This window comes from Delftia sp. SD018 (assembly GCF_017355445.1).
Lineage (GTDB): Bacteria > Pseudomonadota > Gammaproteobacteria > Burkholderiales > Burkholderiaceae_C > Comamonas > Comamonas acidovorans.
In genome coordinates, this window is record NZ_JADDRN010000001.1 from 1 (window position 1) to 110,245 (window position 110,245).

At 69.4% G+C, this 110,245-nt stretch carries 105 protein-coding genes and 1 pseudogene (1 of these 106 cut by a window edge); 59 read left to right on the forward strand and 47 right to left on the reverse strand.

Annotated elements, in window-relative coordinates:
* Positions 1-40 precede the first annotated feature (40 nt).
* Genes INR38_RS00005 through INR38_RS00025 form a run of 5 tightly spaced genes read left to right on the forward strand, consistent with a single transcriptional unit; the run spans position 41 to position 3,715 of the window.
* Complete coding sequence (locus INR38_RS00005) at positions 41-541, forward strand: hypothetical protein (RefSeq protein ID WP_242698918.1); 501 nt, start codon at positions 41-43, stop codon at positions 539-541.
* A gap of 18 nt (positions 542-559) precedes the next feature.
* Positions 560-1,915 (forward strand): MFS transporter, encoded by a 1,356-nt coding sequence (locus tag INR38_RS00010; protein WP_207442487.1) that lies wholly within the window; start codon positions 560-562, stop codon positions 1,913-1,915.
* Positions 1,912-2,472, forward strand: a complete 561-nt coding sequence (locus INR38_RS00015) for a DUF3833 domain-containing protein (RefSeq protein ID WP_043821604.1) — start codon at positions 1,912-1,914, stop codon at positions 2,470-2,472. Before INR38_RS00010 ends, INR38_RS00015 begins: the two co-directional genes overlap by 4 nt.
* 5 nt (positions 2,473-2,477) lie before the next feature.
* A complete protein-coding gene (locus INR38_RS00020; protein WP_207442486.1) occupies positions 2,478-3,269 on the forward strand; it encodes an SDR family NAD(P)-dependent oxidoreductase in 792 nt (263 codons plus the stop codon).
* 5 nt (positions 3,270-3,274) lie between these two features.
* A complete protein-coding gene (locus INR38_RS00025) occupies positions 3,275-3,715 on the forward strand; it encodes a nuclear transport factor 2 family protein (RefSeq protein WP_207442485.1) in 441 nt (146 codons plus the stop codon).
* Here the strand turns inward: INR38_RS00025 and INR38_RS00030 are convergent.
* On the reverse strand, positions 3,699-5,066 hold the full coding sequence (locus INR38_RS00030) for a PLP-dependent aminotransferase family protein (protein WP_207442484.1): 1,368 nt from the start codon (positions 5,064-5,066) through the stop codon (positions 3,699-3,701). The genes INR38_RS00025 and INR38_RS00030 overlap by 17 nt on opposite strands.
* 69 nt (positions 5,067-5,135) lie before the next feature.
* Here INR38_RS00030 and INR38_RS00035 point away from each other — a divergent pair, with 69 nt between their 5' ends.
* The 3 genes from INR38_RS00035 to INR38_RS00045 all read left to right on the forward strand — a co-directional run bounded on the left by INR38_RS00035 (position 5,136) and on the right by INR38_RS00045 (position 7,053).
* Positions 5,136-5,540, forward strand: a complete 405-nt coding sequence (locus INR38_RS00035) for a VOC family protein (RefSeq protein ID WP_207442483.1) — start codon at positions 5,136-5,138, stop codon at positions 5,538-5,540.
* 63 nt (positions 5,541-5,603) lie between these two features.
* Positions 5,604-6,470, forward strand: a complete 867-nt coding sequence (locus INR38_RS00040; RefSeq protein ID WP_207442482.1) for a PhzF family phenazine biosynthesis protein — start codon at positions 5,604-5,606, stop codon at positions 6,468-6,470.
* Positions 6,471-6,492: 22 nt separating this feature from the next.
* Positions 6,493-7,053: a DinB family protein gene (locus tag INR38_RS00045; protein WP_207442481.1), complete on the forward strand. Its 561-nt coding sequence runs from the start codon at positions 6,493-6,495 to the stop codon at positions 7,051-7,053.
* Here INR38_RS00045 and INR38_RS00050 read toward each other — a convergent pair.
* From INR38_RS00050 to INR38_RS00090, 9 genes are all read right to left on the reverse strand, one after another.
* Entirely contained in the window at positions 7,023-7,781 is a 759-nt protein-coding gene (locus INR38_RS00050) for a glycosyltransferase (protein WP_207442480.1), read from the reverse strand. The two genes, INR38_RS00045 and INR38_RS00050, sit on opposite strands and share 31 nt — an antisense overlap.
* Positions 7,778-8,386: a class I SAM-dependent methyltransferase gene (locus tag INR38_RS00055; RefSeq protein WP_207442479.1), complete on the reverse strand. Its 609-nt coding sequence runs from the start codon at positions 8,384-8,386 to the stop codon at positions 7,778-7,780. The genes INR38_RS00050 and INR38_RS00055 overlap by 4 nt, the downstream gene beginning before the upstream one ends.
* Positions 8,383-9,141 (reverse strand): PIG-L family deacetylase, encoded by a 759-nt coding sequence (locus INR38_RS00060; RefSeq protein WP_207442478.1) that lies wholly within the window; start codon positions 9,139-9,141, stop codon positions 8,383-8,385. The genes INR38_RS00055 and INR38_RS00060 overlap by 4 nt, the downstream gene beginning before the upstream one ends.
* Positions 9,129-10,217 carry an acyl-CoA dehydrogenase family protein gene (locus tag INR38_RS00065; protein WP_207442477.1) on the reverse strand — a complete coding sequence of 363 codons (1,089 nt, stop codon included), beginning with the start codon at positions 10,215-10,217 and terminating at the stop codon, positions 9,129-9,131. The genes INR38_RS00060 and INR38_RS00065 overlap by 13 nt, the downstream gene beginning before the upstream one ends.
* A gap of 112 nt (positions 10,218-10,329) precedes the next feature.
* Positions 10,330-11,856: a trehalose-6-phosphate synthase gene (locus INR38_RS00070; RefSeq protein ID WP_207442476.1), complete on the reverse strand. Its 1,527-nt coding sequence runs from the start codon at positions 11,854-11,856 to the stop codon at positions 10,330-10,332.
* Positions 11,853-12,608 (reverse strand): trehalose-phosphatase, encoded by a 756-nt coding sequence (gene otsB, locus INR38_RS00075; protein ID WP_242698919.1) that lies wholly within the window; start codon positions 12,606-12,608, stop codon positions 11,853-11,855. The genes INR38_RS00070 and otsB overlap by 4 nt, the downstream gene beginning before the upstream one ends.
* A 100-nt stretch (positions 12,609-12,708) precedes the next feature.
* Complete coding sequence (locus tag INR38_RS00080) at positions 12,709-15,258, reverse strand: cbb3-type cytochrome c oxidase subunit I (RefSeq protein ID WP_207442474.1); 2,550 nt, start codon at positions 15,256-15,258, stop codon at positions 12,709-12,711.
* Entirely contained in the window at positions 15,237-16,175 is a 939-nt protein-coding gene (locus INR38_RS00085) for a c-type cytochrome (protein WP_097205696.1), read from the reverse strand. Before INR38_RS00085 ends, INR38_RS00080 begins: the two co-directional genes overlap by 22 nt.
* On the reverse strand, positions 16,172-16,558 hold the full coding sequence (locus INR38_RS00090; RefSeq protein ID WP_013800486.1) for a c-type cytochrome: 387 nt from the start codon (positions 16,556-16,558) through the stop codon (positions 16,172-16,174). The genes INR38_RS00085 and INR38_RS00090 overlap by 4 nt, the downstream gene beginning before the upstream one ends.
* A 72-nt stretch (positions 16,559-16,630) precedes the next feature.
* Here INR38_RS00090 and INR38_RS28870 point away from each other — a divergent pair, with 72 nt between their 5' ends.
* Complete coding sequence (locus INR38_RS28870) at positions 16,631-17,509, forward strand: c-type cytochrome (protein WP_207442473.1); 879 nt, start codon at positions 16,631-16,633, stop codon at positions 17,507-17,509.
* A 7-nt stretch (positions 17,510-17,516) separates the two neighbouring features.
* On the opposite strand, the gene INR38_RS00100 is transcribed toward INR38_RS28870, so the two are convergent.
* From INR38_RS00100 to INR38_RS00110, 3 genes are read right to left on the reverse strand one after another with little or no spacing between them, the layout of a single operon-like run.
* On the reverse strand, positions 17,517-17,750 hold the full coding sequence (locus INR38_RS00100) for a hypothetical protein (RefSeq protein WP_013800488.1): 234 nt from the start codon (positions 17,748-17,750) through the stop codon (positions 17,517-17,519).
* Between the two features lie 34 nt (positions 17,751-17,784).
* Positions 17,785-18,306 (reverse strand): low affinity iron permease family protein, encoded by a 522-nt coding sequence (locus tag INR38_RS00105; protein WP_207442472.1) that lies wholly within the window; start codon positions 18,304-18,306, stop codon positions 17,785-17,787.
* A 27-nt stretch (positions 18,307-18,333) separates the two neighbouring features.
* Positions 18,334-18,657 carry a hypothetical protein gene (locus INR38_RS00110; RefSeq protein ID WP_013800490.1) on the reverse strand — a complete coding sequence of 108 codons (324 nt, stop codon included), beginning with the start codon at positions 18,655-18,657 and terminating at the stop codon, positions 18,334-18,336.
* A gap of 271 nt (positions 18,658-18,928) precedes the next feature.
* On the opposite strand from INR38_RS00110, the gene INR38_RS00115 reads away from it, so the two are divergent.
* Positions 18,929-19,135: a hypothetical protein gene (locus INR38_RS00115; RefSeq protein ID WP_013800491.1), complete on the forward strand. Its 207-nt coding sequence runs from the start codon at positions 18,929-18,931 to the stop codon at positions 19,133-19,135.
* Between the two features lie 64 nt (positions 19,136-19,199).
* On the opposite strand, the gene INR38_RS00120 is transcribed toward INR38_RS00115, so the two are convergent.
* Positions 19,200-19,550 (reverse strand): hypothetical protein, encoded by a 351-nt coding sequence (locus tag INR38_RS00120; protein WP_043821710.1) that lies wholly within the window; start codon positions 19,548-19,550, stop codon positions 19,200-19,202.
* Positions 19,551-19,882: 332 nt separating this feature from the next.
* On the opposite strand from INR38_RS00120, the gene INR38_RS00125 reads away from it, so the two are divergent.
* Positions 19,883-20,848, forward strand: coding sequence for a PA2169 family four-helix-bundle protein (locus tag INR38_RS00125; RefSeq protein WP_207442471.1), 966 nt, complete (start codon positions 19,883-19,885; stop codon positions 20,846-20,848).
* Between the two features lie 36 nt (positions 20,849-20,884).
* On the opposite strand, the gene INR38_RS00130 is transcribed toward INR38_RS00125, so the two are convergent.
* Positions 20,885-22,297, reverse strand: coding sequence for a short-chain fatty acyl-CoA regulator family protein (locus tag INR38_RS00130; RefSeq protein WP_207442470.1), 1,413 nt, complete (start codon positions 22,295-22,297; stop codon positions 20,885-20,887).
* 117 nt (positions 22,298-22,414) lie between these two features.
* Between INR38_RS00130 and INR38_RS00135 the strand changes: the two genes are divergently transcribed.
* The 3 genes from INR38_RS00135 (at position 22,415) to acnD (ending at position 26,668) form a co-directional block, all read left to right on the forward strand.
* Positions 22,415-22,813 carry an acyl-CoA thioesterase gene (locus tag INR38_RS00135; protein WP_043821632.1) on the forward strand — a complete coding sequence of 133 codons (399 nt, stop codon included), beginning with the start codon at positions 22,415-22,417 and terminating at the stop codon, positions 22,811-22,813.
* On the forward strand, positions 22,810-23,979 hold the full coding sequence (prpC, locus tag INR38_RS00140) for a 2-methylcitrate synthase (protein ID WP_207442469.1): 1,170 nt from the start codon (positions 22,810-22,812) through the stop codon (positions 23,977-23,979). Before INR38_RS00135 ends, prpC begins: the two co-directional genes overlap by 4 nt.
* A 61-nt stretch (positions 23,980-24,040) precedes the next feature.
* Positions 24,041-26,668, forward strand: coding sequence for a Fe/S-dependent 2-methylisocitrate dehydratase AcnD (gene acnD, locus INR38_RS00145; protein WP_207442468.1), 2,628 nt, complete (start codon positions 24,041-24,043; stop codon positions 26,666-26,668).
* On the opposite strand, the gene INR38_RS00150 is transcribed toward acnD, so the two are convergent.
* Together INR38_RS00150 and INR38_RS00155 are read right to left on the reverse strand one after the other, a co-directional pair.
* Positions 26,656-27,570, reverse strand: a complete 915-nt coding sequence (locus INR38_RS00150; protein ID WP_043821638.1) for a LysR family transcriptional regulator — start codon at positions 27,568-27,570, stop codon at positions 26,656-26,658. The genes acnD and INR38_RS00150 overlap by 13 nt on opposite strands.
* A 144-nt stretch (positions 27,571-27,714) precedes the next feature.
* Positions 27,715-28,281 carry a TetR/AcrR family transcriptional regulator gene (locus INR38_RS00155; protein ID WP_034397250.1) on the reverse strand — a complete coding sequence of 189 codons (567 nt, stop codon included), beginning with the start codon at positions 28,279-28,281 and terminating at the stop codon, positions 27,715-27,717.
* A gap of 137 nt (positions 28,282-28,418) precedes the next feature.
* Between INR38_RS00155 and INR38_RS00160 the strand changes: the two genes are divergently transcribed.
* From INR38_RS00160 to INR38_RS00170, 3 genes are read left to right on the forward strand one after another with little or no spacing between them, the layout of a single operon-like run.
* Positions 28,419-29,648 (forward strand): efflux RND transporter periplasmic adaptor subunit, encoded by a 1,230-nt coding sequence (locus INR38_RS00160; protein ID WP_207442467.1) that lies wholly within the window; start codon positions 28,419-28,421, stop codon positions 29,646-29,648.
* Between the two features lie 26 nt (positions 29,649-29,674).
* Positions 29,675-32,830 (forward strand): multidrug efflux RND transporter permease subunit, encoded by a 3,156-nt coding sequence (locus tag INR38_RS00165; RefSeq protein WP_207442466.1) that lies wholly within the window; start codon positions 29,675-29,677, stop codon positions 32,828-32,830.
* Between the two features lie 5 nt (positions 32,831-32,835).
* Positions 32,836-34,317, forward strand: coding sequence for an efflux transporter outer membrane subunit (locus INR38_RS00170; RefSeq protein WP_207442465.1), 1,482 nt, complete (start codon positions 32,836-32,838; stop codon positions 34,315-34,317).
* A gap of 24 nt (positions 34,318-34,341) precedes the next feature.
* On the opposite strand, the gene INR38_RS00175 is transcribed toward INR38_RS00170, so the two are convergent.
* The 3 genes from INR38_RS00175 to INR38_RS00185 all read right to left on the reverse strand — a co-directional run bounded on the left by INR38_RS00175 (position 34,342) and on the right by INR38_RS00185 (position 36,549).
* On the reverse strand, positions 34,342-35,019 hold the full coding sequence (locus INR38_RS00175; RefSeq protein ID WP_228676846.1) for a glutathione S-transferase family protein: 678 nt from the start codon (positions 35,017-35,019) through the stop codon (positions 34,342-34,344).
* A 58-nt stretch (positions 35,020-35,077) separates the two neighbouring features.
* Positions 35,078-35,680: a thiol:disulfide interchange protein DsbG gene (gene dsbG, locus INR38_RS00180; RefSeq protein ID WP_016448401.1), complete on the reverse strand. Its 603-nt coding sequence runs from the start codon at positions 35,678-35,680 to the stop codon at positions 35,078-35,080.
* Between the two features lie 164 nt (positions 35,681-35,844).
* A complete protein-coding gene (locus INR38_RS00185; RefSeq protein ID WP_207442464.1) occupies positions 35,845-36,549 on the reverse strand; it encodes a hypothetical protein in 705 nt (234 codons plus the stop codon).
* 70 nt (positions 36,550-36,619) lie between these two features.
* On the opposite strand from INR38_RS00185, the gene INR38_RS00190 reads away from it, so the two are divergent.
* On the forward strand, positions 36,620-37,330 hold the full coding sequence (locus INR38_RS00190; protein WP_207442463.1) for a S24 family peptidase: 711 nt from the start codon (positions 36,620-36,622) through the stop codon (positions 37,328-37,330).
* A 54-nt stretch (positions 37,331-37,384) separates the two neighbouring features.
* On the opposite strand, the gene INR38_RS00195 is transcribed toward INR38_RS00190, so the two are convergent.
* Both INR38_RS00195 and INR38_RS00200 read right to left on the reverse strand, forming a co-directional pair.
* Positions 37,385-38,530 (reverse strand): FecR domain-containing protein, encoded by a 1,146-nt coding sequence (locus INR38_RS00195; RefSeq protein WP_207442462.1) that lies wholly within the window; start codon positions 38,528-38,530, stop codon positions 37,385-37,387.
* An 18-nt stretch (positions 38,531-38,548) separates the two neighbouring features.
* Positions 38,549-40,312 (reverse strand): methyl-accepting chemotaxis protein, encoded by a 1,764-nt coding sequence (locus INR38_RS00200; protein WP_207442461.1) that lies wholly within the window; start codon positions 40,310-40,312, stop codon positions 38,549-38,551.
* Positions 40,313-40,559: 247 nt separating this feature from the next.
* Between INR38_RS00200 and cobG the strand changes: the two genes are divergently transcribed.
* The 4 genes from cobG to cobJ are packed head-to-tail and all read left to right on the forward strand — an operon-like array spanning position 40,560 to position 44,011.
* Positions 40,560-41,804 (forward strand): precorrin-3B synthase, encoded by a 1,245-nt coding sequence (gene cobG / locus INR38_RS00205; protein WP_207442460.1) that lies wholly within the window; start codon positions 40,560-40,562, stop codon positions 41,802-41,804.
* The gene (locus INR38_RS00210) at positions 41,804-42,433 is read left to right on the forward strand and encodes a precorrin-8X methylmutase (protein ID WP_013800507.1); all 630 of its coding nucleotides are present in this window, start codon (positions 41,804-41,806) and stop codon (positions 42,431-42,433) included. Before cobG ends, INR38_RS00210 begins: the two co-directional genes overlap by 1 nt.
* Positions 42,423-43,193: a precorrin-2 C(20)-methyltransferase gene (gene cobI / locus INR38_RS00215; RefSeq protein WP_013800508.1), complete on the forward strand. Its 771-nt coding sequence runs from the start codon at positions 42,423-42,425 to the stop codon at positions 43,191-43,193. The genes INR38_RS00210 and cobI overlap by 11 nt, the downstream gene beginning before the upstream one ends.
* Positions 43,187-44,011 (forward strand): precorrin-3B C(17)-methyltransferase, encoded by an 825-nt coding sequence (gene cobJ / locus INR38_RS00220; RefSeq protein WP_207442459.1) that lies wholly within the window; start codon positions 43,187-43,189, stop codon positions 44,009-44,011. The genes cobI and cobJ overlap by 7 nt, the downstream gene beginning before the upstream one ends.
* On the opposite strand, the gene INR38_RS00225 is transcribed toward cobJ, so the two are convergent.
* Positions 43,954-44,739 (reverse strand): cobalt-precorrin-6A reductase, encoded by a 786-nt coding sequence (locus tag INR38_RS00225; RefSeq protein ID WP_207442458.1) that lies wholly within the window; start codon positions 44,737-44,739, stop codon positions 43,954-43,956. The genes cobJ and INR38_RS00225 overlap by 58 nt on opposite strands.
* Here INR38_RS00225 and cbiE point away from each other — a divergent pair.
* The 5 genes from cbiE to INR38_RS00250 all read left to right on the forward strand — a co-directional run bounded on the left by cbiE (position 44,738) and on the right by INR38_RS00250 (position 48,505).
* Positions 44,738-45,940, forward strand: coding sequence for a precorrin-6y C5,15-methyltransferase (decarboxylating) subunit CbiE (cbiE, locus tag INR38_RS00230; RefSeq protein WP_170961988.1), 1,203 nt, complete (start codon positions 44,738-44,740; stop codon positions 45,938-45,940). The two genes, INR38_RS00225 and cbiE, sit on opposite strands and share 2 nt — an antisense overlap.
* Positions 45,937-46,434, forward strand: coding sequence for a cobalamin biosynthesis protein (locus tag INR38_RS00235; RefSeq protein WP_180318712.1), 498 nt, complete (start codon positions 45,937-45,939; stop codon positions 46,432-46,434). Before cbiE ends, INR38_RS00235 begins: the two co-directional genes overlap by 4 nt.
* Positions 46,431-47,297 (forward strand): precorrin-4 C(11)-methyltransferase, encoded by an 867-nt coding sequence (cobM, locus tag INR38_RS00240; RefSeq protein ID WP_207442457.1) that lies wholly within the window; start codon positions 46,431-46,433, stop codon positions 47,295-47,297. Before INR38_RS00235 ends, cobM begins: the two co-directional genes overlap by 4 nt.
* Positions 47,294-48,112 (forward strand): precorrin-6A synthase (deacetylating), encoded by an 819-nt coding sequence (cobF, locus tag INR38_RS00245; protein WP_207442456.1) that lies wholly within the window; start codon positions 47,294-47,296, stop codon positions 48,110-48,112. The genes cobM and cobF overlap by 4 nt, the downstream gene beginning before the upstream one ends.
* Positions 48,113-48,175: 63 nt before the next feature.
* Complete coding sequence (locus INR38_RS00250) at positions 48,176-48,505, forward strand: DHCW motif cupin fold protein (protein ID WP_013800515.1); 330 nt, start codon at positions 48,176-48,178, stop codon at positions 48,503-48,505.
* Positions 48,506-48,574: 69 nt separating this feature from the next.
* Here INR38_RS00250 and INR38_RS00255 read toward each other — a convergent pair whose 3' ends face one another.
* On the reverse strand, positions 48,575-49,462 hold the full coding sequence (locus INR38_RS00255; protein ID WP_207442455.1) for an N-formylglutamate amidohydrolase: 888 nt from the start codon (positions 49,460-49,462) through the stop codon (positions 48,575-48,577).
* Positions 49,463-49,469: 7 nt separating this feature from the next.
* On the reverse strand, positions 49,470-50,495 hold the full coding sequence (locus tag INR38_RS00260) for a tripartite tricarboxylate transporter substrate binding protein BugE (RefSeq protein WP_207442454.1): 1,026 nt from the start codon (positions 50,493-50,495) through the stop codon (positions 49,470-49,472).
* Positions 50,496-50,631: 136 nt separating this feature from the next.
* On the opposite strand from INR38_RS00260, the gene INR38_RS00265 reads away from it, so the two are divergent.
* Entirely contained in the window at positions 50,632-51,570 is a 939-nt protein-coding gene (locus INR38_RS00265; protein WP_065347784.1) for a LysR substrate-binding domain-containing protein, read from the forward strand.
* Between the two features lie 6 nt (positions 51,571-51,576).
* Here INR38_RS00265 and INR38_RS00270 read toward each other — a convergent pair whose 3' ends face one another.
* The gene (locus INR38_RS00270; protein ID WP_065347785.1) at positions 51,577-52,632 is read right to left on the reverse strand and encodes an NAD(P)-dependent alcohol dehydrogenase; all 1,056 of its coding nucleotides are present in this window, start codon (positions 52,630-52,632) and stop codon (positions 51,577-51,579) included.
* 140 nt (positions 52,633-52,772) lie between these two features.
* Here INR38_RS00270 and INR38_RS00275 point away from each other — a divergent pair, with 140 nt between their 5' ends.
* The 3 genes from INR38_RS00275 to INR38_RS00285 all read left to right on the forward strand — a co-directional run bounded on the left by INR38_RS00275 (position 52,773) and on the right by INR38_RS00285 (position 55,915).
* Positions 52,773-53,666, forward strand: a complete 894-nt coding sequence (locus INR38_RS00275) for a LysR family transcriptional regulator (protein ID WP_013800520.1) — start codon at positions 52,773-52,775, stop codon at positions 53,664-53,666.
* 157 nt (positions 53,667-53,823) lie between these two features.
* A complete protein-coding gene (locus tag INR38_RS00280; protein ID WP_207442453.1) occupies positions 53,824-55,287 on the forward strand; it encodes a chloride channel protein in 1,464 nt (487 codons plus the stop codon).
* 115 nt (positions 55,288-55,402) lie between these two features.
* The gene (locus tag INR38_RS00285; RefSeq protein ID WP_043821673.1) at positions 55,403-55,915 is read left to right on the forward strand and encodes an MgtC/SapB family protein; all 513 of its coding nucleotides are present in this window, start codon (positions 55,403-55,405) and stop codon (positions 55,913-55,915) included.
* A gap of 176 nt (positions 55,916-56,091) precedes the next feature.
* Here the strand turns inward: INR38_RS00285 and INR38_RS00290 are convergent, their stop codons facing one another.
* The 3 genes from INR38_RS00290 to INR38_RS00300 all read right to left on the reverse strand — a co-directional run bounded on the left by INR38_RS00290 (position 56,092) and on the right by INR38_RS00300 (position 59,550).
* Entirely contained in the window at positions 56,092-58,332 is a 2,241-nt protein-coding gene (locus INR38_RS00290; protein WP_207442452.1) for a TonB-dependent receptor, read from the reverse strand.
* Between the two features lie 123 nt (positions 58,333-58,455).
* On the reverse strand, positions 58,456-58,860 hold the full coding sequence (locus INR38_RS00295) for a hypothetical protein (RefSeq protein ID WP_202758849.1): 405 nt from the start codon (positions 58,858-58,860) through the stop codon (positions 58,456-58,458).
* Positions 58,861-58,887: 27 nt separating this feature from the next.
* On the reverse strand, positions 58,888-59,550 hold the full coding sequence (locus tag INR38_RS00300) for an MSMEG_1061 family FMN-dependent PPOX-type flavoprotein (RefSeq protein WP_207442451.1): 663 nt from the start codon (positions 59,548-59,550) through the stop codon (positions 58,888-58,890).
* A gap of 70 nt (positions 59,551-59,620) precedes the next feature.
* On the opposite strand from INR38_RS00300, the gene INR38_RS00305 reads away from it, so the two are divergent.
* Positions 59,621-60,454: a helix-turn-helix transcriptional regulator gene (locus INR38_RS00305; protein WP_207442450.1), complete on the forward strand. Its 834-nt coding sequence runs from the start codon at positions 59,621-59,623 to the stop codon at positions 60,452-60,454.
* Between the two features lie 34 nt (positions 60,455-60,488).
* Here INR38_RS00305 and INR38_RS00310 read toward each other — a convergent pair whose 3' ends face one another.
* Positions 60,489-61,181 (reverse strand): GntR family transcriptional regulator, encoded by a 693-nt coding sequence (locus INR38_RS00310; RefSeq protein WP_043821684.1) that lies wholly within the window; start codon positions 61,179-61,181, stop codon positions 60,489-60,491.
* Between the two features lie 90 nt (positions 61,182-61,271).
* Positions 61,272-63,050 carry an IlvD/Edd family dehydratase gene (locus INR38_RS00315; protein WP_071956906.1) on the reverse strand — a complete coding sequence of 593 codons (1,779 nt, stop codon included), beginning with the start codon at positions 63,048-63,050 and terminating at the stop codon, positions 61,272-61,274.
* Between the two features lie 203 nt (positions 63,051-63,253).
* Here INR38_RS00315 and INR38_RS00320 point away from each other — a divergent pair, with 203 nt between their 5' ends.
* Positions 63,254-64,282: a tripartite tricarboxylate transporter substrate binding protein gene (locus INR38_RS00320; protein ID WP_043821687.1), complete on the forward strand. Its 1,029-nt coding sequence runs from the start codon at positions 63,254-63,256 to the stop codon at positions 64,280-64,282.
* A 31-nt stretch (positions 64,283-64,313) separates the two neighbouring features.
* On the opposite strand, the gene INR38_RS00325 is transcribed toward INR38_RS00320, so the two are convergent.
* Entirely contained in the window at positions 64,314-65,582 is a 1,269-nt protein-coding gene (locus tag INR38_RS00325; RefSeq protein ID WP_207442449.1) for an MFS transporter, read from the reverse strand.
* A 181-nt stretch (positions 65,583-65,763) separates the two neighbouring features.
* Here INR38_RS00325 and INR38_RS00330 point away from each other — a divergent pair, with 181 nt between their 5' ends.
* From INR38_RS00330 to INR38_RS00360, 7 genes are all read left to right on the forward strand, one after another.
* Positions 65,764-66,537 carry a helix-turn-helix transcriptional regulator gene (locus INR38_RS00330; protein WP_207442448.1) on the forward strand — a complete coding sequence of 258 codons (774 nt, stop codon included), beginning with the start codon at positions 65,764-65,766 and terminating at the stop codon, positions 66,535-66,537.
* 162 nt (positions 66,538-66,699) lie between these two features.
* Positions 66,700-67,641 carry an AraC family transcriptional regulator gene (locus tag INR38_RS00335; RefSeq protein ID WP_016448374.1) on the forward strand — a complete coding sequence of 314 codons (942 nt, stop codon included), beginning with the start codon at positions 66,700-66,702 and terminating at the stop codon, positions 67,639-67,641.
* Positions 67,642-67,771: 130 nt separating this feature from the next.
* The gene (locus INR38_RS00340; protein ID WP_016448373.1) at positions 67,772-68,356 is read left to right on the forward strand and encodes a carboxymuconolactone decarboxylase family protein; all 585 of its coding nucleotides are present in this window, start codon (positions 67,772-67,774) and stop codon (positions 68,354-68,356) included.
* The gene (locus tag INR38_RS00345) at positions 68,346-69,443 is read left to right on the forward strand and encodes an acyl-CoA dehydrogenase family protein (RefSeq protein ID WP_013800534.1); all 1,098 of its coding nucleotides are present in this window, start codon (positions 68,346-68,348) and stop codon (positions 69,441-69,443) included. The genes INR38_RS00340 and INR38_RS00345 overlap by 11 nt, the downstream gene beginning before the upstream one ends.
* Positions 69,440-70,255: an ABC transporter ATP-binding protein gene (locus tag INR38_RS00350; RefSeq protein WP_207442447.1), complete on the forward strand. Its 816-nt coding sequence runs from the start codon at positions 69,440-69,442 to the stop codon at positions 70,253-70,255. The genes INR38_RS00345 and INR38_RS00350 overlap by 4 nt, the downstream gene beginning before the upstream one ends.
* Before the next feature lie 85 nt (positions 70,256-70,340).
* On the forward strand, positions 70,341-71,582 hold the full coding sequence (locus tag INR38_RS00355; protein ID WP_047219193.1) for an ABC transporter substrate-binding protein: 1,242 nt from the start codon (positions 70,341-70,343) through the stop codon (positions 71,580-71,582).
* Positions 71,579-72,331: an ABC transporter permease gene (locus INR38_RS00360; protein WP_170962118.1), complete on the forward strand. Its 753-nt coding sequence runs from the start codon at positions 71,579-71,581 to the stop codon at positions 72,329-72,331. The genes INR38_RS00355 and INR38_RS00360 overlap by 4 nt, the downstream gene beginning before the upstream one ends.
* 21 nt (positions 72,332-72,352) lie before the next feature.
* Here the strand turns inward: INR38_RS00360 and INR38_RS00365 are convergent, their stop codons facing one another.
* Positions 72,353-73,279, reverse strand: a complete 927-nt coding sequence (locus INR38_RS00365) for a LysR family transcriptional regulator (RefSeq protein ID WP_207442446.1) — start codon at positions 73,277-73,279, stop codon at positions 72,353-72,355.
* A 165-nt stretch (positions 73,280-73,444) separates the two neighbouring features.
* Between INR38_RS00365 and INR38_RS00370 the strand changes: the two genes are divergently transcribed.
* The 8 genes from INR38_RS00370 to INR38_RS00405 all read left to right on the forward strand — a co-directional run bounded on the left by INR38_RS00370 (position 73,445) and on the right by INR38_RS00405 (position 83,256).
* Complete coding sequence (locus tag INR38_RS00370; protein WP_207442445.1) at positions 73,445-74,461, forward strand: porin; 1,017 nt, start codon at positions 73,445-73,447, stop codon at positions 74,459-74,461.
* Between the two features lie 36 nt (positions 74,462-74,497).
* Positions 74,498-75,475: a tripartite tricarboxylate transporter substrate binding protein gene (locus INR38_RS00375; protein WP_207442444.1), complete on the forward strand. Its 978-nt coding sequence runs from the start codon at positions 74,498-74,500 to the stop codon at positions 75,473-75,475.
* Between the two features lie 11 nt (positions 75,476-75,486).
* The gene (locus tag INR38_RS00380) at positions 75,487-77,346 is read left to right on the forward strand and encodes a CocE/NonD family hydrolase (RefSeq protein ID WP_207442443.1); all 1,860 of its coding nucleotides are present in this window, start codon (positions 75,487-75,489) and stop codon (positions 77,344-77,346) included.
* An 82-nt stretch (positions 77,347-77,428) separates the two neighbouring features.
* Positions 77,429-78,241 carry a glucose 1-dehydrogenase gene (locus tag INR38_RS00385; RefSeq protein ID WP_207442442.1) on the forward strand — a complete coding sequence of 271 codons (813 nt, stop codon included), beginning with the start codon at positions 77,429-77,431 and terminating at the stop codon, positions 78,239-78,241.
* A 109-nt stretch (positions 78,242-78,350) separates the two neighbouring features.
* The gene (locus tag INR38_RS00390) at positions 78,351-80,027 is read left to right on the forward strand and encodes a VRR-NUC domain-containing protein (protein WP_207442441.1); all 1,677 of its coding nucleotides are present in this window, start codon (positions 78,351-78,353) and stop codon (positions 80,025-80,027) included.
* Complete coding sequence (locus tag INR38_RS00395; protein WP_207442440.1) at positions 80,024-82,378, forward strand: helicase C-terminal domain-containing protein; 2,355 nt, start codon at positions 80,024-80,026, stop codon at positions 82,376-82,378. The genes INR38_RS00390 and INR38_RS00395 overlap by 4 nt, the downstream gene beginning before the upstream one ends.
* A 68-nt stretch (positions 82,379-82,446) precedes the next feature.
* Positions 82,447-82,800 (forward strand): energy transducer TonB, encoded by a 354-nt coding sequence (locus INR38_RS00400; protein ID WP_099732732.1) that lies wholly within the window; start codon positions 82,447-82,449, stop codon positions 82,798-82,800.
* A 66-nt stretch (positions 82,801-82,866) separates the two neighbouring features.
* Positions 82,867-83,256 carry a VOC family protein gene (locus tag INR38_RS00405; protein WP_012207608.1) on the forward strand — a complete coding sequence of 130 codons (390 nt, stop codon included), beginning with the start codon at positions 82,867-82,869 and terminating at the stop codon, positions 83,254-83,256.
* Positions 83,257-83,289: 33 nt separating this feature from the next.
* Here the strand turns inward: INR38_RS00405 and INR38_RS00410 are convergent, their stop codons facing one another.
* Positions 83,290-85,074, reverse strand: a complete 1,785-nt coding sequence (locus tag INR38_RS00410) for a monovalent cation:proton antiporter-2 (CPA2) family protein (RefSeq protein WP_207442439.1) — start codon at positions 85,072-85,074, stop codon at positions 83,290-83,292.
* A gap of 142 nt (positions 85,075-85,216) precedes the next feature.
* On the opposite strand from INR38_RS00410, the gene INR38_RS00415 reads away from it, so the two are divergent.
* From INR38_RS00415 to INR38_RS00430, 4 genes are all read left to right on the forward strand, one after another.
* Entirely contained in the window at positions 85,217-86,083 is an 867-nt protein-coding gene (locus INR38_RS00415; protein ID WP_207442438.1) for an ABC transporter ATP-binding protein, read from the forward strand.
* A 5-nt stretch (positions 86,084-86,088) separates the two neighbouring features.
* Entirely contained in the window at positions 86,089-86,940 is an 852-nt protein-coding gene (locus tag INR38_RS00420) for an ABC transporter permease (protein ID WP_207442437.1), read from the forward strand.
* 5 nt (positions 86,941-86,945) lie between these two features.
* Positions 86,946-87,761: an ABC-2 family transporter protein gene (locus INR38_RS00425; RefSeq protein WP_012207604.1), complete on the forward strand. Its 816-nt coding sequence runs from the start codon at positions 86,946-86,948 to the stop codon at positions 87,759-87,761.
* Positions 87,762-87,829: 68 nt separating this feature from the next.
* Positions 87,830-88,300 carry a RidA family protein gene (locus tag INR38_RS00430; RefSeq protein WP_198821071.1) on the forward strand — a complete coding sequence of 157 codons (471 nt, stop codon included), beginning with the start codon at positions 87,830-87,832 and terminating at the stop codon, positions 88,298-88,300.
* Between the two features lie 29 nt (positions 88,301-88,329).
* Here the strand turns inward: INR38_RS00430 and INR38_RS00435 are convergent, their stop codons facing one another.
* The 7 genes from INR38_RS00435 to INR38_RS00465 all read right to left on the reverse strand — a co-directional run bounded on the left by INR38_RS00435 (position 88,330) and on the right by INR38_RS00465 (position 96,588).
* The gene (locus INR38_RS00435; RefSeq protein ID WP_123695702.1) at positions 88,330-88,539 is read right to left on the reverse strand and encodes an oxidoreductase-like domain-containing protein; all 210 of its coding nucleotides are present in this window, start codon (positions 88,537-88,539) and stop codon (positions 88,330-88,332) included.
* A 96-nt stretch (positions 88,540-88,635) separates the two neighbouring features.
* The gene (locus tag INR38_RS00440; protein ID WP_207442436.1) at positions 88,636-92,895 is read right to left on the reverse strand and encodes an IPTL-CTERM sorting domain-containing protein; all 4,260 of its coding nucleotides are present in this window, start codon (positions 92,893-92,895) and stop codon (positions 88,636-88,638) included.
* A gap of 29 nt (positions 92,896-92,924) precedes the next feature.
* Complete coding sequence (locus INR38_RS00445) at positions 92,925-93,467, reverse strand: tail fiber protein (protein ID WP_013800554.1); 543 nt, start codon at positions 93,465-93,467, stop codon at positions 92,925-92,927.
* A gap of 28 nt (positions 93,468-93,495) precedes the next feature.
* On the reverse strand, positions 93,496-93,996 hold the full coding sequence (locus tag INR38_RS00450; protein WP_013800555.1) for a tail fiber protein: 501 nt from the start codon (positions 93,994-93,996) through the stop codon (positions 93,496-93,498).
* An 18-nt stretch (positions 93,997-94,014) separates the two neighbouring features.
* On the reverse strand, positions 94,015-94,536 hold the full coding sequence (locus INR38_RS00455) for a tail fiber protein (RefSeq protein ID WP_013800556.1): 522 nt from the start codon (positions 94,534-94,536) through the stop codon (positions 94,015-94,017).
* A complete protein-coding gene (locus tag INR38_RS00460; RefSeq protein ID WP_099752663.1) occupies positions 94,533-95,375 on the reverse strand; it encodes a GNAT family N-acetyltransferase in 843 nt (280 codons plus the stop codon). Before INR38_RS00460 ends, INR38_RS00455 begins: the two co-directional genes overlap by 4 nt.
* 292 nt (positions 95,376-95,667) lie before the next feature.
* The gene (locus INR38_RS00465; protein WP_207442435.1) at positions 95,668-96,588 is read right to left on the reverse strand and encodes a LysR family transcriptional regulator; all 921 of its coding nucleotides are present in this window, start codon (positions 96,586-96,588) and stop codon (positions 95,668-95,670) included.
* A gap of 83 nt (positions 96,589-96,671) precedes the next feature.
* On the opposite strand from INR38_RS00465, the gene INR38_RS00470 reads away from it, so the two are divergent.
* The 5 genes from INR38_RS00470 (at position 96,672) to INR38_RS00490 (ending at position 101,763) form a co-directional block, all read left to right on the forward strand.
* Positions 96,672-97,907 carry an alpha-hydroxy acid oxidase gene (locus INR38_RS00470; protein ID WP_207442434.1) on the forward strand — a complete coding sequence of 412 codons (1,236 nt, stop codon included), beginning with the start codon at positions 96,672-96,674 and terminating at the stop codon, positions 97,905-97,907.
* 52 nt (positions 97,908-97,959) lie between these two features.
* On the forward strand, positions 97,960-98,637 hold the full coding sequence (locus INR38_RS00475; protein ID WP_207442433.1) for an RraA family protein: 678 nt from the start codon (positions 97,960-97,962) through the stop codon (positions 98,635-98,637).
* The gene (locus tag INR38_RS00480) at positions 98,637-99,701 is read left to right on the forward strand and encodes a hydroxyacid dehydrogenase (protein WP_207442432.1); all 1,065 of its coding nucleotides are present in this window, start codon (positions 98,637-98,639) and stop codon (positions 99,699-99,701) included. Before INR38_RS00475 ends, INR38_RS00480 begins: the two co-directional genes overlap by 1 nt.
* 65 nt (positions 99,702-99,766) lie before the next feature.
* On the forward strand, positions 99,767-100,762 hold the full coding sequence (locus INR38_RS00485; protein ID WP_207442431.1) for a tripartite tricarboxylate transporter substrate binding protein: 996 nt from the start codon (positions 99,767-99,769) through the stop codon (positions 100,760-100,762).
* Positions 100,763-100,806: 44 nt separating this feature from the next.
* Positions 100,807-101,763 carry a tripartite tricarboxylate transporter substrate binding protein gene (locus INR38_RS00490; RefSeq protein ID WP_207442430.1) on the forward strand — a complete coding sequence of 319 codons (957 nt, stop codon included), beginning with the start codon at positions 100,807-100,809 and terminating at the stop codon, positions 101,761-101,763.
* Positions 101,764-101,864: 101 nt separating this feature from the next.
* Here the strand turns inward: INR38_RS00490 and INR38_RS00495 are convergent, their stop codons facing one another.
* Complete coding sequence (locus INR38_RS00495) at positions 101,865-102,869, reverse strand: fimbrial protein (protein ID WP_242698922.1); 1,005 nt, start codon at positions 102,867-102,869, stop codon at positions 101,865-101,867.
* A 196-nt stretch (positions 102,870-103,065) separates the two neighbouring features.
* On the opposite strand from INR38_RS00495, the pseudogene INR38_RS28945 reads away from it, so the two are divergent.
* Positions 103,066-103,164 (forward strand): annotated as a pseudogene (locus tag INR38_RS28945) (tripartite tricarboxylate transporter substrate binding protein); the annotation flags it as partial.
* A gap of 27 nt (positions 103,165-103,191) precedes the next feature.
* On the opposite strand, the gene INR38_RS00500 reads toward INR38_RS28945, so the two are convergent.
* The 5 genes from INR38_RS00500 to INR38_RS00520 all read right to left on the reverse strand — a co-directional run bounded on the left by INR38_RS00500 (position 103,192) and on the right by INR38_RS00520 (position 109,315).
* Entirely contained in the window at positions 103,192-104,955 is a 1,764-nt protein-coding gene (locus tag INR38_RS00500) for an ABC transporter ATP-binding protein (RefSeq protein ID WP_207442429.1), read from the reverse strand.
* A 16-nt stretch (positions 104,956-104,971) separates the two neighbouring features.
* Positions 104,972-106,693, reverse strand: a complete 1,722-nt coding sequence (locus INR38_RS00505; RefSeq protein WP_207442428.1) for an alpha/beta hydrolase — start codon at positions 106,691-106,693, stop codon at positions 104,972-104,974.
* Positions 106,694-106,726: 33 nt separating this feature from the next.
* Positions 106,727-107,752: a tripartite tricarboxylate transporter substrate binding protein gene (locus INR38_RS00510; RefSeq protein ID WP_192368327.1), complete on the reverse strand. Its 1,026-nt coding sequence runs from the start codon at positions 107,750-107,752 to the stop codon at positions 106,727-106,729.
* Positions 107,753-107,766: 14 nt separating this feature from the next.
* Positions 107,767-108,186 (reverse strand): RidA family protein, encoded by a 420-nt coding sequence (locus tag INR38_RS00515; protein WP_097201306.1) that lies wholly within the window; start codon positions 108,184-108,186, stop codon positions 107,767-107,769.
* 139 nt (positions 108,187-108,325) lie between these two features.
* Entirely contained in the window at positions 108,326-109,315 is a 990-nt protein-coding gene (locus tag INR38_RS00520) for a LysR family transcriptional regulator (protein ID WP_063328428.1), read from the reverse strand.
* Between the two features lie 431 nt (positions 109,316-109,746).
* Between INR38_RS00520 and INR38_RS00525 the strand changes: the two genes are divergently transcribed.
* Positions 109,747-110,245, forward strand: the beginning of a protein-coding gene (locus INR38_RS00525; protein WP_207442427.1) for an ABC transporter permease. It continues 515 nt past the right edge of the window; the window shows 499 of its 1,014 coding nt (coding positions 1-499); its start codon is at positions 109,747-109,749; its stop codon lies off the right edge, out of view.

Here is a 110,245-nt window from a genome sequence, read left to right on the forward strand (position 1 = left end):
GACGGCTTACGCTTTCTAGTACGGTCACGTGGGCTCGGAGATGTGTACAAGAGCCATCACCCCGACCGCCGAACTTCCGGCCGAACTGCGCAGCACCCTGCCGTCCGCGCGCCTGATGGGCACGGCCGTGCTGCGCTTTTTCGGCCTGCGCGTCTATGAGGCGCGGCTGTGGGCCGCGCCCGGACTGCTGCCCGAGGACTACGCCCGCCACCCGTTTGCGCTGGAGCTGGTCTACGACCGCAAGCTCGAAGGCGCGGCCATTGCCGAGCGCTCCATCGCCGAAATGCGCAGGGTCGGCAGCTTCACCGAAGAGCAGGCCCGCCAATGGCTGGACCTGATGAAGCAGGCCTTTCCCGATGTGGTGGCCAAGGACCGGCTGCTGGGCCTGAACGACGGGCAGGGCAATGTGCGCTTTTTCCACAACGGCCGGCAGACGGCGCAGCTGCGCGATGCCGACTATGCGCGCCTGTTCTTCGGCATCTGGCTGGCGCCGCAGACCTCGGCGCCAGCCATGCGCACCTCGCTGCTGGGCCAGGGCTGAACGCCAGCGGACCATGCCATGACCTCCGTCCCGGCCCCCGCTCCTGCCCCCGTGCTGCCCTGGCGCACAGGGCTGGCCTATGGCGGGCTGGCCGCGCCGCTGGCCTTTGTGTCCCTGCCCCTGTATGTGAACCTGCCCTACCACTACGCCAGCGTGGCCGGCGCGCCGCTGGCCGGGCTGGGCGCGGTGCTGCTGGCCACGCGGGCGCTCGATGCCGTGGTCGATCCGGCCATTGGCCGCCAGGCCGACAGGCTGCTGCGCCAGGGTGTGCGGCCGGCCTGGAGGGCGGCTGCGCTGGGCAGCCTGCTGATGGTGCTGGGTTTCGGGGCGCTGTGGCATCCGCCGCGCGGCTCCGAGGCCGCCATGCTGGGCTGGCTGGCCGGCAGCCTGCTGGTGTGCACACTGGCCTACAGCTTCGTCACCATCCTCCACCAGGCCTGGGGCACCCGCTGGGGCGGGCAGCCCGCCTGGCGTGCCCGTGTGACGGCCTGGCGCGAGGGCGCCACGCTGGCGGGCGTGCTGCTGGCCAGCGTGCTGCCGGCCGTGATGGGCCTTGACGCCACCAGCGCCGTGCTGGCGCTGGGCCTGGCGCTGGGGCTTATGGGGCTGTACCGGCTCCGGGCGCCCGTGGCTCCTGTGCCCCATGTGTCCCATGTGTCCCATGTGTCCCATGTGTCCTCTGCGTCCCGCATGCCGCAACCGGAGTCCCCGGCCTCGGCCACCCTGGCCTTGTCCACTTCTCCGTGGGCGGATGCCGGGTTTCGCCGGCTGCTGGCCATCTTCATGCTCAATGGCGTGGCCGCGGCCGTGCCCGCCACCTTGCTGCCCTTCTTTGTGGCCGACAGGCTGCAGGCGCCTGCACTGCAGCCCCTGCTGCTGCTGTGCTTCTTTGGCGCGGCGGCCCTGGGCCTGCCGCTGTGGGTGAAGGCCGTCTCGCGCTGGGGCCTGGCGCCCAGCTGGCGGGCGGGCATGGTGGCCAGCGTGCTGGCCTTCGGCTTCACGCCCTGGCTGGGCGCGGGCGACGCCATGGCCTTTGCCGTGATCTGCCTGGCCAGCGGGCTGGCCCTGGGCGCGGACCTGGCCTTGCCGGGCGCACTGCTCACGGGCGTGATCCACGAGTCCGGCCAGGGCGGCCGGGGCGAGGGCCGCTACCTGGGCTGGTGGACCTGCGCCACCAAGCTCAACCTGGCCCTGGCTGCGGGCCTGGCCCTGCCCCTGCTGTCCGCCGCGGGCTACCGCAGCGGCGGCACCGACCCGGCCGGGCTGCAGGCGCTGGCCTGGGCCTATGGCGGGCTGCCCTGCCTGCTCAAGCTGGCGGCGGCGCTGCTGCTTTGGCGCGCCGAGCGATTGCATTCTTCCTGGAGTCACACATGAGCCACATCACCCACTGCGCTTCGTTTTCGCCGCTGCGGCGCGTCTGCCTGGGGGCGGCCTTGGCACTGTCCCTGGCGGGCTGTGCCGGGCCTTCGGTCCAGGACTACGCCAAGGAGCAGCCGACGCTGGACCTGCGCCAGTATTTCAACGGGCCGCTGACGGCGCACGGCATGTTCACGGACCGCTCGGGCAAGGTGGTCAAGCGATTCACCGTGCGCATGACGGGCCGCTGGAATGGCGACGAGGGATCCCTGGAGGAGCACTTCGTCTACAGCGACGGCAGCACGCAGGAGCGGGTCTGGCATATCCGCCACCTGGGCGACGGCCGCTACAGCGGCCGCGCCGACGACGTGGTGGGCGAGGCCCAGGGCCAGAGCGCGGGCAATGCCATCCGCTGGAGCTATGTGCTGGCCCTGCCCGTGAATGGGCGGGTCTGGAACGTCCACATGGATGACTGGATGTACCTCATGGACGGGCGCACCCTGCTCAACCGCACGGCCATGAGCAAGCTCGGCGTGCACCTGGGCGATGTGACGCTGTCCTTTGTCAAGGAGTGATGGCCATGCCGCTGTTCTCGCGCGGGCTGAACCCGCTGCTGGCTGACTGGAAGGGACGCTCGGCATGGGTGGTGGGTGCCTCCTCGGGCATAGGGCGAGCCACGGCCGAGGCGCTGCACCGGCAGGGCGCCCGCGTGATCGTCTCCGCACGGCACGGCGGCGCGCTGCAGGACTTCGTGCGCAGCCGCGAGGGCTGCCTGGCCCTGCCGCTGGACGTGACCGATGCCGCCGCCGTGGATGCGGCCGCCCAGGCCGTGCTGGCCCACGCGGGCGGGGCGCCCGACCTGATCCTCTACTGCGCAGGCCACTACCGGCCCCTGCGCGCCACCGAGTTCGACCTGGCCGAGATGCAGCACCACCTGGCCGTGAACTATGGCGGCGTGCTGCACCTGCTCGATGCCGCGCTGCCCATGCTGCTCAAGGCTGGCCGGGGCCATCTGGCCCTGGTCGGCTCGGTGGCCGGCTACCGGGGACTGCCCATGTCCCTGGCCTATGGCCCCACCAAGGCGGCGCTCAACAACCTGGCGGAAAACCTCTATCTGGACCTGCATGGCCTGGGCCTGGGCGTGTCCATCATCAATCCCGGCTTTGTCGATACGCCGCTGACGGCGCAAAACAGCTTCAGCATGCCGGCCCTGATTGGCGCCGACGAGGCGGCCCGGCATATGCTGCAGGGCTGGGCGCAGGGGCGTTTCGAGATGAATTTCCCGCGCCGCTTCACGCGCTGGGTGCGCCTGCTGCGCTGCCTGCCAGACGCCTGGTATTTCTCTGCGGTCCGCCGCTTCACCGGAGCATGAAACCCATGAGCAGCGGCATATCCGATCCGCGACTGGCCCGCTTGGCCCAGGCCTACGAGGCCCTGCGCCGCGACAACCTGCCGGCGCTGCTGTCCCTGTATGCCGAGCAGGCCCTGTTCAAGGACCCGTTCAACGAGGTGCGCGGCCACGCCGCGATCGAGCGCGTGTTTTCCCACATGTTCGAGCAGCTCGACCGGCCCCGCTTCGCCGTCAGCCACGGCGCGGTGCAGGGGGACAGCGGCTTCTTGCTGTGGGAGCTGGGCTTTGTGCGGGCATCCGGCCAGCCCATGCACATCTGCGGCACCAGCTACCTGGAGTTCGATGCGCAGGGGCTGGTGGCAGTGCACCGCGATTTCTGGGACCCGGTGGAGGAAATCTTCGCCAAGGTTCCCGTGCTGGGCGCCGTGGCCAGGGCGCTGCAGCACAAGCTCAGGGCGCCGCAGTAAGCAGCCGGGCCAACTGCGCCAGGGCGCCGTCCAGCGCGTCGAAACGCGGCGCACCCAGGCAGATGCGCAGCCCGCTGGCCTGCTCCTGCGGGTCCACCATGAGCGAGCCCGGATCGGTCAGCTTCAAGCCCAGCGCCGCTGCGGCCGATACCAGGCGGCCGGCGGCTTCGCGCTCCATGGGCAGCCAGGCGTTGTAGGCCTCGGGGTGCAGCACCAGGCCGGAGCCACTCAGGTGCGGGGCGAGGTGTGATGCGGCCAGCCGGCAGCGCCGCTGTGCCTCATGGCGCAGGTCGGCCTGCAGGGAAGCGACCACGCCGTGCGACAGCCATTCATCGATCACGGCGCAGGAGAGGGCCGAAGGCGCCATGGACATCCCCTGCACAAGCTCCACAGCCGCGCCGCCCAGCGAAGCGGGCAGCACCAGCATGCCCACCTGCAGCCCCGGGCCCAGGGACTTGGACAGCCCGTTCACATGCAGCGTGATCTCGGGCGCCAGCGTGGCCAGATGGGCCAAGGGTGCGTGATCGGTCAAGCAGGCGGCATACACGCCATCTTCGATGATCCAGGCGCCTGCGCTGCGGCAGATGTCCACGATCGCCTGCCTGCGCTCTGCGCCCATGGTGGCCGTGGTCGGGTTGTGCAGCGTGGGGGTGAGGTAGACCACCTTGCCTTCGGCGGCGGGAATGCCCTCCAGCGCATCGGCCAGCGCCTGCGGCAGCAGGCCCTGAGCGTCGATGGCCAGGCCCTGCAGGGCGCAGCCCTTGCGCCGGGCCAGGGCAATGGCGCCGGGGTAGGTGATGCGCTCGGTCAGCAGCTGGCCCTGGGGCTGGCAGACCAGATCGAAGGCCAGGGACAGAGCCTGGCGCGCGCTGCTGGTCAGCACCATGTGGTCGGGTTCCACGTTCAGGCCCAGCGTCTGCAGCCAGCGCACGAGCACGCGGCGATGCTCCAGGTGGCCCTGGGGCGGGGCATAGAAGTTGAAATGATCGGTATCGATGCTGCGCGCAATCCCTGTCAGCGTACGAGCCAGGACGCGCGCACTGATGGCGGCCGGCGGCGCGTTGGAAGACAGGTCGATGTCCTCGCCAGCCTGCGCCTGCTGTGACGCCACGAAGGTGCCCCGGCCCTTGACGCTGCGTGTCAGCCCCCGGCGCTCCAGCAGCGCATAGGCCCTGGTCACCGAGCCCAGGCCGATCTGCAGCCTGTCGGCCAGGTCCCTGTGGGCGGGGAGGCGGTCGCCGCCGGCGAGCTGGCCTTCGACGATGTCGTCGGCCAGGGCGCGCGCCAGCCGCTCGGCGGCACTGGCTTCAATGCGCGCAAGACGGGGCGTCCAGGGGGAGGGCAGGAGCATGGTCGGGGCAAGGAAAAAATGAGTGTGCCGTGACACTATTTCATTTGTCGATAGTGTAACGTTCACTCCATGTTCAGCCACATCACCGTCGGCGCCCGAGATCTCGAGCGGGCCGGCCGCTTCTATGACGCGGTGCTTTTTCCGCTGGGACTGCAGCGCCGCGCCGTCCAGCCCGATGGCGGGCCGGCCGCGCTGTGCTGGGTGGCGCCGCCGGCGGCCTTGCCGCGCTTTTATGTCTACAGCCCCTTCAACGGCGAGCCGGCCACGGTGGGCAATGGCGCCATGGTGGCCTTTGTGGCCCCGTCGCCCGACGCGGTGGACGCGGCCCATGCCGCCGGCCTGGCCCGGGGCGGCAGCGACGAAGGCCCGCCCGGCCCGCGCCCGCATTACGGCGATGGCTACTACGGCGCCTACCTGCGCGATCCCGACGGCAACAAGGTCCATGTGGTGCATCGCGCCGATGTGCGGCCGTAGCGCGGCACGGGCCCGCCGCCCGTCTCCCTTTCTTTTCCTTTCCATGCAACAAGGACCGTCTTCATGAGCATTGCCGTTCATATGGTCGACGTTTTCGCCAGCGGCCCGCTGTCCGGCAATCCGCTGGCCGTGATCACCGGTGGGCAGGCGATGACCACCGCACAGATGCAGCAACTGACACGCTGGTTCAACCTCTCCGAAACCGCGTTCCTGCTGCCGCCCACGCAGGCGCAGGCCGACTACCGCGTGAGGATTTTCACGCTGGACCGGGAGATGCCTTTTGCCGGCCATCCCACGCTGGGCAGCTGCCATGCCTGGCTGTCCCAGCACGGTGCGCCCAGGAACGCAGGCCACATCGTCCAGGAGTGCGGGGCGGGGCTGGTGCAGATACGGCAGGAGCATGGGCGGCTGGCATTCGCCGCGCCGCCCATGCTGCGCTTTGGCGCGCCCACCGCCGATGAGCTGGATGCCGCGCTGCGCATGCTGGGCATCACTGCCGAAGAGGTGCAGGGCGCCTCGTGGATAGACAACGGCCCCGGCTGGCTGGGCATCCGCCTGGCCTCGGCCGAGCAGGTGCTGGCGCTGAACCCGGCCCGGCAGTGGCCCACGCGCATGGACGTGGGCGTGGTGGGGCCCTATGCCAGGGGTGTCGGTGGTGCCAGCGGTGCCAGCCCTGCCGCCTGCGAGGTGCGCGCCTTCTTCTCCGATCACCAGGGCGCCATCGTCGAAGACCCCGTCACCGGCAGCCTCAACGCCTCGCTGGCGCAGTGGCTGTTTGCGACGGGGGTGATGGACAGCGACTACATTGCCGCCCAGGGCCGCTGCCTGGGCCGTGACGGCCGCATCTTCCTGACCCGTGACGGCACGGGCCAGGTCTGGGTGGGCGGCACTGCGCGCACCCATGTCGAAGGCGCACTGAGCGGCCTTTGATCCACACCGAAAGAAACCACGAATGACAGCGATACAAGAGAGCCCGCGCGCTCCCGTCTCATCGGCCAGGGCCAACCTGAAAATGCTGGTGCGCTACAAGGCCTGGGCCAACGGCCTGACCTTCAAGAGCGTGATGGAGCTGCCCGAAGGCGAGGCCCTGAAGCAGCGGCCCACGAGCTTCGGCAACATGGTGCGCACGCTGAACCACGTCCTTGTGGTGGAGGACATCTTCAGGCACCACCTGCAGGGCCGCAAACATGGCTACACCATGCGCAACACCGACCACACGCCCACGCTGCAGGCGCTGTGGGAATCGGTGCACGCAATGGACCGCTGGTATGTGGAGTTCGTCGACGCGTGCCCGGACGAGGAACTGGCGAAGGTCGTGCACTTCGAGTTCGTGGGCGGCGGGCAGGGCGCCATGACGCGCGAGCAGATCGTGCTGCACGTGGTGAACCACGGCAGCTACCACCGTGGCTTTGTCAGCGACATGATGTACCAGGTGCCCTTCGTGCCGCCGGCCAACGACCTGCCGGTGTTCCTCAGGGACTGCTACCGCGTGGACGAGCCGGCCTGCGGTTGATGCAGGGCCAGGGCCTGCTGCGCCAGGGCGCCCTGGAGCACGGGCAGCTCAGGCGGCGCGTCGCCGGGCAGGGCCCATCCCTGGCGCAGCGCACCGGCAAAACCGTCGGCCACGCGCGAGTAGGCGCGGCCGCTGGTCATCACCCGGGGCCGGGCCGACCAGGCGATGCGGGCGCCGCCGGCCGCCAGGCGGTCCACCAGGTCCTGGTCCTCGCCGCAGGTGCGTGCGTCGAACCCGCCGGCCTGGCGGTAGTGCCAGGCTGAGATGCCCAGGTTGGCGCCGTGCACGTGGCGGTGGCCGTCGCGGTCCGTGTAGGTGGTCTCGAAGTGCCGCCGCGCCGTGTCCGCCTGGACGCCGTGGGCCGACCAGTCGGCCACTTGCACTGTGCCGCAGACCACGTCGGACTGAAGCGCCAGCTGGTCTGCCAGCCAACTCCGAGAGACCGTGGTGTCGGCATCCGTGAATGCCAGCCAGCGGGCGCCCAGCAGCAGCAGGTACTCCGACCCCAGCGCGCGGGCCTTGCCCACGTTGCGCGCGGCAATCGGCAAGGGGATGGCGGGCCAGCGGCGCACGGCCGATTCGGTGGCGTCCTGGCAGCTGTCCAGCACCACGACGACGGCCACGGTCTCGCCTTGCAGGTCGGCATGGGCGGCCGCGCAAAACACGCTGTCCAGGCAGCGGCCTATGAGGTCTTCCTCGTCATGGGCTGGGATGCACACGCCGATCATCTGTCCGTCCTTTCAGGGGTTTTCTGCCAGATGTCCAGCTGGAAATCCGGCTCGCTGTGGCTCAGCAGCAAGTGCAGCTGCGCATGGGCCGACACGCTGTCATGCAGGGTGCGAGTGGTCTGCAGGTGATCGTGCGCCCCATGCCGCCAGTGGCACATGAGCCAGTGGCCGCCGCCCTGCAGCGAGGCCAGGCACTGGCGGTTGAAATGCGCCAGTGCCGCGTCGTCGAAGTAGTAGGCGAGCTCCGAGACCACGATGAGATCGAAGCCTTGCTGCGGCATCTGTGGCACCTGTGGCCATTGCCAGGGCAGGGGCAGGGCCTGCAGGTCCAGGCGGGCGCGGTCCTGCGGTGCAATCCGCTGGCGGCACAGATCCACGGCCCTGTCCGAGAAATCGACGGCGCACAGCCGGTCGCAGCGCTGCAGCAGGCGCTGCGTGGCCTCGCCATTGCCGCAGCCGGGCTCGAAGCCGTAGGCATAGCGCTCGCGCGGCAGGGCGGCCAGCAGCAGGTCGCGCTTGCGCCGCTCGTACCAGCGCGATGCGACCTGCCAGGGGTCGGGGTCGGCCTGGTACATCTGCTCGAAGTGCTGCCTGGCGCCGTTCATAGAAACACCACTTCAAACGGACGCAGCAGGCGCTGCGTGGCCCAGGACGGCAGGACGGCGTCGCGACCCGTGGACGGGTCTGGCAGCAGCTGGCTGCGAAAGCACGACAGGGCCTTGCGCTTGAGCGCCAGTTCCTGCGGTGCCAGCGCAATGGCGGCGGCGCGGTGCCAGGGCACGCGCGTGTCGCCGGGCTCGGCCCAGTGCCAGGCCCAGATCGGCAGCTCGAAGAGCCGGCAGCCCGTGCGAGCGGCCGCCGTGGCGCAGGCCTGGCCAGTGACCTCGTGGTCCGGGTGACCGTCTTCGCGCCAGGTGCACAGCAGTGCGTCCGAGGGCTGCAGCAACTGCTCCAGCCGCTGCAGCAACTGCGCTGCATGCTCGGCGATATGGCCGTCGGGCAGGCCCAGCCGCAGCACCTGCGCCTGCGGCGCAAGCAGGGCCAGGGCCTGGGTGCTCTCCTGCACGCGCTCGCGCACCAGACGCTGCGGCGGCCACAGCGTCGAGTCGGGGTGGCTGGCTCCTCCATCGGTCACGGAGACGATGAGGCAGGGCATGCCCCGCTCGGCACAGCGGTGCAGCAGGCCGGCGCAGCCCAGGATTTCGTCATCGGGGTGCGGCGCGACGATGACGGCGCGGCGCCGGCCGTCCAGCAGGTCGTCCATGGATACCTGCGCTGGCCGGCGTTGCGCAAACCAGGCCTGCCAGCGCGATTCGGGCGTGCCCCGGCCCTCGATGAGGCGCGGCTTCACAGCATCCATGCCGCGCCTCCCGGTGCCTGCGAGGCCTGTGCCTTCTCGGCCAGCAGGCGGCCGAGCGCCGCCTGGTCGCGCTCGGCATGGCTTTGGCGGATGAAGACGGGCAGGTCGGCCATCAGCTGCGCCAGGCCCCTGTTCTTGCACAGCGGGCCGGGACCGATGGCGCGCGGCACGCGCCGCAGCACCTCTTCGGCGGCGGCTTCCACGGCCAGGCGGGCGCGGCTCACGGCCAGCAGGCAGGGGTCCGATGGCGTGGCATCGATGTCTGCCGCAGCTTCGCGCAGCAGGCTGGCCGCGCTGCCCAGGGACACGTCCAGCGCGCCCAGATGGGCCAGGCGATGCGGGTCCCCGCCCTGGATGGCGGTCTGCAGCAGATGGCTGGCAATGCGGGCGGCGGCACCGTACCAGCAGGCGGCCACTCCCGCGCCACCGTGGTGAAAGCCGGGGCGGCTCAGGTACTGGCCCGGAGCCCCGACCAGCACGCCGGTGGCGCCGTCGAAGTGCACATCGGCGCTGGCGCTGGCGGCCATGCCCACGGCCTGCCAGTGGCTGTCGTCCCTGCGGATGCCGGGCTGGTCCATGGTGACGGCGATCAGGCAGCGCTGGCCGTCTGCCAGCCAGCCGCTGACCAGGGCGCGGTCCACGGCGCGTGCGCCGGAGCACCAGGGCTTGTGGCCGGACAGGCGAACCGCCGAGCCTGCCTGCAGCGTCGTGCGTTGCGTGGCGTCGGGAGATGCCGCCGTGGCCTGCACGCGCTCGCCCGGCGGCTCGGCGCACCAGACGGCCCAGCGCAGTCCCTCGGTGGCCAGGTCGGCCTGCAGTTCGGACAGGATGGCCAGGGCATCGGTATGGCCTTCATAGAGCTTGGCCAGGCCCAGGCTGTGGGCGGCCACTTCGGCCAGTGCTCGCCAGCGCTGCAGCGTGTGGCCATGGCCCGGCAGCGGCAGGCGGTCGGCGCCCTGCGCTACCAGCAGGGCCAATTGGTCCGCCGGCGACAGGTCCGCATGGCCGCGCAAGGCCTGGGCCAGCGTGTCGCTGCATGTCCACGCATTGGCGTGCTCGTCGTTGTGCTGGGCCATCACCGCTCACCTTCCTTTTTCGTGCCTTGCGCAGCCTGGAAAATGGGGGGAGACGCCAGGCGATGCCATCGTGCCGGGAGGATGAACGCGGCGCCGCAGGAGCAGGAAGGCATTACCTGTCGGAGACCACCGACCGGCAGGCGTCCCGTTCCACGCCGTCGGCAGTGCAGGCGGCCAGTTCCAGGCGCAGCGGTGCCTGCTCCTGCCTGATCGAGGGAACGGGGATGCCGAAGCCTTCCCTTTCCCTGTGCTCCATCGACCTGGCCTCTTTCAAGGCAGACAGAAAGGCCTTGCGCCACCAGTGCACATCCTGCTCGGCAATGCGCTGCAGCAGCCGCTGGTGCCGCTGGCGCCTTTCCTGCAGCGGCATCTGCAGGGCCTGCTGCACCACGGCTGCCGTACCGTGCACGTCGTAGGGATTGACCAGCAGCGCCTCCTGCAGCTGCTCGGCAGCGCCGGCAAACCGCGACAGCACCAGCACGCCCGGGTCGGCCGGGTCCTGGGCCGCCACGTACTCCTTGGCCACGAGGTTCATGCCGTCGCGCAGCGGGGTGACCAGGCCCACGGCCGCCGCGCGGCACAGGCCCGGAATGCCGTCGCGCGGCAGGGTCTGGTGGATGTAGCGCACGGGCATCCAGTCCAGCTCGCCGTAGTCGCCGTTGATGGCGCCGCACAGCGATTCGAGTTCACGCCGTATGTCGGCATACGCGTCCAGGCCCTCGCGCGTGGGCGAGCCGATCTGGATCAGCGTGGCGCTGCGGCGCTGCTCGGGATGGCGGGCCAGCAGCTCCCGGAAGGCGCGCAGGCGCTGCGGCAGGCCCTTGGAGTAGTCCAGCCGGTCTATGCCCAGCAGCAGGCGGCGCTGGGCGTATTCGTGCTTCATGCGCTCGTACATGTCCCGCGAGGCGCCGCCCTGTGCAAGCGCCATGAAACCATCCACATCGATGCCTATGGGGAAGGCGCGGCACACCAGGCGCTGGCCATGGGCGCGGAATGCGCCGTCGCCCAGGGCCTGGCCGCCCGCCTCCTCGCAGACATAGCGCTCGAAATGCTGCACGTCCTGTCGGGTCTGCAGGCCCACGAGGTCATAGGCGAACAGGCAGCGCATCAGCCATGCATGCTCGGGAATGGCCGCCAGCAGGGTCGGCGGGGGCAATGGGATGTGCAGGAAAAAGCCGATGCGCTGGCGGCAGCCCAGGGCGCGCAGCTCGGCCGCCAGCGGGATCAGGTGGTAGTCATGCACCCAGAGGATGTCGTCCTCCGCCAGCAGGGGCAGAAGACGGCGCGCAAGCAGCTGGTTCACGCGGCGGTAGCCGGCCGCAAGGCCCGTGTCGAAGTTCGCCAGGTCCAGCCGGCCATGGAAGACGGGCCACAGCACGCCATTGCTGTAGCCCGCGTAGTAGCTGTCGTGGTCTGCACGGTCCAGGTCCACCGTGGCCAGTGTGACCTTGCCGGCCTGGGAGCGGTGCACATGGCCGGCAGGCGCGGCCTGGGCACCGTCGTCGGTGACGGTTCCGCTCCAGCCGAACCACAGGCCGCCCGTCTGCCGCAGCGCATCGCCCATGGCCACGGCAAGGCCCCCGGCTGCGGTCCTGCACGGATCGGCCACGCGGTTGGAGATCACCACCAGCCGGCTCATGGCAGGGCCTCCGCGCAGGTCTGTGCCGCCAGGTGCATGCATGCGGACTGCAGCCAGGCGTGCACGGCCTGCGGGCTGTCCAGCCGGTGGCGGGCCCCGCTTGCGCCTTCGCCCACCTTGATCGCCATCCCGCCGTGCGCCTGCACCACGGCAAAGCCGCTCTCGTCCGTGACATCGTCACCGGCAAACACGGGGGTGCGGCCGGCGAACGGCTCTTCGCGCAGAAAGGCCGCAATGGCGCGGCCCTTGTCCACGCCCGCAGGCCTGACCTCCAGCACGCATTTGCCGTGCAGCAGCTCCAGACCGGGCAGGTGCCGCAGTGCGCGGCTCAATGTATCCAGGCACAGCGCCGCCAATTCTGGCGCGCGCCGGTAGTGCAGTGCGACCGAGGAGCGCTTGCGCTCCACCAGCAGGCGGGGATGATCGGCCGCCAAGGCATTGCACAACTGCAGCACGGTCTCTGGCATGGCCAATGGCTGCGGGTGCAGACGGCCTGCGGCATCCCGCCGCTGCAGGCCATGCTCGCAGGCGGCGGGCAGGCACAGCGGCGCCAGGTAGCGGTCCAGCACCTCGATCTGACGGCCTGTGATGATGGCCAGCGCGCCATCGAGCCGGCCCTGCAGGCCGGCCAGCAGCGGGAGCAGGGCGGGATCCGGCCGGATGGCGTCCGGTGTCTCGGCCAGGGGCACGAGCGTGCCATCGAAGTCGAGGAACAGCGCGGATCTGCAGGTGGGGAGCGGAGGTGTTTCCATGGAGAGACCAAGGTATCGAGTGCCGGGTCCATCGGCCGTCAGCCGAGCGCTTGTGCGGGGATCGGCCATGCGCCGCAGTCTCTCGATGAAAGCGGCCCGGTCAGCCCATGAGCGCCGGCACCAGGCGCAAAATGGCCTCGCCCAGAATGCCCTGCAGGGCTGCGGCCTGCCAGAGCAGGCCCACGTTGTCCAGCGTGGCGCGCGCCCCGGGCTGCAGATGGCCGGACCATGATCGGGCCAGCAAAAAGCCGCCCAGCACCATCATCAGCACGCAGTGAAAGCCCTGGTAGGCCACGATGACGCCCACGGCCGCGCTCCAGCCGTCCGCACGCGGTGAAAGCCCCGCGTCCAGATGGCCTGCCAGTGACAGACCAAAGGCCCCCACCGCGCACACCAGGGCCCCCAAGGCGCAGGCACGCAGCAGGCGCTGCCTGTGCGGTCCGTCTCCCAAAGGTGAGCGCGTGCAGTGCCGCAGCAGCAGGGCACTGGCGGCCAGCAGCAGCACGTTGGCCATGGCCCGGGAGGGCGCGGGCAGGACCGCGCCCGGCGGAGGGCAGACCTCCAGCGCCATCGACAGGTGGATGTAGGCATAGGCGAAGGAGGCGAAGACCGTGAAGTCCACGGTGCACAGGATGAGCACGGCCCACCAGGAATGCGATCGCCTGCCGGCCGGCTGCACGGGCAGGAAGACGCCCGTGGCCACCTCGGCCCGTGGGGCCGGCGCAGTGCGGTCCAGTTGCCAGATCCAGGCCAGCATGGCGGCGATGGCGCCCAGGCCGCAGGCAAAGGCCAGCGCCACCCATTCCACGGTCAGCAGCAAAAAGAAGGCGGCCGTGCCCGCTGCGGCCAGCAGCGGCGGCCAGCCGTCGGTGGGCAGGCGCAGCAGCTGCACGGGCCGGGCGCTGCGCGCATCGGTGAGCAGGGTTTCCCGGTCGCCGAAGACGGTGCCGGGCAGCCAGTAGCGCCCTTCCTCCACTTCCTGCGCCAGCGATGGCCTGTCCCACAGCGGCTCGGTGCCGCGCACTTCGGGAATGCTGCGCACGCCGTACTCGCGCGGCGGCAGCCATTCCAGCGTGCCTGCGCGCCAGGGATTGCCATGGTCGCGGTCCGGCCGGCGCACGGCCCGGGCCACGTCGATGAACAGCAGCAGCACGCCCAGCGCAAAGATGAAGGCGCCCACGGTGGACAGCAGGTTCAGCCCGTTCCAGCCCAGCGCGTCCGCGTAGGTGTAGACACGGCGCGGCATGCCCAGCAGGCCTGTCAGGTGCATGGGGAAAAAGGCGATGTTGAAGCCGCCGAACAGCAGGGCGAATATCCAGCGTCCCAGCCGCTCGGACAGCGCCGCGCCGTTGAACACGGGCAGCCAGTAGTACAGGGCCGCGAACACGGGGAACACCATGCCGCCGATCAGCACGTAGTGCAGGTGGGCGACGATGAAGTAGCTGTCATGCGCCTGCCAGTCGAACGGAATCACGGCCACCATCACCCCCGTCAGCCCGCCCAGAACGAAGATGAGGTGAAAGCCCAGCAGGAACAGCGTGGGCGTGTCCATGCGCACGCGGCCCTGCCAGAAGGTGGCAATCCAGGCGAAGACCTGAAGCCCGCTCGGAATGGCCACCACGAAGCTGGCGATGGAAGTCAGCAGCAGCGCCGTCAGCCCCAGGCCGGCCGCGAACATGTGGTGTATCCACAGCAGCAGGCTGACCACGCCCACGCCGGCCAGCGCCCAGACCACGGCGCGCTGGCCCACCAGGGGCGTGCCTGCCATGGCGGGCACCATCATGGACACCATGCCGGCCGCAGGCAGGAAGATGATGTAGACCTCCGGGTGGCCGAAGAACCAGAAGAGATGCTGCCAGAGCACCGGGTCGCCGCCGGACTGCGGATTGAAGAAGGGCCAGTCGAAGGCGCGCTCCAGCTCCAGCAGCGTGGTGGCCGCGATCACGGCCGGGAAGGCGAACACGATCATCAGCGCGCTGACCAGGGTGGCCCAGGCGAACACCGGCATCCGGCCCAGCGTCATGCCCGGTGCGCGCGTGAAGAGGATGCCGACGATCAGCTCGATGGCGCCCGCAATCGCCGAGATCTCGATGAAGCCGATGCCCAGCAGCCAGAAGTCCGCGCCGATGCCGGGCGAGTACTGCTTGTTCGTGAGCGGCGGGTACATGAACCAGCCGCCATCGGGCGACACACCCCAGAAGATGGTGCAGAAGAACGCCAGGCCGCCGATCGCATAGGCCCAGAAGGCATAGGCGGACAGCCGGGGAAAGGGCAGGTCCCGGGCGCCCAGCATGCCCGGCAGCAGAAAGACTGCAATCGCCTCCACCACGGGCACGGCGAACAGGAACATCATCACCGTGCCGTGCATGGTGAACATCTGGTTGTAGGTGGCGGCGTCCAGCAGGTCGTTGTCTGGCACGGCCAGCTGCACGCGCATCACCAGCGCCAGGATGCCGCCCAGCACGAAGAACAGCAGAGCCGTCACGATGTAGAAGGCGCCGATCTGCGTGTTGTTCACGGCGCTGAAAATGCGCCAGCCGCGCGGGCGTGCCCAGGCACGCTCCAGTGCTTCGCGCTCGCCGGCGGGGCGGGGCAGGGCGCTGGGAAAGCCGTGCGGCGGGGCAGCATCTATTTCAGGGTGCTCAGCCATGCGGCGATGTCTTCCAGTTCGTGGTCGGGCACACGCCCGGCGCCCGAGGGCATGCGCGCCCCGGCCTTGAGCTGCTGCGTATGGGTGATCCAGGAGCGAAGGTTCTGCGGCGTGTTGGGCAGGCTGGCGGCGGCCAGCGACAAGCGGCCGCCCACATGGGTCAGGTCCGGCCCCAGGCCGCGCGAGGCCTCGTCGGCCACGCCGCGCACGCGGTGGCAGAAGCTGCAGCGGTGCTTCTCGAAGGCCTGCAGCCCCGGGTGGTTCTCGGCAACGGAGGCGGGCCGCGCCTGCGCGGCGGACCAGCGCTCGAACGCCTGGGGCGCCACCACCAGTACGTCGAGCGCCATGCGCGCATGCTGCTCGCCGCAATACTCGGCGCATTGCCCGCGCCAGCGGCCCTCGGTTGTGGGCTGTACCAGCAGGTGCTGCAGACGGCCCGGCACCATGTCCATTTTTCCGCCCAGTGCCGGCACCCAGAAGCTGTGGATCACATCGCCGCTGGCCAGCGCGAAGTACACGGGCCGGCCCACGGGCAGCCGGACCTCGTTGGCCGTCACGAACTCGGCGCCCGTGCGCGGATCGCTGTAGCGTATGTCCCACCACCACAGGTGTGCCGTCACGGTCACCACCAATGCGTCGGCCGGGGGCATGGGGCGCCAGTCGGGGCGGCGGCTTTCTCCGTAGAAGAACAGGGCTGTCAGCACGGCAACGGGCAGGGCGATGCCGCCACCGACCAGCCACAGGCGCACGCGCACCGGGCGCGCGCGGCCCAGCGACAGGGCCAGCAGCAGCATCACGCCCAGCAGCAGCGCCGCCGCGCCCACGGACAGCACGGCACTGAGTTCTCCGAACGAGGCCGCCTGCACGCTGCCCGCATGCAGCGATGACTGGGGGGTGGCGGCCGCCGTGCCGCTCATTGGAGGCTGCCCAGGTAGGCCGCCATGTCGCGCGCCTGCGCGGCCGATACGCCCAGCGACGGCATGGTGGTGGAGGGCACCAGTGCCTGCGGGTGCACGATCCAGGCGCTCAGGAGGTCCGGAAGGTTGGGCAGCCGCCCGGCGATATAGCTGCGCCGCCCGAAGCCGTCCAGCGGCGTGGCGTCCCGTCCCCGGGCATCGGCCACCCCCGGAATGCTGTGGCAGCTGCCGCAGCGGTACTGGGCCAGCAGGAGCCTGCCGCGCTCGACCGACGCGCTTTCCTGGCCAGCTGCCGCACCGCCGCACGCAAGCCAGAAGGCGGCGCACAGGCTTGCGGCGACTCGCTGGCGCCGGTGCAGGAAGGAGGGGAGCGCCTCGGGCATGGGGAAATTATTCCGCGTCCCCAATCAGGATCTGCTGACATTCGCGCAGCAGGGTGGGTAGGACAATTTCTCATGGCCTCCACCAAGCTGCGCACCGTGGCACTCACGCTTTTGGCCGTTGCCTGCGGGGCAGCGGGGCTGGCTGCTGCCCTGGTGTCCAGCGGCGTCTACAACGTGGCCGCCAATCGCCAGCACCTGAAGCCGGTCTACCAGTTGCTGGACATTGCCATGCGCCAGTCCGTGCGCTACCACGCGCGGGGCCTGGAGCCGCCGCGCGCGGCGGACGAAGCCATGCTGGCGCGCGGTGCGCAGTGCTATCGCCAGCACTGCGTGCAGTGCCACGGCGGCCCCGGCGTGGCCCAGGGGGCGGCGGGCCAGGGCATGCAGCCGCTGCCCGGCCCCCTGATCGACGCCACGCAGCGATGGAACGCCGGCCAGCTGTACTGGCTCACGCGCAACGGGCTGAAGATGACGGGCATGCCTTCCTGGGAATTTCGCCTGTCGGAGGACGATCTCTGGGCGGTGGTCGCCTTCGTGCAGAAGATGCCGCAGCTGTCGCCACCGCAGTTCGCCGCGATGGCGGGGCAGGACTGGGTGGTGGGCTCCGCAGGACACGCGGGCCGGGACGATGCCTTCCAGCCGTGCAGGCCGCCCGTGCAGGCGCTGCGGCCCGGGGATGCCGTGCGCGGGCAGCGGGCCCTGTACCAGTACGCCTGTGTGGGCTGCCACACGGTGGCGGGCCAGGCCCAGGCCAGCCCGCAGGTGGGGCCGCCGCTGGACGGCATGGCGCGCCGTACCCGCATTGCCGGCGTGCTGGACAACACACCCGACAACATGGTGCGCTGGCTGGTGCAGACCGACGCCGTCAAGCCAGGAACCGCCATGCCCGCCATGGGGGTCGCCGAGCAGGATGCACGGGACATTGCTGCCTACCTGGCCAGCTTGCGCTAGCGCTGGCTCAACGCTCGGCTTTGATGGAGCCGCGGATGTTGGTGATGGCCAGGCAGGCCTGCAGCGTCACCAGTGCCCAGGCGCCGGAGGACCATCCCCACAGCGCCCACAGCACATTGCTGAGCATCAGGATCCAGAAGCCCACATTGCGCCGCCCGGCGGAACGCGAGCCCACCCACCATGCGCCGATGAGGGAGGCCGCAAAGGCAGGCCACTGGAGCCAATCGGGAATGTCTGGCATGGGTTCTACCTGGATGGAGTGCAGTCAGGCCGCCTCAGTTGCCGGGCCGTGCCGGGTCGTCCTCGTCGATGGAGTGGCATTCCTTGCAGGCTCCGCTTTCGCGCGCGCGGGCGGCCAGGTTGACGTAGAAGGACGCCACTTGCTGCAGCTGTTCCTCGTCCAGCCCCTCGATGCCGATCATGCGGTTGCTGGCAATCTTGTTGGCTGCCAGCAGCTCGTTGAGCTTCAGGTGCAGGGCCACGCTGTCCTTGTTCTGGCTTTGCTGGATGAGGAACACCATCAGAAAGGTCACGATGGTCGTGCCCGTGTTGATGACCAGCTGCCAGTTCTCCGAGAAGTGGAACATCGGCCCCGCCACGGCCCATACGGCCACGCAGAGCAGGGCCACGCAAAAGGCCATGGGCGTGCCGGCCCAGCGCGTCACCCTGCTGGCGAAATGATCGAAGGCCGACAGCAGGCGCGAGTGGTCGGCATACGAGGCACTGCTGGTCTCGGGCATGGAGCCCAGGGCGTCTCCCGGTGTGCGGCGGCTTGGTGTGGAACTTGTGCTTTGCATGGGGGAAAACCGTCCGGAAAAAATCGATCAAGGCTGCTTGCGCACCATCTTCTTGCGCCGCTCGGCATCCAGTCCCGGCGTCTGCCGCATGTCGGTATCCACCTGGCCGGAAACAATGTCGTCATGGGCCTGTCGCATCACCGGATCGGGCGCATCGCTGGTGGCGTCCAGGCTCTGGTCGCGCTCGTGCGGAAGGCGCAGGCCTTGTTCAGATGCGTCGGCTGCATCGGATTCGCCGGGCGCATGGGGCGCCTTGCCCACCTGGCCGGGCAGCTTGGTCTGGCCATCGCCCGACGGCTTCGCCTGTGTGGGTGCAGAGGACTTGGATGCGGATGGGGTCTTGTCTTTCATGGCGTCTTCCTTTCGTTCGCGGGCCTGCGCAGGCGGCGCTTGGGCCATGGTCTCTTTGCCCGTGCGCAGCCGCCGTGGGACCACGCCGAAAGCGCAGGAACGAAAAGATGCCTCGCGCATGAACGCCGTTCTCAGGCACGTCGTTTGCCCTGTGGGAGACGCCCCACGCCGGCGGGCGCCCATGACCCGCTGCCTGGGCCTTGCGCGCTGCCTAGACTGGAAGGCCGGCCCTGCAGCGATGGGGCCCGGCACCCTAGACAAGGAGCGCGATATGAGCAGCGACAGACAGGAGCCCGGCAAGGGCAAGGTGGAGAACGATCACAACCGCCAGGGCGCGAAGCCGCCCACGCAAAGGAACGAAGGCCAGCGAACGCCCGAAAGCCGCCATGACCGCGAGGCCCATGTCGGCAGCGGCAACCAGGCCCAGACGCGCCAGAACAAGGGCGGCGGCCCAGGCGGTGACCGCGGCGCTGGATGAATTGCCGGTTCCTCGCGACAAGGGCACCCTCGGGTGCCCTTTTTTCATGGCATGCGAGGGTGCATCACCGCCCGTTCTTGCGGTCGCTGGGACCATTGCGGTCGGACAGGATTTCGGCGGGCGGCCTGAGGCTGCCGCTGTCCGCGCCCTCGGCCTGCCAGGTGCCGCCTTCGCGCTGCGTGTTGCCGCGCGGGTGGCCCATGTCGGTTCCATCGTCGAAGTTCAGCGGGCCGTCCTGTGGCATGTCGTCGAAACGGTGCGCCGAGGCCTCGGCGATGGAATCGGCCACATCCTTTTCCGCGCTCAGGTGCTCGTTGATGTCCTTGCCTTCGGGCAGGTCGGCGCTGGCGTCTTCGCTGCGGTCGATACGGGGAGTGTCGCTGCCGGTGGCAGCCGTGTTGTTCGGGGTGCGCATGGTGATCTCCAAGGGGGTCCGGCCACCGTGGCCGGGTCATGGACCAAGCCTGCCTGCGCGGGCTTGCAGCGGGGGTGGGCACAGCACTTTCCTGGAGGTAGGAGCGTGCCGATGCGCTCGGATGCAGTCCGATGCGGGAGGGCCGGCAGGCACGTCGATTGCCCTGTGTTTGCCCTGCGCCGGGGTGCGAAAAATGGCCACAGGCCGCTGGCGCGATGTCCGCAAGGGCAGGACGCTGCGTTCCTACGGCACATGGCCGCAAGCGCGCACGCCGGACGGCCGCCGCGGCCATCAGCATAGGAATCACTTTCAACTGCCAAGGAGCACATTCCATGACGCAATCGAACCCCGCAAACCGTGACCCGCTGTCCGACGCACCCGGCGCGCACCCGGTGGGCACCGGCATAGGCGCAGCAGGCGGCGCCGTCACCGGCGCTGCATTCGGCGCAATGGGTGGCCCCATCGGCGCTGCAGTGGGCGGCGTGGCCGGTGCCGTGGTCGGCGGGCTGGCCGGCAAGGGTGCAGCCGAGGCCGTGAACCCCACGGTTGAAGATGCCTACTGGCGCGATGCCTACCAGAGCGAGCCCTATTACGTGGCTGGCCGCAGCTACGAGGAATACCGTCCCGCCTACGAGCTGGGCTGGAACGCTGCCGCCGCACGCCGCGATGCCGACTTCGATGCCTTCGACGCCGAATGGGAGCGCGAATGGACCACGCGCCGTGGCGCCAGCCATCTGGACTGGGACCAGGCCCGGCCCGCAGCCCGCGCCGCCTGGGCGCGCGCAGGCAGCCCTGATGTCCGTGACGAGACGGGCACCATCGTCGCCCCCGCCTATACGGGCGATATCGACAACGACGATGTGGTGGACGTGCTCAACGACCTGCTTGAATCCTGCCGCGATGGCGAGTACGGCTTTCGCACCTCCTCCGAGAACGCCGACTCGCCCGACCTCAAGGCCCTGTTCATGCGCCATTCCACCGAGTGCGGTGTTGCCGCGCGGGAGCTGGAAGCGGAAATCCGCAGGCTCGGCGGAGAGCCGGCATCGGGCGGCACGGTGGCTGGCGCGCTGCACCGGGGCTGGGTGTCCGTGAAGACGGCCCTGACCTCGCAGGACGACAAGGCGGTGCTGGAGGAATGCGAGCGCGGCGAGGACTCCGCCCTCGCCCAGTACCGCAAGGCGCTCAAGCAACCGCTGCCACCGGCCGTGCGCGTGGTGGTGGAGCGCCAGGCACAGGGTGCCCAGCGCAACCACGATGAAGTGCGCGACCTGCGCGACCGTTACCGCAGCGCAGCCTGACCGCGCATCCCGCGCACCGCGCGGGCCACGGAATCGTCAGCCGCCCACGCCATAGGGCGCAAAGCGGCTGGCGTTCTCATCCACATGCAGCGCCTTTCCCACATAGGGAAAGGCGCGCTGCGTGCACTGGTCGCGTTCGCAGACCTTGCAGCCCATGCCGATGGGCGTGGCCGATTCCGGGTCGCCCAGGTCCAGCCCCTTGGCATAGACCAGGCGCGCGGCATGGCGTATGTCGCAGCCCAGGCCGATGGAGAAGGTCTTGCGCGGCGAACCATAGCCGCGCTGCCCATGCGAGACCGAGCGTGCAATCCACAGGTAGCGCCGTCCATCGGGCATGCTGGCCAGCTGGCGCAGCACCTGGTCGGGCTGGCCGAAGGCCTCGTACACCGTCCACAGCGGGCAGGTGCCGCCCGTGCGGCTGAAGTGGAAATGCGTGGCCGACTGGCGCTTGGAAATATTGCCCGCGCGGTCCACGCGCACGAAGAAGAAGGGCACGCCCGGTGCGCCCGGCCGCTGCAGCGTGCTCAGGCGGTGGCAGACGGTTTCAAAGCCCACGCCAAAGCGCTGGCCCAGCAGATCGATGTCGTAGCGCAGTTGCTCGGCCGCCTCCAGGAACAGGTCGTAGGGCAGCAGCAGCGCGCCCGCAAAGTAGTTGGCCAGGCCCACGCGGGCCAGCTTGCATGACGCCGGATCGCCCTGGAAGGCGGCGGTGGCGATCAGCCGGTCCAGCGTATCGCCCATCTCCAGCAAGGCCAGCTGCGTGCCCAGCTGGAAGGCCTGTTGCGCAGGCTCCAGCGCCGAGGACAGCCACAGCGAGCGCGTGGCCGGGTCGAAGCGGCGCTGGCTTTGCCGGGAGTCTTCCGAGCGATGCACCTGAACACCGTGGCGCTGCTGCAGCCGCCGGACCAGCCAGTCCGCCAGATGGCCCGCGTCCGCGCGCGCCTCGCCGGCCAGGGCCTGGGCCGCGCGGTCCACTTCATCGAAGTAGTTCTGGTGCGCAAAGAAGAAATCGCGCACGGCCTCGAACGGCATGGTGCGCGCCACCGGCATGTCCGAGCGGTCATCGCCCAGCCTGAGCGACATGCTCTCGATGCGCTCCAGGGCTTCCAGATGGCGGCGGTGCAGCGCCATCACCGCACGCCCCAGGGCGGGCATCTGCGCGGCGACTTCCTGCAGCTCGGGCAGGGCAATGGATTCGGGCGCCTCGGCAAGGGCCTCGCGCAGGCCGGCGACCAGGCGCGCCTCCTCGTCCTCCGAGAACTGCTGGATATCGACGCCCAGCGCACGGTTGAGCTTGAGCAGCACCGACACCGTCAGCGGCCGCTGGTTCTGCTCCAGCTGGTTCAGGTAGCTGGGCGACAGGCCCAGCGCGTGGGCCAGGGCGATCTGGGACAGGCCGTGCTCCGCGCGCAGTTTGCGCAGCTTGACTCCCATGAATGTCTTCTTCATGCCTGTTTCCTCGGGTGGCTGTTATTCGCAGAATTCGCAATATCGTGGGATTCGTTTCGCAAGAATTCGCCTTTTCAGCCCTATGGCTGAGCCGCTATTTTGCGTAGATTGCGAAGCATGACAACACCCGCTGGAACCGCCGAGCTGCGCGAACTGGTATTGCCCGCGCTGGCCAACCACCACGGCACGCTGTTCGCAGGCCAGGGCCTGCAGCTCATGGCCAAGGCCGCCTTTCTGGCAGCGCGCAGCCTGGCGCAGCGCGAGGTGGTGATGGCCGCCGTCACCGGCGTGGACTTCCTGGCGCCCGTGCCCGTGGGCCACGAGATCGTCCTGCGCGGCTGGGTCAGCCGGGTAGGGCGCAGCTCCATGACGGTCTGCGTCACCGCATCGGCCCAGGCGCCGGGCATTGCCTGCGAGGACGTGCTCAAGGGCCTGTTCGAGATGGTGGCTGTCGACCACAACGGCCTTCCTGCCGCCATTGCCCATTCCTATCTGAACCAGGAGACCCTTCCATGAATACCACGATCATCGACGCGCCATCTGCGTCCGCATTCAAGCCCAAGAAGTCCGTGGCCCTGTCGGGCGTGACCGCCGGCAACACGGCGCTGTGCACCGTGGGCCGCTCGGGCAACGACCTGCACTATCGCGGCTACGACATCCTGGACATTGCCGAGGTCTGCGAGTTCGAGGAAATCGCCCATCTGCTGGTGCACGGCAAGCTGCCCACGCGCCCCGAACTGCAGGCCTACAAGACCAAATTGCAGGCGCTGCGCGGCCTGCCGGCCAGCGTCAGGCAGGCGCTGGCGCAGCTGCCTGCCGGCGCCCACCCGATGGACGTGATGCGCACCGGCGTCTCGGCCCTGGGCTGCGTGCTGCCCGAAAAGGACGACCACAACCTGGCGGGTGCCCGCGACATCGCCGACCGGCTCATGGCCAGCCTGGGCTCCATGCTGCTGTACTGGTACCACTGGAGCAATTCGGGCCGGCGCATCGAGGTGGAGACCGATGACGACTCCATCGGCGGCCACTTCCTGCACCTGCTGCACGGCCACCGGCCTTCCGAAGGCTGGGTGCGCGCCATGCACACCTCGCTCAACCTCTATGCAGAGCATGAGTTCAACGCCTCCACCTTCACGGCGCGCGTGATCGCGGGCACGGGCAGCGATATGTATTCGTCCATCGCAGGCGCCATCGGTGCGCTGCGCGGCCCCAAGCATGGCGGCGCCAACGAGGTGGCCTTCGAGATCCAGAAGCGCTACGACACGCCCGACGAGGCCGAGGCCGACATCCGCCGCCGCGTCGATGCCAAGGAAGTGGTCATCGGCTTCGGCCACCCGGTCTACACCGTCAGCGACCCGCGCAACGTGGTCATCAAGGGCGTGGCCAAGCGCCTGTCCGACGAGGCGGGAACCACCCGCATGTACGACATTGCCGACCGGCTGGAATCGGTGATGTGGGAGGTCAAGAAGATGTTCCCCAACCTGGACTGGTTCAGCGCCGTCAGCTACCACATGATGGGCGTGCCCACGGCCATGTTCACGCCGCTGTTCGTGATCGCGCGCACCAGCGGCTGGGCAGCGCACGTGATCGAGCAGCGCCAGGACAACAAGATCATCCGCCCCAGCGCCAACTACACGGGGCCGGAGGACCAGAAGTTCGTGCCCCTCGATGCGCGCGCCTGAGCCGCCGCTGTCCTGAACCTAGGCGGGCGGGCTGCAGGCCCGCCCGCATTGCATCCGCCCCATGAACCACACCCACAAGAAACCCCTGCCCGGCACCACGCTGCACTACATCGACGCCCGCGCCGCCGTCGATGCCCTCTCGCCCGGCGCCTGGGCACGCCTGCCCTACACCGCCCGCGTCCACGCCGAGAACCTTGTGCGCCGCGCCGATCCCGCGCAGCTGGACGGCTACCTGCTGCAGCTGATCGAGCGCCGGCGCGACATCGACTTTCCCTGGTACCCCGTGCGCGTGGTCTGCCACGACATCCTGGGCCAGACGGCCCTGGTGGACCTGGCCGGCCTGCGCGACGCCATCGCGGCCGAAGGCGGCGACCCGGCCCAGGTCAACCCCGTCGTGCCCGTGCAGCTCATCGTGGACCACTCGCTGGCCGTGGAGTGCGGCGGCTTCGATCCCGACGCCTTTGCGAAGAACCGCGCCATCGAGGACCGCCGCAACGAGGACCGCTTCCACTTCATCGAGTGGACGAAGAAGGCCTTTGCCAACGTGGATGTGATCCCTGCAGGGAACGGGATCATGCACCAGATCAATCTGGAGAAGATGTCCCCCGTGGTGACCGTACAGGATGGCCTGGCCTTCCCCGATACCTGCGTGGGCACGGACAGTCACACGCCCCATGTGGACGCGCTGGGCGTGATCGCCGTGGGCGTGGGCGGGCTGGAGGCCGAGAACGTCATGCTGGGCCGCGCCTGCTGGATGCGCATGCCCGAGATCGTGGGCGTGCGCCTCACGGGCCGGCGCCAGGCGGGCATCACGGCCACCGACATCGTGCTGGCCCTGACCGAATTCCTGCGTCAGCAAAAGGTGGTGGGCGCCTATGTGGAATTCTTTGGCGAGGGCGCCGACAGCCTGAGCATTGGCGACCGCGCCACCATCTCCAACATGTGCCCCGAGTACGGCGCCACGGCGGCCATGTTCTCCATTGACGACCAGACGCTGGCCTACCTGCGCCTGACCGGCCGCGACGAGGCCCAGGTGCGCCTGGTCGAAGCCTATGCGCGCACCGCAGGTTTCTGGAGCGACAGCCTGGCCGATGCGCAGTACGAGCGCGTGCTGCAGTTCGACCTGTCCACCGTGGTGCGCAACATGGCCGGCCCCTCGAATCCGCACCGGCGCCTGCCCACCTCGGCCCTGGCCGAGCGCGGCATTGCCGATGCGGCCAAGCTGCAGGCCGCCCGCGCCCAGGAAAGCCAGGGCCTGATGCCCGATGGGGCCGTCATCATCGCGGCCATCACCAGCTGCACCAACACCAGCAACCCGCGCAACGTCATCGCCGCGGCGCTGCTGGCGCGCAATGCCAATCGCCTGGGTCTCACGCGCAAGCCCTGGGTCAAGTCCTCGCTGGCGCCGGGCTCCAAGGCCGTGGAGCTGTATCTGAAGGAGGCCGGGCTGCTTACCGAGCTGGAGCAGCTGGGCTTTGGCATCGTCGCCTTTGCCTGCACCACCTGCAACGGCATGAGCGGCGCGCTGGACCCCAGGATCCATCAGGAAATCATCGAGCGCGACCTCTACGCCACGGCCGTGCTCTCGGGCAACCGCAACTTCGACGGGCGCATCCATCCCCAGGCCAAACAAGCCTTCCTGGCCTCGCCGCCGCTGGTCGTGGCCTATGCGCTGGCGGGCACCATCCGCTTCGACATCGAGCAGGACGTGCTGGGCGTGGTGGACGGCCGCGAGATCCGCCTCAAGGACCTGTGGCCCTCCGACGAGGAGATCGACGCCATCGTCGAGCAATCGGTCAAACCTGCGCAATTCCGCACCGTCTACGAACCCATGTTCGCCATCCGCAAGGACGATGGAGACAAGGCTCTGCCCCAGTACGACTGGCGCCCGCAGTCCACCTACATCCGCCGCCCGCCCTACTGGGACACCGAAGGCGTGGGCGCGCTGGCGGCCTTCCCGCGCACGCTGCGCAACATGCGGCCGCTGGCCCTGCTGCCCGACAACATCACCACCGACCACCTGTCGCCCTCCAACGCCATCCTGGCCGACAGCGCGGCGGGCGAATACCTGGCGCGCATGGGCCTGCCCGAGGAAGACTTCAACTCCTACGCCACCCATCGCGGCGACCACCTGACGGCCATGCGCGCCACCTTCGCCAACCCGCAGCTGGTCAACGAAATGGCCGTCATCGACGGCGTGCAGCACAAGGGCTCGCTGGCGCGCATCGAGCCCGAAGGGCGCGTGGTGCGCATGTGGGAGGCCATGGAAACCTACCTGAACCGCCGCCAGCCGCTGATCATCATCGCGGGCGCCGACTACGGCCAGGGCTCCAGCCGCGACTGGGCCGCAAAGGGCGTGCGACTGGCGGGCGTGGAGGCGGTGGTGGCCGAAGGCTTCGAGCGTATCCACCGCACCAACCTCATCGGCATGGGCGTGCTGCCGATGCAGTTCCTGCCGGGCACCGACCGCAAGACCCTGGGGCTGGACGGCACGGAGGTCTATGGCGTGGAAGGCGAGCGCACGCCGGGCACACAACTCACTCTGGTGATTGAACGAAGAAGCGGCCAGACGCTGCGCGTGGCCGTGACCTGCCGGCTGGACACGGCCGAGGAGGTATCGGTCTACGAGGCGGGCGGCGTGCTGCAGCGCTTTGCCCAGGACTTCCTGGCGCAGGCTCAGGCAGCCTGAGCAGGGAGCGTGCCAGCGGCCAGCGGCTGGCGCGCCAGCTCGATGAAGGCCTGCAGATAGTCGGTCTGCAGGTCCGCCACGCGCGCGCCCAGGAAGATCTGCTTGGCAATGCCCTTGGCGCCCAGGCGCACGGGAACCACGTCCAGCTTGCCCGCGTACTCCTGCACCAGCCAGCGCGGCAGGGCCGCCACGCCCCGGCCGCTGGCCACCATCTGCATCATGATGTCCGTGGTCTCTATGGCCTTCTGGCGGCGCGGCGTGATGCCGGCCGGCATGAGGAACTGGTTGTAGATGTCCAGCCGGTCCATGGGCACGGGATAGGTGATCAGCACCTCGGGCGCGAGCTGGGCGGCCTCCACGAAATCGGCCCCTGCCAGCGCATGCGCGCTGGAGACCACCAGCACCTGCTCGTAGTCGAACACGGGCACGAACTCCAGGCCCGTCTTGAACAGCGGATCGGGCGTGACCAGCAGGTCGATCTCGTAGCCGAACAGCGCGCCGATGCCGCCGAACTGGAATTTCTGCTTCACATCCACATCCACATCGGGCCAGCTCGCCAGATAGGGCGCGACGATCTTGAGCAGCCACTGGTAGCAGGGATGGCACTCCATGCCGATGCGCAGCGCGCCGCGCTCGCCCTGGGCGAACTGGCGCAGCCGCTCCTCGGCCAGGTCCAGCTGAGGCAGCACGCGCTGGGCCACGGCCAGCAGGTACTGGCCGGCCTGCGTCAGGCGCAGGCTGCGGCCTTCGCGCAGCCAGATGTCCGTGCCCAGCTGCTGCTCCAGCTTCTTCATGCTGTGGCTCAACGCCGACTGCGTCACGCACAGCACGCCGGCCGCCGCCGTCAGCGAGCCCTGTTTTTCGACTTCACGGACGATGGCGAGGTGGGTGCGTTCCAACATGTTGGTGAGAAAAATTCATGGATTTTTGAACTAGAAAAATTCTAGTTCATTGATGCGAATCCATTCCATGGCTGCCTTCATCGATTGAAAGCAGTGCATGACCATCATTCATCACCTCGGTTTCCCCCATCGGCGCCCGGCGCGCTACGCGGCCGGTGCGCCGGGCTGCAGGGCGCCGTGCAGGAAGGACTGCTCCATCACGGCCGCCACGCTGGCCCGCGCAACACGGCCGCGCCGTTCCGCATCCAGCAGGCCCACGGCCATGGAAAGCCACAGCTCGGTCATGGCCGCGGCCGTGATGTCGATGCGGAACACGCCGGCCTGCTGGCCGCGCAGGAAAAAGGCATCCATGGCCGCCACCCATTCGCTCTCTATCTGGCCGACCACCGAGATGTCGGAGCGCCAGAAATACATCAGGAACAGCAGCAGCGTCTGGTGGTCCTGGCAGTGGGCGGTGAGGCGGCGCAGCGCCTCCAGCGGCGCGTGGCGCTCCAGCTCGGCCGCGTGCATGGCGCGCGACAGGGTGTCGGCCGCATGCCCTATGAGCCGGTCGATGAGCTGGTCGCGCGTGGGGCAGAAGCGGTAGAGCGTGGCCTTGCTGATGCCGATGGCGCGTGCCAGCTCCTGCAGATTGGCCTTGGGATCGTCCAGCAGCGCCAGTGCCAGTGCGCCCAGCAGCTTGCCTTCGTCCTCTTGCTTGGTGCTCGTCATCGCTTGTCATGCCTCCTTGGAAAGTGCATGGATTTTATCTGTTGATGTTTTAAAGCATCAAATGAATCGATGTTGACTCATTTGATTCGAATATGTACCATCGCGGCCTTCGTATCGAACTCAATCAGGTTGTGAACATGAGCATGCGTCTGAACAAGCGACGTGGCCTGCCGCTGGCGGCCCTGGTGCTGGCCGCCCTGGCCGCCCTGGCAACGGGCTGCGGCCGCAACGAGGCTCCGGCCGCAGCGGGTGACGCGCTGCCGGTGGTGCAGGCCGTCACCGTGCAGCCCGCGCCGCTGGCCCTGTCCAGCGAGCTGCCGGGCCGTATCGAGCCCGTGCGCGTGGCCGAGGTGCGTGCGCGGGTGGCCGGCATCGTGCTGCGCCGCCATTTCGAGGAAGGTGCCGATGTCCGGGCCGGCCAGGTGCTGTTCCAGATCGACCCGGCGCCCCTGCGCGCCGCGCTGTCCCGCGCCCAGGGCCAGCTGGCCAGCGCCGAGGCGGCCCTGCTCGATGCGCGTGCCGTGGTCGGCCGCAACGCGCCGCTGGTGGCCCAGGAGGCGGTCAGCCGCCAGGACTTCGAGGCCATGCAGGCCCGCCTGCAGGCGGCCCAGGCCGCGCGGCAGTCCGCCCAGGCCGAGGTGCAGGCGGCCGCCCTGAACCTGGAATACGCCACGGTCAGGGCGCCGATCGCGGGCCGCATCGGCCGTGCACTGGTCACCGAGGGCGCCCTGGTGGGCCAGGGCGAGGCCACGCCCATGGCGCTGGTCCAGCAGCTCGACCCGGTCTATGCCGACTTCCAGCAGCCCGTGGCCGAAGCCCAGCGCCTGCGCGCGGCCCTGGCCGAGGGCCGCCTGGCACAGACAGCGGGCAAGGACGGCACGCCGGTCTCCCTGAAGGTGGACGGCACGGGCCTGCAGCGCACGGGGCGGCTGCTGTTCTCGGATGTGACGGTGGACCGCGGCACGGGCCAGATGGCGCTGCGCGGGCGCTTCGACAACCGCGACGGCATGCTGCTGCCCGGCATGTATGTGCGCGTGACTGTGGGCCAGGGCGTGGACCCTGCCGCCATCCTGGTGCCGCAGCGGGCCGTGCAGCGCAGCACCGACGGGCAGGCCCACGTGCTGGTGGTGGATGGCCAGGACACGCTGCAGATGCGCCCCGTGCAGACTGCGGCCATGCATGGCGCGCAGTGGCAGATCAGCGCAGGCCTCAAGGGCGGCGAGCGCGTGGTGGTGGGCCGCATGGCGGGCCTGCAGCCCGGGGCGCGGGTTCAGGTCACGGCCCTTTCCGATGCCGCGGCCTCCCCTACGGCGGGGCTGTCCGGCACCTTCAGCGCCTCCGGCAGCTCCGCCACGTCCAGCGACTGAGCCGGCGCCTGCCCAAGGAATAGACCATGTCCAAGTTCTTCATCAACCGCCCCAACTTCGCCTGGGTGGTGGCCATCTTCATCATGCTCGCCGGGTTGCTGGCCATACCGGCGCTGCCCGTCTCCCAGTTTCCCAACGTGGCGCCGCCGCAGATCTCGATCACCGCCAACTACCCGGGCGCCTCCGCCACCACGGTGATGGAGTCGGTGACCAGCGTCATCGAGGAGGAGCTCAACGGCACCAAGGGGCTGCTGTACTTCGACTCCTCCAGCGGCTCCACGGGCCTGGCCGAGATCACGGCCACCTTCGCCCCGGGCACCGAGCCCGCGCTGGCCCAGGTGGAGGTGCAAAACCGCATCAAGAAGGCCGAGGCGCGCCTGCCCGCGTCCGTGATGCAGATGGGCCTGCAGGTCGAGCAGGCCAGCGCCAACTTCCTGATGATCTACTCGCTGACCTACAAGGACGGCAGCGGCGGCAGCGGCAACAGCGAGGTGGCCCTGTCCGACTACGCCGTGCGCAACATCAACAACGAGATCCGCCGCGTGCCCGGCGTGGGCAAGGTGCAGTTCTTCGCGGCCGATGTGGCCATGCGCGTCTGGGTCGATCCGGGCAAGCTGCTGGGCTACGGCCTGTCGGTGGCGGACGTGAACGCGGCCATCGCCGCCCAGAACGCGCAGGTGCCGGCCGGCAGCTTTGGCGCCTCGCCCGCAGGGCCCGGCCAGGAGCTGAGCGCCACCATTGCCGTCAAGGGCACGCTGGCCTCGCCCGAGGAGTTCGGACAGATCGTGCTGCGTGCCAGGGCCGATGGCTCGGCCGTGCGCCTGGCCGATGTGGCGCGGCTGGAGGTCGGCCAGCTGGACTACAGCTTTTCCTCGCGCGAGGACGGCCGCCAGGGCGTGGCCGCCGCCGTGCAGCTGGCGCCCGGCGCCAACGCCATGCAGACCGCCAAGGCCGTCAAGGCGCGCCTGGCCGAGCTGTCGCAGACTTTCCCCGCCGGCATCCAGTACGCCGTGCCCTATGACACCTCGCGCTTCGTGGAAGTGGCCATCGGCAAGGTCATCCAGACCCTGGTGGAGGCCGTGGCGCTGGTGTTCCTGGTGATGTGGCTGTTCCTGCAGAACCTGCGCTACACGCTGATTCCCACCATCGTCGTGCCCGTCTGCCTGGCCGGCACCCTGGGCGTGATGTATGCGCTGGGCTTTTCGGTGAACATGATGACCATGTTCGGCATGGTGCTGGCCATCGGCATCCTGGTGGACGACGCCATCGTGGTGGTGGAGAACGTGGAGCGCCTCATGGCCGAGGAGGGGCTGTCGCCGCTGGCCGCCACGGTCAAGGCCATGCAGCAGCTCTCGGGCGCCATCGTCGGCATCACCCTGGTGCTGGTGGCCGTGTTCCTGCCGCTGGCCTTCATGAGCGGCTCGGTGGGCGTGATCTACCGGCAGTTCTCGCTGTCGCTGGCCGTGTCCATCCTGTTCTCGGGCCTGCTGGCGCTGACCTTCACGCCGGCGCTGTGCGCCACGCTGCTCAAGCCCATTGCCAAGGGCCACCACGCCGAGCGCAAGGGCTTCTTCGGCTGGTTCAACCGCCGCTTCGCAGCCCTGACCGAGCGCTTCGACCTGCTCAACCAGCGGCTGGTGCGCCGCGCCGGGCGCTGCATGCTGGTGTATGCCGCCATCGTGGCCGGGCTGGGCGTGGCGTACACGCGCATGCCCGAATCCTTCGTGCCCTACGAGGACATGGGCTACTACATCGTCGGCGTGCAGCTGCCGCCGGGCGCCACCACGGAGCGCACCAAGGCCATGGTCAAGGACATGGAGGACTACATCCAGGGCCGCCCCGCCACGGCCCAGGCCGAGTTCCTGATGGGCTACAGCTTCTCGGGCATGGGGCAGAACGCGGCCCTGGCCTTCGTCACGCTCAAGGACTGGTCGGTGCGCGGCGCCGGGCAGGCGTCGTGGGACGAGGTGCAGGCCTTCAACCAGCGCTTTGCCCGCCTGTCCGACGGCACCGTCATGGCCGTGGACCCGCCGCCCATCGACGGCCTGGGCAACTCCGGCGGCTTTGCGCTGCGCCTGCAGGACCGCGCCAACCTGGGCCGCGAGGCCCTGATCGCCGCGCGCGAGCAGCTGCTGGCCAAGGCCAATGCCTCGCCCATCATTGCCTACGCCATGATGGAAAACCTGGAGGATGCGCCCCAGCTGCGGCTGGACATCGACCGGCGCAAGGCGCAGGCCCAGGGCGTGGATTTCAGCGCCATCAACACGGCCCTGTCCACCGCCTACGGCTCGGCCGTGATCAACGAGTTCCCCAACGCGGGCCGCCTGCAGCGCGTGGTGGTGCAGGCCGATTCCCAGGCCCGCGCGCGGCCCGAGGACATCCTGCGCCTGCACGTGCCCAACGCCGGCGGGCAGCAGGTGCCGCTGTCGGCCTTTGCCTCGGTGCGCTGGGAAAGCGGGCCGGTGCAGATCTCGCGCTACAACGGCTATCCGGCCTTCCGCATCTCGGGCGACGCCAGGCCCGGCCACACCACGGGCGAGGCCATGGCCGAGCTGGAACGCATCATGGCCGAGATGCCGCGCGGCATAGGCTACGAGTGGACGGCCCTGTCCTTCCAGGAGAAAGCTGCCGGTGCCCAGGCGCCCAAGCTGTTCGCGCTGGCCATCGTGGTGGTGTTCCTGCTGCTGGTGGCCCTGTACGAGAGCTGGAGCATTCCCGCCGCCGTGATGCTGATCGTGCCCATAGGCGCGCTGGGATCGGTGCTGGCCACCTCGGCCGTGGGCCTGTCCAACGACGTGTACTTCAAGGTGGGCCTGATCACCATCATCGGCCTGGCGGCCAAGAACGCCATCCTGATCGTGGAGTTCGCCAGGGACCTGCATGCGCAGGGGCACAGCCTGGCGCAGGCCGCGCTGCAGGCGGCGCGGCTGCGCTTTCGGCCCATCGTCATGACCTCGCTGGCCTTCATTCTGGGCGTGGTGCCGCTGGCGCTGGCTTCGGGCGCGGGCGCCTCCAGCCAGGCCGCCATCGGCTTCGGCGTGATCGGCGGCATGCTGTCGGCCACGCTGCTGGGGGTGGTCTTCGTTCCCGTCTTCTTCGTCTGGGTGCTGTCCCTGTTCCGGCGCAAGGCGCCGGCTGGCACCCCGCCTGCCCTGCAGGCCCCGGCAACCCCCATCGAGTAAGCGCCATGTCCATGCACTTCTTCCCACGCGCCCTGTGCGCCCTGGCCGCCAGCCTGGTGCTGGCGGGCTGCTCCCTCGCCCCGGTCCACCAGCGTCCGCAGGCGCCCATTCCCACGCAGTGGCCGCAACAGGATGCGGCGCCCGTGCTGTCCTCGTCGGCGGCCACGCTGGACTGGAACAGCTTCATCGCCGACCGCCAGCTGCGCCAGCTGGTGGACCTGGCCCAGGCCCACAACCGCGATCTGCGCCAGACCCTGCTCAACGTGGAGGCGGCACGCGCCCTGTACCAGGTGCAGCGCGCCGACCGGCTGCCGGGCGTGGGCCTGCAGGGCGGCGGCACGCGCCAGCGCCTGCCGGGCGACATGAATGCCACGGGCCAGCCGCAGGTGCAGGGCAGCTGGCAGGCCGGTTTGGGGGTGGCCGCCTTCGAGCTGGACCTGTTCGGCCGCGTGCGCAACCTGTCCGAAGCCGCCCTGGGCGAGTACCTGGCCACCGAAGAGGCCGCGCGCGCCGCCCGCATCAGCCTGGGCGCCGAAGTGGTGCAGGCCTACCTGTCCCGCGACGGGGCCCTGCGCCGGCTGCAACTGGCGCAGCGCACGCTGCAAAGCCGTGAATCCTCGCTGCGCCTGACCGCGCAGCGGCGCCAGGCGGGCACGGCCACGGCCCTGGACCACCAGGACGCCCTGGGCCTGGCCGCCCAGGCCCGCGCCGACGTGGAACGCAGCGAACGCGAGCTGCGCCAGGCCGGCAACGCCCTGCTGCTGCTGACGGGCTTGGAGGATCTGGGGCCGTACCTGTCCGCAGAGTCGTCCCAACCGTCCCAGCCATCCGATGTACCCATGCTGCTGCAGGACCTGTCGGCCGGCACGCCTTCCGAACTGCTCATCCACCGCCCCGACATCCAGGCGGCCGAGCACCGGCTGCGCGCGCGCAGCGCGGATATTGGTGCGGCGCGCGCGGCCTTCTTCCCGCGCATCTCGCTCACCGGCTTCCTGGGATCGTCCAGCGCCGATCTGTCCGACCTGTTCCGCTCGGGCCAGCGCGCCTGGTCGTTCACTCCCCAGGTCACGCTGCCCCTCTTCGACGGGGGGCGCAACCGCGCCAACCTCGACCTGGCCGTGCTGCGCAAGGACATGGCCGTGGCAGCCTACGAGCAGGCCATCCAGACCGCCTTCCGTGAAGTGGCCGACGCGCTGGCCGCCACCGACACGCTGCGCCGCGAGGAAGCCGCGCACCTGGCGCTGCGCGACAGCAGCCGCGAAAGCCTGCGGCTGGCGCAGGCCCGTTACCAGGCGGGGGTGGACGACCATCTGCGCTACCTGGACGCCCAGCGCAACGCCTTCGCCAATGAAAGCGCCTACATCGATACCGTGACCCAGCGGCAGTTGGCGCTGGCCCAGCTGTTCCGCGTGCTGGGCGGCAGCTGGACTGCGCCGCCGCCGTCACCACCGCAGTCCCAGCCTGTGGCGGCCGTCCAGCAGCCCTGAGCACCGAGCAGCCCTGGGCCCCGGCTACGCCGCCTCCACCCGCGCGTTGTAGGCCGCCAGGGTCCGCTGCCAGGCGGGCCGGGCCAGGCATCTGTCGCGGTAGGCCTCCACGGCGGGGCAGGGCGCGGTCAGCGTGCGGTCCGGGATGCAGGCGAGCACATGCGCCATCAGGATGTCGGCCACCGTGAATTCGTCGGTGGCAATGAAGCGGCGCCCGTCCAGCCAGCGCTCCAGGTTGCCCAGCATGCGATGCGCCCAGCCCACCAGGAATTCGCGGTGCTTGCCGCAGCTGCCATCGGCCGTCCAGTCCAGCACCATCAGGCTGAGCAGCGGCGGCTCCACCGTGTTCATGGCTGCAAAGCACCAGCGCAGCACCTGGGCCTCGCCGGTTGCATCGGAGGGCATCAGCCGGCCGCACTTCCTGGCCAGATGCAGCACGATGGCGGCCGACTCCGAAATCACCTGCCCGTCATCGTCCAGCGCAGGAATCTGCTCGAAGGGGCTGAGCCGGCGGTAGGCCTCGGTGTTCAGGTCGTGCGCGGGATGGTCCATGCCCGCGATCTCGAAGGGCAGCTGCATCTCTTCGAGTGCCCACAGCACGCGCAGATCGCGCGTGCGGCCGCGCGCGCCGGCATTGACCCTGGAAAAACCATAGAGCTTGAGCATGGTGGCGTTCTCCGCAGTGGTGATCCTGCCGGCCATGCTACTCGTGGCTGCCGAGGTGTGGGCATCACCTGGCGCCTCGTTCACGGCAGCCCGTTCACAGCGCCCCGAACACCTCGGGCAGGGCCGCATCGCGCGGCATGCCGCCATAGCTCTTGGTGCCGCCCTGGCTGTCGATCACCACGATGCCCGGCGTGCCACGGAACCCCAGGGACATCATCAGCTTGCGGTGGGCCTCCAGCGTCTTGCGCACGTCGGGGCTGACGCTGAAGGCGGGGGCTATGCCGCCCTGGGCGGACTTCTTCTCGTGCTCCATCAGTGCGGCCGCGCGGTCCGGGGCCTGCAGGATGGCGGCGGCCTTGGCCGGGCTGTCGTCCCGGATCACGCCCACCAGGATGTGGCGCAGCTGCACCTTGCCTGCGTCCACCCAGGGACGCGCGGCCTCCCAGAACTTGTGGCAGTACTTGCAGTTGGGGTCGGTGAAGGTATAGATCACGCGCGGCGCATCGGCCTTGCCATCGGGCACCCAGGTGGAGGTCTCCAGCTGCGCTTGCACGGTGTCGCCCGCCGGCTTGGCGGCCTGAGCCTTGGCCTGGGGCGCCTGGGCCGTGGCAGGGCCTTCTGCGGCCGTAGCCCATCCCGCCGCCAGAAAGAGGCTGGCAGCCATGCCTGCAAAAAGGACGGTGCGTTGAAGATGCATGGGAACTCCTTGAAACGGTTGAATGAATGAGGGTGCGGCGCTGCGCGACAAGGGTGCAGCGCCTGGTGCTGCAGCGACAGCGGCGGACGGTGTGAGTCGGAGTGCATCCGCCGCGTTCCATCGTTATAGGAAATCGCTTGCGCCATCTGGCCCCATCTGGCCCTTCACAGGGATACGCGCTCATCCTGAACGCGCAAGACCGGCTTCAGCAACACGGCATCCAGGCCACTGTCTTCAAACCAGCAGCCATCCTGCGCCACCACTTCATGCGGCCCGCGCAGTTGAGGCCCCGGTGCATGCAGGCGTACCCGGGCGGTATGGCCGGTGGCCCAGGGCATGTCCTGGCCGAAGGGAACGATCAGCAGGGCTCGCGGCGACAGGTGCCCGGCTTGCAGGTTGCCTGGCGCAGGCGCCAGCCCCTGAAGGGATTGGCGCGCCTGGACCTCCACCCCAACCACCCATGCCCAAAGAATGCTGGGCGCGCTCCTGGCCCGGACATACAGCTGCAGCAGCGCGCTGCCGCCGTTCTCAAGCGCGTGGGTACAGACCTGCACGCTGGCGGGCGCAGCGCTCCAGCCCGGCAGCCATTGCTGCAGGACATGCGCCATCTGGCGGGCATCCGGCTGCGCAGGCAGGCCGGGCGGCAGTTGCATGAGCCGCCATGGCCGCTGCGCCAAAACGGCGGCGCACCGCTGCGCACACCACCATGCGCCGTGGGGATCGGCCTGCGCACAGGCGTCGGAGACCATGGGCAGCCGCGCCCAGCGCACCCTGCCCGTGGAGCCGCGCGCCTGGTAGTACCAGAACGAGTGGAAGCGCAGGCCGGGGATGAAACGGTGGAACAGGGTTTTGCTGGCTGCATTTTTCATGGGAAAAATTTAGCATAGCTATCGAAGAATTAAAAGCATTGCTAATGGTTTCGATTATTAGCATCGCTACATGAAAGTTTGGACCACCGAGCAAGAGGCGGCGAACCTCAAGCGCCTGCTCTCTACTGTGAAAAGCAAGGCCGAGTTCGCAGAGAAGGCCGGCATTCCTGGCGGCTCCTCCATGGTCTCCCAGCACCAAAGCGGCAACCGGCCCATCAGCCTGGAGGCGGGCATTGCGTATGCCAAGGGCTTGAAGGTTTCGCTTTTCGAAATCAGTCCCAGGCTGGTGAAGATGGTTTCCGATCTGCCGGCCCTGCTTCCAGAGGGGGACACGCCCGGCACCAATCTGCCCGAGTTTCCCAAAGGATTGCGGCAATATCCCGTTCTCTCGCACGCCCAGGCTGCAGCCCTGGCAGATGACGGCGCATTCCCTGATTCCGCTGAAACCCTGGACATCGAATTCGGCAAGGACAACGCATCGTCCGGTGCGTTTTTTCTTGCGCTGGAGGGCGATGCCATGTCGCCCGAATTGCGCGAGGGCGACCGCGTGCTGATCGATCCGCAGGCCAGCCCCCGGCCCGGCGACCATGTGCTGGCCAGGAATGGCAAGCGGCAGGTGCTGCTCAGAAAGTACCGCGTGCGCGGTGTGGGAGAGGACGGCATCGAGGTCTTTGATCTGGTACCGCTCAACGAAGACCATGCCGTGCTGCGCAGCGACAGGAACCGGCTGGTTCTGCTGGGCACGGTGATCGAACACCGGCGCCGGCTGCGGGGAAGCTGACGACCGAGCTGTTTCGATAGACCGCCGCGCGGCCCCGGCGCCCCGCCTCCGTGCTCAGGGCGCGGCGGCAATCTCGGTCTGGCCATCGGGCCCGGCCACCAGAGTGACGGGCAGGATCTGGGCCAGCATGCGTGCGAACTCGGCGGGGCGGCTGGTCTGGTAGGTGCCGCCAATGCGCAGGGCTACCACGGCCGGGTCGTGCACCACCAGGCCGGTCGGCCCGTAGCGCTCCAGCTCGGCCAGGGCGTCGGCCAGGGGCGTGTTCTCGAAGCGGATCAGTCCCTTGCGCCACAGCGCAATGCTGTCGGGCGCCACAGCCGACACCGGACCGAGCACGCCTGCAGGCGACACGCTCAGGGCCTGGCCAGCGACCAGGGCGGCGGGCGCGGCGCCAGCGGCTGCAGTGCCTTGCGCACCGGCCACGCGCACATGGCCTTCCTGCACGGCCACCTGGGCGCTGCCCGCCTCCATGCCCGTGGCGCGATAGCGCACGGAAAACCGCGTGCCGCCCACGGTGACGCGCGCCGGGCCGGCCAGCACATGAAAGGGCCTGGCGCTGTCGGGCGCCACGGCGAACAGGATCTGCCCTTGCGTGATGCGCACCTCGCGCCGGTCGCGGTACAGGGCCACCTGCGCCTGGGTATCGGCATCCAGGGACAGTGCGGTGCCATCCGGCAAGGTGATGGTCCTGGCCTGGCCGCGTGGGGTCAGGTGGCTGCTGGTGAAGGTGGGCTGCTGCTGCCACTGGTGCCAGCCCACGCCCACGCCCACGGCCAGGGCCAGGGCCACCGTGCAGCACAGGGCCGCCAGGGCAGGGCGCGGCAGCAGGCGGGACCAGCTCCAGCCTTGGCGCTCTTCGGAGGACGGGCGCTGCGGGGCCGGTTCCGGGTGTGCGTGAGGCGCTGACTGCGAGCGCCGGCGTGCCTGCTCCGCGCGCAGGCGCGCCACCTGTTCGTGGGGAGTGGACCGCGCTGCCGCCAGGCTCTGGCCCAGGTGGCGCAAGGCAGCCTCGTGCGTCGTGCTGGCTGCCAGCCATTCGGTGAATTCGGCTTCTTCCTCGGCGGTCAGGCCTTGCTCCATGCGCGTGTGCCAGTCGGCCGCAGCGAGGTCGATGGGGTTTTGCCCGCGGAAGAACTCTTCCAGTTCGCGCACCTGCGCAGCCTTGTCCAGGGGAGCGGTGCAGGAGCGGTAGCGGCGCATGCGTGCGGATTCCCGGCCTCAGAAGCTGGTCCAGTCCTGCGATTCGGCGGACGGCTTGGCCGCAGCCAGGCGTGCAGGGCTTGCAGGGCGCGCGCCAGCTGCGGGTCGTGCCGGTGCCGGCCTGGCCGGCGCCAGCGCAGATGCCGTGGCCGCGCGCGTGGGCACGGACGCCGGCAGCGGCGCCTGCAAACGCGGCTGCTGTGCCGCGCCGTCCTGGTCGCCCAGGCGGAAGATGGCCACGGCCTGCACCAGGCGCTGGGCCTGGGACTTGAGGCTGGAGGCCGCCGCCGCGCTTTCCTCCACCAGGGCGGCGTTTTGCTGCGTGACCTGGTCCATCTGGCTCATGGCCTGCCCGACCTGGGCCACGCCGGCGCTTTGCTCGTCGCTGGCATTGCTGATCTCGCCCATGAGGTCGGTCACGCGCTGTATGGATTGCAGCACCTCGGCCATGGTGGCGCCGGCCTGGTCGGCCAGCTCCGCGCCCTGGCTGACGCGCGTGGCGCTGTCAGTGATGAGCTGCTTGATCTCGCGGGCGGCCTGCGCGCTGCGCTGGGCTAGGGTGCGTACCTCGGCGGCCACCACGGCGAAGCCCTTGCCCTGCTCGCCGGCGCGTGCGGCCTCGACGGCGGCGTTCAGGGCCAGGATGTTGGTCTGGAAGGCGATGGAGTCGATCACGCCCACGATGTCGCCGATCTGTCGCGAGCTGGCATGGATGTCCTGCATGGCGCCCACGACTTCCTGCACCACGGTGCCGCCCTTGGCCGCGATCTGGCTGGCGCCGCGCGCGAGCTGGTTGACCTGGCGTGCGTTGTCCGCGTTCTGCTGCACGGTGGAAGACAGCTCGTCCATGGAGGCTGCGGTTTCCTGCAGCGCGCTGGCCTGCTGCTCGGTGCGGCGGCTCAGGTCGGCATTGCCCTTGGCGATCTGCTCGCTGGCCACGGCCACGCTGTCGGCGTTGTTGCGCACATCGCTGACCACGCTGGCCAGGCTCTGGTGCATGGCGTTGAGCGAGGCCTGCACGCTGCCTGCGGGCGCTTCGCTGCGCACCAGTCCGGGGTCGAGGTTGCCATCGGCGATCTGGCGGGCGACTTCACCGAGCTGGGCAGGCTCGGCCCCCAGCGCGCGTGTCAGGCCGCGTGCGATCAGCCGGCCCATGAGCAGGGCCAGCACGAAGGCGACCGCGCTCACGCCGATCTGCATGTTGCGTTGCTGCACATAGGACTGCGTGGCCTGCTCCACCATGACCTGGGCGTGCTGGCGCGTGAGCTGGCTGTACTCGTCGGTGGCCGCGATCAGCTGGGCCAGCAGCGGCCGGCACTCGCTGTTCATCTTGGCAATGGCCTCGTCCCTTTGCTGGCGCAGCGCCAGCGAAACGATGTCCAGCGCCACCGGGCCGTAGCGCTGCTCTATCTGGTCGATGCGGGCGACCAGGGCGCGAGCCTCCTCGCCCACCCCGGGCAAGGCCACCAGGGCCTTGAGCTGGTCCAGGTGGGACTTGACCGCGGCATGGGCGGCGTACACGGCCGTTTTTTCCATGTCCAGATCGGCTGGCGTGTTCACCAGCACCAGGTTGCGCGCCGCAATGGCGCGGCTGTCCACAGCCGCGCGCACCTGTTCGGCCAGATGGGCGCGGGCGTTCACGCCGTCGACGAACTGCGTCAGGTTGCGGTCGGAACCGTCCAGCGCATGAAGGGCAGATACGGAAACCAGTGCGACCAGTAAAGCCAGGGCGGTAAAGGCGGCGTAGAGCTTGGTCTTGACGGTCCAGGTGCGGAGATTCATGGCGCTTTCCAGGTAGGTGGTGCAAGTATCAGTTTCTATCAAAAATAAATGATCAATTTGATAAAACCCTAAGGGTGAATTGTTAAATTTCAACTTGAATTGACAAATTTAGGCTAGATGGGTGTTAGGCGCTACCAGCCCGCTTCCCAAGCGGGCTGGATCAAGAAAGCCCGCATTTCATGAACGCATGCGGGTCTTGCACCTGGGATGCCGGGTGCGCCGGCGCTACAGTCGGGGCCCCTACCCCATGCATACCCTTCCCCACATCCAAGGCTGGTGCCCCGGCGCCTGGCAGCCCATGGCCTCCGGCGATGGGCTGGTGCTGCGCGTGCGCCCGCCGCTGGGCCGCCTGACGGTGGCCCAGGCACGGCGGCTGGCGCGCCTGGCCTGGGTGCATGGCAACGGCGCGCTGGAGCTGTCCAGCCGCGCCAATGTGCAGTTGCGCGGCATTGCGCCCGGGCGGCACGCCGCCGTGCTGCGCGCCCTGGCGGCCGTGGGCCTGCTGGACGCCGACGCGGGCCGCGAGCGCCGCCGCAACCTGGTGATCGACCCGCTGTGCCGGCCGCAGGAGTCGGTCCATGCGCTGGGCCAGGCCCTGCAGCAGGCACTGGATGCGGCCGACGACCTGGCGGGCCTGCCGGCCAAGTTCGGCTGGTCGGTGGAAGGCGCGCCGGGCCGGCTGGCGGGCGTGTCCGCCGATATCCGCCTGCAGCGCACAGCCACCGGCTGGCTGGTGCAGCCCGATGGACGGCAGCAGGCGCTGGCCGTGGCCGACACCAGCCAGGCCGTGGCCGTGGGCCTGGCGCTGGCACGCTGGTTTGCCGGTCAGTCCTCCCTTCGCCGCGCCCAGGGCTTGCGGCCCGGACGCATGGCTGCGGTGGCGGCGCAACTGCAGCCGCCCCCCGGACTGGACTGGGTGGAGACAGAAACCCCGGTCCACGGCGAAGGACCGGCGCCCGGTGCCGTGCCCGGCGTGGGCTGGCTGCTGGGCGCGCCGCTGGGCCGCTTGCCGGCCGTGGCGCTGGCGCGGCTGGTGCGCGCCTTGCCTGAGCAGGCCTTTTTGCGTGTGACACCCTGGCGCATGCTGCTGGTGGAAGACGCCGGAGCCGGCGCGGCGCTGCCCCGCTGGTGGGCGGCGGCGGGGCTGGACAACGCCGCTGACTGGATCATCCACGCCCATGACCCGCGCCTGCGCGTATCCGCCTGTACCGGCGCGCCGGGCTGCACCCAGGCCCTGGGTCCCACGCAGACATTGGCGCTGGAGCTGGCGCCGCAGGTGCCCCACGGCGCGCACCTGCATGTGACCGGATGCGCCAAGGGCTGCGCGCGGCAGGCGCCGGCCACGGTGGTGCTGCGGGCAGAAGGTGAAGACGAGGGCGAAGGCCCTGTCTATTCCGTAGTGCGCCACGGCCGTGCCGGGGATAGGGCGCAGGAGCAGCGGACCCTGGCCTCGGTGCGAGACAATCCGGGATTGCTGTTTTCAAAAGAATAATGCTGCACCGCTACGAAACCGATGGCGCCGAGATCTACCGGCAGTCCTTTGCCACCATCCGCCGCGAGGCGGCGCTGGAACGCTTCACGCCTGTCGAGGAACGCGTGGTGGTGCGCATGATCCACGCCGCTGGCCTGGTGGAGCTGGCCCCGCACGTGGCCTTCTCCCCCGGCATGGCCGAGGCCGCCGCGCAGGCCCTGCAAAACGGCGCGCCCGTGCTGTGCGACGTGCGCATGGTCAGCGAGGGCATCACGCGCTCGCGCCTGCCCGCCGCCAACCCCATCATCTGCACGCTGCAGGACGAGCGCGTGCCTGCGCTGGCCCGTGACATGGGCAACACGCGCAGCGCCGCCGCGCTGGAGCTGTGGCGCCCGCACCTGGCCGGGGCCGTGGTGGCCATCGGCAATGCGCCCACGGCCTTGTTCCACCTGCTCAACATGCTGCAGGACCCGGCCTGCCCCCGGCCGGCCGCCATCATCGGCTGCCCCGTGGGTTTCGTGGGCGCCATGGAATCCAAGCAGGCGCTGATGCAGGACCTGCCCGTTCCCTGCATGGCTGTGCATGGCCGCCTGGGCGGCTCGGCCATTACCGTGGCCGCCATCAACGCACTGGCCAGCCATGTCGAGTAGGCAGCCGCGTCCCAGCCAGGGCGGGCCCGGCATTGTCTGCGTGGGCCTGGGCCCGGGCGACCCCGAACTCATGAGCGTCAAGGCCGACCGCCTGGTGCGCGGCGCCCGCCAGGTGGCTTTTTTCCGCAAGAAGGGCCGGCCCGGCAAGGCCCGCCAGCTGGTGGACGGCCTGCTGGCCCAAGGCGCCGCTGAGCACGCCATGGAGTACCCGGTGACCACCGAGCTGCCCGTGGACAGCCCCGCCTATGTGGACCTGCTGGCGCGCTTTTACGACGACTGGTGCCTGCGCCTGGAAGCGCTGGCGCAGACCGGGCAGGTGGTGGTGCTGTGCGAGGGCGACCCCTTCCTCTACGGCTCCTTCATGCATCTGTACACCCGGCTGCGCGAACGCGGCCAGGTGCCGCTGGACGTGGTGCCCGGCATCCCCGGCATGGTGGGCTGCTGGCACGCCACGGGCGAGCCCATCACCTGGGGCGACGACGTACTCAGCGTGATGACCGGCACCCTGTCAGAAGACGAGCTGGTGCGCCGCATGCAGACGGCCGAGGCCCTGGTTGTCATGAAGGTCGGCCGCAACCTGCCGCGCATCCGCCGCGCCCTGCAGCGCACGGGCCGGCTTGACGCCGCCTGGCTGGTGCAGAACGGCACCACGGACAGCGAGCAGGTCGCGCGCCTGGGCGATGTGTCCGACGACGCCTGCCCCTATTTCGCCATCGTGCTCGTGCACGGCCAGGGCCGCCGGCCGGAGGCCGCATGGTGAGCGCCGGCCGCCTGACGGTGGTGGGGCTGGGCCCGGGCGCACTGGACCAGATCACGCCCGAAGCCGCAGCCGCCTTGCACGCGGTCGACGATGTGGTCGGCTACCTGCCCTATGTGTCCCGCGCGCAGTCCCTGCTGGCGCAGGCGGGTCAGGGCCATGCCGTGGCCTGGCATGCCTCCGACAACCGCGTGGAGCTGGAGCGCGCGCGCCAGGCGCTGGCGCTGGCCGCGCAGGGGCGGCAGGTGGTCGTGGTGTCCTCGGGCGACCCGGGCGTGTTCGCCATGGCGTCGGCCGTGTTTGAGGCCATGGAATCTGCCGATGCGGTGCAGGCCGCCGCCTGGCAGGCGCTCGATATCCAGGTGCTGCCCGGCATCACCGCCATGCTGGCCGCCGCCGCGCGCGCTGGCGCGCCGCTGGGCCATGACTTTTGCTGCATCAATCTCTCGGACAACCTCAAGCCCTGGCCGGTGATCGCGCGGCGCGTGGAACTGGCGGCCGAGGCCGACTTCGCCATGGCCTTCTACAACCCGCGCTCCAAGAGCCGGCCCGAAGGCTTTGTGCGCCTGCTGCAGCTGCTGCGCACCCGCTGCGAGCCGCAGCGCCTGCTGGTGTTCGCGCGCGCCGTGTCCACGCCCGAGGAACACTTGCACATATGCACGCTGGCCGAGGCCACGCCCGAGATGGCCGACATGCGCACCGTGGTCCTGGTGGGCAACAGCGCCACGCGCCGCGTGGGCCGCTGGGTCTACACGCCACGCCACTACGGCATGGATGGCGGCGCGGGCGGTGCGGGCTGCGCTGTCGGCAGCACGCCATGAGCAATCCAGTGCAGCACCGCAGCCACCGACCCGGTGCGCTGGCGCTGCGGCAGCGCCGGGCGCTGCACCATCACCACGGGCAGGCCCAGGGCGCGTGCGGCATCGAGCTTGCCGCGCGTGGCCTCGCCGCCTGCGTTCTTGGCCACCAGCCATTCGATGCCGTGCGTGCGCAGCAAGGCCTCGTCATCGGCCGCGCTGAAAGGCCCGCGCCCCAGAACCACCGTGGTGTGGGGCAAGGGCAGGCTGCCGGGCTCGGGCGCATCGACCAGGCGCAGCAGATAGTGGTGCTGCGGCTGGCCCGCAAAGGCCGCAAGCTGCTTGCGGCCCACGGCCAGAAACACCCGGGCGGCTGCCTGGGGCAGGGCGGCAGCGGCGGCTTGCATGTCGGGCACGTCGATCCAGGCGTCGCCGGCACTGGCCTGCCAGGGCTCGCGCTCCAGCGCCAGCAGCGGCGTGCCGGTGGCGGCGCAGGCCTGGCAGGCATTGCGGCTCATCTGCGCGGCGAACGGGTGGGTGGCATCGACCACATGGCTGATGGCCTGCCCGCGCAGGAATTGCGCCAGGCCCTGGGCACCGCCAAACCCGCCCACGCGGGTGGGCAGGGGCTGGGCCACGGGCGACTGCGTGACACCCGCATACGAGAACACGGCGGCAATGCCGGCGCGGTGCAGGGCCTGGGCCAGCTGGCTGGCGCCGCTGGTGCCGCCCAGCAGGAGAACATGGGGCATGACTGATCCCTGGTTGACATTGGTGGGCCTGAACGAAGACGGCCTGGACGGCCTCGCACCCGCCGCGCTGCGCGCGCTGGACGCGGCCGAGACCGTTTTTGGCGGGCCGCGCCACCTGGCGCTGGCCGGTGCCGGCGAGCGGGGCCGTCCCTGGCCCGTGCCCTTTGACGTGGCGCCCGTGCTGGCCTGCCGTGGCCGGCCCACGGTGGTGCTGGCTTCGGGCGATCCGTTCTGGTTCGGGGCGGGCGGCAGCCTGGCGGCGCATCTGGCGCCGCAGGAGTGGCGCTGCCACGCCCAACCCTCGACATTTTCGCTGCTGGCGTCCCGCCTGGGCTGGAAGCTGGAAGACACGGTCTGCCTGGGCCTGCACGCCGGCCACGTGGAGCAGCTGCTGCCGCACCTGTCGCCAGGCCGCCAGTCGCTGGTGCTGCTGCGCGATGGCGCCGCCGTGGCCGCATTGGCGGACTGGCTGGTGCAGGAAGGCTGGGGCGACAGCCGCCTGGAGGTCATGGAATCCGTGGGCGGCCCGCGCGAGCGCCGCCGCGCATGGCCCGCCGCCGAAGCCGCCCAGGCCCTGGCCGCCGACCCTGCCTGCGCGCCCGTGGCCGTGGCCGTGCTCGCCCAGGGCGGCGCGGCCCTGCCCCTGGTGCCGGGCCGGCCCAACCACTGGTACGCCAACGATGGCCAGATCACCAAGGCCCCGGCCCGCGCGCTGACCCTGGCGGCTCTTGCGCCGCGCCACGGCGAATGCCTGTGGGATGTGGGCGGCGGCTCGGGCTCGGTGGCCGTGGAGTGGTGCCTGGCTGGTGGCTCGGCCATCAGCCTGGAGCAGCATGCGGCGCGTGCGGACAACATCCGCCTCAACGCCCGGCGCTTCGGCCTGCAGGCGCGCCTGCGCGTGGTGCAGGGCGTGGCGCCCGAGGCGCTGGCCGAACTGCAGGCGCTGGCCCGGCCCCAGGCCGTGTTCGTGGGCGGGGGCTTTGACGCCGAATTGTTCGAGCGCCTGCAGGCCCTCATGCCCGCAGGCTGCCGCCTGGTGGTCAACGCCGTGACGCTGGAGACCGAGGCCCTGCTGGTGCAACTGCAGGCCGAGCACGGCGGCCAGCTGCTGCGGCTGGAGATTTCCAGCGCCGAGCCGCTGGGCCGCATGCGCAGCTGGAAGGCTGCGCGGCCGCTGGTGCAGTGGAGCTGGCAGCGGTGAACCCGGACCAAGCCATCCCCCACCGCTGCGGCGTGCTGGGCCTGGGCCTGCACACGGACGCACTGCCCCATGCGCTGCAGGCGCTGTGGCAGCGGGCGCAGGCGCAACTGCCGGAAAGCGCAGATGCAAGCGCCTGCGCGCCCCAGCCCATCTGCGCCGTGGCCGTGCTGGACACCAAGGCCGGCCACCCGGCGCTGGCCGCCTGGATGGCGGCTGTCGTGCCCACGGCCGTTCTGGTGCGCGTGCCGCCAGGGCAACTGCCTGGGCAGCCCGTGGTCACGCAGTCGCCGCGCATGCTGGCGCGCTATGGCACGGGCAGCGTGGCCGAGGCGGCGGCGCTGGCCGCCGCAGGCCCGCACTCCGCCCTGAGCGTGACCCGCCTGGTCGCGGACGATGGCAGCGCCACCCTGGCCCTGGCCGTGGGCCAGGGCGGACCTCTGAACTGTTGCCTGGCCCACGCCAGCCAGGCCAAGAACCAAGGAGCAACGGCATGACCGTGCATTTCATCGGCGCCGGCCCCGGCGCCGCCGACCTGATCACCGTGCGCGGGCGCGACCTCATGGCGGCCTGCCCGGTCTGCCTGTACGCAGGCTCGCTGATACCGCGCGAGCTGCTGGCGCACTGCCCGCCGGGCGCGCGCATCGTCAACACCGCATCCATGAGCCTGGACGACATCGTGGCCGAGATCCAGGCCGCCGAGGCGCGTGGCGAAGACGTGGCGCGCCTGCACTCGGGCGACCTGTCCGTCTGGTCGGCCATGGGCGAGCAGCTGCGCCGCCTGCGCGAGGCCGGCATTGCCTATACCGTCACGCCCGGCGTGCCCTCGTTCGCGGCCGCCGCCGCCACGCTGGGCGCGGAGCTGACCCTGCCCGGCCTGTGCCAGTCCGTGGTGCTGACACGCACTTCGGGCCGCGCCACGGCCATGCCCGAGGGCGAGAACCTGGCCGCCTTCGCGGCCACGGGCGCCGTGCTGGCCATCCATCTGTCCATCCATGTGGCCGCCAAGGTGCAGTCCGAGCTGCTGCCGCACTACGGCGCCGATTGCCCCGTGGCCATCGTCTGGCGCGCCAGCTGGCCTGACGAAACCGTGGTGCGCACCACGGTGGGCAGCCTGACCGAGGCCGTGGCCACCCACATGGAGCGCACGGCCCTGATCCTGGTAGGCCGCAGCCTGCAGGCCGAGGACTTCGGCGAAAGCCGCCTCTACGCGGCCGACTACGACCGCCGCTACCGCCCGCTGGGCACCGAGCCGCGCTTTCCCGCCACCGATGTGCGCGGCGGCGCCGCGCTGGATACCGCGAGGGATACCTTGAGGGACACCGTGAGCGACGTGCCCCTCGGGAACCCCGCCCCATGAGCGCGGCCCTGCCGCCCGTGGCGCTGAGCCTGATCGGCATCGGCACGGGCAACCCCGACCACCTCACGCGCGAAGCCCAGGCCGCCATGCAGGCCGCCGACCTGATCCTGCTGCCGCACAAGGGCGAGGACAAGGCCGAACTCGCCGCCCTGCGCCGCGACCTGTGCGATGCCGTGCTCACTGCGCCCGGCCCGCGCATCGAAGGCTTCGACATGCCCGTGCGCCGCAGCGTGGGCGACGACTACCTGGCCCAGGTCGATGAATGGCATGCGGCCATCACGCGCTGCTGGCAGGCGGCCATCACCCGGTCCCTGGACGAGGGGCTGCAGCCGCGCAGCCCCGGCCAGCCCCTGCGCGTGGCCCTGCTGGTCTGGGGGGACCCTGCGCTGTACGACAGCACCCTGCGCATTGCCGCGCGCATGCAGCCGGCGCCGCACAGCGTGCGCGTGGTGGCGGGCATCAGCTCCATGCAGGTGCTGTGCGCCGCGCATGCGATTGCGCTCAACGGCATAGGCCAGCCCTTCGTAGTGACCACGGGCCGCCAGCTGCGCGAGCAGGGCTGGCCACCGGGCGTGGACACGGCCGTGGTCATGCTGGACGGGCAGTGCAGCTTCACCGAGCTGCTGGACTCGGACGGCAGCGACATGGACGCCGGCCTGCACATCTGGTGGGGCGCCTACCTGGGCATGGACCGCCAGATGCTGGACAGCGGCCCGCTGGCCGAGGCCGCCCCGCGCATCGTGCAGGCCCGCGCCGCAGCGCGCGAGCGGCATGGCTGGATCATGGATATCTACCTGCTGCGGCGCGGCGGCTGAGGCCGAGGCTGCTGCCGACGCCGGCCCTCTAGCTGCACACCCCCTTCATCAAGGAATCCCGCCATGCAGATGGACAACATCCCCTTCAACACCACCGACTGGGCCGCCGTGGCGCCCACCGAGCATTCGGCCGAGGCCGGCCAGGCGTTCTGGCGCACGCAGAACTTCGGCAACATCCGCGTGCGCACGGTGGAGTACACGCCCGGCTATGTCTCCGACCACTGGTGCACCAAGGGCCATGTGCTGCTGTGCCTGGAAGGCGAGCTGGAGACCGAACTGGCGGACGGCCGCCGCTTCACGCTGACGCCCGGCATGAGCTACCAGGTGGCGGACAACGCCGAGCCGCACCGCTCGCGCTCGCCCAAGGGCGCCAGGCTCTTCGTGGTGGACTGAACCGCCCGACACCGTCGCCACGGCCACTGCAGCGCGCTGCAGTGGCGCGCGGCGCGGGATGCCAGGGGTTCATGCCCGGTCGGCGCAATGCCTGACGGACGGATGGCTCTCGAAGTACGCCGCCATGGTCTTGAGCAGGCCCGTGATGTCCTGGCGCACGGCCTCGAAGCCGGCGTTGCGCTCGCGAGTGTCCTCATCCATGTAGATGGGCCGGCGGATCTCGATCTGCACGCTGTGCCGCTGCAGCGCGGGCTGGCCGATCCTGGCGATCAGCTGCACGCCCTTGTAGGGATCGTTGCGCGCCACGGTGTAGCCGCAGCCGCGCAGGTATTCCTCCACCAGGGCGACGAAGGCGGGCTCGCAGGTGCTGCCGTCGCGGTCGCCCAGCACGAAGTCGGCCAGAGGCCGCTCGCTGCGGATCTGCAGCCGCTCATAGGCGTTGTTGGGCATGGAGTGCAGGTTCAGGTGCCAGACCGCGCCAAAGCGCCGGTGCGTGTCCTCCACGGCCTGGGCCAGCGCCTGGTGGTAGGGCTGGTAGCAGCGCGCAATGCGCTGCTGCACCTCGTCCACGGGCAGCAGGCGGTCGTAGATGGGCTGGTTCTTCACGGTGCGCCAGATCAGGCCCGAGCCGATGCGCGTCTTCTCCCCGGGCGACAGCGGCGTGGGCCAGGGCGTGGCCAGCAGGGCCGGGTCTATGTCGTCGAGCGTGCGGTTCAGGTCCAGGTAGCTGCGCGGGAACAGCGCCTCCACCAGGGTGGCGCCGACTGCGGGCGCGGCGCCCCACAGGGCCTCGACATGGGTGTCCTCGGCCGCACGCAGCACGGAGCGCGGCACGGCATGCCCGAAATCGCCGGGATAGCGCACGCCGCTGTGCGGCGAATCGCACACCAGCGGTATGGCGGCTCCCTCGGGCGGGTGCAGCACGAACATGGCCTGGTCCTGGAGGGTGTCCTGCATCTTCATCTCACTCCGCGCTGATCTTGGCGACCTTGGCCACGGCGGCGTAGCGCGCCACGGCCTGCTCGATCTGGGTCTGGAACTGTTGCGGCGTGTTGGGGATGAGGGTGGCACCCGCGTCCTCCATCTTCTTGATGAAGTCCGGCTGCTTCATGGCCGCATGGATGGCCTGGTTGAGCCGGCGCACCACCGGCGCCGGCGTGCCTGCCGGCGCGACGATGCCGAACCAGCCGCCATTGCCCATCTGCGGAAAGCCGAGCTCGCCGTAGGTGGGCACGTCGGGCAGGGCGGGGGAGCGCTTGTCCGAGAGCACGGCCAGGGCGCGCAGCCGCCCGGCCTGGATGTGGGTGAGGGCCGAGGGCAGGTTGTCCGTGATCGCGTCCACCTGGCCGGCCACGGCGTCGTTGAGCGCCATGCCCGATCCCTTGTAGGGCACGTGCAGCAGCTCGATCTTCGCCAGGCTGGAGAAATACTCCACGTTGGCATGGCCCAGCGAGCCCATGCCGGGCGAGGCGAAGGTGATCTTGCCCGGCTCCTTCCTGGCCATGGCCAGCAGCTCGGCCATGGTCCTGGCGGGGAACTTGGCGTTGACGGCCAGCACGCTGGGCACGGTCGCCACGTTGCTGACGGGGGCGAAGTCCTTGACCGGGTCGTACTTGAGGCGGGTGCCGTAGGCGGCGGCGTTGGAGCCGTGCGTGCTCATGGTGGCCATGCCCAGGGTGTAGCCGTCGGGGCGCGACTTGGCCACCTGCTCCATGCCCAGCGAGCCGCCTGCACCGGCGCGGTTCTCCACCACGATGGCCTGGCCCAGCTCGCGGGCCGCGTATTCGCCGATCAGGCGTGCGGCCAGGTCGGTCGAGCCGCTGGCCGCAAAGGGCACGATGAGGCGGATGGGCCTGTCGGGAAACTCGGCACGGGCCGCCGTGGCGCTCAGCAGGGCGATGCCGGCGATGGCGCCGAGGGCGAGGACGGTGCTGCGGCGTGCACGAAGCGGTGCGCCAAGCGGTGAGCGAAGGGATGTGGGCGTGTTCATGACGACAAAGTGTCGGTGGCATGGCCCGTGCTTCCAAACGACAATTTGGCCGCTAGCATGACTGTTGCGCATGCTCGCACCGGCTTCGGGCGCGCCGTTGTGCTGTCCGTCAATGCCCGTTCAGGGTCTGTATTCCATGCGTCTGCACTCGCCTTCGATGTCCGAGCTTCATGCCTTCGCCACGGCGGCGCGGCTGGGCAGTTTTTCGCGCGCGGCGGCCGAGCTGTGCGTCACCCAGAGCGCGGTCAGCCGTGCCGTGGCACGGCTGGAGCAGCACTACGGCCTGGCGCTGATCAAGCGCAATGCGCATTCCCTGCACCTCACGCCCGTGGGCCGGGAACTGCTGGACGCCGTGCGCGAGCCGCTGGCCGCCATCGAGGAAACCAGTGCCCGCCTGCGCCTGGGAGAGGCCGACCGGCCGCTGAACCTGGCGGTGGTGCCCACCTTGGCCAGCGCCTGGCTGATTCCGCGCCTGCGCGCCTTCCAGCAGCTGCACCCCGGCATCCGCGTGAACTTCGTGCCCTACCGCAAGAGCGAGGATTTCACGGGCCCCACACCCGACGCCGCCGTGCTCACCGGCCTGGGCCCCGAGGACTGGCCGCACTGCAGCTGCGACTACGTCATCGGCCGCGAGATGGTGCCCATCTGCCACCCGGCGCGCATGGCCCAGCGGCTGGCCCAGGGCGCCTGGCGCAAGCCCGGCGATCTGGCCACCGAGCCGCTGCTCTATCACACCACCGCCCCGGGCAACTGGACGCAGTGGCTGCGCGCGGCCGGCGCCGGCCGCAAGGCGCCCAACCTCGCCACGGCGTTCGATCAGGTGTCCATCCTGATCCAGGCCGTGATTGCGGACATGGGCCTGGCCCTGGTGCAGCGCTGCCTGGTTCGCGAGGAACTGCGGGCCGGCACCGTCGTGGTGCCTTTTGACCTGCCGGTCACGCTGCAGCGCGGCTATTTCCTGTGCGTGCCCGGCGACCGGCGGCCCCGGCCCGGCTTTGCCGAGTTCCGCCGCTGGCTGCTGGACACGGCGGCAGCCGATATCGCCGCCATGGGCATCCACCCGGCCGCCGCCTGAGACCCGTCACGGCGTCATTGCCAGCGTGGCGTTGTCGATCACGAAGCGGTACTTCACATCGCCCTGCAGCATGCGCTCGTAGGCGGCGTTGATCTCGTCGGCGCGGATCATCTCGATATCGGCGACGATGCCGTGCTCGGCGCAGAAATCCAGCATCTCCTGCGTTTCGGGAATGCCGCCGATCATGGAACCGGCCAGGCTGCGGCGCTTCATGATCAGGTTGAATACCTGGGGCGAGGGATGGGGCGTGGCCGGCGCGCCCACCAGGGCCATGGTGCCGTCGCGCTTGAGCAGGGTGAAGAAGGCGTCCAGATCGTGCGGCGCGGCCACGGTGTTGAGGATGAAGTCCAGGCTCTTGGCGTGCGCCGCCATCTCGGCCGCGTTGCGCGAGACCACCACTTCGTCGGCGCCCAGGGCGCGCGCCGCCTCGCGCTTGGACTCGGAGGTGGTGAAGGCCACCACATGCGCGCCCATGGCGTGGGCCAGCTTGATGCCCATGTGGCCCAGGCCGCCAATGCCCACCACGCCCACCTTGTGGCCCGGCCCCACGCCCCAGTGGCGCAGTGGCGACCAGGTGGTGATGCCCGCGCACAGCAGCGGCGCCACGGCGGCCAGCTGTTCCTCGGGGTGGCGGATGTGCAGCACATAGCGCTCATGCACCACGATGCTTTGCGCGTAGCCGCCCAGCGTGTGGCCGGGCGCATCGGGCGTGGGGCCGTTGTAGGTGCCGACCATGTGGTCGCAATAGTTCTCCAGGCCCTCGTCGCAGTCCGCGCAATGGCGGCAGCTGTCCACGATGCAGCCCACGCCGACCAGATCGCCAGCCTTCACGCCCGACACATGGGCGCCCACGGCCGAGACGCGGCCCACGATCTCGTGGCCCGGCACGCAGGGGTAGAGCGTGCCCGCCCATTCCGAGCGTACCTGGTGGATGTCGGAGTGGCAGACGCCGCAGAAGGCGATCTCGATCTGCACATCGTGGGCGCCCGGTGCGCGGCGCGTGATGTCCAGGGATTGCAGGGGCAGGTCGCCCGCATGGGCTCCATAGGCTTTGACGGTCATGGGATGTTCCTCGTGGGAGGCCTGGTGGGTGTGGAAGGGATGCGGGCATTCTTGCCGCCGCCTGCCATGCTGACTAGCTAATCAATGCTTAATGGGCTTATCAGCACAGCTAATCAATGGATGGCGCTAGGCTTGCGGCCATGGCAAGACGCAACCTCAATGACCTGCTGGCCTTCGTCACCGTGGCGCGCGAGGGCAGCTTCACGCGCGCGGCGGCTGCGCTGGGTGTCACCCAGTCGGCGCTGAGCCAGACCGTGCGCGCGCTGGAGGAGCGGCTGCAGATCCGCCTGCTCACGCGCACCACGCGCAGCGTCTCGCCCACGGCGGCGGGCGAGCGGCTGATGCAGGCCATAGGCCACCGCTTCGACGAGATCGAGGCCGAACTCGACGCCCTGACCGCGCTGCGCGACAAGCCCGGCGGCACGGTGCGCATCACCTGCGGCGACTACATGCTGCAAAGCACCCTGCTGCCCCGGCTGGCGCCGCTGCTGCTCGCCTATCCGGACATCTGCATGGAGTTCGACGTGTACTACGGATTCCGCGACATCGTGGCCGAGCGCTTCGACGCCGGCGTGCGCCTGGGCAGCACCATCGACAAGGACATGATCGCCGTGCCCATCGGCCCGCCGCTGCGCATGGCCGTGGTGTCCTCGCCCGGGTATTTCGCGGAGCACGGCATTCCGAAGAATCCGCAGGACCTGATGGCGCACCGCTGCATCAACCAGCGCATGGTGACCTCGGGCGGCCTGTATGTGTGGGAGTTCGAGCGCCGGGGCCGCAAGATGAATGTGCGCGTGGACGGGCCGCTGATCTTCAACACCACCCAGCCCCAGATCGATGCGTCGCTGGCCGGGCTGGGCATCACGCTGCTGCCCGAGGACGAGGTCATGCCCTGGATCCAGAGCGGCCAGCTGCAGCGCGTGTTGGAGGACTGGTGCCCAAGATTCGACGGCCACCACCTGTACTACCCCAGCCGCAGGCAGCCCTCGCCCGCGTTCTCGCTGGTGGTCGATGCGCTGCGCTGGCGCGGCTGAGGCGCCTGGCCATCAACGCAGCGGCGAAGTAGGCATTGCCGCCGGCGACATACGCGGCCGGTCAGCTTGGGCACAATGAACGGCTTTCGCCCAGCCTCTTTCGCGGTCCTTGGACGCGACTCCTTCACGCGATTTCCTTACGCGATCTCTTCACGCGATGCAGCAAGAACCCGACTTCCTCCACAACCTGAACCAGGAATTCCGGGACGGCAGGCGCTGGCTGGACCGCACCATCGTGCTGGCCTATGCGGCCGCCGCCGGGCTGTGCGTGGTGGCCTTCACGCTGATGGCCGACGCGGGCTTTGAACTCTTCGAGAGCATCTACCACTGGCAGGGCGGCTGGGCCGTGCTGCTGTGGATGCCTGCCGTCACGGCGGGCGCCGTGTGGCTCACGCGGCGCTGGGCGCCGGGCGCGGCGGGGTCGGGCATTCCGCAGGTGATCGCCACGCTGGACCCGGCGCTGGACCCTGCGCAGCGCGGGCGCTTCGTGTCGCTGTGGCTGTCTTTCGCCAAGATGGCCCTGGCCAGCGCGGGCTTTGCGGCGGGGCTGTCGATCGGGCGCGAGGGGCCTTCGGTGCAGGTGGCCGCCGGTGTCATGCACCATGCGAGGCGCTGGTTCGGGCCGCATTCGGGCATCAGCCACCATGCGCTGCTGGTGGCCGGCGGCGCGGCCGGCATTGCGGCGGCCTTCAACGCGCCGCTGGCGGGCGTGGTCTTCGCCATCGAGGAGCTGTCGCGCAAGCTGGAGTCGCGCTCCAGCGGCCTGATCATCGCGGCCATCGTGCTGGCCGGCCTGATGGGCGTGTCGGCCTTCGGCAACCTCAGCTATTTCGGGCGCATCCAGGTGCCCCACCTGACCTGGGACGCGCTGCTGCCCGGCCTGTGCGTGACCCTGGCCTGCGGCGTGCTGGGCGGCCTCTTCGCCAAGCTGCTGGCCGCTTCGCTGACCCGCACGCCCGAGCGGCTCAACCAACTGCGCGCGCGCTTTCCCATCCGCTTCGCGGCGGCGATCGCGCTGGTGATCGCCGTCATCGGCATGGTCACGGGCGGCGCCACCTTCGGCGCGGGCTCGGAGGCCGTCAAGCACATGCTGGCGGGCCAGGCCGACGTGCCCTCGTTCTACGTCACCCTGAAGTTCATCGCCACCTGGCTGTCGGCCTGGGTGGGCGTGCCGGGCGGCATCTTCGCGCCCTCGCTGTCGATTGGCGCGGGCGTGGGCCACAACGTGGCCGGCCTCATGGGCGCAGACATCGCGCCCGCCCTCATCGCCATGGGCATGGCCGCCTTCCTGGCCGCCGTTACACAGGCGCCGCTGACGGCCTTCATCATCGTGATGGAGATGGTGGACGGCCACTCCATGGTGCTCAGCCTCATGGCCGCTGCCATGCTGGCCAGCCTGGTCTCGCGCATGCTGGCCCGGCCGCTGTACGAGACGCTGGCCCAGCACATGCTGAGTCTGGTGCCTGCTCCCGCTCCCGAGCCTGCACCTTCAACTGAGCCAGCACCTGAGCCCGTACCAGCACCGGCCGCCGCGCCGGAACCGGAGCCCGCCAGCGCACCCGCCAGCACCGCAGAGCCGGCTGCACCGCCCAAGGACCAGGACAAGCCCGCAGGCGCCTGAGCCGGGCGCGCTTGGCTGACAGCCAATGGCGAAGGGCGATGGCCTGGGCGCGCTGCACGCCACGCCATGCTCGCTTCCTGAGTCCTGACGCATAACCCGAGGAAAGGAACGCGCCATGTGGGAGGAAGTAACCAGCACCCTGGCCGAGGAATTCTCCAGCCTGCCCGATGCGGCCGAGGTCACGCGCGTCATGGTGCGCCTGCTGCTGGCGGCCCTGCTGGGCGGCATCGTCGGCTACGAGCGAGAACACAAGGGCAAGGCCGCCGGCCTGCGCACCCACATGCTGGTGGCCATGGGCGCGGCGCTGTTCGTGCTGGTGCCCGAGCGCGGAGGCATGGGCATTGCCGACATGAGCCGCGTGATCCAGGGCGTGGTGGCCGGCGTGGGCTTCCTGGGCGCGGGCGCCATCATCAAGCGCCACTCCGAGGAACAGGTGCAGGGCCTGACCACGGCCGCCGGCATCTGGATGACGGCCGCCATCGGCGTGGCCTGCGGCCTGGGGCGCGAAGCCATCGCGCTGCTGGCCACGCTGCTGGCTATCGTCATCCTCGTGATGCTGCCGCATGTGGTCAGTGCGCCACCGCCGCACGATGACGCGGAGCCGGATACCAAGCCGCGGGAGACCTGAGGGCGGGCTGCGGCCTGAAGCCTGGTATTCCGGCTTTGTTCGCTTTTTCCTGATGTTCGTGCCACGTGAACATGGCAAACATTACGAACGCAGCCAGTGAGGCTTGCGAGGCTCTCGCCAACTACCGATAGGCAGTCACCTGCGTGCATGGCATCTCTGGCCATGCACGCATGCCATTAGAAATCCACACTCGCACTCAGCGAGAACGTGCGCGGACCGCCCACCGTCAGGTAGCCCGAACCCGGGTAGCCGCCTACGGAGGCCCAGTAGTTGCGGTCCGTCGCGTTGTCCACGCGCAGGCGCAGCGTGAGCAGCTTGCCCTGCACTTCGGTCATGTAGCGCACGCCCAGGTCCAGGCGGTTCCATCCGGCCACGCGCAGGGTGTTGACGTCGTTGGCGTAGCTGGCGCCGGTGTGCACCAGGCGGCCGTCCAGCGCCAGGCCGTTGATGCCCGGCACATCCCATTCCACGCCCGCTGTGGCCTGGAAGCGCGGCACGCCGATGACGCGCTTGCCGTCGGTGGTGGCGCGGCCCGTGCTCTGCTGCCTGGCGTCCAGCCAGGTGGCGCCGCCCAGCAGGCGCAGGCCGCGCATGGGTTCGCCGAAGACGTTGAATTCCACGCCCTGGTGACGGTCCTTGCCCGCCGAGGTGAAGAGGGTGCCGTCGATCAGCGAGCGCGGCTTGTCGGTGGAGAAGAAGGCCAGGCCGCCGCCCAGCTTGCCGCCGTCGTACTTGACGCCCACTTCCTTTTGCTTGGTCACGTAGGGCGACATCTGCTGGCCCGCGTTGGCGATGATGGTGTCGCCCGACTTGGCTGGCGCCGTGTCGCCCTGGGCCAGTCCCTCGATGTAGTTGCCGTACAGCGATACCTGGGGCGTGAGCTTGAACACCGCGCCCAGCACCGGGCTGGTGCGGCTCTGGTCGTAGGCCGTGCGCACGCCGCCCTGGCTGGTGACCGCGCCGTTGCTGACGATGCGGTAGCTCACCGAGTCGGTCTCTATCGTCTGGCGGCGCACGCCGGCCGTCACCAGCATGCGGCCGTCCATCAGCGACAGCGTGTCGCCCAGCGCAAAGCTGTTCAGGCGCGTGCCCCGGTTGTAGGCGGGGTTGGACAGGTCGTTGCCCAGGTAGTTGAGCGGCGTGATCGCGTAGTAGCGCGGGTCGTAGAGATTGGTGGCCAGCGTGTTGCTGCCCCCGCCGGTGCTCATGCCATAGGCGTTGTAAACCTTGAGGTCGAAGGCCGAGTAGCTGGCCACGATCTCATGGCCCACGCTGCCCGTGTTCAGGCGTGCGCGCACGCCCAGCTCGCCCGTGCTCACGCGGTCCTTGCGCGCGTTGTCGAAGCGGCTAGTGGTGGCTGCGCCATTGCCGGCCGCCGCCAGCGTGATGTTGGCCAGCGAGTTGTTCTCGGAGCTGCGGCGCAGTCCATAGGCGGCCCAGGCCGTCACATTGCTGTTGATGTCCCATTCGCCGCGCAGCGTGCCGAACAGGTCGCGCTCGTCGGAATAGGTCCAGGGCTGGGCCCAGTTGGAGGAAGCATCGGGCGCCGAAGGAATGGCCGCCAGCCCTGCGCCCGGCGTGACATTGGTGCGCGTGCGCTTGAGGCGGTTGTCCTGCCAGCCGATGTCGCCCGACAGGCGCACATTGCGGCTGCGCCAGTCCATGCCCACGGACAGCAGATCGAGCTTGGAGCTTTCCTGGGCGATGGCGGTATCGCCGCCACGGTGCGCGGCGTTCAGGCGGATGCCCGTGGCCTGGTCGGGGCCGAAGCGCCGGCTCACGTCGGCCGCCACGAAGGCCTGGCCGCCGCTGGCAATGCCCGCCGTCACGCGCGACAGCGGATCGCTGCCCGCGCGCTTGGGTAGCAGGTTGATGTTGCCGCCCAGGCCGCCGCCATTGGGGCTGGCGCCCATCAGAAAGGCCGATGCGCCGCGCAGCAGCTCCACGCGCTCGAACAGCTCGGTGGCGATGTACTGGCGCGGCAGCAGCGCATACAGGCCGTTGTAGGCCACGTCGTCCGAGCCCAGCACGAAGCCGCGCACGAAGTAGGACTCCTGGAAATTGCCGAAGCCGCGCGCCACGCGCACGGAAGGATCGTTCTGCAGCACATCGCCCACGCTCTTGGCCTGGCGGTCCTGGATCAGCTCGTTGGTGTAGCTGGTGATGGAGAACGGCGTCTCCATGTTGTCGCGCGTGCCCAGAATCCCGGCCCGCCCGCCGCGCGCCACCTGGCCGCCCGCGTAGGGCCTGGACAGGCCTTCAGCCGACGCATCGGCGCTGGCCTCGACGGTGACGGTGCCCAGCTCGGGCGCGGCCGTTGCCGTGGAAGGGGCAGGCTGGGCCCATGCGGAGCCAGCAGACAAAAGAAGGGCCAGGGCCCCGGCGATCGGGGTGAGCGTGTGGAGGGGGGAGTGCATGGAGAAAACGGGATGAGAATGCGGGGTGAGAATGATTCCCAATAATTTTATCGATGCGACTCCCCCGTATGGAGCTTGTAGGGAGATGTGTCTGTTTGTGCCCACACTCCTCCTGGCCCGCCTTCACGCCTGTCCAAGCAGCTCCCACGAGCAGACCTGCGCCTCATCCTCCCCCTGCACGAACGCAACCCGCATGCCTAGCGCCTTGCCCATGCCTTGCACGGCCAGGCGCAGGGCGGCGGGCACGGCGCGGTCGCCCGTAATAACGACCATGCCCCGGCACAGCTGGCGCATGCGTTCGCGGTTGCGCTTGAAGAACAGGGCGCGCTGCTTGCGTTCTTCGTGGCTTTCCTCGGGGTGGTCGCCGGGCAGGTGGTCGGTGAGCAGCACGAAGTGCCGGCCCTGGTCGAGCAGGGATTCGATCTGGGCTTCGGCCGATGCGTCATTGCCGTTGCCTGCGTCTGCAGGTGCCTGCGCTTCGGGTTCGCGCAGGTAGACCAGGGGAAAGCGGGAGGTATCGATCAGCATGTCATGGTTCCTGGGAAAAGCAGGGCATCAGTACAGGTCGTGCCTGACCGCATGGGCGTAGTGGGCGTTGGCCTGCTCCTGTTGCGCGGCATCCATGGCGGGCGCCGTGGCGTCGGCCAACTGCGTGAGGGCGGCCATCATCTGGCCCACGGTGGGCAGGGCGGCGCGGTCCAGCTGGCTTGACGGGTTCCACAGGCCGGAGCGGTGGATGGCCTTGCCGCAGTGCAGCAGCACCTCGTCGACCAGTACCACGGTGGCGGTCTTGGGCGTGCCCCGGCCTTCGCTCAGCTCCTGCAGCAGATGGGGGTCGGTGGAGATGCGGCCGCGCCCGTTGATGCGCAGGAAGATGTCCAGCCCCGGGAACAGGAAGAGCATGGCCAGGCGGTCATGGGCCTGCAGGTTGCGCAGGGATTCGATGCGGTTGTTGCCGGGCCAGTCGGCAAAGGCCACGGTGCGCTCGTCCAGCACCTGCACAAAGCCGGGCGGCCCGCCGCGCGGCGAGGCGTCCAGGCCGCGTTCGCCGGCCGTGGCCAGGCAAAAGAAGCTGGCCTGGCGCAGATAGGCCTCGTGGAAGTCGGACAGGCGGTCGCGCACGGCCTTCTGGATTCTTTCTGCCGGGGCGGCGTAGAGCGAGTCCAGGTCGATGGCCGGGCCTGGCGGCTCTGCAAGGGCGTTGTTGTCTGTGTGCATGGCACAAGCGTAAGAACAAAGGCGCTGGCGGCTGTAGACTGGATCAGCCAACAAATAGCTCAAAGACGCCATGCCCGATGCCATTCTTGAACTGGTCAGCCATGTGAACCGTGCCGATGGCCCCGTGCTGATCGCAGCCGTGGGCAACCAGGACGAGGAGCTGGCCTCCGAGCCGCACCGGCACGCGCGCGGCCAGCTGTTCGGCTCGCTGCGCGGGCTGCTGTCGGTGGGCGTGGAAGACGCGGTCTGGGTGGTGCCCGCCATCCATGCCGTGTGGCTGCCGCCGCACCAGCTGCATTCGGGCCGCTCCCATGGTCCCTTCCACGGCTGGAGCGTCTACGTGGCGGAGCCGGCCTGCGCCGACCTGCCGCAGCGGCCCTGCGCCATCCGCACCTCGGGCCTGCTGCGCGAGGCCGTGCTGCGCGCCGCCAGCTGGGGATGGCAGCAAGGCGTGCCCACAACGCAGCCCGTGCAACCAGGCCCTTCGGCGGACCAGGCCCGCGCCCATGTGATGGCGGTGATCCTGGACGAGATCCGCACCCTGCCCGTGGAGCCCCTGGGCCTGCCCCTGCCCGCAGACCCGCGCCTGCAGCGCATCGCCCGCGCGCTGATCGCCGACCCGGCCGATGCCCGCGACCTGGAGGCCTGGGCACGCTGGGCCGCGGTCAGCTCGCGGACGCTGAGCCGGCGCTTTGTCTCGGAAACCGGCTTCAGCTTCACCGCCTGGCGCCAGCGCGCACGGCTGATGCGCTCGCTGGAGATGCTGGCCGCCGGCGCGCCGGTGACGAACATCGCGCTGGACCTGGGCTACGCCACGGCCAGCGCCTTCATCGGGCTGTTCCGGCGCACGTTCGGGGAGACGCCTGCGGCGTACCGGGGGAGGCTGGGGGCTGCGCGGGACTGAGGGGCTGCGGTGCCCTTGTGGCTAACGGCTTCGCCTACAACCGCTGCAACTGCGCATTCAGATACGCATCGCGCGAGGGCAGCAGGTGCTCGGCGCACAGGCGGACCAGGGCGTCGCGGTCTTGGGCGCGCAGGGCTTCGATCATTTGCCAGTGTTCCTGGCGTGCGCGCTCGCGGTAGTCGGCCGAGACCAGGGAGGCGAAGCGGATGGGGTGCGTCTGGCGCGCGTATTCGGTGATGGCCTTGTGCAGCGTGTCGTTGCCCGCCAGCGCAAACAGTTCCTGGTGAAAGGCCAGGTTGATGCGGAACACCAGGCGCGCGTTGCCTTCGGCCACGGCGGCGTCGTGCTGCTGCTGGATGGAGGTCAGGCGTTCGAGCCTCTCGGCCGGCACGGGCAGGGGGATCTTGCGCGCGGCCTCCACTTCGAGCATGCCGCGCAGCTCGTACAGCTCCTGCACTTCCTGGGTGGAGAACGAGCGCACCAGGGCGCCCACGTTCTTGCGGCGCTCGATCAAGCCCATGCGGTCCAGCGCGGCCAGGGCCTCGCGGGCGATGTGGCGCTTGACGTCGAAGCGGGCCATGAGGTCGTCTTCGACTAGGCGCTCGCGCGGGTGCAGCCGGCCGAAGACCACGTCCTCTTCCAGCGCGGCCACCATGGCGCCCAGGGCGTCGGCTGCGGGGGCGGGTTCGGCATCCAGGGAAATCGGCAGTGAGGCGGCAGCGACCATCAAGACAGGCGGTTGGGACAAAAACGCCATTTTGTCCGAACTGATGGCCTTCACTGGGCATGGCGGGCGTGCCGCGCTGCCTGGCATGGACTATTCGCGCGGGCCGGGAATGGTGCCGCGTTCGGTGGCGCAGCGCAGGAAGTCGAAGTCCACGCCCTGGTCGGCCTGGTTCACGGTGGTGAGAAAGAGCTTGCGGTAGCCGCGCTCGGCCGTGGGCTCGGTCACGGGGTGGAGCCGGGCGCGGCGGGCCAGTTCCTCGTCGCTGACCTGCAGCGTGAGCTCGCGCCGCGCCACCGACAGCGTGATGCGGTCGCCGTTGTGCACATGGGCGAGCGGGCCGCCCACGGCCGACTCGGGCGTGACGTGCAGCACGATGGTGCCGAAGGCCGTGCCGCTCATGCGCCCGTCGGAGATGCGCACGATGTCCTTGACGCCGGCCCGCGCCAGCTTGCGCGGGATGGGGATGTAGCCCGCCTCGGGCATGCCGGGCGCGCCCTTGGGGCCGATGTTCTTGAGCACGAGGATGTCGTCGGCGGTCACGTCCAGATCGTCGCTGTCGATGCGGCGGGCCAGGTCGGCCGCGTTCTCGAAGACCACGGCGCGGCCTTCGTGCTCCATGAGCCGGGGATGGGCGGCCGACTGCTTGATGATGGCGCCGCCCGGCGCCAGGTTGCCCTGCAGCACGGCGATGCCGCCCTGCGGGTAGATGGGGTTGGAGCGCGGGCGCACCACGTCCTGCGCAAAGCCGGGGCCGGCGCGATCGATCTCTTCGCCCAGCGTGCGGCCGGTGACGGTGAGGGCGTCCAGGTTCAGCAGGGGCTTGAGCTCGCGCAGCAGCGTGGCCATGCCGCCCGCGTGGTGGAAGTCCTCCATGTAGTGATCGCCCGAGGGCTTGAGGTCCAGCAGCACGGGCGTGTCGCGGCCCATGCGGTCCAGGGCCTTGAGGTCGATGTCATAGCCCATGCGCCCCGCGATGGCGGCCAGGTGGACGATGCCGTTGGTGGAGCCGCCGATGGCCAACAGCACGCGCATGGCGTTTTCGAAGGCGGCGGGCGTGAGGATTTTGTCGATGGTCAGGCGCTCGCGCGCCATGCGCACGGCCTCGGTACCGGTCTGCTCGGCGATGCGAATGCGGTCGGCCGTGACGGCGGGGGGCGAGGCGCCGCCGGGCACGGTCATGCCCAGCGCCTCGGCAATGCAGGCCATGGTGCTGGCCGTGCCCATGACCGAGCAGGTGCCCACGCTGGCCACCAGCTGGTTGTTCACGTCGGCGATCTCTTCGGCGTCGATCTCTTCGGCGCGGAACTTGCCCCAGTAGCGGCGGCAGTCCGTGCAGGCGCCCACGCGCTCGCTGCGGTGCGAGCCGGTGAGCATCGATCCGGTGATCAGCTGGATGGCCGGGATGCCCGCCGAGGCCGCGCCCATCAACTGGGCCGGCACCGTCTTGTCGCAGCCGCCGATGAGCACGACGGCATCCATGGGCTGGGCGCGGATCATCTCCTCGGTGTCCATGGACATGAGGTTGCGCAGGTACATGCTGGTCGGCGCCGAGAAGCTTTCGTGCACCGAGATGGTGGGGAAGTCCATGGGCAGGCCGCCCGCCAGCATGACGCCGCGCTTGACGGCCTCGATCAGCTGGGGCGCGTTGCCGTGGCAGGGGTTGTAGCTGCTGCCCGTGTTGGCAATGCCGATGACGGGGCGCTGCAGCGCCGAGTCCGTATAGCCCGCGCCCTTGATGAAGGCCTTGCGCAGGAACAGCGAAAAGCCGCGGTCGCCGTAGTTGGTCAGGCCCTTGGAGATGCCGGTGGCCGCATCGGCTGGGGCGATGTCATGGCCTGGAGCGCCATCGGGAGTCTTGGGGTCGGTCATGGGTGGGGTGCTTTGCAGAGGGTCTTGGCGGGGTCGGAAGGCAGGCGCTGCCTTGTCGAGGGGCAGGATAGCGGCGGATGCCGCAGATTATTATCGTCGTTATCACCTATATTATTAATAATCTATCTGGCCAACCATGCAGCCGTGCCCGGCGTGCGTGCCGGGCATGTTTTTCCGACACAAGACAAAAGGAGGAGACACCCATGGTTGTTGCTGCATCCCGCATCCGTCGCATTCATGCGCCCAACCGGCGCGCCGCCCTGGCTGCGGCGCTGCTGGCCTCGCTGGCGCTGGGCCCAGGCCTGGCCACGCCCGCGCTGGCCGACGGCGCCTATCCGGCCCGGCCCATCAAGCTGGTCGTTCCCTACACGCCCGGCGGCGCCACCGACGTGATCGGGCGCGTGGTGGGGCAAAGGCTCTCGCTGGCGCTGGGCCAGCCCGTGGTGGTGGAGAACCGGGCGGGCGCGGCCGGCAACCTGGGCGCCGCCGCCGTGGCCAAGGAAAGGCCCGATGGCTATACGCTGCTGCTGGGTGCGCTGACCAGCCATTCCATCAACAGCGTGCTCATGGCGTCCACGGCAGGCTTCACCATGGACAAGAGCTTTGCGCCCATTGGCGTGGTGGGCCGCGTGCCGCTGGTGGTGACCGTGGGCCCGTCGGTGAAGTCGGCCAATCTCGCGGAGCTCATCGCGCTGGCCAAAACCAGGCCGGCCGGGCTGAACTACGGCTCCTCGGGCAATGGCTCGCCCCAGCACCTGGCGGCCGAGCTGTTCAAGCGGCAGGCCGGCGTGCCGCTGACCCATGTGCCCTACAAGGGCAGCACGCCGGCGCTCAACGATCTGATGGGCGGCCAGGTGGATGTGGTGTTCGACACCCTGCCCGCCACGCAGGGCTTCATCAAGGGTGGCCGCCTGCGCGCGCTGGCCGTGACCACGGCGCAGCGCGTGCCCTCCATTGCCGACATTCCCACCACGGCCGAGGCCGGGCTGTCGGGCTTTGAGGTGACGTCGATGTTCGGCCTGCTGGCGCCTGCGGGCACGCCCGCGCCCATCGTCGCCCGGCTCAGCGGCGCGCTCAAGGAAGTGATGGGGCAGCAGGAAGTGAAGGACGCCCTGGTCGCCCAGGGCGCCATGCCCACCTTCACCACGCCTGCCGAGGCGCGAGCCCAGATCGCCGAGGAGGTGGCGCGCTGGTCCGCCGTGATCCGGCAGGCGGGCATACAGCCGGATTGACAAGGAGCATGGCGGGCTGTGCCGGAATGCCTCAGCGACGGCGCGCCCGTGTCTCCGGCAAAAAGGCCGTTGCCAGCCCCAGCAGCGGCAGGTAGGCCACCAGGCTATACACCCAGACGATGCCGTGGGTGTCGGCCAGGTTGCCCATGCCGGCAGCCCCCAGGCCGCCGATGCCGAACATGAGGCCGAACATCAGCCCCGAGACCAGGCCCACGCGGCCGGGCACGGCCTCCTGGGCGTAGACCACCAGCGCCGCAAAGGCCGAGGACATGACCAGGCCGATGACGATGGACAGCACGGCCGTCCAGAACAGGTCGGCATGCGGCAGCAACAGCGCAAACGGCGCCACGCCCAGGAAGGACACCCAGATCACGGCCTTGCGCCCTATGCGGTCACCCACCGGGCCGCCCGCGAAGGTGCCCGCCGCCACGGCCGCCAGGAAGGCGAACAGGTACAGCTGCGACTGCTGCACGGGCAGGGCAAAGCGCTCGATCAGATAGAAGGTGAAGTAGTTGGCAAAGGCCGCGATGTAGACGAACTTGGCGAACATCAGCACGCAGATCACGGTCACCGCGCGGATGACCTGCGAGCGGTTCAGCGCCGTCAGCGCATGCTGGCCGGCCGCCACCACCTTGGCCGGCGCGTGGTGCAGGCGCCAGTGCGTGATGCGCAGCAGCACCCAGATGGCCAGCAACGCCACCAGCATGAACCAGGCGATCGCATGCTGGCCAAACGGAATGACGATGGCCGCCACCATCAGCGGGCCGATGGCCGAGCCCGTGTTGCCGCCCACCTGGAAGGTCGATTGCGCCGTGCCGAATCGCCCGCCCGAGGCCAGCCGCGCCACGCGCGAGGCCTCGGGGTGGAAGGTGGACGAGCCCACGCCGATCAGCGACGCGGCGGCCAGCAGCATGGGGTAGCTGGTGGACAGGGCCAGCAGGCCCACGCCCACCAGCGTCACCACCATGCCCAGCGGCAGCAGGTAGGGCTTGGGATGCTTGTCGGTGTACAGGCCGATCCAGGGCTGCAGCAGCGAGGCCGTGATCTGGTAGACCAGGGAAATCCAGCCGATCTGCGCGAAGCTCAGCGAGAACTCCGTCTTGAGCATGGGATAGACGGCCGGCAGCACGGCCTGGATCAGGTCGTTGAGCAGGTGGGCAAAGGCGGCGGCGCCGACGATGCGCAGCAAAAATCCCTGCGCGGCATGGCTGGGTGCTGGATGGGCGGGAGCCGTATGGGCATGCGTTGCAGGCGCGCCCAGCTCGCCCGGGGCGCCAAGAGTGGTGGTGTTGCTTGTCATGGAGGAAAGGGCCCCGCAGGGCGGCACGGTCAGGGTCCGGCGTTGACGAAGGTCAATGGGCCGTGGGACCGAAGATAGGCGTTTGGTGCCCGTCTGTCTCTCTCTATACTGACTTCAATTGTCGAGATCGGGACAGAGAGCCACATAGAACCGCATAGAACCGCACAGGACGGGAAGCCCCATGGCCGCAGAACTGCCGCGCATGTACCTCAAGTACCACCAGACCGGGCGCCCCATGGCCGCCATGGAGGCCAACTGGGCGCATGGCACCAGCACGGGCTGGCACTCCCACCCGCGCGGCCAGCTGCTGTATGCGATCGAAGGCGTGATGTCCGTGCAGCTGCATTCCGGCTCCTGGCTGGTGCCGCCCAACCGGGGGCTGTGGATAGAGGCCGACGCCGAGCACGATGTGCGCATGTCGGGCGACGTGAAGATGCGCACGGCCTACATCGACGCCTCGGCCTTTGCGGACCTGCCCGCGCGCACCTGCGTGGTCAACGTGTCGCCCCTGCTGCGCGAGCTGGTGGTGGCCGCCGTCGGCGTGCCGCTGGACTATGCCGAAGGCAGCCGCGACGAGCGCCTGATGCACCTGCTGGTCGATGAACTGCGCGCCGCCGAGGTCCTGCCCCTGCACCTGCCTCTGTCCGCCGATGCGCGGCTGCGCCAGGTCTGCGAGGCCCTGATGCGCGAGCCTGCCGACACCGCCACCGCCGAACACTGGGCGCAGCTCCTGGGCGTGAGCGCCAAGACGCTGCAGCGCCTGTTCGTGAAGGAAACCGGCATGCCCTTCGCCCAGTGGCGCGAGCAGGCGCGGCTGATGTTCGCGCTGGGCCGCATTGCGGCGGGCGAGCGCATCATCGACATCGCCCTCGATTGCGGCTATGCCAGCCAGAGCGCGTTCACGGCCATGTTCAAAAGGCATTTCGGAGTGCCGCCTTCGGGCTTCCAGCGCTGAGGCACGACCGGACCAAGGTCGGGCCGGGCGGACTTGGATGCAGATCCAGATATCGATTGCGGCACAAGCATATGCCCAAAGATTCGTTCCCCCGCGCCTGCATCGTGGCGATACTGGCCGGCCGCATACCCTCCACCGCCTCAGCTTTTTCACCGCCGTACCGTGCTACCCGACCCAGTCCCCGACAGCGCGGCCGAAGCGCAGGTCGATCGCGTCATCGACGGCCTGCTCAACGGCCTGCAATGGCGCGCCAGCGTGTTCCACGTGGGGCAGTACTGCGGGCGCTGGCGGGCCTCCACGGCGGGGCGCGCGCGGGCCAGCTTTCACCTGATCCTGGACGGGCGCTGCTGGCTGCACCTGCCGGGCCAGCCCTCGGTGGAGCTGCAGCCGCGCGACGGCGTGTTTCTCTCGCGCGATGTGCCGCATTTCATCTCGCCCTATGCCGACCCGGACATGGCCTGCGCCCCGCAGGCCATGCGTCCCGCCACGGGCGATGCCGGCATCGGAGAGACGGCGCTGGCCTGCGGCTTCTTCACCTTCGAGGGTCCCATGCGCGGCCTGCTGGTCGATGCCTTCCCCGACCACCTGGTGCTGCGCGGCGACGACCATGCGATGAGCGGCGCCTCCATGCTGTTCGACCTGATGCGCGCCGAGGCGCTGCGCACGGGCACCGAGCCCTCGGCCGTGATGGACCGGCTGGTGGGCCTGCTGTTCTTCTACGGCCTGCGCCAGCTGGCGCATGGCGATGCGCGGGCGCGCGGCATCTGGAGCCTGCTGCGCCGGCCGGGCTTTGCGCCGCTGGTGGCCGAGCTGCTGCGCGAGCCGGCCCGCAACTGGAGCGTGGCCGACATGGCCGCGCGCGTGTGCCTGTCGCGCGCCACGTTCTTTCGGCAGTTTGCCGAGGCCTGCGGCCAGCCGCCCCAGCAATTCCTGCTGCTGCTGCGCATGCAGCTGGCGGCACGCCGCCTGGCCCAGGGCGAGGCGATAGGCCAGGTGGCCGAGGCCGTGGGCTACGAGTCCTATGCGGCTTTCTCGCGTGCCTTCAAGCGCGTGATGGGCGAGCAGCCCGGCGCCTGGCAGCGCGCGCAGGCACGCTGCTGCTGAGCCGCCATCCGAGCCCGGTGCATCTGCCTGCGGGTTGACACGTTCGGGCATAAATCCGCGACGCGGCGGCATTGATGGCAAGGGGGGCGCGGCCGATCATGAAGGCATTCCTTCATTCCTGCAAAGCACCATGGCACGCCTGACCCTGCACACCCCGCAAACCGCTCCTGAAGCCAGCCGCCCCTTCGTGGAGCGTGCCCTGGCCGGCAACGGATTCCTGCCCAACCTGATCGCCATCCTGGCCAACTCGCCCCAGGCGCTGGAGACCTATGTGACCGTGGGCCAGATCAACGCGCGCGCCCAGCTCACGCTGGCCGAGCGCGAGGTGGTGCAGATCACGGCGGCGCGCATCCATGGCTGCGACTTCTGCGTGGCCGGCCACACCAAGCTGGCCTTCAAGCAGGCCGGCCTGACCCAGGCCGAGGTGGTGGCGCTGCAGGACGGCCGCGACACCGGCCAGCCGCGCCTGGACGCCGTGCGCCGCTTTGCCGAAGCCGTGATCGCCACGCGCGGCGCCGTCGCCGACGAGGCCCTGGCCGCCTTCCATGCGGCCGGCCTGAGCGAGCAGCAGGCGCTGGAGGTGGTGCTGGGCATCAGCCTGGCCACGCTGTGCAACTTTGCCAACAGCCTGGCGCAAAGCCCCGTCAACCCACAGCTGCAGCCCTATCTGCCCGAACAGTTCCGACAACCGCAGGAGAACGCACATGCTGGCTGATTCGCTGCGGCAGTGGCTGGACGCCCATGCCGACTCCCTGGACGAAGGCCCCGCGCATGCGCACGAAGTGCTGCCCCGGCTGGCGCAGCACGGCCTGTTCGGCCTGGGCGTGCCCGTGGCCGAGGGCGGGCAGGGCGGCAGCCTGGGCGATGCGCTGGAGGCCATTGCCGGCGTGGCCGGGCATTCGCTGACGGCGGGCTTCGTGTTCTGGGCGCAGCGCGCCTTTGTCGAATACCTGCTGCAGTCGCCCAACGCGGCGCTGCGCCAGCGCTGGCTGCCGGGCCTGCTGCAGGGCACGCAGGCGGGCGCCACGGGCCTGTCCAACGCCATGAAGTACCTGGGCGGCATCGAGGCCCTGCAGGTCGAGGCCACGCCCGTCGGCGCTGTCGGCGCCGACAGCGCCGATGGCCTTGCACTGCGCGGGCGCGTGCCCTGGGCCACCAACCTGGTGCCGCCGGGTCGCTTCGTGGTGGCCGTCGCCGTCTCGCGCAGCGACGGTGCAAAGCCCTTCGTGGCCGCGCTGCCCGGCGATGCGGCGGGCCTGCAGCGCAGCGCCGACCTGGACCTGATCGCGCTGCGCGGCAGCCATACGGCGGCGCTGTCCATCGAGGGGCTGCAGATCGGCCCGGCCGATGTGATCCATGCCGACGCCAACCATTTCCTGCCGCGCGTGCGGCCCGCCTTCATGGGCCTGCAGCTGGGGCTGTGCATCGGCCTGGCGCGCGCCTCGCTGGCGGCGGCCTCGGCCCGTGCGGGCGCCGGGCGCGATGTGCTGGGCGGCCCGCTGCAGCAGCAGCGCCACGCGCTGGAACTGGCCACGGCCACGCTGCATGCCGGCCTGTCCGACGGACGTTTTCTTGACCGACCTCAAGCCCTGTTCCGCCTGCGTCTGGAATTGAACGACATCGTGCAGCAGTCCCTGCAGCTGGAGCTGCACGCCAGCGGCGGGCGCGCTTATCATCGCGACCAGCCGCTGGGATTCGCGCGCCGTTGGCGCGAGGCGGCTTTCATCCCCATCGTGACGCCCAGCGTCACGCAGCTACAGGGTGCGCTGGCTGGCGCGGCCCTGGCAACCACCAGTTCATGACCCAGACGGAAGCTTTCTCCCCTGACGCTCCCGCGCCAGTGCTGCAGGCACGCGGCGCGGGCTTTGGCTATGCGCCCGGCAAGGCCGTGTTCGAGGACATCTCCCTGAGCATTGCCCCGCGCGAAATCGTCTGCCTGCTCGGCGGCAGCGGCTGCGGCAAGTCCTCGCTGCTGCGCGTGCTCGGCGGCCTGGAGTCGCCGGACGGCGGCGCCTGGAGCCGGGGCGAGCTCCAGTTCCTCGGCCAGCCTCTGACCTCGCCGCACCCGCGCGCGGGCTTCGTGTTCCAGCAGCCCAGCCTGCTGCCCTGGCTGGACGCGCGGCGCAACGTGGGCTTCGGCCTGGACTTCGAGCGCCAGCCGAAGCTGGAGCAAGAGGCCCGCCGCCAGCGCGTGGAGCAGGCGCTGCAGGCCGTGGGCCTGGGCGGCAGCGGCGCGCTCTACCCCTCGCAGCTGTCGGGCGGCATGGCCCAGCGCGTGGCCCTGGCGCGCGCCCTGGCCCGCGAGCCGCAGCTGCTGCTGGCCGACGAGCCGTTCTCGGCCCTGGACGCCATCACGCGCGCCGAGATGCAGGAGCTGATGGTGGACGTGGTCCACCGCTGGCACACGGCGGCGCTGCTGGTCACGCATGACATCGACGAGGCCATCCTCGTGGGCGACCGCATCCTGCTGATGGGCGGGCGGCCCGGCCACATCGTGCGCGAATGGCGCGTGGACATTGCGCGCCCGCGCGAGGACCAGGCCGCCGCCGTGACCGCGCTGCGGCTGGACATCCTCTCGGCCCTGCACGGCGTGCGCCATGCGGCCCAGGCCTGATCCGGCTCGCCTGCCTGCCCGCCTGCCGATCTGCCGATCCGCCATTTCTTCGACTTCAACCATGCTCTTCTGAAAGGTCTTTCGCATGAGCTTCCAGGACCACCCTTCCTACACCCACATCTGCGCCTCGTCGGACTGCGGCTGCGGCCTCACGCGGCGGGACATGCTGCGCCTGGGCGCGCTGGCCACGGCCTCGGTGGCCGCGCCGCTGCTGGCCGCAGGCGATGCGCGCGCCCAGGCCTTCAAGGGCGATGACCAGCCCGTGAAGATCGGCTACCTGCCCATCACCGACGCCACGCCGCTGCTGGTGGCCCACGGCAACGGCCTGTTCGAGGCCGAAGGCCTCAAGGCCGAGGCGCCGCGCCTGTTCCGCTCCTGGGCCCAGATCGTCGAGGCCTTCGTCTCGGGCCAGGTCAACGTCATCCACCTGCTCACGCCCTCCACGCTGTGGGTGCGCTACGGCGCCAAGTTCCCCGCCAAGATCGTGGCCTGGAACCACGTCAACGGCTCGGGCCTGACCGTGCTGCCCGAGATCCAGAAGGTGCAGGACCTGGGCGGCAAGACCGTGGCGATCCCGTTCTGGTACTCCATCCACAACATCCTGCTGCAGGACGTGCTGCGCAAGGCCGGCCTCACGGCCGTGACCCGCGCGCGCGGCGGCGCCATTGCGGCCAACGAGGTCAACCTCGTGGTGCTGGCACCGGCCGAAATGGTCTCGGCCCTGGCCGGCAAGTCGATTGCGGGCTTCATCGTGGCCGAGCCCTTCAACGCCGCCGCCGAGATCGCGGGCGTGGGCAAGATGCTGCGCTTCTCGGGCGATGTCTGGAAGGACCACGCCTGCTGCGTCACCTTCCTGGCCGAGCGCGATATCGCCGACAAGCCCGAATGGGCGCAGCGCGTGACCAATGCCGTGGTCAAGGCCCAGCTGTGGACGCGCGACAACCGCCTGGCCGCCGCGCGCCTGCTGTCGAGCACCGGCGAGCGCCGCTACACGCCGCATCCGCAGCAGACGCTGTCCAAGGTGCTGGCCGCCACCGACTACGCCAGCTACGAGGCCAGCGGCGTGGTCGTCAACAAGGGCTGGCACCAGCGGCGCATCGACTTCCAGCCCTATCCCTATCCGTCGTACACCGAGCAGCTGGTGCGCGCCATCAAGGCCACCAAGGTCGAGGGCGACACGCGCTTCCTCGACAAGCTGGAGCCCAAGTTCGCGGCCACCGACCTGGTGGACGACCGCTTCGTGCGCAAGGCCATCCAGGCCGTGGGCGGCCCGCAGGTCTTCGGCATTCCGGCCGATTTCTCGCGCCGCGAAACCATCGTGGTGTGAGCCAGGTGTTGCGACGTATTGGATTGCCGCTGCTGGGCGCGGCCCTGGTCCTGGCCCTGTGGTGGGTGGGCGGCGCGCTGCTGGCGCGCAGCACGCCCGTGGCTGCGGCCTTCGCGCCCTGGCCTTCCCTGCAGGCGCTGGGCCAGCTGCTGACGGGCGCCGACATCTGGATGCACACCCTGCTGAGCCTGCAGCGCGTGGCCGTGGGCCTGCTGCTGGCCTTCGTGGTCGGCGTGCCGCTGGGCGTGCTGGTGGGCCTGTCGCGCGGGTTCTCACAGGCGTTCTCGCCCGTGTTCCAGTTCCTGCGCATGATCTCGCCGCTGTCGTGGATGCCCATTGCCGTGATGGTGCTGGGAGTGGGCGACGCGCCCGTGTACTTCCTGCTGGCCTTCGCCGCCGTCTGGCCCATCTTGCTGAGCACGGCGGCCGGCGTGGCCCAGCTGGACCGCAACTGGCTGCTGCTGGCGCGCAGCCTGTCGGCCACGCGCACCGAGACCGTGCTGCGCGTGGTGCTGCCCGGCATCACGGCCCAGATCCTCACGGGCGTGCGCCTGGCCATCGGCATCATCTGGATCGTGCTGGTGCCCGCAGAAATGCTGGGCGTGTCGGCCGGCCTGGGCTACTTCATCCTCGACACGCGCGACCGCCTGGCCTACTCGGAGCTGATGGCCGCCGTGGTGCTGATCGGCGCCCTGGGCTATGCGCTGGACCATGCGGCGCGCTGGCTGCACCAGCGCTGGATGCACTGAGCGGCCGGCATCATCGGGGCATCAGGCCTTCGGCATGTCGCCCACCGGGGCGGCATGCCCGGTGGCCACGATGGCCTGGACCAGCAGGGCGATCAGCGTGTCCTGCAGGGGCGACGGCGCCGCCGCCTCCAGCGAGGCAATGGCCAGCTGGTAGCGGATGCGCGGCCTGAACGGGCGGCTGGACAGGGCGCCGGGCTGGCAGTAGCTGGCCAGCAGGCCGTTGACCATGGACACGCCCAGGCCCTGCGCCACATGGGCGCAGGCCTCGCCCACGGAATGCACCTCCACGGCCACGCGCGGCTGCACACGCGCATGGCGAAAGGCCATGTCTATCTCCTGGCGGATCTCGCGCTGGCGGCCCAGCAGGATCAGCGGGGCGTCCACCAGATCTGACGGCGTCACCTCGTCCAGCGCCTGCAGCGCATGGCCTCTGGGCATGATGCAGACGGCCTCGGACTCCAGGCAGGCCCGCGTGCGCAGGCCGGGCATGGTCATGGGCAGGCGCACCAGGCCGATGTCGGCATCTCGGCTCAGCAGGGCCCGCTCGGTCTCGGTATAGGAGCCCGACAGCACTTCCAGCACCACGTCGGGATGCGCCTGCATGAACTGGTGGGCAATGGCCGGCATCAGCGAGGTGGCCAGGGTGCCGGGCACGGCCACCTTGAGCAGCCGGCGCTTGAAGCCGCCCAGCCGCAACTGCTCGGCATGGCGGCGAAAGCACTGGGCCGAATCCATGAGCACCTGGGCGTCGTGCAGCAGGGCCTCGGCCTCCTGCGTGGGCACCAGGCGGCCTTTTTCGCGGATGAAAAGCCGCAGGCCCAGGTCCTGCTCCAGTTGGGCCAGCAGGCGGCTGATGCCGGGCTGGGACAGCCCCAGGCGCTCGGCCGCACCCGTGGTGGAGCCGCTGAGCATGATGGCCTGGAAGGCTTCGAGTTGCTTGAAATTCATGGGTTGTACAGGCGGTGCTTGCATGATGGCAGCGCGGCCGGGGGCGCGCACGGCGCATCACGAATCGCATAGGGTAATACGCGTCCGTCATACCGTTGTGGTGGATGCGGGGGCTCCTGAGAATCGGCGGCGTCAGAACACGCACAACACAAGGAGCAAGATTCCATGAAGGCCCTGCCAAGCATTGCCGCCGTCTGCAGCCTGTCCATCGCGGCCCTGGGCCACCCGATTGCGCATGCGCAGGACATGCAGGTCTACGGCCAGATCCGGCTGACCGTGAACCACCTCAAGACCGGCAATGCCGGCTCCACCATGGAGGAGCGCGACAACGCCTCGCGCCTGGGCTTTCGCGGCAAGGAGGAGCTGGGCGGCGGCCTGCAGGCGCTGTTCGGCATGGAGATGGGGCTGGATGCGGACACGGGCTCGCTGACCACGCCGGCCTTTCGCAACAGCTACGTGGCGCTGCGCGGCAGCCTGGGCACGGTGGCCCTGGGCCGGCTGGACTCGGCCAATCCCACGGGCTCGCCGCTGTACTCGCAGGTCACGGGCATCACCTCGTTCGCGGCCAATGACGCCGGGGCCACGGCCATCGGCACCTCCATGCTCAATGCGCGCAACCGCACCTCCAACTCGCTGGGCTACCAAAGCCCGTCGTGGGGCGGCACGGTGTTCCGTGCGCGCTACTACCTGCGCGGCGATGCCAAGGCCCCAGGGCTGGAGGACGACGCCAGATCGCTGGACCTGGGCCTGAGCTACGCCGCAGGCCCGTGGGCGGCCGGCCTGGGCTACGCCAAGGACACGCGCGCCGGGGGCCTGCTGGCCAACGAGTTCGACAGCAAATGGCAGATGGGACTGCGCTACAGCTTTGGTGCCATCGAGCCCTATGTGCTGCTGGGCCGCGACCGCTTCAACCACAAGCCCGGCGTCTCGCGCGCCGACGTGGACTACTGGATGCTTGGCACGCGGCTGCGCCATGGCGCGCACGCCGTGGTGCTCAACCTGATGCAGCGCGACGTGCAGACCTCGCTGACCGGCAAGCGCAGGCGCCAGCAGCTGGCCTATACCTATGCGCTGTCCAAGCGCACCGAACTGCAGGCCTTCGTGGACCACGACGGCGTGGACTCCAGCCGCCCCAACGTGGCCGTGCTCGCCATCGGCGCGGGCGTGCGCCATGACTTCTGACCGTCCTGCACACCCGCATCAAGAATGGAGATTCCCATGACCCACTTCCAACGCTTCCTGTCCATGGCTTTCCTGGCACTGGGCCTTGCGCTGGGCCTGGCGCCCTTGCCCGGCCATGCGGCCGAATTCCCGGAAAAGCCCGTGCGCATCGTCGTGCCATTCCCCGCCGGTGCCGCGGCCGATGCCGCCATGCGCGTGGTCGCCCGCAAGATGTCCGAGCTGTGGCGCCAGCCCGTGGTCATCGACAACCGCCCCGGCGTGCATGGCTTCCAGCTGGTGTCTTCCGCGCCGGCCGATGGCTACACCCTGCTGCTGGGCGCGGGCTCGGGCATGGTGACGGCGCCCCTGCTGTCCAGCAAGCTGTCCTACAACCCCTCGCGCGACTTCGTGCCCGTGGGGCGAGTGCTGATCAACGTGCCCATCCTCACCACGCACCCCAGTCTCAATGTGAGCACCGTGCAGGAGCTGGTGGCGCTGGCGCGCAAGAACCCCGGTGCGCTGAACTACAGCTCCAGCGACAACGGCACGCCAGGCCATCTGTCCATGGAAATGTTCCAGGCTGCCACGGGCACGCGCATGCTGCAGATTCCCTACAAGGGCGGCGCGCCCGCCGTCAACGAACTGGTGGGCGGCCATGTGCAGCTGGGCATCAATGCCGTGCCCAGCGTGGTGCTGCAGATCAAGGCCGGCAAGCTCACGCCGCTGGCCGTGGCCAGTGCCACGCGCTCGCGCGCGCTGCCTCAGGTGCCCACCATGGCCGAGGCGGGCGTCAAGGACTTCGAATACGACATCTGGTATGCGCTGTTCGCGCCCACCGGCACGCCGCCTGCGGTGGTGGCCAAGGTCAATGCCGCGCTGGTGCGCTCGCTGCAGGACCGTGAAGTGGCCAGGTTGCTGGAGGCGCAGGGCGCCGAGCCCGCGCCCACCACGCCCCAGGAGCTGGCGCGCTTCATGCAGGAAGACACGGCGCGCTGGGCCAAGCTGGTCAAGGAACGCAACCTCAAGCTCGACTGAGCGCCAGCAGCATGAGCAACACATCAATCACCCACCTGGGCGGCGTGGTCCGCCACAGCCTCGCCGTGCCCATGCGCGATGGCGTGCGCCTGGCCACCGACCTGTATCTGCCCGGGAACCTCGGCCCCCACCATCCCGGACCGCTGCCCGTGCTGCTGGAGCGCACGCCCTACGGCAAGAACGAGGAAACGCGCCGCGAGCGCAGCGCGGCCAACCCCCTTCCCATGCGCCGGGGCGAGGTGGCGGCCCGCTTTGCGCGCGAAGGCTATGCCGTGGTCGTGCAGGACTGCCGGGGCCGCTTCGGCTCCGAAGGCCAGTTCACCAAATACCTGGGCGAGGCCCACGATGGCGTCGACACCCTGCAATGGATCATGGAGCAGTCCTGGTGCAACGGCAGCGTGGGCACCTACGGCCTGTCGTACGCCGCGCACACGCAGACCGCGCTGGCCACGCAAAGGCCGCCGGGCCTCAAGGCCATGTTCCTGGAATGCGGCGGCTTTGCGAATGCCTACCGGGGCGGCATACGCCACGGCGGTGCCTTCGAGCTGAAGCAGGCCGTCTGGGCCCTGCGCAATGCGCGCAGCGGCAGCAACCACCTGGAGCCCGCAGCGCGCCAGGCGCTGGAGCAGGCCGACATCGGCCAGTGGTGCCTGCGCCTGCCCTGGTCGCGCGGCGACTCGCCGCTGCAGTGGGCGCCCGAGTACGAGGGCTACCTGTTCAGCCAGTGGGAGCGCGGCAGCTTTGACGACTACTGGCGCCAGCCCGAGCTGTACGCCGCCGGCCACTACGGCGCCTTCGACGGCCTGGCCGTGATGCTGATGTGCGGCTGGTGGGACCCGTATGCGCAGACCACCACGGACAACTACCTGGGCCTGTCGCGCGGCGATGGCCGGGTCCGCATGGTGCTGGGTCCCTGGACCCATGGCGAGCGCAGCGTCCCGCATGCGGGCGATGTGGATTTCGGGCCCGATGCCGTGCTCGACGGCGCACTGGCCGACGACTACGTGGCCATGCGCCTGGCCTGGTTCGACCACTGGCTCAAGGGCCGGCCCATGCCCGCGCGCCAGCAAGCCGCCGTGCGCTACTTCCGCATGGGCGGCGGATCGGGCGCGCGCACGGCCCAGGGCCGGCTGGACCACGGCGGGGCCTGGCGCAGCGCCGACCACTGGCCCGTGCCCGGCACGCAGCCCACGGCCTGGCACCTGCACGCCGACGGCAGGCTGGCCCGCGAGCCCGCGCCGCAGCCGGGCGTGCGCAGCTACCGCTTTGACCCGGCCTGCCCGGTGCCCACCCTGGGCGGCTCCATCACCTCGGGCGAGCCGCTGATGTTCGCAGGCGCCTACGACCAGACCACGCACGAGAACACCTTCGCCGCCCGTCCGCCCTACGGCCCGCTGTCCGAGCGCGGCGACGTGCTGGTGTTCCAGACCGAGCCGCTGCAGCAAGACCTGGAGGTCACGGGCACCATCACCATCGAGCTGCAGGTGTCCTCGTCCGCGCCCGACACGGACTTCACCGCCAAGCTCATCGACCAGTACCCGCCCAGCGCCGACCATCCGCAGGGCTATGCGATGAACATCACCGACGGCATCCTGCGCTGCCGCTACCGCAACTCATGGGAGCAGCCCGAACTGATGACGCCCGGCGAGGTGGTGGCCATCACCATCGAGCCCATGCCCACCTCCAACCTGTTCCGCAAGGGCCACCGCATCCGCCTGGACATCTCCAGCAGCAACTTCCCGCGCTTCGACGTGAACCCCAACACCGGCGCGCCCGAGGGCAGTGCGGGGCCCAGGCAGGTGGCGGTCAACAGCCTGCACCTGGGTGGCTGCCATGCCTCGCGCATCGTGCTGCCGGTGGTGGCGGTCTAGGCGGAGAGCACACGCGTTTGGCAGTCTGGCATGTTTCGCAATTTGGTTGTATCATGCAACCAAATTGCGAAGGAACATCGCCATGGACATGCAGCAGCGTCAGTTGGAACTGGCCGGCCCCCTGCCGGCCCTTGCACCATCGGGGCGGCTGCGGGGGCGTGTCTGCCTGGTGGTGGGCGCCACCAGCGGCATAGGCCGGGCCACCGCCCTGCGCATGGCCGAGGAGGGCGCTGCCGCCGTGGTGGTCACGGGGCGCCGCCGTGAGCTGGGCCTGCAGCTGGAGCAGGAAATCCGACAGCAGGGGGCGGACGGCCTTTTCCTGGCCTGCGATGCAACGCGGCAGGAGGACATGGCGGCGGTGGTGGAGCAGGCCGTGGCGCGCTTCGGGCGGCTGGACGCGGCCTTCAACAATGCGGGCTTCCAGGAGCGGCGCGCCGCGCTGGCCGAGCAGGATGACGCGGTCTTCTCCCAGGTCTTCGATACGAATGTGCGTGCGGTCTTCCACGCCATGCGCCATGAACTGGCGGCCATGCTGGCCACGGGCGGCGGCACCATCGTGAACAACACCAGCGTCAGCGGCATACGCAATCCCAATCCGGGCCTGTCGCTGTATGGCGCCTCCAAGGCTGCGGCCCTGTCGCTGACCCGCGCCGCCGCCATGGAGTACGCGCCGCGCGGCATCCGCATCAATGCCGTTGCCCCTGGCCGCGTGGTCACGGACATGATGCTGGGCTCGGGCATTGCCGACATGCATGCGGTGGCGGCGGGCCTGCCGCTGCGGCGCATGGGCCATCCGCAGGAGGTGGCCACGGCCGTCGTCTGGCTGATGTCGGACGAGGCGGCCTTTGTGGTCGGGCACTGCCTGGCGACCGATGGCGGCTTCCTGGCCGGATGAGCCTGCCCGGGGCAAGTCCGTTGCGCGAAGTGAGCACTACCGGGTTTGATATGATGACTGTATAAAGATACAGTTTTCGAGCGGCCTGGCTGCCCGATCTGCCAGGCCCATGCTCCCTCCCCACCGCTTCTACTACCTGCACAACTTCCAGCGCGCGCTGGACTGGATTGGCCAGCGTTACGGCGATCTGCTGGACGCGCCCGAGCAGGCATTCCTCACCCGTTTCACGCAGCTGCCCCAGCCCTCGCAGGCGCTGATGGTGCGTTTGCTGATGCGGCGCGGGCCGTGGTTTCGGGCCGGCAAGCTGGTGTACGAAGAGATTCCCGCCATTGCCGACGCGGCCGCGCCCCTGCTGGAGCTGGGCTGGCTGGACGCGGACCACCCCATGGCGCTGGAGGAGCTGTTTGCGCTGCACACCAAGCCCGAGCTGCTGCAGCTGTTCGCCGGCGCACCCATTCACTCAGGCCTGCGCAAGGCCGAGCTTTTGCAGGCCCTGCAGCCCCTGCATGAGGCGCCCAGGCCCTATGCGCAATGGCAGCCCCAGGGCGTCGCAGCCGGCGAAGCCGCTTGGCGCGTGATGGTGGGTGCGCTGTGCGAGCGCTTTCGGCTGATGTTCTTCGGCAATCTCTACCAGGACTGGTCGGAATTCGTGCTGGCCGACCTGGGCGTGTTCCGCTACGAGGCCGTGGCCTTCGATGCGGCGTCGCGGGCCTTCCAGTCGCGCGCCGATGTCGATGGCTACCTGGCCCTGCAGGCCTGCCGCGCGGCGCTGGATGAGGGCGTGGAGATCGATGCGCTGCTGCAGCAGGTGGTCGGCTGCGCCAGCGGCAATGCCTGGCTGGAGCAGCGCCGCGCCAAGGTGCTGCTGCGCATAGGCCAGGCCTGCGAGCGCATGCAGGACTGGGAGCGTGCCGAGCAGGCCTATGCGCAAAGCCGCTACCCCGGCGCCCGCCATCGGCGCATGCGCGTGTACGAGCGCATGGAGCGCTTTGCCGATGCCATGGCGCTGGCCCAGGCCGCCCAGGCCCAGCCCGAGAGCGACGAGGAACTGCAGCGCGTGGCGCGCATGCTGCCGCGCCTGCGCCGCAGCCTGGGGCAGGGTGCGCGCGGGCGTGCGGCGGCGCTGGCGCCCGTGGTGGCGCAGATGCGCATGGACGTGGAGCTGGACCTGCCGGCCCGGCCCAGCTCCGTCGAATACGTGCTGCGCGACCACTGGCACAGCGACGCCGCGCCGGTGTTTTATGTGGAGAACGCGCTCATCAACTCGCTGTTCGGCCTGCTGTGCTGGCCGGCCATCTTCGCGCCGCTGCCGGGAGCCTTCTTCCACCCGTTCCAGAGCGGCCCGGCCGACCTGTCCGCGCCCGACTTCGTGCAGCGCCGCGCAGCCTTGTTCGAGGAATGCCTGGCGCATCTGGACGATGGCAGCTGGCGCGAGGTCATCGTGCAGCGCCATGCCGACAAGCAGGGCCTGCAGTCGCCCTTCGTGTTCTGGGGCACGCTGAGCGCGCCGCTGCTGGCGCTGGCGCTGGACTGCATTCCGGCCGCCCACCTCAAGCTGTTCTTTGCGCGGCTGCTGCGCGACGTGCAGGCCAACCGCACGGGCTTTCCCGATCTGGTGCGTTTCTGGCCGGCCGAGCGCCGCTACGAACTGGTCGAGGCCAAGGCCCCCGGCGACAAGCTGCAGGACAACCAGATCCGCTGGCTGCAGTACTGTGCCGAGCACGGCATTCCCGTGCGCGTGTGCCATGTGCAGTGGCGCGGCCAGCCGCTGGGAGAGGCCGCGTGAGCTACACCGTGGCCGTGCGCGCGCTGTGCGAGTTCACGGCACGCGCGGGCGACCTGGACCTGCGCTTCACACCCGCGCCCAGCGCGCTGGAGGGCATGGCCGGCCACAGCCTGGTGCAGTCGCGCAGGGGCAAGGACTACGAGACCGAGATCAGCCTGGCCGGTGAATACGGCGACCTGCGCGTGCGCGGCCGCGCCGACGGCTTCGACGCCGGGGCTGGCCAGCTGGAGGAAATCAAGACCTACCGGGGCCAGATCGAGGGCGTGCGCGCCCACCACCGCGCCCTGCACTGGGCCCAGGCGCGCATCTACGCCCATCTGCTGTGCCAGGCGCGCGGCCTGCAGCGGCTGCGCGTGGCGCTGGTGTATTTCAACGTGGGCAACTCGGAGGAAACCGTGCTGGTGCAGGAGGAAGACGCGGCCACTCTGCGCGCCTTCTTCGAGCAGCAATGCGCGCTGTTCCTGGACTGGGCACGCAGCGAGGCCGCCCACCGCGCGGCGCGCGAGGCGGCGCTGGCCGCGCTGCGCTTTCCCATGCAGGGCTTTCGCGCGGGCCAGCGCGAGCTGGCCGTGGCCGTCTACCGCGTGGCGCGCGCGCAGCAGGGCGGCCAGTGCCTGATGGCGCAGGCGCCCACGGGCATCGGCAAGACGCTGGGCACCATCTTCCCCATGCTCAAGGCCATGCCGGACCAGGGCCTGGACCGTCTGTTCTTCCTCACGGCCAAGGGCACGGGCCATGGCCTGGCACTGCAGGCGCTGGCCAGCGTGAACCGGCAGATCGCCGAGCAGCACCAGCCACCGCCGCAGGAACCGGCTGCGCCGCAACCGCTGCCCTCGCCACCCGCGCCACCCGCAAGGCTGCGCGTGCTCGCCATCCTGGCGCGCGACAAGGCCTGCGAGCATCCCGACAAGGCCTGCCACGGCGACTCCTGCCCGCTGGCGCGCGGCTTCTTCGACCGGCTGCCCGCCGCGCGCGCCGCCGCGCTGCAGCAAGCGCCCTGGGACCCGCCCGCCGTGCGTGCCGTCGCCCTGGCGCACGACATCTGCCCCTACTACCTGTCCCAGGAACTGGTGCGCTGGAGCGACGTGGTCGTGGCCGACTACCACTACTTCTACGACAGCGCCGCCATGCTGTACGCGCTCACCCAGGCCCAGCAATGGAAGGTGGGCGTGCTGGTGGACGAAGCCCACAACCTGCTCGAGCGCGCGCGCCGCATGTACACGGCCGAGCTGTCGCAGTTCGCCCTGGCTGCCGCCCGCAAGTCGGCCACCGGTGCCGTGCGCAAGGCGCTGGACCGGCTCAGCCGCAGCTGGAGCGCGCTGAACAGGGAGCAGACCGCCAGCTACCAGGCCCATGAGGAAGTGCCCGCAGGCCTGCTGGGCGCCGTGCAGCGCGCCGTGGCCGCCATCGCCGACGCCAATGCCGACAGCCCCATGCTGCCCGGCGACCCCGTGCTGGACTTCTACTGGGAGGCGCTGCAGTTCATGGCGCTGGCCGAGCAGTTCGGCGGCCATGCGCTGTTCGACGTCCATGTGCTGCCGGGGCGCAGCGGCCCGAACAGGACGCCGGCCTCCACGCTGTGCATACGCAACGTAGTGCCTGCGCCCCACCTGGCGGCACGCCATGCGGCGGCCCATGCCTCGGTTCTGTTCTCGGGCACGCTGAGCCCGCCGCACTTCTACCGCGACATCCTGGGCCTGCCCGAAGGCACGCACTGGCTGGAGGCCGACTCGCCCTTCCAGGCCGACCAGCTCGATGTGCAGGTGGCCGGCCACATCTCCACGCGCTACCGCGACCGAGACCGTTCGCTGCGGCCCATCGCCGACCTCGTGGCCGCGCAGTACGCGCGCCGGCCCGGCAACTACCTGTGCTTTTTCAGCAGCTTCGACTACCTGCAGCGCGTGGCCGAATGCCTGCAGCGCGCCCATCCCGATCTGCCGGTCTGGCTGCAGACCCCGTCCATGGACGAGGAGGGTCGCGCGGCCTTCCTGGCCCGCTTCACCGAAGCCGGGCAGGGCGTGGGCTTTGCCGTGCTGGGCGGTGCGTTCTCCGAGGGCGTGGACCTGCCCGGCGAGCGCCTCATCGGCGCCTTCGTGGCCACGCTGGGCCTGCCCCAGGTCAATCCCGTGAACGAAGAGATGAAGCGCGCTATGGATCGCCAGTTCGGCGCGGACAAGGGCTATGACTACAGCTATCTCTACCCGGGCCTGCGCAAGGTGGTCCAGGCCGCAGGCCGCGTCATCCGCAGCGAGCGCGACCGCGGCGTGGTCTTTCTCATCGACGACCGCTATCGGCGCGGCGAGGTGCAGGCGCTGCTGCCGCGCTGGTGGCGGGTGGAGGGCATGCGATGATCCGGGCCCGCACCAGTCCGCGACTGACATCCCCACCCCCATCCCGTCCCCATCCAGGAGCCTTCCGAATGCCCCGCATGCGCTGCGCCATCCTTGCATTGACCCTGGGCCTGCTGGCCGGTGGCCCGGCTGCGGCAGGCGTGGTGCAGCCTGTGCCCGACAGGCAGGCCAGCGAGAACAAGATGCCGGCCTATCCCAAGGAAGCCAGGCGGCTGGAGCAGGAAGGCAAGGTGGTGCTGCGGGTTCTGGTGGGCGCCAGCGGAAAGGCACTGGCCGTGGATGTGGCAGACAGCAGCGGCTATCCTCTGCTCGACCAGGAGGCGCTGGACGCCGTGCGGACGTGGCGCTTTATCCCCGGCACGCGCGACGGCGTGCCGGACAGCATGTGGACGCGCGTGCCCGTCACCTTCCTGCTGAAATAGCGGCATGCCGGTGGTGGCAGGTTTGTACCCGGTGCGTGCCCTGCGCAGCGACACAAGGAGCATTCCATGAAGATCGTCATCACCAGCGTGCTCGTCGACGACCAGGACAAGGCCCTGGCCTTCTACCGCGACGTGCTCGGCTTCGTTCTCAAGCACGACATTCCCATGGGCGGCGATGCGCGCTGGCTCACCCTGACATCGCCCGGCGATGCCGATGGCGTGGAGCTGCTGCTGGAGCCCGACATGCACCCGGCCGCCAGGCCGTTCAAGACCGCCCTGCATGCCGACGGCGTGCCGGCCACCTTCTTCGGCGTGGACGACGTGCAGGCCGAGTACGAGCGCCTGAGCGCGGCCGGCGTGCGCTTCACCAGGCCGCCGACGCATCTGGGGCCGGTCACGATTGCGGTGTTCGACGACACCTGCGGCAATCTCATACAGATCAACCAGCGGCATTGAGCGGGGCCTGCGGCCCCTGCAGCCCTTTCGCGCTCAGTCCCTGGCGGTGGGCTTGTCGTGCCGGGGCGGATCGATGCGCTCGATGTTGCCCAGCAGCAGTGCGCGCCCCGCAAAGTTGCCGCCGGCGGTCTCCAGCGCAAAGCGCTCGGTATCGCGGCCGCGCACTTCGGCCTCCAGCGTCCGGGCCTCGTCCTCGGTGGCGCCCAGGGCCAGCACGGCATGGCGGCCCATGAGCAGGGCGGACTCGAAGCTCTCGCGCACGACATGGTCGGCGTCCTTCTGGATGAGCTCCAGCGCGTGCTCGCGGTCATAGGCGCGCACGATGAGGCGGGCGTGCGGGCATTCGTGGCGCACGTTCTCCACGATGCGCGTGGCGGCGGCCTTGCTGTCCACGCAGACCAGGATGGCGCTGGCATGGCTGGCGCCGGCCGCATGCAGGATGTCGGCGCGCGCGCCGTCGCCGAAGTAGACCTTGAAGCCGTAGGGCTCGGCGTTGCGGATCACGTCGGGGTCGTTGTCGATGATGGACAGCTTGGCGCCACGGGCCAGCGGCCCTTGGCTGGCGATCTGGCCCACGCGGCCGAAGCCGATGACTAGCACGTTGCCGCGCAGGTCCTGCGGCGCCTCCACGCCGTCCAGCGACACGGCCTCGGCGCCTGCCAGGCGCTTGTGCACCACCACCACCAGCGGCGTGATGGCCATGGACAGCACGACGATGGCCGTCATGTTGGCATGCACCTCGGGGCTGAGTACCTTGAGCTTGAGCGCCTCGGCAAACAGCACGAAGGCGAACTCCCCGCCCTGGGCCATGAGGATGGCGCGGTCCAGCGCATCGGCATGGCTGCTGCGTGCCACGCGGGCCACGGCATAGATGCACAGCGCCTTGCCCAGCATCAGCGCGACCACGCCCATGCCCACGATGCGCCAGTTCAGCGCCACCACCTCCAGGTTCAGCGCCATGCCCACGCCCAGGAAGAACAGGCCCAGCAGCAGGCCGCGGAAGGGCTCCACATCGGCCTCCAGCTGGTGGCGGAACGAGGATTCGGACAGCAGCACGCCCGCCACGAAGGCGCCCATGGCCATGGACAGGCCGCCCATCTCCATCAGCAAGGCGGCGCCCAGCACCACCAGCAGCGCGGCGGCCGTCATCACCTCGCGCGCCTTGGCCTTGGCCAGGATGCGGAACAGCGGGTTCAGCAGCCACAGGCCCGCGCCCACCAGCGCGCCCAGCGACAGCAGGGCCACGCCCGCGCGTTGCCACAGGGGCGAAGTCGCCACGGGCGCCGCATCGGCAGGCGCCAGAAACGCCACCACGGCCAGCAGCGGCACGATGAGCAGGTCCTCGAACAGCAGGATGGAGACGATGCGCTGGCCGCGCGGCGCCAGGATGTCGCCACGCTCGGCCAGCACCTGCATGACGATGGCCGTGGAGGTGAGCACGAAGCCCGCCCCGCTCACGAAGGCCACCTGCCACGGAAAGCCGAAAGCCATGCCCACGCCCGTGAGCAGCAGCGCGCACACCACCACCTGCAGGCTGCCCAGCCCGAAGATCTGGCCGCGCAGATCCCACAGGTGCGAAGGCTTCATCTCCAGCCCGATGACGAAGAGGAACATCACCACGCCCAGCTCGGCCACGTGCAGGATGGTCTGCGCATCCGTCACCAGGCCCAGCCCGTAGGGGCCTATGGCCAGGCCAGCGGCCAGGTAGCCGAGCACGGCGCCTAGACCCAGCCGCTTGAACAGCGGCACGGCCACCACGGCGGCCCCCAGCAGCGTGACGATTCCTACGAGCTGGCTTGCATTGCCTTCAGCTGCCATGTTGTGTTTCCTTTGTGCGTGCGTGCGTGCGGCAAGGCGGATTTCCATCCGCGAATTTGCGCGCAGGATAGCAAAGCCCGGTCCTGTGTAGAATCGCGCCCCCTCTGTGCCCCCCTCTGCGCTCACCTCACCGCCCAGCGCCATGCCCCAGATCCTCGTCCACGACCTCCGCAAGACCTACCGCATCCATGAACGCGACCCCGGCGTGATGGGCGCGCTGCGCGCGCTGGTGCGCCCGCGCCACCGCACGGTGCAGGCGTTGGATGGCGTGTCGTTTGCGCTGGAGCGTGGCGAGCTGCTGGGCTTCATCGGCCCCAACGGCGCGGGCAAGTCCACCACCATCAAGATCCTGTCGGGCATCCTGCGGCCCGATGGCGGGCGCGTGGAGGTGGACGGGCGCGACCCCTTCGCCGACCGCCAGCGCCATGTGGGCCGCATCGGCGTGGTCTTCGGGCAGCGCTCGCAGCTGTGGTGGGACCTGCCCGTGGGCGACGGCTTCAACCTGCTGCGCGACCTGTACCGCGTCGATCCGCTGCGCTTTGCGCGCACCCGCGACGAGCTGGTGGCCATGCTGAACCTGGAGCGGCTGCTGGACCAGCCCGTGCGCCAGCTGTCCCTGGGCCAGCGCATGCGCGCCGAGATCGCCGCGGCCCTGCTGCACGAGCCTGAGATCCTGTTCCTGGACGAGCCCACCATCGGCCTGGACGCACCCTCCAAGCTGGCCGTGCGCGAGTTCGTGCTGCGCGCCAACCGCGAACGCGGCACCACGGTGCTGCTGACCACGCATGACATGCACGACATCGAGGCGCTGGCCCGGCGCGTCATCGTCATCGGCCATGGCCGCGTGCTGGCCGACTGCGCGGTCGATGCGCTGCGCGCCCAGGTGGTGGCGGCGCAGCGCGATGGCACGGTCGAAGGCCAAGGCGAAGGCGAGGGCGAGGGGCAGGACATGGCCATCGAGGCCGTGATCGCCCGCTTCTACGCCATGCATGGTGCCTCGGAGGTCTGAGCGCCATGGGACCGCACCACCGCCTGCGACACCTGCTGCGCCCCTACAAGGCCGCCTTCGCCTCGCGCTTTCTGCTGATGCTGCAGTACCGCACGGCCGCCTACGCGGGCTTTGCCACGCAGTGCTGGTGGGGCGCCATCAAGACCATGGTGCTGGCGGCGTTCTACGGCAGCGCCTCGGCATCGGCCGGCGCGCCGATTTCGCTGGAGCACGCCATCACCTACACCTGGCTGGCCCAGGGCCTGTTCGCGCTGCTGCCCTGGAGCGGCGACCCCGACGTGGCCCTGGCCGTGCGCACGGGCGCCATCGCCTATGACCGGCTGCGGCCCGTGGATGCCTATGCGCTGTGGTTCGTGCGCTCGGCTGGCTGGATCGCCGCGCGCGTGCTGCCGCGCGTGGCGCTGATGGTGGCGTTTGCAGGGCTGGCCCTGCCGCTGATGGGGCTGGGCGACTGGGGCTGGCAGCCGCCGGTCGGCTGGGCCGCAGGCCTGGGCTTTGCCGCGTCCATGCTGCTGGCGCTGCTGCTGTCCACGGCACTGGTCATGCTGCTGAATGTTGCCGCTGCCGCCGCGCTCAATGAAAAAGGCATCAACACGCTGGCCGCGCCCGTGGTCATCGTGCTGTCGGGCAACCTGCTGCCGCTGGCGCTGATGCCCGACGCCTGGCAGACCGCGCTGCTGCTGCAGCCGCTGGCCGGTGTGATGGACATCCCTGCGCGCATCTATTTCGGCCAGATGGCGGGTGCGCAGATGCTGGCCTGCCTGGCGCTGCAAGCCCTGTGGATTGCCGTGATCGTGGCCCTGGGCCGCGTGGCCATGGCGCGCACCATGCGCGGCCTTGAAGTGCAGGGCGGGTGAGCGCCATGGCCAAGCAAAAAGGATCGCTGTCCATGTTCCTGCGCCTGGCGCTGGCCTCGCTGGGCGGGCAGGCGCGCTACCCGGCCTCGGCGCTGATGCTGACCCTGGGCCAGTTCCTGGTCACGGGCATCGAGGTCATCGCCGTCTGGGCGCTGTTCCACCGGTTTGGCGAGGTGCAGGGCTGGCGCATCGGCGAAGTGGCCGTGTTCTATGGCCTGGTGAACTGCATGTTCGCCCTGGCCGATGCGCTGGGCCGGGGCTTCGACGTGCTGGGCACGCAGTTCCTGCGCACGGGCGCCTTCGACCGCCTGCTGCTGCGCCCGCGCCCCGTGTGGCTGCAGCTCATGGGCCATGACGTGCGCATCAGCCGCCTGGGCCGCCTGCTGCAGGGCCTGCTGGTGCTGGGCTTTGCCACGGCCCAAGGCGCCGTGGCGTGGACGCCCCAGGCCGTCGCCGTGGCGCTGTTCGCCGTGGCAGGCGGCGTGGCGCTGTTCCTGGGCATCCTGGTGCTGCAGGGCGCGCTCTCGTTCTGGACCGTGGAAAGCCTGGAGGCCGCCAATGTGCTGAGCTACGGCAGCGTCGAGGCCGCCCAGTACCCGCTGGCCCTGTACGCGCAGTGGTTCCGCCGCCTGCTGACCTTCGCCGTGCCGCTGGCCTGCGTGGCCTACTACCCGGCGCTGGCCGTGCTGGGCAAGCCCGACCCGCTGGGCGCGCCAGCCTGGCTGGGCTGGGTCTCGCCGCTGGCCGGCTTTGCCTTCCTCTGGCTGGCCTCGGGCGCCTGGCGCATGGGGGTGAGGCATTACGCGTCCACGGGCAGTTGAAGCCGCCGCAGGCGCCGGTGCACCACACGCTCTAGACTGCGCGCTTGCCTTACTCCGGACACCAGACCATGACAGCAGATGAACGCTTCGCCCAGGCCGCCCTCGAGCTCGGCCACCGCTTCGATGGCGAGATCAAGATAGGCGGCAACTACAGCCCCGTCGTGCGCGACGGCCAGCAGCTGTTCGTCAGCGGGCAGATTCCCCGCGTGGGCGATGAAGTGCTCTATGTGGGGACGGTCGGCGGCGGGATCGACCTGGCATCGGCCAGAACGGCCGCCGCCATCTGCGCCATGCGCGCCCTGGCCTTCGTGCAGCGCGCGGCCGGCTCGCTCGATGCCGTGCGCGCCGTTGCGCGCATCACCGTCTATGTGCGCTCGGCGCCCGATTTCACCCAGCAAAGCGAGGTGGCCGATGGCGCCTCCGACCTCATCGCCCGGGTGCTGGGCCCCGTGGGTGCCCACACGCGCACTTCGGTGGGCGTGCTGCAGCTGCCCAAGGGCGCGGCCGTGGAGCTGGACCTGATCGCCCGCGTGGACTGATCGCGCTACCCCTATCCCTATCCCTATTCCTATCCCTGGCCCGCTGGCGTTTCGTTGCGCGCCTTCCAGGCCCGCAGCGCCTGGCGGTACTCGTCCATGGCCAGGTCATAGCTGTCGAAGATGCAGGGGTCGCAGCCATTGCCGCAGCAGGCGTCCAGGTCGGGCTGCTCGGGCGGCTGGGGCATGGGGTCGGCGGAGGCGGCGGGATCTGCGGGAACGGGAATCGGCGCGGTGGTCATGGGGCGATTGTCTCGCGCCACGGGGCTTTCTGTAGAGCACCAAAAGCAAACCCGCGCTGCCGACATGCAGCAGCGCGGGTTGCTTGTTGACGCGTCTTACCGTCCGGTACGCTGCCTGCGCGCCATGCCCATGAAGCCGGCGGCTCCCGCCATCAGCGAAAGCAGCAGCAGGCCCCAGCGGTCCAGCGTGGGGATGCTCTGCGCTCCTGCGGGGACTGCAGGCAGGGCCAGGATGACGGGATCGACGAACTCGCCGTTGACCGTCTTGTCGTCATCGCGCAGGCCGCCGTCCACGATGGTGTAGCTGACCTGGTTGCCACTGATGGTGGGCGTGAAGGGCTGCCACTTGGGCGTTGCGGTGGCGTCGTACTTCATCAGCTGCGCGTTGGCGGGCACGGGGGACGTGAAGGTGAGTGTCACGGTCAGCGTGCTGCTGGGGGCGCACTGCTTGGCCGTGAAGTCCACGGCGGCCTGCGGGTAGGTGAAGGCCGCCGGCAGCGGGCCCAGCGAGCCGGCCACGGCAGAAGGCGAGGTGAAGCTGGCCGCAGTCAGCGTGCAGGTGGGGCTGCTGTTGGCAATGCCCAGATCCACACCCGAGCCCGAGGCGCTTTGCCTGGCCTCGCGCGTCACCGTCACCACATAGGTTTTCTTGGTCGTGCCGTCCTGCGCCGTGACTTCGATGGACACGGTATTGCTGCCCACATTCAGCGCCACCGGGGTGGAGGCCGCTGCGCCGTTGACCAGGATCGTGGCGCCCGCATCGGCTGCGGTGGCTGTCACCGTGACTGTGCTGCTGGTGTTGGGCACGGTGGCCGTGTAGGCCAGGGTGCCTGCACCAAAGCCCGGTGCGAGCGTGCCGCTGCTAAGAGCCAGGGCGCTGAGGTCGGCGTTGGTGGAGTTCACCACCAGGGTGTAGCTGGTGCTGCCCGAGGTGAACGGAGCACCCGTGCCCGTGGAGGAGTCCGTGGCCGTGATGGTGAAGGTGAAGCTTCCCGCCGCGGTGGGCGTGCCGCTCAGAACACCGGTGCTGGCGTTGAACGTCATTCCGGTCGGCAGCGTGCCGCTGCTGGCGTAGGTGTAGGGCGCCGTGCCTCCGCTGGCAGTGAAGGTCTGCCCTGCATAGGCCGTGTTCAGCCTGGCAGCCGGCAGCGTGGAAGCTGCAGGCGTCAGCACCACCGTGGCTGCCGCCACGCTGCCACTGTAGGTGCGCTGGCCGCTGATGCTGCTGCTGTCGGTCGCCTGCACCGTGAAGCTGAAGGCCCCGGCCGCCGTGGGCGTGCCGCTGATCACCCCGGCGGGCGACAGCGACAGGCCTGTGGGCAGCATGCTGCCGCCGGCCATTGCAAAGGTGTAGGGCGTTGCGCCGCCGCTGGCGGTCAGGGCCTCGTTGAACGAGACGCCTACCTTGGGCGTGCCGGCCAGCGTCGCGGGCGTCACCGTGATGGCCACATAGGTGAACTGGCCTGCCGCGCCGGTGGCGCTGGTGCCGCCAGTCGTTGTGACGCGCACATCGACCGTGCCCGCCGATCCTGCAGGCGCGGTGGCCGTGATCTGCGTGGCGCTGTTGACCGTGAAGCCCGTGGCTGCCGTGCCGCCGAAGGTCACGGCCGTGGCGCCGGTGAAGTTCGTGCCGGTCAGGGTGACCGTGGTGCCACCAATCGAAGAACCGCTTGCGGGCGAGACGGAAGTCACCGTGGGCGCAGGCACATAGGTGAACTGGTCGGCCGCGCTGGTGGCGCTGGTACCGCCTGCGGTGGTGATGCGCACGTCTACCGTGCCCGTGCCGGCAGGCGATGTGGCCGTGATCTGCGTGGCGCTGTTGACCGTGAAGCCCGTGGCGGCCGTGGCGCCGAAGGTCACGGCCGTGACGCCGGACAGGTTGGTGCCGGTCAGGGTCACCGTGGTGCCGCCCGCTTGTGGGCCGCTGGTGGGCGAGATGGACGTCACCGTGGGCGCAGGCACATAGGTGAACTGGTCGGCCGCGCTGGTGGCGCTTGTACCGCCCGCGGTGGTGATGCGCACATCTACCGTGCCCGTGCCGGCAGGCGATGTGGCCGTGATCTGCGTGGCGCTGTTGACCGTGAAGCCCGTGGCGGCCGTGGCGCCGAAGGTCACGGCCGTGGCGCCGCCCAGGTTGGTGCCGGTAAGAACCACCGTGGTGCCGCCTGCCTGCGGGCCGCTGGTGGGCGAGATGGAGGTCACCGTGGGCGTGGCCACGTAGGTGAACTGGTCTGCCGCGCCGGTGGCGCTGGTGCCACCAGTCGTGGTGACGCGCACATCGACCGTGCCCGGCGACCCTGCAGGCGCGGTGGCTGTGATCTGCGTGGCGCTGTTGACCGTGAAGCCCGTGGCGGCCGTGCCGCCGAAGGTCACGGCCGTGGCGCCGGAGAGGTTGGTGCCGGTGATGACCACCGAGGTTCCTCCTGCGGCTGGCCCTGCCGTGGGCGAGACGGAAGTCACCGTGGGCGCGGCCACGTAGGTGAACTGGTCGGCCGCACTGATGGCGCTGGTGCCGCCCACGGTGGTGATGCGCACGTCGATCGTGCCCGCTGCGTGGGCAGGCGCGGTGGCTGTGATCTGCGTGGCGCTGTTGACCGTGAAGCCTGTGGCGGCCGTGGCGCCGAAGGTCACGGCAGTGGTGCCGGAGAAGTTGGTGCCGGTGATGACCACCGAGGTTCCTCCTGCGGTGGGCCCTGCCGTGGGCGAGACGGAAGTCACCGTGGGTGCTGACACATAGGTGAACTGATCGGCTGCGCTGGTGGCACTGGTGCCGCCCACCGTGGTCACCGTCACATCGACCGTGCCGGCGCTGCCCGTGGGCGCAGTGGCTGTGATCTGGGTGTTGCTGTTGATGGTGTAGGTGGCGGTCGTGGCGCCAAAGCGCACGGCGCCGGTGCCAGGTGCTGCGGCGAAGCCGGTACCGGTGATGGTCACCGTGGTGCCGCCACCTGTGGGGCCTGCCGTGGGCGAGATGGAGGTGACCGACGGTGCCGCCACATAGGTGAACTGGTCGGCGGCACTGGTGGGACTGGTGCCGACGGAGTTGCTGACGCGGATGTCCACCGTGCCCGTTCCGGGCGGCGCCGTGGCCGTGATGCTGGTGGCGCTGTTGACCGTGAAGCCGGTCGCTGCCGAGGCGCCGAAGTTCACGCCCGTGGTGCCGATGAAGTTCGTGCCCGTGATGGTGACCGCCGTGCCGCCCGCCTGAGGGCCTGCCGTGGGCGCGATGCTGGTGATCGTGGGCGTTGCCAGGTAGCTGAATTGATCGGCCCCGCTGATGGCGCTGGTGCCGCCCGTCGTTGTGACGCGCACATCGACCGTGCCTGTACCCGCAGGCGAGGTGGCGGTGATCTGGGTGGCGCTGTTGACGACATAGCTGGCGGTTGTCGCGCCGAATAGCACGGCGGTGGCGCCGGACAGGTTGGTGCCGGTGATGACCACGCTGGTGCCGCCTGCCTGCGGGCCAAAGTTGGGCGAGACGGATGCCACCGTGGGCGCGGGCAGATAGGTGAACTGATTGGCTGCGGCAGTGACGCTGGTGCCGCCTGCCGTCGTGACGGTCACGTTTACCGTGCCTGATCCTGCCGGTGCCGTGGCCGTGATCTGGGTGGCGCTGTCGACCGTGAAGCTGGTCGCCGGCGTGCCGCCGAAGCTCACTGCGGTCACGATGGAGCTGCCGATCACGTTGGTGAAGTTGGCTCCGATGATGGTGACCGGATATCCGCCAGCGGCCAGGCCGCTCGTGGGCGACAGCGCCGTCGCCGTGGGTGTGGCAGGGGGATAGACATCGACGGCCAGATCATCGAAGGCGAAGTTGAATGGTTCCGTGGCGCCGTTGTTGGACACGCGCACTTCATCCACGTCCACCAATGCGCCGAGGCTGACCGTGACGAATTGCGTGGTCATTGCGGACGTCTTGGGGACGTTCACGACTGCGCCAGGCGCAGGGCTGCCGCCCCGATAGCCGGTGAACGTGAATGCAGACATGTCGCCATACGCAAAGATGCGCACCTGGGCGAGGCTGAAGCGGTCCGTGCCATTGACCGCCGTGATGCGGGCTGTGCCGTCCAGGGCGGTGGCTGTGATCGCATCGCCAGAGGTGACGATCCCCGGAGTGCCTGTTATCAGGTCCACTTCAGCGAAATAGGACCAGTCGCTGATGAAGTTCAACCCGTTGTAGTTCGAGGTGACCGCAGGGTAGCCAGAGGCGGCGCCGGTCCCGAAACCGATGATCCCCGAAGTCACTGCGGCATGGGCCGGAGCCGCCAGTGCCATCACCAACCCTATGAACCACGCAAACCACATGGACAGCATGCGTGAAGCGGACTTGGGCCTGGGGGTGTGGTTGGTGGGCATGGCGGGCAATGGCTGGAGGTGGAAGAACGTCAGGGCCTGACGGGGAATTCGCCGGACAGGCAGATGCAGAAATTCAGCGCCAGAACGGGTTGCATATTGCTGTGGGCCTGGTTGCCGCCGACGGGCAGCAGCGCTGTCGGCGCCATGGCCGAAGTGGCAGCTCCCGCTGCATAGGTGGGCCTGGCACTGCCCCGGGGCGGTACGCCTTGCATGCCCTGCGCCAGCAAGTTGCCGCTGGGGGTGGCCGCCGTGGCGCCGGCGCCCTGGGCGCTGATGCCGTGGCTGTGCGCCGGTATCTGCGCAAGGGTCAGCGTTTCGGTGGCTGTGCCCATGGTTTCACCGATGTCGCGGAAGCTCAGTCCAGGTCCCGTGCCGGCGCCCATGGCGGCCTTGCCCTGCAGATTGGGCAGCATGAAATTGGTGGTTCCGTTACCGCCGAACCGGCTTCCGATGACCGCAAAAAGCGCTGCATTCTGCTGTACCTGTATGGTCTGGCCTGCGCAAAAGGCCCAGTTGACAGGAGCGAAGGAGAAGCCGAATGCGCGGACCTCGCCGTAGAAGGGATCTGCCATATGGATGTTTCCTTGTGGGGAGGCTTGTTCAGTTGCGGGGCGGGAAGATCCCGGAGCTGGCGATGCACCAGTTGATGACCAGCGAGGGCTGCATGTTCTGGTGAGGCTGGCTGCCGCCGCTGATGTCCACGGCGGTGGCAGCCATGAAGGAATTGGTGGGCGCGCCATAGGCAGACAGGCCATTGGCGGCCTCGGCCATCACATTGCCGCCGGGGACATTGGTGGTGGCCACCGCAGCGCTGGACAGCAGCTGGTGTGTGTGCTGGGGCATCTGGCTGGGGGTCAGCGTGACGTTTTCCGTACCGTCGATCAAGCCGAGCACAACGCCGCCGCCGTATCCAATGGGCGCGCGACCACGCAGATCGGGCAGGCCGAAGTTCGTCGAGCCATTGCCGCCGTATCGGTTGCCCAGCAGCGCAAACAAGGCCTGGTTCGTACTGATCGGCAGAATCGCTCCGTTGCACAGCAGCCAGCCCCTTGGGACCTGGCCAAAGGCGAATGCGCGGATCTCTCCGAGAAAGGGTTCCATGAAGTGCTCCTGTCCGTGCTATGTGAAGCTGGGGAAGATGCCCAAGAGGCAGATGATGTAGCTCAGCACCAGGCTGGGCATGACGTTGTTGTGCGGCTGCCCGCCGCCGACGATCTGCACCGAGCTGGGTCCCAGGGTGGCGGCAGTCGTGGCGGGTGAGGGGGCGTAGAGGTTGAACCCCGTGACGGCTGCCGGTACCTGCTGTTGCGGCTTGCTGGTGCTGGCGGCGCCGGCCGCCGAGAACGGGTGGGTGTGCCCGGGCAACTGGCTGATGTTCAGCGTTACGTCTTCCGCACCCATCTGCTGGCCCAGAAGGCGGTTGCTCCCGCCCGGCAACTGGCCTTGGCCAATAGGAAGTCGGCCCTGCAGGTTGGGCAGTGCGAAGTTGGTGACGCCATCGCCGCCATAGGTGGTACCCAGCAGCACGAAGAGTGCTTCGTTCTCGCTGATGGCAACCAGCCTGCCGTCGCACAATGCCCAGTTCTGGGGGGCAAAGTTGCCCGCAAAAAGACGGATTTCTCCAATATATGCCTCGCTCATGGCGTCTCCTCCTCCTTGATCGACGTGTTCATGCGTGTGATGAGTGCCTGGTAGCTGGTTTGCCCCGGCTCCGCATCCACGACGGGCCCCAGGAACAGAGCAAAGCGTCCCAGGCGTTCGTGGGAAAGCAGGTAGGTGTCGTGGGTCGGGCGGCCGATGTCAGGCCCCTTGAAGCGCAGCGAGCAGCGCGAGGCCAGCAATCCCTGCGTGACCGTGGCCTTTTCCAGGCGCAGCGCCACGGGCGCGGCACCGGGGAGCTGCAACGCGAAATCGGTGCCGACCAGGCCGGTGAAATCCTCAAGGCCGGGCATGCGCGCAGGCTGTGGCGCGCGGCGCATATACCAGTACACGCCGCGATCGGCCTCGGTGGCAAAGCCCAGGCGCTGGTAGTGGCCGAGGATGGGGTTGTTCTTCTCCACATGCAGGCCCAGGTCAATGCCCAGGGCATCTGACTCATCCGTCAAAGCCTGCAGCAACTGCCGCCCCACGCCCTGGCGACGGTGCCTGGGAAGCAGGGCGATATCCACCACGCGGATTTCCTGCGGGCTGCGGTCCACATACAGCCGGCCCGCTATCTCGCCATCGCGCAGCACCAGATCGAAACTGGGGTTGGCGTAGGCCGTCGAATACTGGGTGTGCTGCGCCATGAACTGCTGGCGAATGAAGGCATTCCATTGCTCCTCGGGCCAGCCGAATTGTTCGCGCTCCTGCTCGCGTGTGGAGGCGAAGATGGCCAGGAGAGCGGCTTCGTCGCCGGAACCAATGGGTTGAAGCGCCAGCGCACCGCAGGATTCGGCGTGAGGGCTGCGGAGACTGGTATGGGCAGGCGCAGTGCTCATGAATGGAAATCGACTGGAGCCGCAGGAGTTCCAGTCGGGAATAATTGAAAAAAGTTGTTAAATCATAGGCAGGTTTTGCAAAGGATTGTCAAATTTCTTTGAGAAAGGATTTTCAGTATGCCAAGAAATCCCTGCGAAAGATGAGTGCTCCCATAGGGAAGAATCTGAATCGATTGATATTTGAAATTGATAATGTCCTATCAATGCATTGATGGTTGTTTATTGTTGATATTGATTGTTCATTCAAATACTACAGGATTGCCATTTTGAATATCCCTGAAATCAGTGATATTCAACTCAAACAGCGCGGCGCCGGGAAATCGATCACGCTGCGGATGATCTCGCGCATTTCCGTGATCAGCGGCCGGGCATCGTCGCGGCGCCATTGCACGGTGTAGGTCAGCGGGGCCAGCGCGCTGTGCTTTGCGGCCTCGGCGCCGCCGTCCAGCACGCGCAGGCGGCCGCGTTCCTGCAGGGCCAGGGCCCATTGCTCGGGCATGTAGGTGAAGCCCAGGCCGTCCACCACCATGCCCACCACGGCTCCCCAGCTGTTGCAGGAAAGGCGCCGCTCCACGGTCAGGCCGTGGCGGCCCAGCCATTCGTCCAGCGTGCGCGTGGCGCCCGAGCCGGTGGGCAGGGCGATCAGCAGTTGCTCGCGCACCAGGCGCCGGGGCAGGCCGGTGCCGGCGCGGGCAATGAAGTCGTCGCTGGCGGCCCAGACAAAGCGCACCTGGGCGACCTGCTCGAAGGCCAGGCTGCTGCGCGACGATGGCCCGGCAATGACCACGCAGTCCAGCTCGCCATCGACGATGCGCTGCTCCAGCACCTGGCCGATGTCGGTGTGGGGCTCCAGCTGCAGGTCGGGATGCAGCTCGGCCACCTTCTGCACCAGCCGGGGCAGCCAGGTCAGGCCGCTGAGCTCGCCAAACCCGATGCGGCAGCGGCCCTGCAGGCCCACGCTGCGGCCCGCCGCCTCGCGCAGCTGGGCGGCGCCGTGCAGCAGCTCGCGGATGCGCGGCAGCAGCTGCTCGCCCTGGGGCGTGAGTTCGGCGGCGCGGCCGCTGCGGTCGAACAGCTGCACGCCCAGCGAGGCCTCCAGCTCCGCAATGCGCTTGGACAGCGATGAGACCGACAGGTGCACGCGGTCGGCGGCCACGCTGAAGTTCAGGCAGGTGGCGGCCCAGTAGAAGGCTTCGAGCTGTTTGAGGGTCATGGCGACATTCTTCCAAAATCGAAATATCGATTCCTATTTATTTCGCTTTTCTTTGCAGGTGGGCCCTTCTACATTGGCCGGCAATGCCTGCCAACACCGTCCCCTCCACCACCGCTCCTGCAGCCGCTGCACCAGCCCCTGCCTGGCCGCCGCGCCGCCTGCGCCAGGTGCTGTCTCTCGATGATTTCGAGCGGCTGGCGCGGCGCCATCTGCCGCGCCCCATCCATGCCTACATCAGCGGGGCGGTGGAGGACAACGCCTCGCTGGCGGACAACCGCCGCGCCTTTGCCGAGCTGGCCTTTGTGCCGCGCGCGCTGGTGGGCGTGGCACAGCGCGACCCCTCCTTCGAGCTGTTCGGGCGCCGCTACGGCGCGCCCTTCGGCGTGGCGCCCATGGGCATTGCCGCGCTGTCGGCCTACCGGGGCGATCTGGTGCTGGCCCAGGCCGCACAGCAGGCGGGCGTGCCGGCCATCATGAGCGGCTCCTCGCTGATCCGGCTGGAGGATGTGATGGCGGCCGCGCCCCACACCTGGTTCCAGGCCTACCTGCCGGGTGATCAGGGCCAGATCGATGCGCTGCTGGACCGCGTGGCCGCCGCCGGCGTGCAGACCCTGGTGATCACGGTGGACACGCCCGTGGCCGCCAACCGCGAGAACAATGTGCGCGCCGGTTTCTCCACGCCGCTGCGGCCCGGGCCGGGCCTGGCCTGGCAGGGCATCAGCCACCCGCGCTGGCTGTTCGGCAGCTTTCTCAAGACCCTGTGGCGCCACGGCATGCCGCATTTCGAGAACAACTATGCGCACCGGGGCGCGCCCATCCTGTCGGCCAGCGTGATGCGCGATTTCTCGGACCGCTCCCACCTGGCCTGGCCGCATCTGGCCGCCATCCGCCAGCGCTGGCAGGGGCAACTGGTGGTCAAGGGCATTCTTTCGGCCGCAGACGCCGTGCTGGCGCGGGATCACGGCGCCGACGGCCTCATCGTCTCCAACCACGGCGGGCGCCAGCTCGACGGCTCCGTGGCACCGCTGCGCGTGCTGCCCGGCATCGTGCGCGCCGTGCCCGGCCTGCCGGTGATGCTGGACAGCGGCGTGCGCCGGGGCACCGACGTGCTCAAGGCCCTGGCCCTGGGCGCGCGCTGCGTCTTCGTGGGCCGGCCCTTCAACTACGCGGCCTCGGTGGCCGGGCCGGCGGGCGTGGCCCATGCCATGGCCCTGCTGCGCGAGGAGGTGCTGCGCGACATGGCCATGCTGGGCGTGACACGGCTGGACCAGATCACGCCGGCCTGCGTGCGCCATGCGCAGGCCTGGGATGCGTTCTGAGCGGCAAGACAACGGTATCGACACAGACACAGACACAGACGGAGACACAGCAGTGAGCAAGATTCCCGGATTCCATATCCACGCCCGGCCCGAGGCCGCCCTTGGCGATGCGCTGCTGCAGCGCTACCGCGGCTTTCCGGTCGCCAATGTCAGCGACGCCATGAGCCGCACCACGGGCACCTCGGCGCTGCGGCCTTTTCACTGCCGCCAGGGGCCGCTGGTGGGCCGTGCGCTGACCGTGCGCACGCGGCCCGGCGACAACCTCATGGTGCACCAGGCCATCGACATCTGCGGCCCCGGCGACGTGATCGTGGTGGACGCGGGCGGCGCCGGGCCCAACGCCATCATTGGCGAGATCATGCTGGCGCTGATGATGGCGCGCGGCGCGGCCGGCATCGTCATCGACGGGCTGATCCGCGACAGCGACACCATCGGCCAGCACGGCCTGCCCGTGTATGCGCGCGGCGTATCGCACCGCGGCCCCTACAAGGACGGCCCCGGCGAGCTGCATGTGCCCGTCAGCATCGACGGCATGGTCGTCCACCCGGGCGACCTGGTGCTGGGCGACGGCGACGGCCTGCTGGCCGTGCCCGCCGCCGAGGCCGCAGCCATTGCCGACCGCGTGGAAGCCATACAGCGCGACGAGGCCGACGTGCTCGCCGCCATTGCCGCAGGCCGCGCCGACCGCTCCTGGGTGGCGCGCACGCTGGCCGCCAAGGGGGTGCTGTGATGGACCGCCGCGTTGTCCGCTTCGACTACTGGCTGAATGCAGCCTTTGACCGCATCGTCTCGGCCGCGCCTGGCGTGCAACTGCTCACCTGCCGGCGCGAGGGCGACGATGCCGCCGCCTGGCAGGCCCTGGCCGGTGCACAGGTCTACCAGATCACGGCCGCCAAGGACGAACTGCCGCGCCACTGGTTCGCCACGGCGGATCTGCTGGCGCGCTGCCCCGATCTGCTGGCCGTGTCCTCCAGCGGCTCGGGCTGCGACACCATCGACATCGAGGCCTGCACGCGCGCCGGCGTGGCCGTGATGAACCAGTCGGGCGGCAATGCGGATTCGGTGGCCGAGATGGCCATCGGGCTGATGCTGTCCGTGCTGCGCCGCATCAACGAATCCGACCGCCTGCTGCGCGCCCCGGCCCGGGGCTTCAGCCGCGAGGACGTGATGGGCCACGAGCTGCGCGGCCGCACCCTGGGCCTGGTGGGCGTGGGCGAGGCCGGCAGCCGCGTCGCGGCCCTGGGCCGGGCCTTCGGCATGCAGGTGATCGGCTGCGACCCGGCCTATGACGCGGCAGGCCTGGCGGCGCGCGGGGCCGAGGCCGTCGGCTTCGACGAACTGCTGCAGCGCGCGGACATCGTCTCCCTGCACTGCCCGCGCGATGCCTCCACGCTGGGGCTCATGGACGCCGCTGCCTTTGCGGCCATGAAGCCGGGCGCCATCTTCGTGAGCACGGCGCGCGGCGGTATCCATGACGAGGCCGCCCTGCACGCCGCCCTGGCCAGCGGCCACCTGGCCGGCGCGGGGCTGGATGTCTGGGACCAGGAGCCGCCGCCCGCCTCTCATCCGCTGCTGGCCCTGCCCCAGGTGGTGGCCACCTTCCACACCGCCGGTGTCACGCACGAGGCCCGGCGCAACAACGCCGAGCTGGCTGCCACCCAGATCGTGCAACTGCTGGCCAATGGCCAGCGGCCCGCGCGCCTGGTCAATCCCGAGGTCTGGCCGCATGCGCGCGAGCGCATCGCCAGGGCCTTGGACCCGTCCCGTTCCCTGTCCTTTTCCCCGTCCCGTTAGCCGCTTCCTTCACCATGACTACAAAGCCTCTCAGACCACTGCAAGAGGCGACCCAGGAGACAAAGATGACACAGCAAGCAAGGCGCGCATTGTGCGCAGGCCTGGCCGCCGCCTGCATGGCGCTGCCGGCCCTGGCCAAGGCCCAGACTCAGGGCGAGGCCCCCTATCCCTCGCGCAACATCGAGATGATCGTGGCCTACGGGCCCGGCGGCGGCACCGACCTGGTGGCGCGGCTGCTGGCCCGCCATCTGGAAAAGAAGCTGGGCGGCAGCGTGGTCGTGCTCAACCGCCCCGGCGCGGGCGGCGGCATCGGCTTTGGCGAACTGGCGCGCGCCAAGCCGGACGGCTACACCATCGGCTTCATCAACACGCCCAACGTGCTGACCATTCCCATCGAGCGCAAGAGCAGCTTCCACTGGAGCCAGTACGACCTGCTGGGCAACCTGGTGGACGACCCGGGCGGCTTTGCCATCCACAACAGCAACGCCATCGCCACGCTGGCCGGCCTGGCCGCCTACGCCCGGGCCAACCCCGGCGCCGTGACCGTGGGCACCACGGGCACGGGCTCGGACGACCACCTGGCCATGCTGCTGTTCGCCAAGGCCACGGGCACGCAGCTCACCCATGTGCCCTACAAGGGCGCGGGCGAGGTGCGCGCCGCCGCCACGGGCCAGCAGATCACCATCGGCGCCATCAACGTGGGCGAGGTGCTGGCCTACCAGAAGGGCGGCACTCCCATCCGCCTGCTGGGCCAGATGTCGGCCGCGCGCAGCTCGCTGGCGCCGCAGGTGCCTACGTTCAAGGAGCAGGGCATCGATATCGAGCTGGCCTCCCTGCGCGGCCTGGCCGCGCCCAAGGGCTTGCCCGAAGGCGTGCGCAAAAAGCTGGTCGATGCCGTGGCCGCCATCGCGGCCGACCCGCAGTTCAGGCAGCAGGCCGAGGCCATGTACGCGCCGCTGCGCTATCTGGCGCCGCCCGCCTACGCGGCCGAGCTGGAGCGCACCGAGGCCGGCTTTCGCAAGCTCTGGACCGAGATGCCCTGGCAGGACGGAAAGCCCTGAAGGCCCTGGCCATGCAAACCTTTGAATGGACAAGGACGACTGCCATGACCCCTCTGTCGCGCCGCAGCCTGGCTGCGCTCACCCTGTGCACGCTGGCCCTGCCGGCCCTGGCGCAAGGCCCCATCACCCTCATCGTGGGCTGGCCTGCGGGCGGCCCCTCCGACAACGTGGCGCGGCTGGCGGCCACGCGCATGAGCGAGGCCCTGGGCCAGCCCATCACCATCGACAACCGGGCCGGCGCGGGCGGCAACCTGGGCAGCGACGCGGCGGCCCGCGCAAGGCCCGATGGCAACACCATCATGCTGGCCACCGTGGCCTCGCACGGCCTGAACTCCGCGCTCTATGCCAAGCTCAACCACGACCCGCTCAAGGACTTCGCGCCCATCGGCATGATCACCACCTCGCCCAGCGTGCTGCTGGTGCCCGTGGCCTCGCCGCTGCGCTCGGTCAACGATCTGCTGGAGGCGGCGCGCGCCAGGCCGGGCCAGCTCAACTACGGCTCGGGCGGCGTGGGCTCCAGCCAGCACCTGGCCGGCGCCAGCTTCAAGCAGCTCACGGGCGTGGATGTCACCCACATCCCCTACAAGGGCACGGCCCCGGCCATGACCGACCTGATGGCGGGCCGCGTGGACTTCGTGCTCACCACGGGCGCCATCCCCTTCATCCGCTCGGGCAAGCTGCGCGCCCTGGCCGTGGCCTCACGCCAGCGCCTGCCGGCCCTGCCCGATGTGCCAACGTTCGAGGAAGCAGGCGTCAAGGGCTTCTACACCGACTCCTGGTACGGGCTGGTTGCCCCGGCCGGCACGCCGCGTGCGGCGCTGGAGCGCCTGAACGGCGCACTGGCCACGGCGCTGCGCAATCCCGAGGTGCAAAAGCAGTTCATCGAACAGGGCTCGCTGCCCGTCAAGCCCATGGGCGTGGACGCGTTCTGGCGCTTCGTGCGCGAGCAGATGCCCGTGGCGGCCGAGCAGGTGCAGGTGTCGGGGGCCAGAGCCGAGTGAGCGCAGCCGGGGGCGGCAGCGCAGGATCGGCACGGGGGCGCCTGCACAGCCGCAAGGCAGCCAGCGTGTCACTGGCAGGTCACTGGTAGGTCACTGGTAGGTCACTGGTAGTTGAGCGTGAAGGTGGCCCGTCCGTTGGCCAGGCCTGTGGTGACGGAGGGCTGGGTCTGGACATAGCGCGCCGTCAATGGAATCACGTGGTTGCTGGTGTTTGGGGTGATGATGCCCGCCTGCCACTGGTTGGGATTGCCGAAGTTGGCGGAGTCCTCGCCGTAGCTGATGACCTTGTCGCTGCTGCGGATCTGGATGCCGATGCCGGCAGCCCCTCCGGTCACCGTCAGCACATCGGAGCGGTTGGCGGCATCGTTGGCATCCGTGAGCGTGACGAACGGGCGCAGGGTGGAATTGGCATCGCCCCCGGTGCAGATCAGTTCCAGATCGAATGGCTGGGGCGCGGAGGTAGAGCCTATCCCGTTGAACAGTGATCTGTTGATTCGCTGCAGGTTCACGGCGATGTTGCTCGTCTTCACCCGGCAACTGGCGCCTGTGCGCACCACGGTGCTGCCGGCCGCCATCACGGACCAGATATTGCAAAGGCTATTGCAGTCAAACCGGGCGGTTGCATAGCTGCTGACGCTGAAAGTGCCCGATTGAACGGCGCCTGTCTTGATGAGTTGCATCCATATGGCTTGCTCATGTACATCATCCTTTTGCCATCCCGTGGCCCCTGAATTGTTGGATTGAGTGGTGATGGACATGGTTTTGCCATTGGGGAAATTCCTGGCTTTCCATGTGGCACGCCAACGGACTCCTATTCCGCGCAAAGATGTGGAGTAGATATCGCCGTCCAGCGTAGTGGGGTTCATGATTTGGGGCCATATTTCTGAAGATGGCCCCGAAAGCACACTGTAGGAAATTGTGTCGAGAGTGGATTTGACCATGGGCGATTCCCATAGCACTGATCCATTCATGATATTTCCTGCGGGAACGTTGATGATTTCCGGTAATTGGACGATGGATACTGCCGGTGTAAACATGCCTCCATAAATGGAGCTTACAGAAAAGCAAAGCGTTGCCGGAATGAGAAAATATCTGATTTTTTTCATATGAATGAAACCGGAAACGATGCAGAAGAGTTTGATGGGCGTGCTCGAAAGTCTATTCCTATGATTTATGAAAATCCATAGGATCATTCTTATTTTGGCAATGCTTTTTCATGACTCCAATGCCGTGTTCCGTCCGCTTTTCCGAACATAGCCTCGCAGGCCATCCGGCCGGCGCCGGCGCGCCAGCGGGTGGTCGCTGCTGCTGTTGGCCTCGCCGCTGCGCTCGGTCAACGATCTGCTGGAGGCGGCGCGCGCCAGGCCGGGCCAGCTCAACTACGGCCAGGGCGGAGTAGGCGGCCTTTGCATCTGTCCTGGTCTTGCCTCACCCGGGTCGGCCTTTGCGGGCTCCGGGAATGGCGTCGATCAGGCTGCGGGTGTAGGCATGGCGGGGGGCATGCCAGATCTGCCCGTGGTCGCCGCTTTCCACGATGCGGCCCTGGTGCATCACCATGACACGGTCGGCGATGTAGCGCACCACGGACAGGTCGTGAGAGATGAAGAGGTAGGAGAGGCCGAAGTCCCTTTTCAGTTCCACCAGCAGGTTCAGTATCTGTGCCTGCACCGACACGTCGAGCGCGGAAACGGGCTCGTCCAGCACCACCAGGGAGGGCCGCACCACCAGGGCGCGCGCAATGCCTATGCGCTGGCGCTGTCCGCCCGAGAATTCGTGCGGATAGCGCTCGGCCGTGCCGCGCGGCAAGCCTACGCGGTCGAGCATGGCAGCGATGCGCTGCTGCCGCCGCGCGCGCGAGGCCTCGCCATGCACGGCCAGCACTGCGTCCAGGATGTCCTGCACGCGGTGGCGCGGATTCAGCGATCCATAAGGGTCTTGGAACACCATCTGCATGCGGCGCCGCCACGGCCTGAGCGCGCGGCCATGGAGCGGGACAAGGTCGGTCCCGTCCAGTGCAATGCGCCCGGACGCGGGTGTCTGCAGCCGCAGCAGCGCACGCGACAGGGTGGACTTGCCGCAGCCGGATTCGCCCACCAGCCCCAGTGTCTCGCCCGCGCCGATATGAAAGTCCACACCGTCTACGGCGCGCAGCACGCTGGCGTCGCGCCGGATGTGCTCCACCCGCAGCGCCTGTACCTGCAGCAAGGGCACGGTGGCCTGCAGGGCCGGTTGCAGTGCATGGGCAGGCGGTGACGCGACCTGGGGAGTGAACAGCGTGAAGCGCGCCTCCTTCGTTCCCGGCTCCGAGTGGATGCGGATCTCGGGCAGCGGGCCCTGGCCGTGGTGGCGCACCTGTGTAGCCCCCGTTGCCTCGCCGTGCAGCGAGGCACCCAGCAGGCCGCGCGTATAGCTGTGGGTGGGCGTCCTGAACAGGGTGGGTGTGTCTGCCTCTTCGAGCTTGCGTCCACCATGCATCACGGCGACACGGTCTGCCCATTGGCTGACCAGGCCCAGGTCATGGGTGATGAGCAGCATGCCCATGTCCATTTCGCGGCGCAGGCTGTCCAGCAGTTCCAGGATCTGCGCCTGCACGGTCACGTCCAGCGCCGTCGTGGGTTCGTCGGCCACCAGCAGGCGGGGGCGGCAGGCGATGGCCATGGCAATCATCACCCGCTGGCGCTGGCCGCCCGACAGGTGATGGGGATGGTCGTCGATACGGCGCTGGGGCTCCGGGAGGCGCACGCGCTCCAGCAGTTCGATGGCGCGGCGGCGTGCGGCTGCGGCATTCAGCCGTTCATCGGGTCCTGCGTGCAGGCGCAGCGTCTCGGTGATCTGCTCGCCGATGGTATGCACCGGGTTCAGGGACGTCATGGGCTCCTGGAAGACCATGGCGATGTCACGACCGCGTATTGCCCGCAGTTCGGCCGGCGGCAGGGCCAGGATGTCGCGGCCCTGCAGCAGGATGCGGCCGCTCACCTGGGCTCCCGGTGCCAGCAGGCGCAGCACGGCCAGGGCCGTGGTGGATTTTCCGCAGCCTGACTCGCCGACCAGGGCCAGGGTCTGGCCGCGTCGCAGTTCGAGGTCAAGGCCTCGCACGGCCTCGACAGGACCGGCGCGGCCCGGGAAAGCAATGCGCAACTGGCGTATGTCCAGCAGCGGCGGGGCTGCTGTCCGAGGGAGGGCTGTGACCATGGCGCGGGCTGTGCCTTCAGGCCAGGAAAGCCCGCACATGCTGCGCCATCACCTGCGGCTGGTCGCCCCAGATGGTGTGGCCGCACTCGCCAATCTCCACCAGTTCGGCCTGGGGAAAGGCGTCCAGCAGGCGCAGCGCATCGGGGCGGGACAGCACATGCGACTCGCTGCCGCGCAGGATAAGTACGGGCGCGCGCGTGGCGGCAATGTCGGCCGATTGGTCCACCGTGAGCGCCTCGAAGGTCTGCAGGATGGGGTCCAGTGCGTAGCGCCAGTGCAGCCGGCCGTCGTCGCCGACGCCCAGGTCGCCTTGCAGCGTGAAGCGGTGCACCTCGGGCGAGAACCGCCTGCGCTGGGGCAGGCTGTGCGAGAAGGCCAGGGCCTCGTCCCAGCCGGTGAAGCTGCGCGGGCGCGAGCGGTGCAGGGCCACGTACTGGTCTATGGCCTGTTGTGCGATGAGGCAGCTGGGATCGGACAGGACGAGGCGCTGCACGCGCTGCGGATGGCGAGCCGCAAAGGCCATGGCCACCTGGGTGCCCAGCGAGCTGCCGATGAGGCTGGCCTGCGCCAGGCCCAGCGCATCGAAGATGGCACGCAGATCGTCGGCATAGTCGGTGAGCGCATAGCCGCTGGCCGGCTTGTCGGACTGGCCGTGGCCGCGCATATCGATGGCGATCACGCGCCAGTGGGCCGAAAGGGCCGAGCCCAGCGCGCTCCAGGCCGATGCCTGCATGGACGTGCCGTGCAGGCAGACCAGGGCCGGTGCGTTGGGCTGGCCCCATTCGAGCGCATGAAAGCGCAGGCTGCCGGTGGCAATGGACAGCGGGCGCCCCTGTGTCCAGGACAGCGGCGCGGGCGCGCAGGCATCCTCGGACTCGGCGGCGGGAGCGGGTCGCGCGCGTCGCAGAGCCTCTTCGATGGCGCGGGCCGTGAACTGCGGGTTGTCGCCCCAGATCGAGTGGCCTGCATCGGGCACGTCCAGCATGTGCAGACCCCGCAGTTCGCGCTGCAGCCGCTGGACGGTGGGCGCGATGAGCACGTCGCTGTCGGCACCGCGCAGGATGGTGGTGGGCGCTTCGATGGCGCGCACGCTGTCCCACATGTCGCGCGCCGCGCAGCGCAGGGTCTCGATGGCGGCATCGCGGTCATAGCGCCATTCGAGCTGGCCATCGTCCAGCCTGCGCAGATCGCCCTGCAGCGTGCGCAGATGCACTTCGTCACTGAAGCGGCGACGCTGGGGCAGGGTGCGCGAGAAGGCCAGGGCGGCATCCATATCCGCAAACCGGCGCGGGCGTGACAAATGGGCCGAGACCATGTGCTCCGAGGCCTCGGTGGGCATCTCGAAGCTCAGGTCCAGCAGGGCCAGCGCCGCCACTTTGCGGGGATGGCGGGCCGCATACCACAGCGCCACGCGTGAGCCCAGCGACGAGCCGACCAGGCTGACGCGCTCCAGGCCAAGGCGGTCGATGAAGGCTTCCAGATCGGCGCCGTAGTGCTCCACCTGGTACTGGCCGCTGCCGGCGCGCTGCGAGTCACCATGCGAGCGCTGGTCCAGACCGATCAGCCGGTACTCGGGGCCCAGCGAGGCGGCCAGCCACGCCCAGACCCGCCCGTGCAGGGACGTGCCGTGCAGTGCGATCACCACATGGGGGCCATCGCCCCATTGCTCGTAGTGCAGGCGCAGGCCGTTGGCGTGGATGAAGCCGTCTCCGTGGTGGTCCAGGATGCTTGAAGTCATGGTGTTTTTTCTGAAGTGGGAATGCATGGGAAATCAATCGAGCTGTATGTGCGCCTGGCGTGCCACGGCCTGCCAGGCGGCGATCTCGCGCGCCAGCATCTGGCGCACGGCGTCGGGTGCGATGAAGACGGGCGTGAAGCCCAGCCGGGCAACGCTGTCCTGGAATTCGCGGGACGCCGAAAGCTGGCGCAGCGCTGCGGTCAGTTGCTCCAGCACGGGCGCAGGCGTGGCGGCCGGGGCGAACAGGCCCAGCCAGGTTCCCCGGTCGAAGGGAATGCCCGATTCGGCCAGCGTGGGCACCTGCGCAAACGTGGGATGGCGGTCGGGGCCTGCGATGGCGATCACGCGCAGCTTGCCGGCCTGCACCTGAGGTGCGGCTGAGAAGGCATCGGGAATGGCCAGGTCCAGCAGGCCGCCGGCCAGGTCGGTGACCGCAGGTGCGGCGCCCCGATAGGGGATGTGGCGCATGCCTATGCCCAGTGCATGGGCTATCACCTCGCCCGTGAGATGGCCGAAGGTGGCCTGTCCGCCGGTGCCGAAGCTCAGCTCGCCCCGTGTTTTGGCCAGCGCCTTCAGGTCCTGCACCGTATGGACGGGGCTGGAGGCCGGCACGGCAATGACCAGGCCGCCCTGCGCGAAGACCGCGATGGGCGCCAGGTCGCGCGTGGCGCTATAGGGCAGCTGGCTGCGCACGGCGGGCTGCACCGACAGCGTGGCTGCAATGCCCAGGGCCAGCGTGTGGCCGTCGGCCGGGCTCTTGATGACGCTGTCGATGCCGATCAGGCCGCCCGCGCCGGCCTTGTTCTCCACCACAATCTTGGCCGCCAGCGGCTTGGCAAGTGCCTCTGCCAGCAGGCGACCCGTGGAGTCCACCGAGCCGCCAGCCGATGTGGGAACCACGATGCGGATGACGCCGGACGGATAGGCGGGAGCGCTGTCCCGGGCCGTGGCGTTTGCAGCGGCCAGGGCGGCCAGGGCGCCGGCCAGGGCGCGGCGCCGGGTAATGACCGAGGAAGAAAAGGTCCAGGAAGGAAAGGGCGATGGCGCAGATGTATGCATGGGATGTCCTGTTTTCATGGGCTGCCAGGAGGGCGGGCGGCCGTGACCTCGACCTCGATGCGGTAGTCGGGGTGGAACAGCGCCGGCACCACCACGCCCGTGGATGACGGCCGTGCACTGCCCAGGTAGTGGCTGCGGATGCGGGCGTGGGTGGGCGCGTCACTGGCGTCGGTCAGGTAGGTGACCACGCGGCAGATGTGGGCGGGTGTCAGGTCCACGGCCTGCAGCGCCGTTGCGATGCGCTGCCAGACCAGCTCGGCCTGCTGCGCGAAGTCGGCGGGGATGCTGCCGTCCTCGCGCCGGGGCGTCTGGCCTGAAAGAAAGACCAGTGCGCTGCCTGCGGGCGCTTCGAGGATCTGCGAGTAGCTGCCCAGAGGCTCGCCCAGGGCGGGGGGATTGGTGGTGCGAAACGCGGAGGCGGGTGGTGTGCTCATCTCGTCCTGAGGGTCCGCGCCCCATGGCGCGGCGGACTTTCAGAATAGGAGCACAAGGCCGCGCCGCCCATTCGAAAGACGGCCTCGGGTGTTGCGCAAATCGGTTCACCCGGCTTGTGGTGCGCGGGTGGCCCGCAGGTCAGGCGCGCAGGGCCTGCAATGCCTGCTGGTTCTCGGGCAGCTCTGCGGCGGCGGCATCGCGCAGCGCTTCCAGCACGGTGCGCACGGCCGGCGATGCGCCCATGTTGGCGCGCACGGCGATGACGTGGGGGCCCAGCGGATTGCTCAGCGTGATCGGCAGTATGGACAGCTGCCTGCGCTGCGCGTAGCGCTGGGCCACCGTCTTTTGCATGAAGTTGAGAAAGCCGTACTGCTCCACCAGTTGCAGGTTGGCGGCCAGCGGCGTGGACGACTCCACCACGTTGGCGGGCATGCAGCCCACGCGGCCCAGGAACAGGGCCTGCACATGGGCGTGGAATGGGCCGCTGCCGTGGGGCAGGATCCAGGGGTCGTCAATGAGCTCGGCCAGCTTCACGCTGCGCGAGCGCGCGAACCGGTGGCTGCGTCCTGCGACCAGCACATAGTCCTCGTCGAAAAGCACGGACTGCTCCAGTCCAGCGGCATCGTCCCGGTCGGTGATGTGGCGGCACAGCGCGATGTCCAGGCTGCCCTCGCGCACGCGGTCCACCAGCGGCTTCTGGGGCAATTGCTCCAGCGAAATGCGCAGATGGGGCAGGCGCTTCTTGATTTCTCCGACGGCCTTGGGAAGCAGGCCAGTGGCAGGCGGCAGCAGCGAGCCCAGGCGCACCACGCCCTGCGAACCCGAGCGCAGGGCCTGGATTTCGGCATGGGCCTGCTGCACGTCGAACAGCACGCGGCGTGCATGCTGGATGAGGGCATTGCCGTACACCGTGGGAGCCATGCCCGAATGCGAGCGCTCGAACAGCTGCACGCCAAAGGCCGACTCCAGTTCGGCCATGGCGCGAGAGGCCGCCGGCTGGGTCAGGTGTGTCTGTGCGGCCGCCTTGCGCAGCGACTGCGATGCGCCCAGGGCATCGAGCAGCACGAGCTGGCGGAACTTGAGGCGAAACGGAAGAGTGGCGATCGTGGGCGGGGCGGGAAGGGTCATGGTGCGCCTTGGAATCCATGCAAGCGGGGCTGCTGGCAGGCTGGCTGGCGACTCCGGCTTGCACCGGAGACATGTTCCCCACCTGCTGCGGGAGGGGCCATGTTGGCCGCACAGCCCCTTCGCGTGAACGAAGCGATGCGCATGAGTTTGCTCGGACCTCGCATATGTGCAGTGCCTGCCCCATGCCATGCTGCAAGCGGGTGATCGCAAAGCTGCATGGGGTGATCCCCGCGTTCGATCACGGCAAAAGGGGCATGCGCTCCTAGACTTTGCGCATGCTCCTGGCGTGGTGAATTGCCGCGCTGCCTCTTCCGTCCTTTCTTACGGCCGTTCAGCGCTTTCGTCCGCACTGCCTGCACCCGTTGTACCGGCTTGTAGCCTCAATGCCCGTGGCCGCTGACCGTCTTCCCTCGCCCTGCGATCCCTCGCCCATGCCTGTCTCCTTCCCCCTGCTGTCCCGCCTGTGCCGCCTGGCGGCCCAGGCCCTGCCGACGATGCTGGGCATCGTCATCCTCAACTTCCTGCTGCTGCAGCTGGTTCCCGGCGACGCGGCGGATGTACTGGCCGCCGAGTCGGGCAGCGCCACGGCCGAGCTGATGGCGCAGTGGCGGGCACGCTTCGGGCTGGACCAGGGCCTGTTCACGCAGCTGGCCCACTATCTGCTGGGGCTGGCGCGGTTGGACCTGGGCGAGTCGCTGCGCTATCAGACCCCCGTGGCCGGGCTGATCGCCTCGCGTCTGCCGGGCACCTTGCAGCTGATGCTCTCGGCCTGGGCCATTGCACTGGCTGCGGGCATGGCTGCCGGCGTGGTCATGGCCAGTTGTGCGGGGCGCTGGCCCGACCGGCTGCTGTCGGCCGGGGTGCTGGTGCTGTATTCCATGCCGGGCTTCTGGGTCGGCCTGATGGCGGTGGTGGGCTTTGCCGTGCACC

Excerpts from the sequence above, each read along its gene's own strand:
- INR38_RS00005 (WP_242698918.1), top strand. The coding sequence starts at position 41 with ATGTGTACAAGAGCCATCACCCCGACCGCCGAACTTCCGGCCGAACTG.
- INR38_RS00010 (WP_207442487.1), top strand. The coding sequence starts at position 560 with ATGACCTCCGTCCCGGCCCCCGCTCCTGCCCCCGTGCTGCCCTGGCGC.
- INR38_RS00015 (WP_043821604.1), top strand. The coding sequence starts at position 1,912 with ATGAGCCACATCACCCACTGCGCTTCGTTTTCGCCGCTGCGGCGCGTC.
- INR38_RS00020 (WP_207442486.1), top strand. The coding sequence starts at position 2,478 with ATGCCGCTGTTCTCGCGCGGGCTGAACCCGCTGCTGGCTGACTGGAAG.
- INR38_RS00025 (WP_207442485.1), top strand. The coding sequence starts at position 3,275 with ATGAGCAGCGGCATATCCGATCCGCGACTGGCCCGCTTGGCCCAGGCC.
- INR38_RS00030 (WP_207442484.1), bottom strand. The coding sequence starts at position 5,066 with ATGCTCCTGCCCTCCCCCTGGACGCCCCGTCTTGCGCGCATTGAAGCC.
- INR38_RS00035 (WP_207442483.1), top strand. The coding sequence starts at position 5,136 with ATGTTCAGCCACATCACCGTCGGCGCCCGAGATCTCGAGCGGGCCGGC.
- INR38_RS00040 (WP_207442482.1), top strand. The coding sequence starts at position 5,604 with ATGAGCATTGCCGTTCATATGGTCGACGTTTTCGCCAGCGGCCCGCTG.
- INR38_RS00045 (WP_207442481.1), top strand. The coding sequence starts at position 6,493 with ATGACAGCGATACAAGAGAGCCCGCGCGCTCCCGTCTCATCGGCCAGG.
- INR38_RS00050 (WP_207442480.1), bottom strand. The coding sequence starts at position 7,781 with ATGATCGGCGTGTGCATCCCAGCCCATGACGAGGAAGACCTCATAGGC.
- INR38_RS00055 (WP_207442479.1), bottom strand. The coding sequence starts at position 8,386 with ATGAACGGCGCCAGGCAGCACTTCGAGCAGATGTACCAGGCCGACCCC.
- INR38_RS00060 (WP_207442478.1), bottom strand. The coding sequence starts at position 9,141 with ATGGATGCTGTGAAGCCGCGCCTCATCGAGGGCCGGGGCACGCCCGAA.
- INR38_RS00065 (WP_207442477.1), bottom strand. The coding sequence starts at position 10,217 with ATGGCCCAGCACAACGACGAGCACGCCAATGCGTGGACATGCAGCGAC.
- INR38_RS00070 (WP_207442476.1), bottom strand. The coding sequence starts at position 11,856 with ATGAGCCGGCTGGTGGTGATCTCCAACCGCGTGGCCGATCCGTGCAGG.
- otsB (WP_242698919.1), bottom strand. The coding sequence starts at position 12,608 with ATGGAAACACCTCCGCTCCCCACCTGCAGATCCGCGCTGTTCCTCGAC.
- INR38_RS00080 (WP_207442474.1), bottom strand. The coding sequence starts at position 15,258 with ATGGCTGAGCACCCTGAAATAGATGCTGCCCCGCCGCACGGCTTTCCC.
- INR38_RS00085 (WP_097205696.1), bottom strand. The coding sequence starts at position 16,175 with ATGAGCGGCACGGCGGCCGCCACCCCCCAGTCATCGCTGCATGCGGGC.
- INR38_RS00090 (WP_013800486.1), bottom strand. The coding sequence starts at position 16,558 with ATGCCCGAGGCGCTCCCCTCCTTCCTGCACCGGCGCCAGCGAGTCGCC.
- INR38_RS28870 (WP_207442473.1), top strand. The coding sequence starts at position 16,631 with ATGGCCTCCACCAAGCTGCGCACCGTGGCACTCACGCTTTTGGCCGTT.
- INR38_RS00100 (WP_013800488.1), bottom strand. The coding sequence starts at position 17,750 with ATGCCAGACATTCCCGATTGGCTCCAGTGGCCTGCCTTTGCGGCCTCC.
- INR38_RS00105 (WP_207442472.1), bottom strand. The coding sequence starts at position 18,306 with ATGCAAAGCACAAGTTCCACACCAAGCCGCCGCACACCGGGAGACGCC.
- INR38_RS00110 (WP_013800490.1), bottom strand. The coding sequence starts at position 18,657 with ATGAAAGACAAGACCCCATCCGCATCCAAGTCCTCTGCACCCACACAG.
- INR38_RS00115 (WP_013800491.1), top strand. The coding sequence starts at position 18,929 with ATGAGCAGCGACAGACAGGAGCCCGGCAAGGGCAAGGTGGAGAACGAT.
- INR38_RS00120 (WP_043821710.1), bottom strand. The coding sequence starts at position 19,550 with ATGCGCACCCCGAACAACACGGCTGCCACCGGCAGCGACACTCCCCGT.
- INR38_RS00125 (WP_207442471.1), top strand. The coding sequence starts at position 19,883 with ATGACGCAATCGAACCCCGCAAACCGTGACCCGCTGTCCGACGCACCC.
- INR38_RS00130 (WP_207442470.1), bottom strand. The coding sequence starts at position 22,297 with ATGAAGAAGACATTCATGGGAGTCAAGCTGCGCAAACTGCGCGCGGAG.
- INR38_RS00135 (WP_043821632.1), top strand. The coding sequence starts at position 22,415 with ATGACAACACCCGCTGGAACCGCCGAGCTGCGCGAACTGGTATTGCCC.
- prpC (WP_207442469.1), top strand. The coding sequence starts at position 22,810 with ATGAATACCACGATCATCGACGCGCCATCTGCGTCCGCATTCAAGCCC.
- acnD (WP_207442468.1), top strand. The coding sequence starts at position 24,041 with ATGAACCACACCCACAAGAAACCCCTGCCCGGCACCACGCTGCACTAC.
- INR38_RS00150 (WP_043821638.1), bottom strand. The coding sequence starts at position 27,570 with ATGTTGGAACGCACCCACCTCGCCATCGTCCGTGAAGTCGAAAAACAG.
- INR38_RS00155 (WP_034397250.1), bottom strand. The coding sequence starts at position 28,281 with ATGACGAGCACCAAGCAAGAGGACGAAGGCAAGCTGCTGGGCGCACTG.
- INR38_RS00160 (WP_207442467.1), top strand. The coding sequence starts at position 28,419 with ATGAGCATGCGTCTGAACAAGCGACGTGGCCTGCCGCTGGCGGCCCTG.
- INR38_RS00165 (WP_207442466.1), top strand. The coding sequence starts at position 29,675 with ATGTCCAAGTTCTTCATCAACCGCCCCAACTTCGCCTGGGTGGTGGCC.
- INR38_RS00170 (WP_207442465.1), top strand. The coding sequence starts at position 32,836 with ATGTCCATGCACTTCTTCCCACGCGCCCTGTGCGCCCTGGCCGCCAGC.
- INR38_RS00175 (WP_228676846.1), bottom strand. The coding sequence starts at position 35,019 with ATGGCCGGCAGGATCACCACTGCGGAGAACGCCACCATGCTCAAGCTC.
- dsbG (WP_016448401.1), bottom strand. The coding sequence starts at position 35,680 with ATGCATCTTCAACGCACCGTCCTTTTTGCAGGCATGGCTGCCAGCCTC.
- INR38_RS00185 (WP_207442464.1), bottom strand. The coding sequence starts at position 36,549 with ATGAAAAATGCAGCCAGCAAAACCCTGTTCCACCGTTTCATCCCCGGC.
- INR38_RS00190 (WP_207442463.1), top strand. The coding sequence starts at position 36,620 with ATGAAAGTTTGGACCACCGAGCAAGAGGCGGCGAACCTCAAGCGCCTG.
- INR38_RS00195 (WP_207442462.1), bottom strand. The coding sequence starts at position 38,530 with ATGCGCCGCTACCGCTCCTGCACCGCTCCCCTGGACAAGGCTGCGCAG.
- INR38_RS00200 (WP_207442461.1), bottom strand. The coding sequence starts at position 40,312 with ATGAATCTCCGCACCTGGACCGTCAAGACCAAGCTCTACGCCGCCTTT.
- cobG (WP_207442460.1), top strand. The coding sequence starts at position 40,560 with ATGCATACCCTTCCCCACATCCAAGGCTGGTGCCCCGGCGCCTGGCAG.
- INR38_RS00210 (WP_013800507.1), top strand. The coding sequence starts at position 41,804 with ATGCTGCACCGCTACGAAACCGATGGCGCCGAGATCTACCGGCAGTCC.
- cobI (WP_013800508.1), top strand. The coding sequence starts at position 42,423 with ATGTCGAGTAGGCAGCCGCGTCCCAGCCAGGGCGGGCCCGGCATTGTC.
- cobJ (WP_207442459.1), top strand. The coding sequence starts at position 43,187 with ATGGTGAGCGCCGGCCGCCTGACGGTGGTGGGGCTGGGCCCGGGCGCA.
- cbiE (WP_170961988.1), top strand. The coding sequence starts at position 44,738 with ATGACTGATCCCTGGTTGACATTGGTGGGCCTGAACGAAGACGGCCTG.
- INR38_RS00225 (WP_207442458.1), bottom strand. The coding sequence starts at position 44,739 with ATGCCCCATGTTCTCCTGCTGGGCGGCACCAGCGGCGCCAGCCAGCTG.
- cobM (WP_207442457.1), top strand. The coding sequence starts at position 46,431 with ATGACCGTGCATTTCATCGGCGCCGGCCCCGGCGCCGCCGACCTGATC.
- cobF (WP_207442456.1), top strand. The coding sequence starts at position 47,294 with ATGAGCGCGGCCCTGCCGCCCGTGGCGCTGAGCCTGATCGGCATCGGC.
- INR38_RS00250 (WP_013800515.1), top strand. The coding sequence starts at position 48,176 with ATGCAGATGGACAACATCCCCTTCAACACCACCGACTGGGCCGCCGTG.
- INR38_RS00255 (WP_207442455.1), bottom strand. The coding sequence starts at position 49,462 with ATGCAGGACACCCTCCAGGACCAGGCCATGTTCGTGCTGCACCCGCCC.
- INR38_RS00260 (WP_207442454.1), bottom strand. The coding sequence starts at position 50,495 with ATGAACACGCCCACATCCCTTCGCTCACCGCTTGGCGCACCGCTTCGT.
- INR38_RS00265 (WP_065347784.1), top strand. The coding sequence starts at position 50,632 with ATGCGTCTGCACTCGCCTTCGATGTCCGAGCTTCATGCCTTCGCCACG.
- INR38_RS00270 (WP_065347785.1), bottom strand. The coding sequence starts at position 52,632 with ATGACCGTCAAAGCCTATGGAGCCCATGCGGGCGACCTGCCCCTGCAA.
- INR38_RS00275 (WP_013800520.1), top strand. The coding sequence starts at position 52,773 with ATGGCAAGACGCAACCTCAATGACCTGCTGGCCTTCGTCACCGTGGCG.
- INR38_RS00280 (WP_207442453.1), top strand. The coding sequence starts at position 53,824 with ATGCAGCAAGAACCCGACTTCCTCCACAACCTGAACCAGGAATTCCGG.
- INR38_RS00285 (WP_043821673.1), top strand. The coding sequence starts at position 55,403 with ATGTGGGAGGAAGTAACCAGCACCCTGGCCGAGGAATTCTCCAGCCTG.
- INR38_RS00290 (WP_207442452.1), bottom strand. The coding sequence starts at position 58,332 with ATGCACTCCCCCCTCCACACGCTCACCCCGATCGCCGGGGCCCTGGCC.
- INR38_RS00295 (WP_202758849.1), bottom strand. The coding sequence starts at position 58,860 with ATGCTGATCGATACCTCCCGCTTTCCCCTGGTCTACCTGCGCGAACCC.
- INR38_RS00300 (WP_207442451.1), bottom strand. The coding sequence starts at position 59,550 with ATGCACACAGACAACAACGCCCTTGCAGAGCCGCCAGGCCCGGCCATC.
- INR38_RS00305 (WP_207442450.1), top strand. The coding sequence starts at position 59,621 with ATGCCCGATGCCATTCTTGAACTGGTCAGCCATGTGAACCGTGCCGAT.
- INR38_RS00310 (WP_043821684.1), bottom strand. The coding sequence starts at position 61,181 with ATGGTCGCTGCCGCCTCACTGCCGATTTCCCTGGATGCCGAACCCGCC.
- INR38_RS00315 (WP_071956906.1), bottom strand. The coding sequence starts at position 63,050 with ATGACCGACCCCAAGACTCCCGATGGCGCTCCAGGCCATGACATCGCC.
- INR38_RS00320 (WP_043821687.1), top strand. The coding sequence starts at position 63,254 with ATGGTTGTTGCTGCATCCCGCATCCGTCGCATTCATGCGCCCAACCGG.
- INR38_RS00325 (WP_207442449.1), bottom strand. The coding sequence starts at position 65,582 with ATGACAAGCAACACCACCACTCTTGGCGCCCCGGGCGAGCTGGGCGCG.
- INR38_RS00330 (WP_207442448.1), top strand. The coding sequence starts at position 65,764 with ATGGCCGCAGAACTGCCGCGCATGTACCTCAAGTACCACCAGACCGGG.
- INR38_RS00340 (WP_016448373.1), top strand. The coding sequence starts at position 67,772 with ATGGCACGCCTGACCCTGCACACCCCGCAAACCGCTCCTGAAGCCAGC.
- INR38_RS00345 (WP_013800534.1), top strand. The coding sequence starts at position 68,346 with ATGCTGGCTGATTCGCTGCGGCAGTGGCTGGACGCCCATGCCGACTCC.
- INR38_RS00350 (WP_207442447.1), top strand. The coding sequence starts at position 69,440 with ATGACCCAGACGGAAGCTTTCTCCCCTGACGCTCCCGCGCCAGTGCTG.
- INR38_RS00355 (WP_047219193.1), top strand. The coding sequence starts at position 70,341 with ATGAGCTTCCAGGACCACCCTTCCTACACCCACATCTGCGCCTCGTCG.
- INR38_RS00365 (WP_207442446.1), bottom strand. The coding sequence starts at position 73,279 with ATGAATTTCAAGCAACTCGAAGCCTTCCAGGCCATCATGCTCAGCGGC.
- INR38_RS00370 (WP_207442445.1), top strand. The coding sequence starts at position 73,445 with ATGAAGGCCCTGCCAAGCATTGCCGCCGTCTGCAGCCTGTCCATCGCG.
- INR38_RS00375 (WP_207442444.1), top strand. The coding sequence starts at position 74,498 with ATGACCCACTTCCAACGCTTCCTGTCCATGGCTTTCCTGGCACTGGGC.
- INR38_RS00380 (WP_207442443.1), top strand. The coding sequence starts at position 75,487 with ATGAGCAACACATCAATCACCCACCTGGGCGGCGTGGTCCGCCACAGC.
- INR38_RS00385 (WP_207442442.1), top strand. The coding sequence starts at position 77,429 with ATGGACATGCAGCAGCGTCAGTTGGAACTGGCCGGCCCCCTGCCGGCC.
- INR38_RS00390 (WP_207442441.1), top strand. The coding sequence starts at position 78,351 with ATGCTCCCTCCCCACCGCTTCTACTACCTGCACAACTTCCAGCGCGCG.
- INR38_RS00400 (WP_099732732.1), top strand. The coding sequence starts at position 82,447 with ATGCCCCGCATGCGCTGCGCCATCCTTGCATTGACCCTGGGCCTGCTG.
- INR38_RS00405 (WP_012207608.1), top strand. The coding sequence starts at position 82,867 with ATGAAGATCGTCATCACCAGCGTGCTCGTCGACGACCAGGACAAGGCC.
- INR38_RS00410 (WP_207442439.1), bottom strand. The coding sequence starts at position 85,074 with ATGGCAGCTGAAGGCAATGCAAGCCAGCTCGTAGGAATCGTCACGCTG.
- INR38_RS00415 (WP_207442438.1), top strand. The coding sequence starts at position 85,217 with ATGCCCCAGATCCTCGTCCACGACCTCCGCAAGACCTACCGCATCCAT.
- INR38_RS00420 (WP_207442437.1), top strand. The coding sequence starts at position 86,089 with ATGGGACCGCACCACCGCCTGCGACACCTGCTGCGCCCCTACAAGGCC.
- INR38_RS00425 (WP_012207604.1), top strand. The coding sequence starts at position 86,946 with ATGGCCAAGCAAAAAGGATCGCTGTCCATGTTCCTGCGCCTGGCGCTG.
- INR38_RS00430 (WP_198821071.1), top strand. The coding sequence starts at position 87,830 with ATGACAGCAGATGAACGCTTCGCCCAGGCCGCCCTCGAGCTCGGCCAC.
- INR38_RS00435 (WP_123695702.1), bottom strand. The coding sequence starts at position 88,539 with ATGACCACCGCGCCGATTCCCGTTCCCGCAGATCCCGCCGCCTCCGCC.
- INR38_RS00440 (WP_207442436.1), bottom strand. The coding sequence starts at position 92,895 with ATGCCCACCAACCACACCCCCAGGCCCAAGTCCGCTTCACGCATGCTG.
- INR38_RS00445 (WP_013800554.1), bottom strand. The coding sequence starts at position 93,467 with ATGGCAGATCCCTTCTACGGCGAGGTCCGCGCATTCGGCTTCTCCTTC.
- INR38_RS00450 (WP_013800555.1), bottom strand. The coding sequence starts at position 93,996 with ATGGAACCCTTTCTCGGAGAGATCCGCGCATTCGCCTTTGGCCAGGTC.
- INR38_RS00455 (WP_013800556.1), bottom strand. The coding sequence starts at position 94,536 with ATGAGCGAGGCATATATTGGAGAAATCCGTCTTTTTGCGGGCAACTTT.
- INR38_RS00460 (WP_099752663.1), bottom strand. The coding sequence starts at position 95,375 with ATGAGCACTGCGCCTGCCCATACCAGTCTCCGCAGCCCTCACGCCGAA.
- INR38_RS00465 (WP_207442435.1), bottom strand. The coding sequence starts at position 96,588 with ATGACCCTCAAACAGCTCGAAGCCTTCTACTGGGCCGCCACCTGCCTG.
- INR38_RS00470 (WP_207442434.1), top strand. The coding sequence starts at position 96,672 with ATGCCTGCCAACACCGTCCCCTCCACCACCGCTCCTGCAGCCGCTGCA.
- INR38_RS00480 (WP_207442432.1), top strand. The coding sequence starts at position 98,637 with ATGGACCGCCGCGTTGTCCGCTTCGACTACTGGCTGAATGCAGCCTTT.
- INR38_RS00485 (WP_207442431.1), top strand. The coding sequence starts at position 99,767 with ATGACACAGCAAGCAAGGCGCGCATTGTGCGCAGGCCTGGCCGCCGCC.
- INR38_RS00490 (WP_207442430.1), top strand. The coding sequence starts at position 100,807 with ATGACCCCTCTGTCGCGCCGCAGCCTGGCTGCGCTCACCCTGTGCACG.
- INR38_RS00495 (WP_242698922.1), bottom strand. The coding sequence starts at position 102,869 with ATGAAAAAAATCAGATATTTTCTCATTCCGGCAACGCTTTGCTTTTCT.
- INR38_RS00500 (WP_207442429.1), bottom strand. The coding sequence starts at position 104,955 with ATGGTCACAGCCCTCCCTCGGACAGCAGCCCCGCCGCTGCTGGACATA.
- INR38_RS00505 (WP_207442428.1), bottom strand. The coding sequence starts at position 106,693 with ATGACTTCAAGCATCCTGGACCACCACGGAGACGGCTTCATCCACGCC.
- INR38_RS00510 (WP_192368327.1), bottom strand. The coding sequence starts at position 107,752 with ATGCATACATCTGCGCCATCGCCCTTTCCTTCCTGGACCTTTTCTTCC.
- INR38_RS00515 (WP_097201306.1), bottom strand. The coding sequence starts at position 108,186 with ATGAGCACACCACCCGCCTCCGCGTTTCGCACCACCAATCCCCCCGCC.
- INR38_RS00520 (WP_063328428.1), bottom strand. The coding sequence starts at position 109,315 with ATGACCCTTCCCGCCCCGCCCACGATCGCCACTCTTCCGTTTCGCCTC.